Source organism: Pseudomonas sp. HY13-MNA-CIBAN-0226, assembly GCF_040310305.1.
GTDB classification, from domain to species: Bacteria; Pseudomonadota; Gammaproteobacteria; order Pseudomonadales; family Pseudomonadaceae; genus Aquipseudomonas; species Aquipseudomonas gregormendelii.
The window spans coordinates 1-115,343 of the sequence record NZ_JBEOPS010000003.1; the positions used below are offsets into that span (position 1 = coordinate 1).

General features: G+C 60.6%; 93 protein-coding genes and 3 pseudogenes (1 of these 96 running past the window's edge). 43 read left to right on the forward strand and 53 right to left on the reverse strand.

Features of this window, described 5'->3' with window-relative positions; translation table 11 throughout:
• Positions 1-124: 124 nt before the first annotated feature.
• From glgB to AAEZ05_RS03895, 3 genes are all read right to left on the reverse strand, one after another.
• On the reverse strand, positions 125-2,356 hold the full coding sequence (gene glgB, locus AAEZ05_RS03885) for a 1,4-alpha-glucan branching protein GlgB (protein WP_350646656.1): 2,232 nt from the start codon (positions 2,354-2,356) through the stop codon (positions 125-127).
• A 2-nt stretch (positions 2,357-2,358) separates the two neighbouring features.
• A complete protein-coding gene (treS, locus tag AAEZ05_RS03890; protein ID WP_045058615.1) occupies positions 2,359-5,700 on the reverse strand; it encodes a maltose alpha-D-glucosyltransferase in 3,342 nt (1,113 codons plus the stop codon).
• A gap of 78 nt (positions 5,701-5,778) precedes the next feature.
• Positions 5,779-7,776, reverse strand: a complete 1,998-nt coding sequence (locus AAEZ05_RS03895; RefSeq protein ID WP_350646657.1) for an alpha-1,4-glucan--maltose-1-phosphate maltosyltransferase — start codon at positions 7,774-7,776, stop codon at positions 5,779-5,781.
• Positions 7,777-8,003: 227 nt separating this feature from the next.
• Here AAEZ05_RS03895 and AAEZ05_RS03900 point away from each other — a divergent pair, with 227 nt between their 5' ends.
• Together AAEZ05_RS03900 and AAEZ05_RS03905 are read left to right on the forward strand one after the other, a co-directional pair.
• Positions 8,004-8,162 carry a hypothetical protein gene (locus tag AAEZ05_RS03900; RefSeq protein WP_205892322.1) on the forward strand — a complete coding sequence of 53 codons (159 nt, stop codon included), beginning with the start codon at positions 8,004-8,006 and terminating at the stop codon, positions 8,160-8,162.
• 48 nt (positions 8,163-8,210) lie between these two features.
• Positions 8,211-8,291: pseudogene (locus tag AAEZ05_RS03905) on the forward strand (outer membrane lipoprotein carrier protein LolA); the annotation flags it as partial.
• A gap of 118 nt (positions 8,292-8,409) precedes the next feature.
• On the opposite strand, the gene AAEZ05_RS03910 reads toward AAEZ05_RS03905, so the two are convergent.
• Positions 8,410-8,916, reverse strand: coding sequence for an MgtC/SapB family protein (locus AAEZ05_RS03910; protein WP_045058617.1), 507 nt, complete (start codon positions 8,914-8,916; stop codon positions 8,410-8,412).
• A gap of 120 nt (positions 8,917-9,036) precedes the next feature.
• Here AAEZ05_RS03910 and AAEZ05_RS03915 point away from each other — a divergent pair, with 120 nt between their 5' ends.
• The 3 genes from AAEZ05_RS03915 to mapR all read left to right on the forward strand — a co-directional run bounded on the left by AAEZ05_RS03915 (position 9,037) and on the right by mapR (position 12,413).
• Positions 9,037-9,270, forward strand: coding sequence for a DUF3203 family protein (locus AAEZ05_RS03915; protein WP_045058618.1), 234 nt, complete (start codon positions 9,037-9,039; stop codon positions 9,268-9,270).
• 195 nt (positions 9,271-9,465) lie between these two features.
• On the forward strand, positions 9,466-10,896 hold the full coding sequence (gene ccoG / locus AAEZ05_RS03920) for a cytochrome c oxidase accessory protein CcoG (RefSeq protein ID WP_350646658.1): 1,431 nt from the start codon (positions 9,466-9,468) through the stop codon (positions 10,894-10,896).
• A 107-nt stretch (positions 10,897-11,003) separates the two neighbouring features.
• A complete protein-coding gene (mapR, locus tag AAEZ05_RS03925; RefSeq protein WP_045058620.1) occupies positions 11,004-12,413 on the forward strand; it encodes a GntR family transcriptional regulator MpaR in 1,410 nt (469 codons plus the stop codon).
• Between the two features lie 24 nt (positions 12,414-12,437).
• On the opposite strand, the gene AAEZ05_RS03930 is transcribed toward mapR, so the two are convergent.
• From AAEZ05_RS03930 to AAEZ05_RS03965, 8 genes and pseudogenes are all read right to left on the reverse strand, one after another.
• On the reverse strand, positions 12,438-13,184 hold the full coding sequence (locus AAEZ05_RS03930) for an SDR family oxidoreductase (protein WP_205892319.1): 747 nt from the start codon (positions 13,182-13,184) through the stop codon (positions 12,438-12,440).
• Between the two features lie 104 nt (positions 13,185-13,288).
• A complete protein-coding gene (locus tag AAEZ05_RS03935) occupies positions 13,289-15,370 on the reverse strand; it encodes a putative bifunctional diguanylate cyclase/phosphodiesterase (RefSeq protein ID WP_350646659.1) in 2,082 nt (693 codons plus the stop codon).
• A gap of 174 nt (positions 15,371-15,544) precedes the next feature.
• Positions 15,545-17,023 carry an efflux transporter outer membrane subunit gene (locus AAEZ05_RS03940; RefSeq protein WP_205892317.1) on the reverse strand — a complete coding sequence of 493 codons (1,479 nt, stop codon included), beginning with the start codon at positions 17,021-17,023 and terminating at the stop codon, positions 15,545-15,547.
• Entirely contained in the window at positions 17,020-20,127 is a 3,108-nt protein-coding gene (locus tag AAEZ05_RS03945) for an efflux RND transporter permease subunit (protein ID WP_205892316.1), read from the reverse strand. The genes AAEZ05_RS03940 and AAEZ05_RS03945 overlap by 4 nt, the downstream gene beginning before the upstream one ends.
• Positions 20,124-23,228, reverse strand: coding sequence for an MdtB/MuxB family multidrug efflux RND transporter permease subunit (locus AAEZ05_RS03950; protein WP_350646660.1), 3,105 nt, complete (start codon positions 23,226-23,228; stop codon positions 20,124-20,126). Before AAEZ05_RS03950 ends, AAEZ05_RS03945 begins: the two co-directional genes overlap by 4 nt.
• Positions 23,225-24,535, reverse strand: coding sequence for an MdtA/MuxA family multidrug efflux RND transporter periplasmic adaptor subunit (locus AAEZ05_RS03955; protein WP_045058626.1), 1,311 nt, complete (start codon positions 24,533-24,535; stop codon positions 23,225-23,227). The genes AAEZ05_RS03950 and AAEZ05_RS03955 overlap by 4 nt, the downstream gene beginning before the upstream one ends.
• Before the next feature lie 184 nt (positions 24,536-24,719).
• Entirely contained in the window at positions 24,720-25,220 is a 501-nt protein-coding gene (tpx, locus tag AAEZ05_RS03960; RefSeq protein WP_045058627.1) for a thiol peroxidase, read from the reverse strand.
• Between the two features lie 248 nt (positions 25,221-25,468).
• Positions 25,469-25,630: pseudogene (locus AAEZ05_RS03965) on the reverse strand (DUF3313 family protein); the annotation flags it as partial.
• A gap of 87 nt (positions 25,631-25,717) precedes the next feature.
• Here AAEZ05_RS03965 and AAEZ05_RS03970 point away from each other — a divergent pair.
• The gene (locus AAEZ05_RS03970; protein ID WP_350646661.1) at positions 25,718-28,066 is read left to right on the forward strand and encodes a tetratricopeptide repeat protein; all 2,349 of its coding nucleotides are present in this window, start codon (positions 25,718-25,720) and stop codon (positions 28,064-28,066) included.
• A gap of 143 nt (positions 28,067-28,209) precedes the next feature.
• Here AAEZ05_RS03970 and AAEZ05_RS03975 read toward each other — a convergent pair whose 3' ends face one another.
• The 3 genes from AAEZ05_RS03975 to AAEZ05_RS03985 form a co-directional block, all read right to left on the reverse strand.
• A complete protein-coding gene (locus AAEZ05_RS03975; RefSeq protein WP_350646662.1) occupies positions 28,210-28,704 on the reverse strand; it encodes a hypothetical protein in 495 nt (164 codons plus the stop codon).
• A gap of 109 nt (positions 28,705-28,813) precedes the next feature.
• The gene (locus AAEZ05_RS03980; RefSeq protein WP_350646663.1) at positions 28,814-29,335 is read right to left on the reverse strand and encodes a GNAT family N-acetyltransferase; all 522 of its coding nucleotides are present in this window, start codon (positions 29,333-29,335) and stop codon (positions 28,814-28,816) included.
• A gap of 57 nt (positions 29,336-29,392) precedes the next feature.
• Positions 29,393-29,833 carry a carboxymuconolactone decarboxylase family protein gene (locus AAEZ05_RS03985; RefSeq protein WP_350646664.1) on the reverse strand — a complete coding sequence of 147 codons (441 nt, stop codon included), beginning with the start codon at positions 29,831-29,833 and terminating at the stop codon, positions 29,393-29,395.
• A gap of 206 nt (positions 29,834-30,039) precedes the next feature.
• Here AAEZ05_RS03985 and pdxR point away from each other — a divergent pair, with 206 nt between their 5' ends.
• The 4 genes from pdxR (at position 30,040) to AAEZ05_RS04005 (ending at position 33,343) form a co-directional block, all read left to right on the forward strand.
• Positions 30,040-31,473, forward strand: coding sequence for a MocR-like pyridoxine biosynthesis transcription factor PdxR (gene pdxR / locus AAEZ05_RS03990; protein ID WP_350646665.1), 1,434 nt, complete (start codon positions 30,040-30,042; stop codon positions 31,471-31,473).
• A gap of 124 nt (positions 31,474-31,597) precedes the next feature.
• Entirely contained in the window at positions 31,598-31,891 is a 294-nt protein-coding gene (locus AAEZ05_RS03995; RefSeq protein WP_205892309.1) for a putative quinol monooxygenase, read from the forward strand.
• A 96-nt stretch (positions 31,892-31,987) separates the two neighbouring features.
• Positions 31,988-32,404, forward strand: coding sequence for a cupin domain-containing protein (locus tag AAEZ05_RS04000; protein WP_350597621.1), 417 nt, complete (start codon positions 31,988-31,990; stop codon positions 32,402-32,404).
• 228 nt (positions 32,405-32,632) lie between these two features.
• Entirely contained in the window at positions 32,633-33,343 is a 711-nt protein-coding gene (locus tag AAEZ05_RS04005; protein ID WP_350646666.1) for an ATPase, read from the forward strand.
• Between the two features lie 178 nt (positions 33,344-33,521).
• Here the strand turns inward: AAEZ05_RS04005 and AAEZ05_RS04010 are convergent, their stop codons facing one another.
• Entirely contained in the window at positions 33,522-38,423 is a 4,902-nt protein-coding gene (locus AAEZ05_RS04010) for an NAD-glutamate dehydrogenase (RefSeq protein ID WP_350646667.1), read from the reverse strand.
• Positions 38,424-38,927: 504 nt separating this feature from the next.
• Between AAEZ05_RS04010 and AAEZ05_RS04015 the strand changes: the two genes are divergently transcribed.
• From AAEZ05_RS04015 to AAEZ05_RS04065, 11 genes are all read left to right on the forward strand, one after another.
• Positions 38,928-39,284: a hypothetical protein gene (locus AAEZ05_RS04015; protein WP_205892305.1), complete on the forward strand. Its 357-nt coding sequence runs from the start codon at positions 38,928-38,930 to the stop codon at positions 39,282-39,284.
• Between the two features lie 327 nt (positions 39,285-39,611).
• Entirely contained in the window at positions 39,612-41,312 is a 1,701-nt protein-coding gene (locus tag AAEZ05_RS04020; RefSeq protein ID WP_350646668.1) for an ATP-binding cassette domain-containing protein, read from the forward strand.
• A gap of 154 nt (positions 41,313-41,466) precedes the next feature.
• Positions 41,467-42,426, forward strand: a complete 960-nt coding sequence (locus AAEZ05_RS04025) for an AAA family ATPase (protein ID WP_122839725.1) — start codon at positions 41,467-41,469, stop codon at positions 42,424-42,426.
• Between the two features lie 5 nt (positions 42,427-42,431).
• Positions 42,432-43,376, forward strand: coding sequence for a DUF58 domain-containing protein (locus AAEZ05_RS04030; RefSeq protein ID WP_122839724.1), 945 nt, complete (start codon positions 42,432-42,434; stop codon positions 43,374-43,376).
• Positions 43,373-43,867 (forward strand): DUF4381 domain-containing protein, encoded by a 495-nt coding sequence (locus AAEZ05_RS04035; protein WP_045058638.1) that lies wholly within the window; start codon positions 43,373-43,375, stop codon positions 43,865-43,867. Before AAEZ05_RS04030 ends, AAEZ05_RS04035 begins: the two co-directional genes overlap by 4 nt.
• Complete coding sequence (locus AAEZ05_RS04040) at positions 43,860-44,939, forward strand: vWA domain-containing protein (protein ID WP_350646669.1); 1,080 nt, start codon at positions 43,860-43,862, stop codon at positions 44,937-44,939. Before AAEZ05_RS04035 ends, AAEZ05_RS04040 begins: the two co-directional genes overlap by 8 nt.
• Positions 44,936-46,678 carry a tetratricopeptide repeat protein gene (locus AAEZ05_RS04045; protein WP_205892301.1) on the forward strand — a complete coding sequence of 581 codons (1,743 nt, stop codon included), beginning with the start codon at positions 44,936-44,938 and terminating at the stop codon, positions 46,676-46,678. The genes AAEZ05_RS04040 and AAEZ05_RS04045 overlap by 4 nt, the downstream gene beginning before the upstream one ends.
• Positions 46,675-48,315: a BatD family protein gene (locus tag AAEZ05_RS04050; protein ID WP_205892300.1), complete on the forward strand. Its 1,641-nt coding sequence runs from the start codon at positions 46,675-46,677 to the stop codon at positions 48,313-48,315. Before AAEZ05_RS04045 ends, AAEZ05_RS04050 begins: the two co-directional genes overlap by 4 nt.
• 179 nt (positions 48,316-48,494) lie before the next feature.
• Entirely contained in the window at positions 48,495-49,739 is a 1,245-nt protein-coding gene (locus tag AAEZ05_RS04055) for an exonuclease SbcCD subunit D C-terminal domain-containing protein (RefSeq protein ID WP_350646670.1), read from the forward strand.
• Entirely contained in the window at positions 49,736-53,377 is a 3,642-nt protein-coding gene (locus AAEZ05_RS04060; protein WP_205892298.1) for an SbcC/MukB-like Walker B domain-containing protein, read from the forward strand. The genes AAEZ05_RS04055 and AAEZ05_RS04060 overlap by 4 nt, the downstream gene beginning before the upstream one ends.
• The gene (locus AAEZ05_RS04065; protein ID WP_350646671.1) at positions 53,374-53,970 is read left to right on the forward strand and encodes a glutathione S-transferase; all 597 of its coding nucleotides are present in this window, start codon (positions 53,374-53,376) and stop codon (positions 53,968-53,970) included. Before AAEZ05_RS04060 ends, AAEZ05_RS04065 begins: the two co-directional genes overlap by 4 nt.
• Before the next feature lie 50 nt (positions 53,971-54,020).
• Here AAEZ05_RS04065 and AAEZ05_RS04070 read toward each other — a convergent pair whose 3' ends face one another.
• From AAEZ05_RS04070 to AAEZ05_RS04095, 6 genes and pseudogenes are all read right to left on the reverse strand, one after another.
• A complete protein-coding gene (locus tag AAEZ05_RS04070; protein ID WP_205892296.1) occupies positions 54,021-54,278 on the reverse strand; it encodes a hypothetical protein in 258 nt (85 codons plus the stop codon).
• The gene (locus AAEZ05_RS04075; RefSeq protein WP_045058646.1) at positions 54,275-54,487 is read right to left on the reverse strand and encodes a hypothetical protein; all 213 of its coding nucleotides are present in this window, start codon (positions 54,485-54,487) and stop codon (positions 54,275-54,277) included. Before AAEZ05_RS04075 ends, AAEZ05_RS04070 begins: the two co-directional genes overlap by 4 nt.
• A 281-nt stretch (positions 54,488-54,768) precedes the next feature.
• Complete coding sequence (locus AAEZ05_RS04080; protein ID WP_045058647.1) at positions 54,769-54,948, reverse strand: hypothetical protein; 180 nt, start codon at positions 54,946-54,948, stop codon at positions 54,769-54,771.
• A gap of 156 nt (positions 54,949-55,104) precedes the next feature.
• Positions 55,105-56,280: a lactonase family protein gene (locus AAEZ05_RS04085; RefSeq protein ID WP_350646672.1), complete on the reverse strand. Its 1,176-nt coding sequence runs from the start codon at positions 56,278-56,280 to the stop codon at positions 55,105-55,107.
• The gene (locus tag AAEZ05_RS04090) at positions 56,267-56,563 is read right to left on the reverse strand and encodes a DUF5629 family protein (protein WP_045058649.1); all 297 of its coding nucleotides are present in this window, start codon (positions 56,561-56,563) and stop codon (positions 56,267-56,269) included. The genes AAEZ05_RS04085 and AAEZ05_RS04090 overlap by 14 nt, the downstream gene beginning before the upstream one ends.
• A 203-nt stretch (positions 56,564-56,766) precedes the next feature.
• Positions 56,767-57,075, reverse strand: a pseudogene (locus AAEZ05_RS04095) (aldehyde dehydrogenase (NADP(+))); the annotation flags it as partial.
• Between the two features lie 16 nt (positions 57,076-57,091).
• Here AAEZ05_RS04095 and AAEZ05_RS04100 point away from each other — a divergent pair.
• From AAEZ05_RS04100 to AAEZ05_RS04110, 3 genes are all read left to right on the forward strand, one after another.
• The gene (locus AAEZ05_RS04100; RefSeq protein ID WP_350646759.1) at positions 57,092-57,238 is read left to right on the forward strand and encodes a hypothetical protein; all 147 of its coding nucleotides are present in this window, start codon (positions 57,092-57,094) and stop codon (positions 57,236-57,238) included.
• A 272-nt stretch (positions 57,239-57,510) separates the two neighbouring features.
• Positions 57,511-58,134 carry a hypothetical protein gene (locus AAEZ05_RS04105; RefSeq protein WP_205892294.1) on the forward strand — a complete coding sequence of 208 codons (624 nt, stop codon included), beginning with the start codon at positions 57,511-57,513 and terminating at the stop codon, positions 58,132-58,134.
• Between the two features lie 183 nt (positions 58,135-58,317).
• The gene (locus AAEZ05_RS04110) at positions 58,318-58,539 is read left to right on the forward strand and encodes a hypothetical protein (RefSeq protein ID WP_350646673.1); all 222 of its coding nucleotides are present in this window, start codon (positions 58,318-58,320) and stop codon (positions 58,537-58,539) included.
• A gap of 466 nt (positions 58,540-59,005) precedes the next feature.
• On the opposite strand, the gene tnpB is transcribed toward AAEZ05_RS04110, so the two are convergent.
• From tnpB to AAEZ05_RS04130, 4 genes are all read right to left on the reverse strand, one after another.
• The gene (gene tnpB, locus AAEZ05_RS04115; protein ID WP_350646674.1) at positions 59,006-59,464 is read right to left on the reverse strand and encodes an IS66 family insertion sequence element accessory protein TnpB; all 459 of its coding nucleotides are present in this window, start codon (positions 59,462-59,464) and stop codon (positions 59,006-59,008) included.
• Positions 59,465-59,646: 182 nt separating this feature from the next.
• Positions 59,647-60,435 carry a hypothetical protein gene (locus AAEZ05_RS04120; RefSeq protein ID WP_350646675.1) on the reverse strand — a complete coding sequence of 263 codons (789 nt, stop codon included), beginning with the start codon at positions 60,433-60,435 and terminating at the stop codon, positions 59,647-59,649.
• Entirely contained in the window at positions 60,432-61,274 is an 843-nt protein-coding gene (locus AAEZ05_RS04125) for a hypothetical protein (protein WP_350646676.1), read from the reverse strand. The genes AAEZ05_RS04120 and AAEZ05_RS04125 overlap by 4 nt, the downstream gene beginning before the upstream one ends.
• 453 nt (positions 61,275-61,727) lie before the next feature.
• Positions 61,728-63,377, reverse strand: a complete 1,650-nt coding sequence (locus AAEZ05_RS04130) for a hypothetical protein (RefSeq protein WP_350646677.1) — start codon at positions 63,375-63,377, stop codon at positions 61,728-61,730.
• A gap of 299 nt (positions 63,378-63,676) precedes the next feature.
• On the opposite strand from AAEZ05_RS04130, the gene AAEZ05_RS04135 reads away from it, so the two are divergent.
• Positions 63,677-64,396, forward strand: coding sequence for a FadR/GntR family transcriptional regulator (locus tag AAEZ05_RS04135; RefSeq protein ID WP_350646678.1), 720 nt, complete (start codon positions 63,677-63,679; stop codon positions 64,394-64,396).
• Between the two features lie 198 nt (positions 64,397-64,594).
• Here AAEZ05_RS04135 and AAEZ05_RS04140 read toward each other — a convergent pair whose 3' ends face one another.
• From AAEZ05_RS04140 to AAEZ05_RS04175, 8 genes are all read right to left on the reverse strand, one after another.
• Positions 64,595-66,970 carry an efflux RND transporter permease subunit gene (locus tag AAEZ05_RS04140; RefSeq protein WP_502947756.1) on the reverse strand — a complete coding sequence of 792 codons (2,376 nt, stop codon included), beginning with the start codon at positions 66,968-66,970 and terminating at the stop codon, positions 64,595-64,597.
• 24 nt (positions 66,971-66,994) lie between these two features.
• A complete protein-coding gene (locus tag AAEZ05_RS04145) occupies positions 66,995-68,047 on the reverse strand; it encodes a WD40/YVTN/BNR-like repeat-containing protein (protein WP_350646680.1) in 1,053 nt (350 codons plus the stop codon).
• Positions 68,048-68,532: 485 nt separating this feature from the next.
• Complete coding sequence (gene pepN, locus AAEZ05_RS04150) at positions 68,533-71,190, reverse strand: aminopeptidase N (RefSeq protein ID WP_350646681.1); 2,658 nt, start codon at positions 71,188-71,190, stop codon at positions 68,533-68,535.
• A gap of 10 nt (positions 71,191-71,200) precedes the next feature.
• The gene (locus AAEZ05_RS04155; protein WP_045061592.1) at positions 71,201-72,031 is read right to left on the reverse strand and encodes a DUF2797 domain-containing protein; all 831 of its coding nucleotides are present in this window, start codon (positions 72,029-72,031) and stop codon (positions 71,201-71,203) included.
• A complete protein-coding gene (locus tag AAEZ05_RS04160) occupies positions 72,028-72,288 on the reverse strand; it encodes a YeaC family protein (protein ID WP_045061593.1) in 261 nt (86 codons plus the stop codon). The genes AAEZ05_RS04155 and AAEZ05_RS04160 overlap by 4 nt, the downstream gene beginning before the upstream one ends.
• Positions 72,289-72,322: 34 nt before the next feature.
• Positions 72,323-73,192, reverse strand: a complete 870-nt coding sequence (locus tag AAEZ05_RS04165; RefSeq protein WP_045061594.1) for a rhomboid family intramembrane serine protease — start codon at positions 73,190-73,192, stop codon at positions 72,323-72,325.
• The gene (locus AAEZ05_RS04170) at positions 73,189-74,160 is read right to left on the reverse strand and encodes a metallophosphoesterase (protein WP_045061595.1); all 972 of its coding nucleotides are present in this window, start codon (positions 74,158-74,160) and stop codon (positions 73,189-73,191) included. The genes AAEZ05_RS04165 and AAEZ05_RS04170 overlap by 4 nt, the downstream gene beginning before the upstream one ends.
• Positions 74,160-75,050 carry an NAD(+) kinase gene (locus tag AAEZ05_RS04175; RefSeq protein WP_010459816.1) on the reverse strand — a complete coding sequence of 297 codons (891 nt, stop codon included), beginning with the start codon at positions 75,048-75,050 and terminating at the stop codon, positions 74,160-74,162. The genes AAEZ05_RS04170 and AAEZ05_RS04175 overlap by 1 nt, the downstream gene beginning before the upstream one ends.
• A gap of 112 nt (positions 75,051-75,162) precedes the next feature.
• On the opposite strand from AAEZ05_RS04175, the gene AAEZ05_RS04180 reads away from it, so the two are divergent.
• Positions 75,163-76,113, forward strand: a complete 951-nt coding sequence (locus AAEZ05_RS04180; protein ID WP_045061596.1) for a DUF1853 family protein — start codon at positions 75,163-75,165, stop codon at positions 76,111-76,113.
• Between the two features lie 54 nt (positions 76,114-76,167).
• Here the strand turns inward: AAEZ05_RS04180 and AAEZ05_RS04185 are convergent, their stop codons facing one another.
• Together AAEZ05_RS04185 and AAEZ05_RS04190 are read right to left on the reverse strand one after the other, a co-directional pair.
• Positions 76,168-77,451 (reverse strand): arsenic transporter, encoded by a 1,284-nt coding sequence (locus AAEZ05_RS04185; RefSeq protein ID WP_045061597.1) that lies wholly within the window; start codon positions 77,449-77,451, stop codon positions 76,168-76,170.
• A 75-nt stretch (positions 77,452-77,526) separates the two neighbouring features.
• Positions 77,527-78,087, reverse strand: a complete 561-nt coding sequence (locus tag AAEZ05_RS04190; protein ID WP_045061598.1) for an NADPH-dependent FMN reductase — start codon at positions 78,085-78,087, stop codon at positions 77,527-77,529.
• Between the two features lie 175 nt (positions 78,088-78,262).
• On the opposite strand from AAEZ05_RS04190, the gene AAEZ05_RS04195 reads away from it, so the two are divergent.
• Both AAEZ05_RS04195 and AAEZ05_RS04200 read left to right on the forward strand, forming a co-directional pair.
• Entirely contained in the window at positions 78,263-78,523 is a 261-nt protein-coding gene (locus AAEZ05_RS04195) for a hypothetical protein (protein ID WP_045061599.1), read from the forward strand.
• A gap of 88 nt (positions 78,524-78,611) precedes the next feature.
• Positions 78,612-79,505, forward strand: a complete 894-nt coding sequence (locus AAEZ05_RS04200; RefSeq protein ID WP_350646682.1) for a LysR substrate-binding domain-containing protein — start codon at positions 78,612-78,614, stop codon at positions 79,503-79,505.
• Here the strand turns inward: AAEZ05_RS04200 and AAEZ05_RS04205 are convergent.
• The 5 genes from AAEZ05_RS04205 to AAEZ05_RS04225 form a co-directional block, all read right to left on the reverse strand.
• Positions 79,471-80,085 (reverse strand): GNAT family N-acetyltransferase, encoded by a 615-nt coding sequence (locus tag AAEZ05_RS04205; protein WP_045061601.1) that lies wholly within the window; start codon positions 80,083-80,085, stop codon positions 79,471-79,473. The genes AAEZ05_RS04200 and AAEZ05_RS04205 overlap by 35 nt on opposite strands.
• 14 nt (positions 80,086-80,099) lie before the next feature.
• Complete coding sequence (locus AAEZ05_RS04210; RefSeq protein ID WP_045061602.1) at positions 80,100-82,355, reverse strand: Orn/Lys/Arg family decarboxylase; 2,256 nt, start codon at positions 82,353-82,355, stop codon at positions 80,100-80,102.
• Positions 82,356-82,516: 161 nt separating this feature from the next.
• Positions 82,517-83,275 (reverse strand): DNA polymerase III subunit epsilon, encoded by a 759-nt coding sequence (gene dnaQ / locus AAEZ05_RS04215; protein WP_350646683.1) that lies wholly within the window; start codon positions 83,273-83,275, stop codon positions 82,517-82,519.
• A gap of 258 nt (positions 83,276-83,533) precedes the next feature.
• Positions 83,534-83,986: a ribonuclease HI gene (gene rnhA, locus AAEZ05_RS04220; RefSeq protein ID WP_008028618.1), complete on the reverse strand. Its 453-nt coding sequence runs from the start codon at positions 83,984-83,986 to the stop codon at positions 83,534-83,536.
• Positions 83,987-84,078: 92 nt separating this feature from the next.
• Complete coding sequence (locus AAEZ05_RS04225; RefSeq protein WP_045061604.1) at positions 84,079-84,837, reverse strand: class I SAM-dependent methyltransferase; 759 nt, start codon at positions 84,835-84,837, stop codon at positions 84,079-84,081.
• Between the two features lie 65 nt (positions 84,838-84,902).
• Here AAEZ05_RS04225 and gloB point away from each other — a divergent pair, with 65 nt between their 5' ends.
• The 8 genes from gloB to fabI all read left to right on the forward strand — a co-directional run bounded on the left by gloB (position 84,903) and on the right by fabI (position 95,631).
• The gene (gene gloB / locus AAEZ05_RS04230) at positions 84,903-85,670 is read left to right on the forward strand and encodes a hydroxyacylglutathione hydrolase (RefSeq protein WP_045061605.1); all 768 of its coding nucleotides are present in this window, start codon (positions 84,903-84,905) and stop codon (positions 85,668-85,670) included.
• Between the two features lie 99 nt (positions 85,671-85,769).
• Positions 85,770-87,203 carry a transglycosylase SLT domain-containing protein gene (locus tag AAEZ05_RS04235; protein ID WP_045061606.1) on the forward strand — a complete coding sequence of 478 codons (1,434 nt, stop codon included), beginning with the start codon at positions 85,770-85,772 and terminating at the stop codon, positions 87,201-87,203.
• Between the two features lie 232 nt (positions 87,204-87,435).
• Positions 87,436-89,268 carry an extracellular solute-binding protein gene (locus tag AAEZ05_RS04240; RefSeq protein WP_350646684.1) on the forward strand — a complete coding sequence of 611 codons (1,833 nt, stop codon included), beginning with the start codon at positions 87,436-87,438 and terminating at the stop codon, positions 89,266-89,268.
• Entirely contained in the window at positions 89,265-91,106 is a 1,842-nt protein-coding gene (locus AAEZ05_RS04245) for an extracellular solute-binding protein (protein ID WP_045061608.1), read from the forward strand. Before AAEZ05_RS04240 ends, AAEZ05_RS04245 begins: the two co-directional genes overlap by 4 nt.
• A gap of 4 nt (positions 91,107-91,110) precedes the next feature.
• Entirely contained in the window at positions 91,111-92,184 is a 1,074-nt protein-coding gene (locus tag AAEZ05_RS04250; RefSeq protein ID WP_045061609.1) for a microcin C ABC transporter permease YejB, read from the forward strand.
• 1 nt (position 92,185) lies between these two features.
• Positions 92,186-93,205 carry an ABC transporter permease gene (locus AAEZ05_RS04255; RefSeq protein ID WP_350646685.1) on the forward strand — a complete coding sequence of 340 codons (1,020 nt, stop codon included), beginning with the start codon at positions 92,186-92,188 and terminating at the stop codon, positions 93,203-93,205.
• Between the two features lies 1 nt (position 93,206).
• Entirely contained in the window at positions 93,207-94,817 is a 1,611-nt protein-coding gene (locus tag AAEZ05_RS04260) for an ABC transporter ATP-binding protein (RefSeq protein WP_350646686.1), read from the forward strand.
• Positions 94,818-94,836: 19 nt separating this feature from the next.
• The gene (gene fabI, locus AAEZ05_RS04265) at positions 94,837-95,631 is read left to right on the forward strand and encodes an enoyl-ACP reductase FabI (protein WP_008152082.1); all 795 of its coding nucleotides are present in this window, start codon (positions 94,837-94,839) and stop codon (positions 95,629-95,631) included.
• 62 nt (positions 95,632-95,693) lie between these two features.
• Here the strand turns inward: fabI and AAEZ05_RS04270 are convergent, their stop codons facing one another.
• The 5 genes from AAEZ05_RS04270 to AAEZ05_RS04290 form a co-directional block, all read right to left on the reverse strand.
• On the reverse strand, positions 95,694-96,272 hold the full coding sequence (locus AAEZ05_RS04270; protein ID WP_350646687.1) for a hypothetical protein: 579 nt from the start codon (positions 96,270-96,272) through the stop codon (positions 95,694-95,696).
• 1 nt (position 96,273) lies between these two features.
• Complete coding sequence (locus AAEZ05_RS04275) at positions 96,274-98,442, reverse strand: xanthine dehydrogenase family protein molybdopterin-binding subunit (RefSeq protein WP_350646688.1); 2,169 nt, start codon at positions 98,440-98,442, stop codon at positions 96,274-96,276.
• Between the two features lie 19 nt (positions 98,443-98,461).
• Positions 98,462-98,917, reverse strand: a complete 456-nt coding sequence (locus tag AAEZ05_RS04280) for a (2Fe-2S)-binding protein (protein ID WP_008038243.1) — start codon at positions 98,915-98,917, stop codon at positions 98,462-98,464.
• A 174-nt stretch (positions 98,918-99,091) separates the two neighbouring features.
• A complete protein-coding gene (locus tag AAEZ05_RS04285; RefSeq protein ID WP_350646753.1) occupies positions 99,092-100,246 on the reverse strand; it encodes an NnrS family protein in 1,155 nt (384 codons plus the stop codon).
• Positions 100,246-100,494, reverse strand: coding sequence for a transmembrane sensor/regulator PpyR (locus AAEZ05_RS04290; protein WP_205892717.1), 249 nt, complete (start codon positions 100,492-100,494; stop codon positions 100,246-100,248). Before AAEZ05_RS04290 ends, AAEZ05_RS04285 begins: the two co-directional genes overlap by 1 nt.
• Before the next feature lie 234 nt (positions 100,495-100,728).
• Here AAEZ05_RS04290 and AAEZ05_RS04295 point away from each other — a divergent pair, with 234 nt between their 5' ends.
• Positions 100,729-101,571 (forward strand): helix-turn-helix transcriptional regulator, encoded by an 843-nt coding sequence (locus AAEZ05_RS04295; RefSeq protein WP_350646689.1) that lies wholly within the window; start codon positions 100,729-100,731, stop codon positions 101,569-101,571.
• Here the strand turns inward: AAEZ05_RS04295 and AAEZ05_RS04300 are convergent.
• Positions 101,553-102,140: a LysE family translocator gene (locus AAEZ05_RS04300; RefSeq protein ID WP_350597456.1), complete on the reverse strand. Its 588-nt coding sequence runs from the start codon at positions 102,138-102,140 to the stop codon at positions 101,553-101,555. The genes AAEZ05_RS04295 and AAEZ05_RS04300 overlap by 19 nt on opposite strands.
• Positions 102,141-102,302: 162 nt before the next feature.
• Here AAEZ05_RS04300 and AAEZ05_RS04305 point away from each other — a divergent pair, with 162 nt between their 5' ends.
• Together AAEZ05_RS04305 and AAEZ05_RS04310 are read left to right on the forward strand one after the other, a co-directional pair.
• Positions 102,303-103,406, forward strand: coding sequence for a bifunctional transcriptional activator/DNA repair enzyme AdaA (locus AAEZ05_RS04305; RefSeq protein WP_045061618.1), 1,104 nt, complete (start codon positions 102,303-102,305; stop codon positions 103,404-103,406).
• A complete protein-coding gene (locus AAEZ05_RS04310; protein WP_442963640.1) occupies positions 103,403-104,029 on the forward strand; it encodes a DNA-3-methyladenine glycosylase family protein in 627 nt (208 codons plus the stop codon). Before AAEZ05_RS04305 ends, AAEZ05_RS04310 begins: the two co-directional genes overlap by 4 nt.
• Before the next feature lie 20 nt (positions 104,030-104,049).
• On the opposite strand, the gene AAEZ05_RS04315 is transcribed toward AAEZ05_RS04310, so the two are convergent.
• The 3 genes from AAEZ05_RS04315 to AAEZ05_RS04325 form a co-directional block, all read right to left on the reverse strand.
• Positions 104,050-105,147 (reverse strand): extracellular solute-binding protein, encoded by a 1,098-nt coding sequence (locus AAEZ05_RS04315; RefSeq protein WP_045061619.1) that lies wholly within the window; start codon positions 105,145-105,147, stop codon positions 104,050-104,052.
• Positions 105,148-105,149: 2 nt separating this feature from the next.
• Positions 105,150-106,274 carry an agmatine deiminase gene (aguA, locus tag AAEZ05_RS04320; RefSeq protein WP_350646690.1) on the reverse strand — a complete coding sequence of 375 codons (1,125 nt, stop codon included), beginning with the start codon at positions 106,272-106,274 and terminating at the stop codon, positions 105,150-105,152.
• Positions 106,275-106,374: 100 nt separating this feature from the next.
• The gene (locus AAEZ05_RS04325) at positions 106,375-107,259 is read right to left on the reverse strand and encodes a LysR substrate-binding domain-containing protein (RefSeq protein WP_350646691.1); all 885 of its coding nucleotides are present in this window, start codon (positions 107,257-107,259) and stop codon (positions 106,375-106,377) included.
• Positions 107,260-107,563: 304 nt separating this feature from the next.
• On the opposite strand from AAEZ05_RS04325, the gene AAEZ05_RS04330 reads away from it, so the two are divergent.
• Complete coding sequence (locus AAEZ05_RS04330) at positions 107,564-107,968, forward strand: PaaI family thioesterase (RefSeq protein ID WP_045061622.1); 405 nt, start codon at positions 107,564-107,566, stop codon at positions 107,966-107,968.
• A 45-nt stretch (positions 107,969-108,013) separates the two neighbouring features.
• On the forward strand, positions 108,014-108,502 hold the full coding sequence (locus AAEZ05_RS04335; RefSeq protein ID WP_045061623.1) for a GFA family protein: 489 nt from the start codon (positions 108,014-108,016) through the stop codon (positions 108,500-108,502).
• A gap of 110 nt (positions 108,503-108,612) precedes the next feature.
• Here the strand turns inward: AAEZ05_RS04335 and AAEZ05_RS04340 are convergent, their stop codons facing one another.
• The gene (locus tag AAEZ05_RS04340) at positions 108,613-109,221 is read right to left on the reverse strand and encodes a MiaE family protein (protein WP_350646692.1); all 609 of its coding nucleotides are present in this window, start codon (positions 109,219-109,221) and stop codon (positions 108,613-108,615) included.
• A 161-nt stretch (positions 109,222-109,382) separates the two neighbouring features.
• On the opposite strand from AAEZ05_RS04340, the gene uspL reads away from it, so the two are divergent.
• Positions 109,383-110,246 carry a universal stress protein UspL gene (gene uspL / locus AAEZ05_RS04345; RefSeq protein WP_045061625.1) on the forward strand — a complete coding sequence of 288 codons (864 nt, stop codon included), beginning with the start codon at positions 109,383-109,385 and terminating at the stop codon, positions 110,244-110,246.
• A 102-nt stretch (positions 110,247-110,348) separates the two neighbouring features.
• On the opposite strand, the gene AAEZ05_RS04350 is transcribed toward uspL, so the two are convergent.
• Positions 110,349-110,819 (reverse strand): DUF1289 domain-containing protein, encoded by a 471-nt coding sequence (locus AAEZ05_RS04350; RefSeq protein WP_010459705.1) that lies wholly within the window; start codon positions 110,817-110,819, stop codon positions 110,349-110,351.
• Positions 110,820-111,386: 567 nt separating this feature from the next.
• Here AAEZ05_RS04350 and acnB point away from each other — a divergent pair.
• A complete protein-coding gene (gene acnB / locus AAEZ05_RS04355) occupies positions 111,387-113,996 on the forward strand; it encodes a bifunctional aconitate hydratase 2/2-methylisocitrate dehydratase (RefSeq protein ID WP_205892754.1) in 2,610 nt (869 codons plus the stop codon).
• Between the two features lie 153 nt (positions 113,997-114,149).
• Here the strand turns inward: acnB and AAEZ05_RS04360 are convergent, their stop codons facing one another.
• Positions 114,150-115,343 carry the 3' portion of a serine/threonine transporter gene (locus tag AAEZ05_RS04360; protein WP_045061627.1) on the reverse strand. 87 nt of this gene lie beyond the right edge of the window, so 1,194 of the gene's 1,281 nt are visible here — the last part of the coding sequence; its start codon lies beyond the right edge, outside the window — the gene reads right to left on this strand; the stop codon is at positions 114,150-114,152.

The following is a 115,343-nucleotide window of genomic DNA, read 5'->3' on the forward strand; positions in this document are numbered from 1 at the left end:
TTTTTAACAGCAAAACACCGTCCGAACGCGCCCCGACCCGGCGGCAGCTCCTACAGGGCATTGCGTGTAGGAGCTGCCGCAGGCTCGGGCCGCGATCGGACGATCTTTTGATCTACCTTCTGACCTACGCCTCAGGCCGCAGAATCAACACCGCCAACGGCGGCAAATTCAGCGACAGTGACAGCGGCTGTCCGTGGCTGGGTTCTTCCTCGGTAAACGCCCCGCCCCCGTTGCCATAATTGGACCCGGCGTACATCGCCGCGTCGCTGTTGATGACCTCGGTCCAGCGACCGGCAAACGGCACGCCCACTCGATAACCCTGGCGCGGCACAGGCGTGAAGTTGGCAACCACCAGAACCGGGCTGCCATCCTTGCTCCAGCGCAGGAAGGCATAGACGCTGTTGATCGCATCGTCGCCAATCAACCACTGGAAGCCCTGTGGCGCGTCGTCCTGGTCGTGCATCGCCGGTTCTTCGCGGTAGAACCGGTTGAGGTCGCCCACCAGCTTTTGCACACCCTTGTGTTCCGAGTACTGCAGCAGGTACCAATCCAGTTGCTGGTCGTGATTCCACTCGCGCCACTGGCCGAACTCGCAGCCCATGAACAGCAGTTTCTTGCCCGGGTGGGACCACATGAAGCTCAGGTAAGCCCGCAAGTTGGCAAATTTCTGCCAGCGGTCGCCGGGCATCTTGTCGATCAGCGAATGCTTGCCATGCACCACTTCGTCATGGGAAATCGGCAGGATGAAGCGCTCGGACCAGGCATACACCAGGCCAAAGCTCAGCTCGTTGTGATGATGCCCACGGTACACCGGGTCCTGCTGGATGTAGTGCAACGAATCGTGCATCCAGCCCATGTTCCATTTGTAGTCGAAACCCAGGCCGCCCTGTTGCGTGCTCTGGCTGACGCCGGGCCACGCGGTGGATTCCTCGGCGATCACCAGGGCACCTGGGGCCTCAAGGTTGACCACGTCATTGAGGTGGCGCAGGAAGTCGATCGCTTCCAGGTTCTCCCGCCCGCCGTGGCGGTTGGGCACCCATTCGCCGGCCTTACGCGAGTAGTCGCGATAGAGCATCGAGGCCACCGCATCGACGCGCAGGCCGTCGACGTGGAAATGCTTGAGCCAATGCAACCCCGAGGCCAGCATGTAGCCATGCACCTCGGTGCGGCCGAGGTTGTAGATCAGCGTGTCCCAATCCTGGTGAAAACCTTCCTGCGGGTTGCCATATTCGTACAACGCGGTGCCGTCGAATTGCGCCAGGCCGTGGGTGTCGGTCGGGAAATGCGCCGGTACCCAGTCAAGGATCACACCAATATCCGCCAGGTGGCAGGCGTTGACGAAGGCGGCAAAATCATCCGGCGAACCGTAGCGGGCACTAGGCGCGAACTGCGACAGCAGCTGATAACCCCATGATCCACCGAACGGGTGTTCCATGATCGGCATCAGCTCGATGTGGGTGAAACCCAGTTCCTTCACGTAAGGAATCAACCGCTCGCCCAGTTCGTGCCAGGTGTACTGGCGAGCGACTTCGCCCAGGTCATCCAGCTCACACTGCCAGGAGCCGGCGTGCAGCTCGTAGATCGATAGCGGCGCACTGGGGTGCTGGCGCTCGATGCGCGACTGCATCCACGCCTGGTCCTGCCATTCGATACTCAAGGGCGAGGCGACCTTGGACGCCGTGTCTGGCGGCAAGGTGGTCGCCAGGGCCATCGGGTCGGCCTTTAGAGGCAAGATACCGCTGGCGCCGAGGATTTCGTATTTGTAGGTTTCGCCCGCCTGCATGCGCGGGATGAACAGCTCCCAGACACCCGTCGGATGCCGCAGGCGCATCGGATGACGGCGGCCGTCCCAGTTGTTGAAATCACCCACCACCGAAACCCGCTTGGCATTCGGCGCCCAGACGGCAAACCGCACGCCATCGACCCCGTCTACCGTTTTCAACTGTGCACCGAGGCAACTGCTCAAATCCCGATGGTTGCCCTCGGCAAACAGGTACAGGTCCATCTCGCCCAACAAGGGACCGAAGCTGTAGGGATCCTCGGAAACCTGCTCGCCGCCGGCCCAGCGGGTGCGCAACAGGTAAGGCTGGGCGCGATCGAAATGCCCGACGAACAAACCTGGGGTCTGGGTGGCCTCAAGATTGCCCAGTTCTTCGCCGGTATCCTTCGCGAGTACTTGCACGCTCAGGGCATCCGGCAGATAGGCCCGAATGAATTGCCCGCCGGCGTTATCGGCATGGGGACCGAGAATTGCAAAAGGGTCGGGATGTGCGGCGCGCACCAGCGCGTCGAGGTCCTGCGATCCGGGCAGCAGCGCTTCTTTAGCGTGACCCAGTTCCTTGTTCTGGAAACTCATGACTACTCTCCACCAAGATCGGAAAAGGGTTTCAGCCCACTCAATAAACCATACAAACCATGTAACGGCACGGGCAGCCAGGTTGGGCGATTCTCAGCCTCGTAGGCCACCTCGTACGCGGCCTTTTCCAGACCGAACAACGCCAGCGCAGCGTCCTCGCCTGCCGGATCTTGCCACGCATGTCCAAGACTAGCTGCCGCCAGCCGATAAGCGTCGACAAATGCCTGGCGAGCCTCATTTAAATAGCGCTCGGCGACCCTGACTCGCGCCGCCTGTGCCGCTTCGGTGTTATCGACATTGTGCACATTGATGGTCATGGCTGCCGCGTAATCAAACGAGCGCAATACCCCGCTCACATCCTTGTACGGACTGTGCTTGCCCCGTCGCTCATGCAGTGGCCGGGCCGGTTCACCTTCAAAGTCGATCAGATAGGCATCGCCCTTGATCACCAGCACCTGGCCCAGGTGCAAGTCGCCGTGTACACGAATCCGCAGGCCACCTGCCGCCTTTTTGCCCAGCTCCTGAACATGGCTCAGGATCGCCTTTTTGTTGTCCACCAAGCGACTGACCAGCGCCTGGTCGGCCGGGTTCAGTTCGGTTTGATGCTGCTTGAGCAACTTCAAAGCATGTTCCACTTGCGCGGCGACGTCCTTGGCCGAGGCCAGGGCTTCTTTTTGCGTGGTGACCTGCGGCGCGAAGTCCGGGTCATCGGTGGGCGCGGCGAGAACCTGATGCATTTCACCCAGGCGCTGGCCGAGCATGCCGGCAAAATCCTTCAGCTCGCCCAAGGCGTTGTAGTGCTGTTCCTGTTCCGAAATGGCTTGCGCCAGTTCGTCACGTAATGCGCGTTCGAGGTTGTTCTGCGTCCATTCCCAGGCATCGCCCTGATTGCTCAGGAAGCCTTGGGCGATCATCAGCAGCGTGTCCTCGCCTTCGGCGTCACGACGAATCACCGAGCCCAGCAATGGGGAGATATTGGCGAACCCGGCGTTGGTCAGGTACGCACTCATTTCCAGTTCAGGGTGGACCCCGGAGGCGATCTTGCGGATCAGTTTCAGCACCAGGCTTTTGCCGACCACGACCGAACTGTTGGACTGCTCGGCCGACAGATAGCGCACCTCCGACTCCGCGTTGAGGCCCAGTTGAGCCAGCGCGGGGGTCGGTTCAAAGCGGATATCACCTTCGTCAGACGCCAGTACGGTGTTGTTGTGCATACCCTCCAACACCGCACGAATGAAGTTTTCCAGGGCAAATGCATCGGTAATGATGCCGACCTGACGACCGCGGCGAACTCGGGACAGTGCCAGTTGCTGCGGCAGCGCCGGACCGACCTGATCCTCGGCGATAAAGCCGAAAGGCAGCTGATACCGACTGGTCTGGCCATTGCTGGTGACGTCGATTTCGCTCAGCAACACCGGATGCTCTGCGTCGCCAAAGCGCACGCCATAGGCCAGTTTTACCTGTTCGATGGTGGCGTCCTTGCCGGCAAACCAGCGGCGATTTTGCAGCCAGTTGGGCAAAATGCCCTGCTCCATCGTGGCGCGAGACGGCGCTTCCAGGAGTTCTTCCAAGCGGTGCTTGAGCACCAGGGTGGTGAAGTCCGGCAAGCTCTGCGCCGGTTCCACATGCCAGCTGGGCATCTGGTTCTCAGCCGCCAGGCCAAACCAGTAAAAGCCATACGGCGCCAAGGTCAGGAGGAAGTTAAGCTGGCCGATCGGTGGGAACGCGTTCCCACCGAGCATTTCCACCGGCACCATGCCGGTGTAGGCCGACAGGTCGAGCTCGGCCGCCTGGGCACTGCGCGATACGTTGGCCACGCACAGAATGATCTCGTGTTTACCGTCCTCGCCGGTGAATTCACGGGTATACGCCAGGATTCGGCGATTGCTTGGCGAAAGCATTTTCAGGGTGCCGCGCCCGAATGCCTTGGATTGCTTGCGCACGGCAAGCATGCGCCGGGTCCAGTTGAGCAGCGAGTGCGGGTCGCCGGCCTGGGTCTCGACGTTCACCGACAGGTAACCGTATTGCGGGTCCATGATCGGCGGCAACACCAGACTGGCCGGGTCCGCGCGCGAGAAGCCGCCATTGCGGTCAATCGACCACTGCATGGGCGTACGCACGCCATCCCGGTCACCCAGGTAGATGTTGTCGCCCATACCGATTTCGTCACCGTAGTACAGGGTCGGCGTGCCGGGCATCGACAACAGCAGGCTGTTGAGCAGTTCCACGCGGCGGCGGTCACGCTCCATCAAGGGTGCCAGACGCCGGCGGATGCCCAGGTTGATGCGTGCGCGGCGATCAGCGGCGTAGTAGTTCCACAGGTAGTCGCGCTCCTTGTCGGTGACCATCTCCAGCGTCAGCTCATCATGGTTACGCAGGAAAATCGCCCACTGGCAGTTGGCGGGAATCTCCGGGGTCTGCCGCAGGATGTCGGTGATCGGGAAGCGGTCTTCCTGGGCCAGCGCCATGTACATGCGCGGCATCAGCGGGAAATGGAACGCCATGTGGCATTCATCGCCGTTTTGGCCCTGGGCATCGGTGTCGCCAAAATACAGTTGAGTGTCTTCGGGCCATTGATTGGCTTCGGCGAGCAGCATGCGGTCTGGGTAGTTGGCATCGATCTCGGCACGGATCTGCTTGAGGACGTCGTGGGTCTCCGGCAGATTCTCGTTGTTGGTGCCGTCACGTTCGATCAGGTACGGAATAGCGTCCAGGCGAAGGCCGTCGATGCCCATGTCCAGCCAGTAGCGCATCACCGACAGCACGGCTTTCATGACTTGCGGGTTGTCGAAGTTCAGGTCCGGCTGGTGCGAATAGAAGCGGTGCCAGAAGTACTGCCCGGCCACCGGATCCCAGGTCCAGTTGGATTTCTCGGTATCGAGAAAGATGATGCGCGTGCCGTCGTATTTCTGGTCGTCATCGGACCACACGTAGAAGTCCCGGGCGGCCGAGCCTTTCTTGGCCTTGCGCGCCCGCTGGAACCAGGCGTGCTGGTCGGAGGTGTGGTTGATAACGAGCTCGGTGATCACCCGCAGGCCACGATCATGGGCCTCGGAGATGAACCGCCTGGCATCGGCCATCGTCCCGTAGTCAGGGTGTACACCTCGGTATTCGGCAATGTCGTAACCGTCGTCGCGACGCGGCGACGGATAGAACGGCAGCAGCCAGATGGTGTTGACGCCGAGGTCGGCAATGTAATCGAGTTTCGAGATCAGGCCGGGAAAGTCGCCGATCCCGTCGTTGTTGGAGTCGAAAAATGACTTGACGTGAACCTGATAGATCACCGCGTCCTTGTACCAGAGCGGGTCTTTGATAAAGGTGGCAGCCTTGGGTTTCTTCGCCATTTGAAACTCCTGTTAAAATTGATAAAGCGATGCACCTCGCAAATCGCCCCTTTAGGGGCCGGCGTCAGGCTCGGTTGGTCAGGACACTGAAATCCGCCAGATGCCGAACGATTGCTGAGCCGGGTCCAGGCGCATGAACTGGTACTTGCCGTGCCAGGTCCAGCGGTGCCCGTTCATCAAGTCCTCACCCTGGGTGTGCGCGTCGTCCGGCAAACCCATTTCCCACAGCGGCAGCTCGAAATTCGCTTCCTGGGGGTTGTGCGGATCAAGGTTGACCGCTACCAGAATGAAGTTGCTGCCATCGACGCTACGCTTACCGAAATACAGGATGTTGTCGTTCCAGGCGTTGTAGATCTTCAAGCCAAGGTGCGAGTGCAAGGCCGGGTTCTGCCGGCGAATGCGGTTGAGCTGGGCGATCTCGGCGATGATGTTGCCCGGCGCGTTGTAATCCCTCGGGCGGATCTCGTACTTCTCCGAGTTGAGGTATTCCTCCTTGCCCGGCACCGGCGCCGCTTCGCACAACTCAAAACCCGAATACATGCCCCACAGGCCTGAGCCCATGGTTGCCAGGGCCGCGCGGATCAGGAACCCGGCACGCCCGGACTCGTGCAGGAACGCCGGGTTGATGTCCGGTGTATTGACGAAGAAATTCGGGCGATAACATTCCCGCCATGGCGATTCGTTGAGTTCGGCCAGATAAGTCGACAGCTCGTACTTGGTGTTGCGCCAGGTGAAGTAGGTGTAGCTCTGGGAGTAACCGACCTTGCCCAGGCGCGCCATCATCGCGGGCGTGGTGAAGGCTTCCGCGAGAAAGATCACTTCCGGATACAGCGCACGCACGTCGGCGATCAGCCACTGCCAGAAAGGCAGGGGCTTGGTGTGCGGGTTATCGACGCGGAAGATCTTCACGCCCTCCTCGACCCAGCCCACCACGATGTCGCGCAGTTCGACCCAGAGACTCGGAATCGCATCAACGGCATAGAAGTCGACGTTAACGATGTCCTGGTATTTCTTCGGCGGGTTTTCGGCGTATTTGATCGTGCCGTCCGGACGCCAGTTGAACCAGCCCGGATGCTGTTGCAGCCATGGATGGTCCTGGGAACACTGGATCGCGAAATCCAGGGCGATCTCCAGGCCATGGTCGGCCGCTGCCGCCACTAGGCGACGGAAATCCTCGCGGGTGCCCAGCTGCGAGTGAATGGCCTCATGCCCCCCCTCGGCACTGCCAATGGCATAGGGGCTGCCCGGGTCATCGGGACCGGCGGTCAGGGAATTGTTCGGGCCTTTGCGATGGCTGCGACCGATGGGATGAATAGGCGGGAAATACAGGACGTCGAAGCCCATGTCCTGGATCATCGGCAAGCGCGAGTGTACGTCGTTGAACGTGCCATGCCGGGCTGGATCGTCGGTGACGGAACGGGGAAAGAGTTCGTACCAGCTGGCAAACTGCGACAGTTCACGCTCAACGTCCACCGGGTACTCGGGGCTGAAACTGACAAAGGCCCGATGGTCGGCCTGAGCCATCAGGTCGGCGCTACGTTGGTGCAGAAACAGTGCAACCTGCTCGGTTTCGAGCAGCCCGGACAGCTCATGGTGCAAAGCCGCCAGTGCTTCGCTCAGAGGCCCTTCGGCACGCTCGGCGGCGTGCTGGACCTGAGTACGACCTTCCTGCAGTTCCAGGCTGACCGGCACCCGTGCGCTGTGCTTTTTCTCCAGTTCATAACAGAAGCTGGCGAACTGATCGATCCAGGCCTCCACAAAGAACACGTGTAGGCCCTGGCGCTCGACGCGAAACTGGCCCTGAAAGCCGTTATTGCCCAGTTCGCCCATCACCGCGCTGTGCCAGCTGTCATCGCCCTCGGAGCGCCAACGCACCCGCACCGCCAGCTTGTCATGGCCGTCGGCAAACACCTTGCTGGTGACCACGACGTCCTGACCCACCACGGCTTTGACAGCGAACTGCCCGCCATCGAGGATCGGCATGGTGTCTTCAATCGCGATTCGCGGCAGCAAAAGTGCCTGCGACAACGGTATATGAGGGTTGTAGCTCAACTCTGCAGGCTTTTCAGACGTCATCGAGCATCTCTCCTTTACGCCCCATGGACGCTCTTGTACTGGGCCGACAATCGCAAAGCGCTCGGCCCCGGAATGAACTCACTTAGGTTCCGAGCGACCGGCGCAGGTAAAGTTCACGCTGATTGTTCAGTTCGATCACGTTGTTTCGATCACGGGAATCATTTCATGAGAGCCAGGGTCAACAGACTTAAGCACGACTCAAGCCATGTGCCACAGGAGATGCAGCGATGACGATTCCCAACCCTGTTGAAACGCCGGATCCGAATATCGACAATCCCGTTATTCCGCCAACCGATCCGCAGCCGGTGCCAGAGCAGGAGCCGCCTGGAACGGTCCCACCGCCACGGGAAGACCCGCCAGATACCATGCCGCCGGTGATCGTGTAGCCCTACCCCGCAAACCCTGAAAACCCTGTAGGAGCGAGCTTGCTCGCGATGGGCGCTAACGATGACGAGGGTAGCCTGACACCCAACGGCGCTCTCAGGTTCTTCGCGAGCAAGCTCGCTCCTACAGTTGGCAGCGATCGTAGACGCGCGATCGTAGACGATGGCAAAGCAGTAGGCCGTAATCGTCGCTGATGGCCGAGCAGTGAGCCGTTACAACAGGTGGCCGAGTCTGCTGGTTCGGCAATGGTTACGGTGCATCACCCCGATCTTTATCCAGCAACTTCAAAATCCTCGGCATCACGCTGAAAATCGCCAGTGCCAGCAACGTACTCAGCACTGCAGTCGACTCACGCCCCATGCCTGCCGACACTCCGATCGCAGCGGTCATCCACAACCCGGCTGCGGTGGTCAATCCCTTCACGTGGCCCTCTTCGCCTCCGGTATTTTTCAGAATGGTCCCGGCGCCAAGAAAACCGATGCCGGCAATTACCCCCTGCACCACCCGGCTCATGGCATCTGCCTGCGACCCGGACATTTGCGGCACCAGCACAAACAATGCGGCACCCAATGCCACCAGCATGTGGGTACGCACCCCGGCGGCCTTGCCTTTGTGCTCCCGTTCGAACCCCAAAATGCCGCCCAGGATCGCGGCGATCACCAGTCTCACAGTGATTCGTGTCAATTGTGCTGCATCGCCGATATCGGCGAATTCCGCTTGCAGGGTTTCCCATACTTCATGCCACCAGGCTTTCATGCTGCTGTCCTTGTGATTGTTCTGGAAGATGGACCACGCCAACCATTAATCGGTTGCACCGAACGATGCTGGCCGGCCATAGCCTAATGCTGCAGACCCCGCAGAAATAAGGACTCCGCCATGACCGTTCGCATCGAAAACCAGACTTGCTTCTTCACTACCGAGAACGGCGAAGAAATCCGCCTGTGTCCCGACGTCACCGTGATCACCGACTCGGACAAAGCCATGTCGGCGGTCGAACTCGATGGTCAGCGCGTCTACATCACTGAAGCAGAAGCTGATGCATTGACCGTAGCAGGCGCCGTAGATGGGCGTAAGCATTTGAAAGCCACCGACAGTGATTCGGTGATTTGACCGACGCAGATCAACCCGGCCGGCGAGTGCTTGCGACAGGCGCGCAGGGACCGGGCTGACAGCTGCTTCAAAGTGTCGCAGACAGCGGATCAGAGCCCATCTGATCCGCTTTTTATTGCGATACCTGAGTCTGTTATGCAAACAGATCGACGCTCATAGTGCTCCGGCCTGATGGAGGCTGATGAGCGAAAGACCATGAGCGAAAGAATTCCCGTCCGAACCCTTGAGAGTGCCCCGTCCGTCCAGACTTTTGAGCCTTCGCGTGCAAAGACGAAGACCGGGTCCAGCGACAATCTGATTCACACCCGCAGTTTTACCGGCCTGTTTCGTACATTGCGCATGAGCGGTGCAGGGTTTCTGTTCCTGCTGTTCTTCGGCACGGTGTGGCTCAATTGGGGTGGGCGCCAGGCCGTGCTCTGGGACCTGTCCGAAAGCAAATTCCACATCTTTGGTGCAACCTTCTGGCCACAGGATTTCATCCTGCTCTCGGCGCTGCTGATCATCGCCGCATTTGGGCTGTTTGCGATCACCGTATTCGCCGGGAGGGTCTGGTGTGGCTACACCTGCCCCCAGAGCTCCTGGACCTGGATTTTCATGTGGTGCGAGAAAATCACTGAAGGCGAACGCAATCAGCGGATCAGACTGCAGGCGGCCCCCTGGACCTTCAACAAGCTCCTGCGGCGTTCGGCCAAGCACACGCTATGGCTGGCGATCAGTCTGCTCACCGGTCTTACCTTCGTCGGCTATTTCACCCCGATCCGGCCCCTCGCCGAAGAATTGCTGACCCTGCAAATGGCCGGTGTCAGCCTGTTCTGGGTCCTGTTCTTTACCGGTGCCACCTACATCAATGCCGGCTGGTTGCGTGAAGCGGTGTGCATGCACATGTGCCCCTATGCGCGGTTCCAGAGCGTGATGTTCGACAAGGACACCCTGACCATTTCCTACGACTTCGCTCGCGGGGAACACCGTGGCCCGCGCAAGCGTGACGTAGCACCGGCTGCTGTCGGCCTGGGCGACTGCATCGACTGCCAGCTGTGCGTACAAGTGTGCCCGACCGGTATCGACATCCGCGACGGCTTGCAGATGGAGTGCATTGGTTGCGCAGCGTGCATTGATGCCTGTGATTCGATCATGGACAAGATGGGCTACGCCCGTGGATTGATCAGCTATACCTCCGAACACGAACTGCAGGGTGGCAAGACCCGTCTGTTAAGACCGCGACTGATCGGTTACACCGCCGTGCTGCTGGCGATGATCGGCGCCCTCGCCCTCGCGCTGGTGGAACGGCCAATGGTCTCGCTGGATGTCAGCAAGGACCGCGGGCTGTTCCGCGAGAACAGCCAGGGGCAGATCGAAAACATCTACAGCTTGAAGGTCATCAACAAGACCCAGGAGCACCAGGACTATCGCCTGATGCTGGTGGAGGGTGACGACTTCCAGTTGCAAGGCAAGACCGAACTAAGCCTGGCGCCAGGGGAAATTGTCGACGTGCCGGTGTCCGTGGCGATGACCACGCAGCGCCCGAGCAGCAGCTCGCAAAGCATTGTGTTCAAGATCGTCGATACGGATGAGCCCGGGATCTACAGCGAAGCCAAGAGCCGGTTTGTTGCGCCGATGAACCGTTGATCCCTTAGACTGCTGTGCTGCCACAAGCGCACTGCAAAACCGGTGGGAGCGGGCTTGCCCGCGAATCAGTCCCCCCGATTTCACAGAACAACCCAACCGGGCTTTAGATGAAACGCTACGAAAAATTCGCCGACGACATCGCTGAACTGATCCGCTCCGGCGTCCTCGGCCCCGGTCAGCGGGTACCTTCGGTGCGCTACGCCAGCCAGACCTACGGGGTCAGCCCATCCACCGTGTTCCAGGCTTATTACCTGCTGGAGCGGCGCGGTTTGATCCGCGCCAGGCCGCGCTCCGGCTACTTCGTCAACACCCACGCCCCGAGCCCTTTTTCCGAGCCGGAGATCAGCAGCCAGGTGAACGAATCAACCGAGGTCGACGTGAGCGAACTGGTGTTCTCGGTGCTCGATTCGATCAAGGACCCGAACACCGTGCCCTTTGGCTCGGCCTTCCCCAGCCCGGCGCTGTTTCCCCTGCAGCGCCTGTCACGCTCCCTGGCCAGCGCCACCCGGGACATGGATCCGCGCATGGTGGTCACCGACATGTCGCCGGGCAATCCACAGCTGCGCCGGCAGATTGCCCTGCGTTATATGGTGGGCGGGCTGATGTTGCCGATGGAGGAGCTGTTGATCACCAACGGCGCCCTGGAGGCACTGAACCTGTGCCTGCAGGCCGTGACCGAACCCGGCGACCTGGTCGCCATCGAGGCGCCGGCCTTCTACGCCTGCTTGCAGATTCTCGAGCGGCTCAAGCTCAAGGCGGTGGAAATTCCCGTGCACCCACGCGAGGGCATTGACCTGGCCGTGCTCGCGCAAACCCTGGAGCGCCATCCGATCAAGGCCTGCTGGTGCATGACCAGCTTCCAGAACCCCATGGGCGCGACCATGCCCGAGGCGAAGAAACAGGAACTGGTCGAGTTGTTGCGTCGGCATCAGGTGCCGCTGATCGAGGACGATGTCTACGCCGAACTGTATTACGGCCAACAGGCCCCCAAACCGGCCAAGGCCTTCGATACCGAGGGCCTGGTGATGCACTGCGGTTCGTTCGCCAAGAGCCTGGCCCCCGGATACCGCATTGGCTGGGTAGCTGCCGGGCGGTTCGCACAGAAGATCGAACGCCTGAAGCTGATGACTTCACTCTGCGCATCGATGCCAGCCCAGGCAGCAATTGCCGACTACCTGCAGCACGGCGGTTACGATCGACACTTGCGCAAATTGCGCTATGCGCTGGAGGAGCAGCAAAGCGCAATGCTCGCGGCCATTGCCCGGTACTTCCCGGCACAGACGCGGGTCAGCCAGCCTGCTGGCGGGTACTTCCTGTGGCTGGAGTTGCCGGAGCAGATGGACTCGTTGAAGCTGTTCCAGATGGCGCTCGCCCAAGGCATCAGTATCGCGCCGGGGCCGATTTTTTCACCGACCCGACGGTTCAGGAATTGTATCCGGCTGAATTATGGCAGTCCCTGGGATGAGACGGCGGAAAAGGCGATGGAGACGTTGGGACGGATTGTCCGGTCTTTTTAAAGTCAAAAGCTTGAGCTTGAGCTCTTAGCGTCCGCCGCCCAGATCAATAAAGGTCCCCGTCGCATACGACGCCTTGTCCGACAGCAACCAGACAATCGCCTCAGCCACCTCATCCGGCCGCCCACCCCGGGCCATCGGGATCGCTGACTCCAGCTTGCTCACCCGATCCGGGTCGCCACTGAGCGCATGGAAATCGGTGTAGATGAATCCTGGCCGCACCGCATTGACCCGAATCCCCTCGCCCGCTACTTCCTTGGACAAGCCGATGGTGAAGCTGTCCAGCGCCCCTTTGGAAGCCGCGTAGTCGACGTATTCGTTGGGCGATCCCAGGCGCGACGCCACCGACGACACGTTGACGATGCTGCCACCCTGGCCGCCGTGCTTGGGCGACATGCGCAGGATCGCGTGCTTGGCGCAGAGAATGGGCGCCAGGACGTTGGTCTTGAGGATTTTGAGAATACGGAACTCGGACATTTCGTCCACGCGGGATTTGTGTCCGACGGTGCCGGCGTTGTTCACCAGGGCGGTCACACGGCCCAGTTCGGCGTCCACGCGGTTGAACAGCCCGACCACTTCATCCTCGATGCTCACATCGGCGCGTACCGCGATCGCCTGGGCCCCCATTGCGCGCACTTGTTCGAGTACCGCGTGTGCCGCTTCTTCGTCAGCCTGATAATTGATGCAGATCCGATAGCCCCGTTCAGCGGCCAGGAGCGCTGTCGCAGCGCCGATACCTCGGCCCCCACCGGTGATGACGATGACTTTGTCCATGCTGACTTTCCCCATTTTTTGCGTAAGCAGTCGGGGTCAAGAATAACCGCCATCGGCGGTTTTTGCATGGTCAGGGGTGTCATTACTGACGCCATCGCGGTCCATCAGACCGCCGCCATCTGCTCCCCACGAACAATATCCATCATGAAGCGCTCGGCCGGCAGCGGATGGCCGAGCAGATACCCTTGCAAAGAGTCACAGCCCAATTGCGTCAGGAAGTCCTGCTGCACGTCGGTCTCCACCCCCTCCGCCACTATCCGCAGGCCCAACGCCCGCCCCAGGGCGACGATGGCCGAAACGATGGCGGCGTCATCACTGTCGCGCTCCAGATCACGAACGAAACCACGGTCGATCTTCAATTCGTTGGCCGGCAGGCGCTTGAGGTACATCAGGCTGGAATAGCCGGTACCGAAGTCATCGATAGACAGGTCCACGCCCATGTCCGACAGCGCCTGCAGCACCGTCATGCTCGCATCGGCGTCGCTCATGGCCGTGGTTTCGGTGATTTCCAGAGTCAGGCTGTTGGCCGGCAGATGGTGAGTCGCCAGGGCCTTGGCGACGCTCTGGACCAGACCGGCATGGCAAAACTGCAACGCCGAAAGATTCACCGCGATGCGCCAGTCGGTGTACCCCAGCACATACCACTCGCGCATCTGCCGACAGGCTTCATTGAGCACCCATTCGCCGATCGGAATGATCAACCCGGTCTTTTCCGCCAGCTCGATGAACTTGTCCGGCAGCAGCATGCCCTGGGTCGGATGCACCCAGCGCAACAACGCCTCGGCACCGACCGGACGGCCATTGGCGGCATCGAACTTGGGTTGGTAATAAAGACTGAATTGCTGTTGCTCCAGTGCCGCGCGCAGGTCCTGCAACAGCTGCAGTTGCTTGCGCGCGTTGCTGTTCATTGAAGCGTCAAAGAAGCTGTAGCCGTTCTTGCCGGTGCCCTTGGCGTGATACATCGCGGCATCGGCGTTCATCAGCAATTCCTGGGCGGTTTCGCCGTTGCCCGGATAGACCGCAATGCCGACGCTGGCGGATATCTGCAGGTCATGTTCGGCGACGCGGAACGAGCGCGCAATCAAACCGACCTGACGCGCGGCCAGATTCAGCGCGTCATCCTGCTCGGCCAGTTGCACCAGCAGGACGAACTCGTCACCGCCAATTCGCGCCAGGGTGTCCTGACTGCGCAGATCCACCCGCAGGCGCTGGGCCACTTCGCACAACAACTGATCGCCCATATGGTGACCGAATGCATCATTGACTGGTTTAAAACCGTCCAGATCGATGAACATCAGCGCAAAACAGCCGCCCTGTTCACGCACCACCAGCATCGCCTGGTCGATGCGATCGGCCAGCAGCACCCTGTTCGGCAACCCGGTCAACGGATCATGCAGGGCCAGTTGGGTCAGTTCTCGGTTGGCCTCGGTCAGTGACTGGGCCAGATGCGCCGTTCGCGCTTCCATCCGCGCGTCGAGAATCGAAGTCAGCAAGGCGATGGTCAGCACCGCCAGGGTGGTAATCAGCACCAGGTTGTCCAGCCCGCTCCCGCTCAGGCCGCTGGACGCAGCACCGCAAAAGCTGCCGTCGGGAAAGCGCGCCGCAGCCATCCCGGTATAGTGCATGCCGACAATCGCAATGCCCATGACCACTGCCGCACCGGCGCGCATCAGCGCAACGTGGGGCGTGTGCTGACGCAGCCGGAAGGCGATCCATAAAGCCGCGCCCGAGGCACCCACCGCGATCAACAGCGAAGCACTGAACAACGCCGGATCGTAATCGATGCCCGGTTGCATGCGCATGGCTGCCATGCCGGTGTAGTGCATGGCGCTGATCCCGCTGCCCATGGTCAGCGCGCCGAACAGCAGCTGCCAGGCAGGTAGTCGGGGCTGGCTGACCAGCCACAGGGCGAAGCCACAGGACAGCATCGCAATCAGCAACGACAGCAGGGTCAGCGTGACGTCGTAGCCCAGGTCTATGGGCAGGGTGAACGCAAGCATGCCGATAAAATGCATCGACCATACGCCTACACCCATGGCAAAGGCGCCGCCAGCCGTCCACAACGCAACCGCATGGCCCTTGGCCGTGGCAATACGTTCGGTGAGGTTGAGCGCAGTGTAGGAAGCGAGAATCGCGACGAACAGGGAAATGATAACCAGCGTGGTGGAATAGCTACCAATAAGCATCGGAGTTCTCGAAATGACCCGTACTGCTTCCCTGCCCGGCGGTGTTGAAGTTGGCGATTGTACTAACTCTCAGGAGGAACGCACTGAGAAAATCAGCAAAAGGCCATCAAGCCGATGAAACGCTTGTTTGAACAATTAAATGGCGGGGCAATACCCTTATCTGTAGGAGCGACGCTACTGTGCGCTCTGCTCCAGCTGCCCATCCCAACCACCGCCCAGCGCTGCAATCAACTGCACGCTGGCGATCAACCGGCTCTGCAACAGGCTGAGCATGCTGCGTTCATTACTCAGAGCCGTCGCCTGTACAACCACCACGTCAATATAGGCAATCAACCCCGCCTTGTACTGGTTCTGGGTCAGGCGCAGGGAATCTCGGGCCGCATCCAGCGCCTGCTGGCGCACTTCGGATTCGTCTTCCAGCACCTTCAACTGCACCAGATAGTTCTCCACTTCACGGAAGCCGTCGAGTACGGTCTGGCGATACTTGGCCACGGTTTCATCATAGGCGGCTTCGCTGCGATCCACTTCAGCCGAGCGCTGGCCGCCGTCGAACAGGGTCATGGCCAGTTGGGGGCCAACGGACCAGAAACGATTCGGCACGCTTATCCAGTTGGAAGAGGTGCTGCTGCTGTAGCCGCCGTTGAGGCTCAGTGTCAGGTCCGGGTAATACGCCGCCTTGGCCACGCCGATGTTGGCATTGGCCGCCATCACCGAACGCTCGGCCGAGGCAATGTCCGGCCGCCGTTCCAGCAGTTGTGAAGGCAGGTTCAGCGGCACCTCGGGCAAGGTCGGGATGTCACGGGATTCGGCCAGGTTGAACTGTGCTGGCGGCAAGCCGATCAGCACCGCAATGGCATTTTCGAACTGCGCGCGCTGCCAGATCAGGTCGACCATGTCGGCCTGGGTGCTCTTGAGCTGGGTCTGCGCCTGGGCCACTGCATCCTTGCCGGAGACTCCGGCGCGGTACTGGTTTTGGGTCATTTTCAGCGAGCGCTCGTAGGCTTCCACCGTCGCTTGCAGCAGGCGTTTTTGTTCGTCGATAACCCGCAACTGCAGGTAGTTCTGCACCAGTTCCGATTGCTGGCTCAGGCGCATGGCCGCCAGGTCGGCATAACTCGCCTGGGCATTGGCGGTGTCCGCTTCCAGGCCGCGGCGTAGCTTGCCCCAGACGTCAGCCTCCCAACTCACGCCGGCCTGCGCCGTGTAAGTGTCACGGATGCCACTGGAAGAACTGCTCAGGCTGGAACTGCTGCTACCGGTGCCCTGGCTGGAGCGGTTCTTGCCCACGGTCAGGTCCACGGTCGGAAAAAATGCGCCACGGGCGCTGCGCACCAGCGCCTGGGCCTGGCGGTACTGGGCTTCGGACTGGGCGACGGTCTGGTTGGCGCTGTTGAGTTTGTCGATCAGGCCGTTGAGCTGCTGATCGCCATACAACTCCCACCAGGCTCCGCGCGCCAGCGAATCGCTGGGGTTGGCCTGACGCCAGCCGGCCGCTTCCTTGTACTGCACCGGGGCCGCCGCTTGCGGGCGCTGGTAATCCGGCCCGATGGCGCAAGCACTGAGCAACGACACGCACAGTGCCAGGCTCAGCAGGCGCGAGCCGCGAGCCGGGACCAGGGGTGCGGCCAGGGTGAAAAGCGAACGGTCAGTCATAGCGGAGTTTCCAGAGCAGCATCGGTACGCACCCCACGCCAGTGGTTGAAGCGATGGCGCAGTTTGTCGAGATAGAGGTAGACCACCGGGGTGGTGTAAAGGGTCAGCACCTGGCTGAAGATCAGCCCGCCGATAATCGTCAGGCCCAACGGCTGACGCATTTCAGCCCCTTCGGCGCGACTGAGCAGCAAGGGCAAGGCCCCGAGAATCGCGGCCAGGGTGGTCATCAGGATGGGCCGCAGACGCTGCAGGCAGGCGCTGCGAATCGATTCCAGCGGCGCCAGGCCTTGATGCCGCTCGAGCTGCAAGGCCAGGTCGATCATCAGGATGGCGTTTTTCTTCACCACACCAATCAGCAGGAACAGCCCCAACAGCGAGATCAGGCTGAATTCCCCGCCCAGCGCATAGATCGACAGCAATGCACCGACGCCGGCAGACGGCAAGGTCGAGAGGATGGTCAGTGGATGTATGTAGCTTTCATAGAGCACGCCCAGCACCAGGTACACCGCGACCAGCGCGCCAAGGATCATCCATGGCTGGCTCTTCTGCGTGGCAGCGAACGCGTCAGCAGTCCCGGCGACTTTGACAATCACGTCTTCCGGCATGCCCAGCCGCGCAATCGCCCGCTCGATGGCGGCGGTCCCCTGCTCCACCGTCACGCCTTCGGCCATGTCGAAGGAGATACTTTCGGAGGCGAACTGGCCCTCGTGGCTGACCCGGTCGTCTTCCAGGCTGTTTTCGTAATGGGCAATGGTCGACAGCGGAACCCGTGCACCGTCGGCAGTAATCACCTGCACTTGCTTGAGGGTAATCGGGTCCTGGGCGTACTTCTGGTTGACCTCCATCACCACTTGATACTGGTTCAGGCTGTCGTAGATGGTCGAGATCTGCCGCTGGCTGTAGGCGTTGTTGAGTACCGAAGTGACCATGTTCATGTCGATGCCCAGGCGTTTGGCCTGATCGCGGTCGACAATCAGCGTGACTTGCTGAGCGCCGCGGCCTTCACGGGCGTCGATGGCCGTCAGTTCGGGCAAAGCCTTCAGCGCGGTCACGACCTTCGGGTACCACTCACGCAATGAGCCCAGGTCCGCGCTTTGCAGGATGTAGGAGTATTGCGAGGTGGTCTGCTCGCGGCCACCGCCGAATTGCAAATCCTGGTCCGCCATCAGCATCAGTTGCGCACCGGGAACCTTGGGCATCTCCTTGCGCAGGCGCTCGATGACCTTCTGGGCGGAGATGTTGCGCTCCTTAATCGGTTTTAGGCGCACCAGCATGAAGGCGTTGTTGGTGCCGTTGCTGCCGCCAATGAAACCGGCGACGCTCTCAACGGCCGGGTCTTTCAATACTGCACGACGGAAAACCTCCATCTTGGGTTGCATCACGGTGAATGACAGCCCGTCATCCCCGCGCACGAAACCGATCAACTGACCGGTATCCTGCTGCGGCATAAATGTTTTAGGAACAACAACATACAGCGCAATGTTAACGCCGATTGTCACGAACAGACTGAGCAGTGTCAGGCGCCGATGGCGCAGCACCCAGTCGAGGCTGGTGGCGTATTTGGCGACCATCCAGTCGTTGGTCCGGCGGCTGACGCGCTGCAGGCGGTTCTCCTGGCCCGGCGTATGGGGCTTGAGCCAGCGGGCGCAAAGCATTGGCGTGAGGGTCAGCGAAACCACCAGCGAGACCACGATGGACGCCGCCAGGGTGATGGAAAATTCGCGGAACAGGCTTTCAATGATGCCGCCCATGAACAGGATCGACAGGAACACCGCCACCAGCGAGACGTTCATCGACAACAGGGTGAAACCGACCTCTTCGGCCCCCAGATAAGCGGCCTTCATCGGCGGCACACCCTCGTCGATGTGCCGGGAAATGTTCTCCAGCACCACGATGGCGTCGTCCACCACCAGCCCGGTCGCCAGGATCAGCGCCATCAGCGACAGGTTGTTCAGGGAGAACCCGTAGAGGTACATCACCGCAAACGTACCGACCAGCGACACCGGCACTGCCAGGGTCGGAATCAGGGAAGCACGGAAGTTGCCGAGGAACAGGAACACCACCAGGATCACCAGCGCCACGGCGATCAGCAAGGTCATTTCCGCTTCATGCAGGGTGGCCTTGATCACCGGCGAACGGTCCATGGCCAGGTTCAGCTTGACGCTGGCCGGCAGCACGGCCTGCAGCGCGGGCAACTGGGCCTTGATTTCGTTGACGGTCTCGATGATGTTGGCGCCGGCCTGGCGGTTGATGACCAGCAGCACTGCGGCGTCGTCGTTGAAGAAGCCGCTGTTGTAGCGGTCTTCGACGCCATCGCTGACCTTGGCCACATCCTTGAGGCGCAATGCCGCGCCGTCGGCGTAGTGAATGATCAGCGACTCGTAGTCCTTGGCCTTTTCCAGCTGGTCGTTGGCCTGGATCTGCCACAGCCGCTCGCCGTCCTCGACCGCGCCCTTGGGCCGGCGCACGTTGGCATTGGCGATGGCCGTGCGCACATCATCGAGGGCCACGCCGTACTGGTTGAGCGCCTGGGGTTCGAGCTCGATGCGCACCGCAGGCAGGGAACTGCCGCCGATCTGCACTTCGCCCACGCCCTGCACCTGCGACAGGCTCTGGGACAGAATGGTCGAGGCCAGGTCGTATAGCTGGCCCTTCTCCAGCACATCCGAGGTCAGGGACAGCACCATGATCGGCGCCTGGGACGGGTTGACCTTCTTGTAGGTCGGCATACTGCGCATGCCACTGGGCAGCAGATTGCGCGACGCGTTGATCGCCGCCTGTACTTCCCGCGCCGCGCCGTTGATATCGCGGTCGAGGTCAAATTGCAGGATCACCCGTGTCGAGCCCTGGCTGGATCGGCTGCTCATGGTGTTGACCCCGGCAATCGCCCCGAACGAACGTTCCAGCGGCGTGGCCACGGTCGACGCCATGACCTCGGGGCTGGCACCCGGCAGGCTGGCCTGGACCACGATCACCGGGAAATCCATTTGCGGCAGCGGCGATACCGGTAACAGGCCGAAGCTCACGCCGCCCAGCAACATGATCGCCAGGCTCAACAGCATGGTAGCGACCGGCCGCTTGATGAAAGGTCCGGACAGGTTCATGGCTGCTCTACCGCTTCCACGGGTTCGGATTTATGACCCCAACGACGACCCAGACGATCGAAATAGAGGTAGATGACCGGGGTGGTAAACAAGGTCAGGACCTGGCTCACCAGCAACCCGCCCACCATCACCAGCCCCAGGGGCTGGCGCAGTTCCGCGCCGGAGCCGGTGGCCAGCATCAGCGGTACCGCACCAAACAAGGCTGCCAGGGTGGTCATCAGGATCGGCCGAAAGCGCAGCAATGCCGCCTGGTAGATCGCCGTCTCCGGGTCCAGCCCCTGATTACGTTCGGCGTCGAGGGCGAAGTCGATCATCATGATCGCGTTCTTCTTGACGATACCGATCAGCAGGATGATGCCGATGATCGCGATCATGCCCAGGTCATTACCACTCAACAGCAACGCCAGCAAGGCGCCCACTGCGGCCGAGGGCAAGGTCGAGAGGATGGTGATCGGGTGGATGTAGCTCTCGTAAAGCACGCCCAACACGATGTACATGGTCACCACCGCCGCCAGGATCAGCAGCAACGTGCTCGACAACGACGCCTGGAACGCTTCGGCCGCGCCCTGGAACTGGGTCTGCACGCCCAGCGGCATGCCAATGTCCTGCTGCACCTGTTCAATGATGTCCACGGCATGCCCCAGCGCCACGCCGGGAGCGAGGTTGAACGACATCATCACCGCCGGGAACTGGCCAATGTGGGTGATTGCCAGCTGAGCCTGACGTTGCTCGATGTGGGCCAGGCTGGACAGGCGCACCTGGCCGCCATCGGTGGTCTTGACGTGGATCTGGTTCAAGGCATCCGGGCCGATTTTCTCGCCGGACTGCGCCTGCAGCACCACGCGATACTGGCTGGCCTGGGTATAGATGGTAGAGATCTGTCGCTGGCCGAACGCGTCATACAGGGCGTCGGTGATATTCGCTACCGAAACCCCAACCCGGGACGCCGCGTCGCGGTCGATCACCAGGTAGACCTGCAGGCCCTTGTCCTGCAAGTCGCTGGCCACGTCCGTCAGCTCGGGTCGCTGCGCCAGGGCCTCGACCAGACGGCCGCTCCACAGGCTGAGCAAATCCGAGTCCGGGGACGACATGCTGAACTGGTACTGCGTGCGGCTGACCCGATCCTCGATGGTCAGGTCCTGCACCGGCTGCATGAACAGGCGAATACCGACCAGTTTGTCTACTTCGGGTTGCAGGCGGGCGATGATTTCGCTGGCGCTCAGGTCCCGGGCGCTGTGAGGCTTGAGGTTGATCAGCAAACGCCCGCTGTTGAGCGTCGAGTTGTCACCATCGACGCCAATGTAGGACGACAGGCTTTCCACCGCCGGATCAGCCAGGATGATTTTCGCCAGGTCCTGCTGACGCTGGCTCATGGCGGCAAAGGAAATCGACTGCGGGGCTTCGGAGATGCCCTGGATCACCCCGGTGTCCTGCACCGGAAAAAAACCCTTGGGCACGATCATGTACAGGAACACCGTCAGCGCCAGTGTGCCGACCGCCACCAGCAGCGTCAGCGGCTGATGTTTGAGCACCCACTGCAACTTGCGCCCATAAGCGGCGATCATCCAGTCGATGACGGCGCCACTGGCACGATAGAAACGCCCCTGCTCCTTTTCTTCGGGCTCGCGCTTGAGCAGCCGCGCGCACATCATCGGCGTCAGGGTCAGGGATACGACCAGGGAAATCAGGATGGCCACCGCCAGGGTGATGGCGAACTCGCGGAACAGGCGCCCTACCACGTCGGCCATGAACAGCAACGGAATCAGTACGGCGATCAGCGACAGCGTCAGGGAAATGAGGGTGAAACCGATCTGTTTGGCGCCCTTGAGCGCGGCGTTCAACGGGGTTTCGCCTTCTTCGATATAGCGGGAAATGTTTTCCAGCATCACGATCGCATCGTCCACCACAAACCCGGTGGCGATGGTCAGGGCCATCAGGGTCAGGTTGTTGACCGAGAACCCGGCGAGGTACATCACGCCGAAGGTGCCGATCAGCGACAGCGGCACGGCAACCGAGGGGATGATGGTGGCGCTGGCACGACGCAGGAACAGGAACGTGACCATGACTACCAGGGCAATGGCGATCAGCAGTTCGTGCTGCACGTCCGTCACCGAAGCGCGGATGGTCTGGGTCCGGTCGGTGAGCACGGTGACCTCGAGGCCGGCCGGCAGGTTGTCAGTGATGCTCGGCAGCAGCGCCTTGATCCGGTCCACCACTTCGATGACGTTGGCCCCGGGCTGGCGCTGGATATTGAGCAGCACCGCCTGGTTTTCATTGGCCCACGCGGCCAGCCGTTCGTTCTCGGCACCGTCGACGATCTCTGCCACGTCCTTGAGCCGCAACGGCGCGCCGTTGGCGTACGCGAGGATCAGGTTGGCGTAGTCCGCAGGCGACGTCAGTTGATCGTTGGCATCGAGCATCGACACCCGGGTCGGGCCGTCGAAGTTGCCTTTGGGCTGGTTGACGTTGGACGCACCGATCAGGGTGCGTACGTCGGCCAGGTTCAGGCCGTTGGCCGCCAGGGCCTCCGGGTTGACCTTGATCCGCACCGCCTGGCGTTGGCCGCCGGCGATGCTGACCATGCCGACCCCGCTGATCTGGGCGATTTTCTGCGCCATGCGCGTATCGACCAGGTCATTGAGCTTGGGCAGCAACATGGTCTTGGAGGTGATCGCCAGGGTCAGGACCGGGGTGTCCGCCGGGTTGACCTTGTTGTACACCGGTGGTGCCGGCAGGTCGCTGGGCAGCAGGTTGGTAGCGGCGTTGATCGCGGCCTGGACCTGTTGCTCGGCGACGTCCATGTTGATGTCGAGGCTGAAGCGCAGGGTCAGCACCGATGCGCCGCCGGAGCTGGTCGAAGCCATCTGCGTGAGGCCGGGCATCTGCCCGAACTGGCGTTCAAGCGGCGCGGTCACGGCGCTGGTCATGACATCCGGGCTGGCGCCGGGATACAGCGTCATCACGCGAATGGTCGGGTAATCGACCTGAGGCAGCGCCGACACCGGCAGCAAGCGGTAGGCGATAATGCCGGCCAGGATAATGGCCAGCATGCTAAGCGTCGTGGCTACCGGGCGAAGGATAAACAGCCGCGAGATGTTCATGCGCCGCCCTTTTTCGCCTTGTCGGTCGCAGTGCTATCAGGCGACGAGGCCGCCGACTTGCCCTGAAGGTGTTCGGTGGGCGCGGTCGGCACGTCCTTGCTGTCATTGACCACTTCCACTTCACTGCCTTCCTTGAGGCGGTCGGTGCCCTCGAGCACTACGCGGTCGCCGGCGGCCAGGCCTTCGGTGATCACGGTGTTGTCACCGTCACTGGCACCGACTTTCAACTGGCGAATGGTGACCTTCTTGTCGCCATCGAGGGCGTAGACGAAGGTGCCATTGGTGCCGAACTGGATGGCGGCCGAAGGTGCCAGCACGACATTTTTCAGGGTGTCGGCCAACAGGTGGACGTTGACGAACTGGTTGGGAAACAGCGACTGGTCGCGATTGTCGTAGCGGGCCTTGAATTTGAGGGTGCCTGTGGTCACGTCGATCTGGTTGTCGAGGCTCTGCAGCACGCCGGTCGCCTGCAATTTGGTGTCCCCCCGGTCCCAGGCTTCAGCAGGTAGCTTGGCCCCCGAACGATAACGCTCCAGCACCACGCTCAGGTTGTTTTCCGGCAAGGTGAAGGCGACGCTGATCGGTTGGGTCTGGGTGATGATGGCCAAGGCCGTGGTGTCATTGGCGGCCACCAGGTTGCCGACGTCCAGCTGACGCAAACCTACACGGCCGGCAATCGGTGCGCGAATTTTGGTGAATTCGAGATTGAGCTTGGCGTCATTGACCGCTGCCTGATTGGTCTTGACCGTGCCCTGATACTGGCCGACCAGCGCCTCGGCTGTGTCCAGGGTCTGCTTGGCGATGCTGTCTTCGCGATACAGGCCACGGTAGCGTTCGACATCCACCTGGGCGTTTTTCAACTGCGCCTGGTTCTGCAGCAGGGTTCCTTCGGCCTGAAGCAAGGCATTCTGGTATGGACGCGGGTCGATCTCCGCCAGCAGGTCGCCGGCCTTGACCATCTGGCCTTCCTCAAAGGCAATCTTCACCAGTTCGCCGCCGACCCGGCTACGCACATTGATGGTGTTGAGCGCGGTTACAGTACCCAGCGCCTTGTAGTAAAGGGGAAAATCACCCTTCACAGCCGGCGCCACACGCACCGGAATCGGCCCGGTCGCGCCGCCGAACCCCGGCCGCATCCCCCCGGATTTGCCGGTATGCCCGGCCGCAGCTTTCTGCCCTGCAGACTCTTTCTGGTCGCCTGCGGGCCAGAATTTCCAGCAGACGCCAGCGACGACCAACAGAACTAGCAGGCCGAACAGCCAGCGACGGGGACTACGGGAGGAGGATTGCATTGAATGATCAACCATTGGGCGCGTGGGCTTCTTCTACGGGAGGCTGAACGATAAGCACTGGCGGGTATTAAGCAAAGCGGCTTTACCGGCAATTTACCTTCGGCTTACGTAACAGGATGTTTGTCCAAGACACTGATACAGATACACAAATGAAAACGGCCTGGACAGGGCCAGGCCGTTAACAATTGTAAGCCCGAACTTATTTCAATACAGCAAGCGCTGCTTCGTAATTCGGTTCTTCAGCGATTTCCTTGACCAGCTCGCTGTGCAGGACATTGTCGTTTTCGTCCAGGACCACTACCGCACGAGCGGTCAGGCCTTTGAGCGGACCGTCGGCAATCGCCACGCCGTAGTTCTCGATGAACTCGGCACCGCGCAGGGTCGACAGGTTCTGCACGTTTTCCAGGCCTTCGGAACCGCAGAAACGCGCCTGGGCGAACGGCAGGTCAGCGGAGATGCACAACACCACGGTGTTGGCCACGTCGTTGGCCTGGGCGTTGAACTTGCGCACGGAGGTGGCGCAGGTCGGAGTGTCGACGCTTGGGAAGATGTTCAGCACTTTGCGCTTGCCGGCGAAGCTTGCCAGGGTCACGTCGGACAGATTGCCGGCAACCAGGGAAAAGGCTGGCGCCTTGGAACCGGCTTGTGGCAGTTGGCCGTTGACTTGAACCGGAGAGCCTTTAAGAGTGACTTGAGCCATGAACTGAGTCCTTCTGAACGTTGATTTTGAGAATTTTGAAGAGGCCGAAGTTAACCACGAAATGGGCTGGCGACCTATGCCCGGATACAAATTGTGGTGTATCAGCCAGCGACTGTAATCGTTGACGTCGATTGCCTGCACAAGCTGCGCAGGCGCTGTCGGGACGGATGGTGCTTGTCACCAAAACCCCGTAGGAGCTGCCGAAGGCTGCGATCTTTTGATCTTGATTATAAAAAACAAGATCAAAAGATCGCAGCAGCTACCAGAGCAATCGGGATCACTTCGTAAGGCTTCAGGCCTTCAGTCTTGCTGCTGGCGGCGGTAATGGCGGCGCGCACCACGATCACACCCGGGCCAGGCCCTGCGGCCAGCGGCAAGGACTTGCCAATTTCGCGCTTGAGCGCCTGGTCGATTGACACGGGCCTGGCATCCGGCAAAGCTGCACCGATGCTGCACGCGCGCCTGAAGGTAATCGCACCTGGACTACGGAAGTCGCAATGCCTGAACATAAGAATAAAGCTGCAGATCCGAAGCCTGATTCGCCTTCCAATCTGACGGGGCGCTTGCTGTTTCCGGTCATCATCGCGACGCTGCTCCTGGCAGTGGCGGGGATCGGCTGGTTTCTGCTGAGCAGCACACCAACCCCGGTTGCCCTCGCACCTGCTCCGACTGCCCAACCAGCCAAGGCGCGCCCCGTCGCAATGCCCCCCGCGACCATGGTCGACGAAGTGCAATGCCAAGGCTGCCACAGTCCCCAGGTCAAGGATTGGCAAGGTTCCCATCACCAGCTGGCCATGCAGGACGCCAATGCCGACACGGTGCTGGGTGACTTCAATAACGTCAGCTTCAAGGCGGAAAACGAAACCACACGCTTCTCGCGCAAGGACGATGCTTTCTGGGTCAACACCCCTGGCATCGATGGCAAGAATGCGGACTTCAAGGTGGCCTACACCTTTGGCATCGCGCCGTTGCAGCAGTACCTGATAGAAGTCGGCGAAGGTCGGCTGCAGGCGTTGGGTGTGGCGTGGGATACCGAAAAGCATCGCTGGTTTCACCTGTACCCGGGCCAGGGCGTCAACTTCAAGAATCCGTTGCACTGGAGCAAGCCGAGCCAGAACGCCAATTTCATGTGCGTCGAGTGCCACACCACCGGCTTCAAGCGCAATTTCGATGCCGCAAAAAACACCTTCGACAGTCAGTGGAATAGCCTCGGTGTCGGCTGCCAGGCATGCCATGGCCCGGCCTCGAACCATCTGCAGTGGACGGCGAAAAAAGGTGACCTGGTCCACAAGGGTTTTGCCGTGGATCTCAAGGACCAGAACGCAACCGTCGAACTGGAAACCTGCGCCCGCTGCCATTCCCGGCGAGCGCCCCTGGGAGACGGTTTTACCGTCGGCAAGCGGCTGATGGACGACTACCTGCCCAGCGCCCTGACGCGCGAACTGTATGCGCTGGACGGCAAGATCAAGGATGAGGTGTTCGAGCATGGTTCCTTCGCCCAGAGCAAAATGGCCGACAAGGGCGTGCGCTGCAGCAATTGCCACAACCCCCACAGTAACGAACTGAAGGCGCCCGGTAATGGCGTCTGCCTGCAATGCCACAACACGGCGGGCAAGACCGCCGTCGCCGGGGTGGACGGCAAGGGCTTGCAAGCGAAGAACTACGACTCCATCGAACACACCCGGCACACCATGGGGCAACCCGGCTCGCAATGCGTAGATTGCCATATGCCCGGCAAGTTCTACATGGGCAACGACTTCCGTCACGACCACAGCTTCAGCATTCCCAACCCGGAACGAGCAAAAAAACTCGGCACGCCGGACGCCTGCCTGACCTGTCACCAGGGCAAGGCTGGTGACAAGGTCACTGAACAGTTCAAGCTCTGGAACGCCGCCTCTGCCCCGCAGGCCCCGCGCTACGACGAAAGCCTGTGGCTGATCCGCAATGGCCAGCCCGGTGCCGCCCAAGCCCTGAACGAGCAGTTGCAACGCAGCAATTTGCCGGCCATCCAGCGCGCGACGCTGCTGGCCGAGTTGGCGCTGTACCCCAGCGAACAGGCCTTGAAACTGGCAAGCAAAGACTTGAACAACCCGGCGCCCCAGGTACGTGAAAGCGCCATCCGGGCGATCAGCGCCATCCTGCCGCCGGCCGAACGCGCCCCCCTGCTGACGCCATTGCTGGTTGACCCGGTGAAGGCCGTACGGATTGCCGCCGCACGCGACCTGCTCGGCGCGGCCCGCGATGGTTTGGGCAACGCCCGGGGCAATTGGGACGTGGCAATCGGCGAGTATGAAGCAGTGCAGAAGAGCCTGGCCGAACGTGCCGAAGCCAATCTCAACCTCGCCATGCTGTATCAGGCCAGCGGGCGCAGCGCTGACGTCGAAGGGTTGTTGCGCACTGCGCTTAAGCGCGACCCCGACTTCTACCCGGCACTGGTCAGCCTGGTGCAATGGCTGGAAGCGGCCGGACGCAAACAGGAAGCCCAGGCACTCCTCGACCAGGGCCTCAAGGACCACCCGGAAGCAGCGCTGCTCCAGCATTCCCTTGGTCTGGCCCTGATTCGCGCCGGCAAAACCGCCCAAGCCATGCCTGCCCTGCTCAAGGCGGCCCGACTGGAGCCGCAGAACGCGCAATACGGCTATGTACTGGCCGTAGCGCTGCACGACAGCGGCAAGGTTGACGAGGCTTGCCTGGAGCTGGAACGGCTGCTCAAGGAACAGCCGGCCAATCGCAACGCACGACTTTCGCTGATCCAGTATTACCTGGAGAACGGCCAGGAACCCAAGGCCCAGGTATTGCTGCAAGGCTGGAAGAAAATGAACATGGGCGACCCGGCGTTGAAATAACGGCCCGTCCGGCACCGCACTCCAGTTTCCCCTGCCTGATGGCGCTCTCGGGCACCTGGCATCAGTTACGCACCGATTCGACCCTGCGCAGGCTGACGCCCGCAGAGTCAAATCCCGCAAGATCAGAGTGTGTTATCTATCTTTCAGCCGCGCTCGCGGGGGATCAGGCTTTGCAGTTGCTGCGCGAGGAAATTCGCATCGAAGGCAAAGGTATCCGCGTCCTTCAGGCCGTTGGTCTTGCGCCACTGCCAGCTGTTGGAGGGCGGCAGGCAGACCAGCGAAACGCTGCCATAGCGGGCAGCCGTGAGGCCCATGACCGCCAGGGAAATCTGCCCGCCCGTGCCCATCACATCGGGAACGAATTCCACCGGCTTGCCAGCGATCACGATGCTCAGCTTCTCGGTGTTGAACTTCGACGTTTCCACCGGAACACTTGGCCCGAATGCGACATAAGCCGCGCGACTGACTTCCAGCAGGTTGGGCGTCTTGACCGGTTCCAGCCACAGCTGGATCTGGTCGAACAACTCGCCTATACGCGTCGCCCACACGGCCGATTGCGCCTCAAACAGTTGCTTCTTGTGCGCTTCGCTATCTGCGTATTGGCGAAGCATCTGACCCAGTTGCTGTACGTCGTCCATTGCGGTGTTCCTTTGGTTGAAGCAGTGCTGCGGACGTTGAGCATGGCAGAAGCGAGCCGCCGGCGTACGACTAAACGCGCCAGCGGTGTTTTTTGCGCTGCCGGCCCAATCAGCGGGAGGTGAGCGTGCGACGCAGGCGCGCCATGCTCAAGGTATCCACCAACACCCCGTCACGCAAGGCGTAGTCACGAAACAGGCCTTCGGTCTCGAAGCCGAATTTGCGATACAGGCTAATAGCCGCTTCATTGTCGGCATACACCGAAAGCTCGACCCGCTGCAGGTTCATCCAGTTGTCGGCGATGTCCAGGGCGGCGCTGAGCAATCTGGAGCCAACGCCCTTGCCCTGCCACGCTGACGCGACGCCCATGCCAAAGCTGCCCGCATGGCTGCGGCGCACTCGCGAATACTGTTCAAGCCCCAGGTGGCCGATGACCGCGCCCTGATGCAGTGCCACCAGTTTCAGTGCGCGTTCATTGCCTGCTTCAATGCGCGAGCGCCAGGCCTCTACGGACTGATACGGCATCTGCAGCACCTGGCGCGTGATCGCTGTTTCGTTATAGAGCGCGGCGACGCCTTCGAGATGGGATTCGTTGAAACGTTCGAGGCTGATGACGGGATCGGTGCCAGACATGGGTGATTCATCCTTGATACAGACATGGCAGCCCACTCTATTACAATCCTGCGCCCATCAACAACTCGGGGTTTGGCGGAAACTTACGGCCAGGCGATTCCAGCTGTTAATGGTCGTGACGGCAACGGTCAGGTCGACCATTTCAGCCTCACTGAATTGCTCCCGGGCCTGGGCGTAGACGTCATCCGGAACATGGCTTTGAGCGAGCAGCGTGACCGCCTCGGCCCAGGCCAGTGCGGCGCGCTCACGGGGGTTGAAGAAGTGACTGTCGCGCCACACCACGATCGAATACAGCCGCCGATCGGTCTCGCCCAGGCGTCGCGCATCCACCGAGTGCATGTCAGTGCAGAACGCGCAGCCATTGAGCTGTGAAGCGCGGATCTTGATCAGGTGCAACAACTGCGGTTCGATGCTGAGATGGCTGGTGAGGGCCTCCATGGCGATCATGGCTTTCATCGCCTTGGGCGATGCGCTGTAGTAATCCAGGCGGGAATTCATGGCGAGCCTCGGGGGCCGATAGAGTCAGCCTACGGTAGGCGCGCAACGTGGATCGTTACAGGTCCAATTCGGCGAATTAACCGTTGACCACTGCGGCGCCAGGCCAATCTGCGGTTTTTTACCCGCACAACTACTGCATGTTCGCTCATGCGGGTAATCTTGCGCGATCGCACACGCCCCTGAATCGCCCCCGGAGCCCCGCCGGTATGGAACTTCATGTCGTCATCAACGGCCGCAAGGACCTGGCGGGCCAGTTGTACAAGCAACTGCGCAGCGCCATCGAATCCGGCCGCCTGGCGGCTGGCACCCAGTTGCCGCCCAGCCGCTTGCTGGCAGAGCAACTGGGCATCTCGCGCAAGACCATTTCCGATACCTATGCCCAGCTGACCTACGAGAACTTCCTTACCGGCGTCATCGGCAAAGGTACGTACGTCAACGCCCGCCCGGCCAAAATCACTCGCAAACAGAGCCATTCGGACCTGGCCAGTGCGGAAATCATCGAATCCTGGCGCAGCTTGCCGGTGTTCTTGCGCCACCCGACGCTGGACGGTTCACTGCGCTACGACTTTATTGGTGGCGCCACCAGCAAGGGGCAATTTCCCCAGGACGACTGGCGCAGGTGCACGGCACACGCCCTGCGCCAGATGTCCGGCTCCAAGGGCTTCTACAGCCAGCCTGAAGGCCTGCCGGCGCTGCGCAATGCAATAGCCCGGCATATTGCTTTTTCCCGTGGGGTCAATTGCCAGGATGACGATGTGGTGGTGTGCAACGGCGCACAACAGGCGCTGGACCTGATCTCCCGGGTGCTGACCCGTCCCGGCGGCCTGGTGGCCATGGAAGATCCCGGCTATCCACCGGCGCGCCTGCTGTTTGGCAGCCACGGTGCGACGGTGATCGGTGTGCCGGTGGATAGCGAAGGCATTCAGGTCGAGAAGATCCCCTTGGGCACGCGGCTGATCTACGTCACGCCCTCCCATCAATTCCCGCTCGGCATCCCCATGAGTACGCAACGTCGGCTGGCGCTGCTGGAGCGCGCTTATGAGCTGGGGGCGATCATCATCGAGGACGATTACGACAGCGAATTCCGCTATGAGGGCCGGCCGACAGACTCGCTGCAAAGCATGGACGAGCGCGGCATCGTGGCTTACGTCGGTACCTTTTCCAAAACCCTGTTGCCGGAGTTGCGCCTGGGTTATGCGATCTTGCCCCCGGCGATCCTCGAAGCGGTGATTCGCGCCAAGCAGCTCACCGACCTGCACACCTCGACCCTGCCCCAGTGGGCGCTGGCCAAGTTCATCGCCGAGGGGTGCCTGCTCAAGCACATCAGGCGTTGCCACACGATCTATGCCGGTCGACGCGAGCGTATTCTCGAACGCGCAGCCACGGACCTTGCACCCTGGCTCGAAGCGGTCCCTTCCACGGCAGGCTTTCACATGGTGCTGATGTTCAAGGTGCCTATCGATATGCCATTGCTGGTGGAATTGGCGAAAAAAGTCGAAGTCGGGCTGTATCCGATCGAGGGTTTCTACTACCAGCAGGCGCCAAGAGACGGGCTGCTCATGGGTTTTGGTGCTATCGAAACCCTGGACATCGACCTGGCCCTGAACCGTTTGCGCGACATTCTGCAGCAGGTCGCCTGATCGATTGGCGTAGGGGTTTATCAGGCGATTGGCTATTGGTGGTCCCGGGGCGCAAGCCTATCCTGCTAAGGCGTTTATCCCTCAGTGAGCAGGATTCGTCCGGCCTGATTCAGGAGTGTGAGCAATGTCCACCGAAGTCATCAATACCGTACAGGTGCAGGCCGCTGCCGGCCGCTCCGACGAGCTTGGCAAGCAACTGCAGAGAATTGTTGAAACCCTGCGCCAGCAGCCAGGCTGCGAGTCGTACATGGTCGACCGCTGCCCCGAGGACAGTAACCGCTGGAACGTCAGCGCCCGCTGGCAATCGGAAGCGGCCATGCAGATGCATTTCAACTGCCCTGAAGTACAAGGCTTTATCGGCCTGATCGACAACCAACTGGCCAATGCGGTGGATTTCAACAGTTTCCCCATCCGCTAGATTGGTCACCTGACCTTCCAGGGAATTGGCTGTTTGCCTGGCCTCACCTGCGCACTAATGTGGGTTCGGACAACCCCATTCTTCCAGGTGATAAACATGAAAACCCTGCGCTTACTCGCTGCTCCCCTTGCGGCACTGGCCCTGACCGTTTCCGCTGCTGCACTGGCCCACGAAGCTGCGCCATCGGAAAAGGTCACGGTTCTGCAAGACCAGATGCTGAAAAACGTGCCCGGCAAAAAAGCCTTGATGATCGAGGTCGATTACCAGCCCGGACAGGCCTCTATCGCTCACAAGCATGAAGGCACCGCCATGGCCTACGTGCTGTCCGGCGAGATCATCTCGCAGGTCAAAGGCGAACAAGCCGTGTCGTACAAGGCCGGTGAATACTGGTACGAGCCCGCCGGCTCGGAACACCTGGTCTCGAAAAACGCCAGCGCAACCCAACCCGCGAAACTGTTGGTATTCATGGTGCTGTCGCCGGACGAGAAAGTGTTGATCCCGTTGAAAAACTGATAGCTGAGCGACGATGCATAAATAATCAGGCCCATTTTAATTATTTGGGTCTTTTTATTTCTCCGAGCGATGAGTCGCCAATCTTTACGCCGAACAAAACTAATGACTGCATCCGTGCCGTCACATGCGCCATTTCATTAAATGCTGACAGGACTAATCTTTGAATGACTGCCGAATCAATGTCGGCGACAAACTTCATGAATTAAGCTGTTTCACTGGAGAAACACCATGAAACGAGTGCTGATCAGTACACTGACAATGACGGTTATCATAACGGGCTGCTCCGTTCCAACTGCACCGGAATCGGTTGGTCCTCTGCATGGGATATTCTCCCAACCGGTAGGCCGCAGCGCTTCCACCAAGGTGCCCAGCGGGCCCGACAAATCCGTAGGCATTGTCTACAGTCGCAATACCCAGACCAATCGCGCTTACCTCAATGATTACCGCGCCAACGCGGGGACGGGCTTCGGCCAGAGCCTGCTGGTGCAATCCATTCATGACGCCTACGTGGCCACCTCTACACCGGACAGGGCAGTGGACTGGGTCAAGGCTTCGTTGCAGCGCCAGTTTGGCTCGGTGACGGAATACCCGGACATGCAGAGCCTGCGCGCGGCGAGGCCTGATGTGGCAGCAGTCGTCGATGCCCGCAGCCAGTTGATTACCTCGCGCAGTTCGGATGTGGAAGCGGATGTCAGTGCGCACTTCTATGATCGCAACCTTGACTATATCGGCACCGCTCGCGGGTACGACACCAGGTCATTGAGCCCTTTATGGGCTGATTACAAGCGCAGCGAAGAGATAGTTGCAGATATCAACGAACAGCAGGAAGTGCAAGTTCGGGCATTGCAGAAGTTTGACCAGTCGCTCAGTAATTTATTGACCGGACCGACAAGTAATGTATCGATGATTGATGATAACAAAAGCGATAAGTTGTATTGAGTCTAAGGGCCCCTTCGCGGGCAAGCCCGCTCCCACAGGGTTCGGTGTAGTGTGGAGATTATGTGTCCAACACAAAACTCAGTGGGAGCGGGCTTGCCCGCGAAGGGGCCCTTGCAGCTACACCCCAACAAAAAAAACCCGCATCTCTCAATGCGGGTTTTTTTCATTCAGCGACTGTTCAAGCCGCCGGTTCCAGCTCTGCGCTGACCGTTGCAGGAGCAGGCACTACGGCTTGCCCGCTCAAGGCCAGGTCCAGCAACTCCCGGTTGGCCACGGCGTACATGGCGTAGTCCGTGCCACTGGCGGCGCGGATTTCCACCAGCATTGCGCGCCAGCGTTCGATCATGCTCGCGTGCTCTGCCATCCACAGTGCCAGGCGTGTTTCCACGTCCTGGGAACCGTCGCCCTGTTGCAGGACCGAGATGGTGATCGCACGTTGTTGCCAGTCGACGTCGTCGCGGAACGCTTCACGGGCCAGGGCCTGCCAGTTGTTTTCAACCGGCAAGGCACTGATCTGCTGCAGGTACCAGGTAATGTCCAGTGCGCTGCCCACGGCGAAGTAGGCCTTGGCCACGTCCGCAGGGTTCTGGCCGGTCACGTCGGAGGCCTCGATGATCGGCAGCAACGTATACAGGTGCGAAGTACCAGCCACCATGCGTGCGAGCAGTTCCGGCACACCGGCTTCGACATACGCCTCGTAGCGCGCCTGCCAGTTCTCGTGGATCTCGCCACTGAGCAGTTCGTCGAGCTTGAGACCCAGCTCCTTCAGGTGCGGACCGAAGTGGGCGACGTCACGGGCAGCATTCTGCTCGTTGCGACGGGCACGCAGGAACCAGCGCGTAGCGCGGCGACCCAGGCGCATCAGCTCGTCCATCAGCTCCAGCTGCACGTCTGCCGACACCTGGTAGTCCAGGGACTCGATCTGACGGAACCAGTGCGGGAGGTGGAAAATGTCGCGCACGATCACATAGGCACCGGCCACGTTCGCCGGGCTCATGCCGGTCGACTCTTTGAGTCGTTGAACGAAGGTGATGCCCATGTGGTTGACCAGGTCGTTGGCGATCTGGGTGCTGACGATTTCGCGCTTCAGACGGTGACGGCGCATGGCTGCGGAGAACTTGCTCACCAGGCTTGGCGGGAAAGCGGTTTCCATGTCGCGGGTCAGGTAGTCGTCGTCCGGCACCAGGGAGCCCAGCAACTGCTCCTTGAGGTCGATCTTGCTGTAGGAGATCAGCACCGACAGCTCGGCACGCGTCAGGCCATGGCCTTCGGCGATGCGTTCGTTGATCGCTTCCTCCGACGGCAGGAACTCGATAGCGCGGTCCAGCTTGCCGCGGCTTTCCAGGTCGTTCATCAAGCGCTTGTATTCGGCAATCCGCGGCAAGGCACGGCGAGCTGCCAGGGACAGCGCCTGCGTTTGCTTGTAGTTGTTGCCGAGCACCAGGTTGCCCACTTCGTCGGTCATGCTCGCCAGCAACAGGTTGCGTTGCTTGTCGGTCATGTCGCCGGCCTGAACCACTTCGTTCAGCAGGATCTTGATGTTCACTTCGTGGTCGGAGCAGTCCACGCCACCGGCGTTGTCGATGAAGTCGGTGTTGGAACCGCCACCATTGAGGCCGAATTCCACGCGACCGAGCTGGGTCATGCCCAGGTTACCGCCCTCGCCCACGACCTTGCAGCGCAGTTCATTGCCGTTCACGCGCAGTGCATCGTTGGCCTTGTCGCCAACGTCGGCGTGGCTTTCGCTGCTGGCCTTGACATAGGTGCCGATGCCGCCGTTCCACAACAGGTCCACCGGCGCCTTGAGCAAGGCGTTCAGCAGTTCGGTCGGGGTCAGCTTGTCGGCCTTGATGTCGAAGCGCTCTTTCATCTGCGGGGAAATCGCGATGCTTTTGGCGCTACGGGAGAAGATCCCGCCACCCTCGGACATGATGCTGGTGTCGTAGTCCGACCAGGCCGAACGCGGCAGGTCGAACAGGCGCTGACGCTCAGCGAAGCTGTTGGCCGGCTGCGGGTTCGGGTCGATGAAGATGTGCAGGTGGTTGAACGCTGCGACCAGTTGCAGCTTGTCGGACATCAGCAAGCCGTTACCGAACACGTCGCCGGCCATGTCGCCGACGCCCACCACGGTGATGCTGTCTTCCTGGACGTTGATGCCGCGCTCGCGGAAGTGGCGTTGTACGCCCACCCACGCGCCCTTGGCGGTGATGCCCATTTTCTTGTGGTCGTAACCGGCGGAACCACCGGACGCGAACGCGTCACCGAGCCAGAAACCGTAGTCGATGGCGATGCCGTTGGCGATGTCGGAGAAGGTCGCAGTGCCCTTGTCCGCAGCCACCACCAGGTACGGGTCATCGTCATCATGGCGCACGACGTTGACCGGCGGTACCAGCGCACCGTCTTTGAGGTTGTCGGTAATGTCCAGCAGGCCGGAAATGAAGATGCGATAGCAGGCGATGCCCTCTGCCGCGATCTCGTCACGGCTGCCGCCCAATGGCAGGCGCCGCGGCAGGAAGCCGCCCTTCGCACCCACAGGCACGATGACCGAGTTCTTCACTTGCTGGGCTTTCACCAGGCCCAGGACTTCGGTACGGAAGTCTTCTTCACGATCAGACCAGCGCAGGCCGCCACGAGCGACATTGCCGAAGCGCAGGTGCACGCCTTCAACACGAGGCGAGTAGACGAAGATTTCGAACTTCGGTACTGGCTTTGGCAGCTCGGGAATCTGATGCGGGTTGAACTTGAAGCTGAAGTACGACTTGTTATGGCCGTTGGCATCAGTCTGGTAGAAGTTGGTGCGCAGCGTGGCCTTGATCAGGTCCAGGTAGCGACGCAGGATGCGGTCTTCGTTCAACACCTGGACATCGTCCAGTGCGGTGACGATGGCTTGTTCCAGACGTTGCTGCTTGTCTTCCAGATCGTCGCCGGTGAGCTTGCGCGCCAGATAGAAACGGGTCTTGAACAACCGGGTCAGCTCGCGAGCGATGTCGGTGTGGTTGTTCAGGGTGCTGGCGATGTAGCCCAGGTCGAAGCCCAGGCGGATCTGCTTCATGTAGCGCGCGTAGGCACGCAGCAGCGCCACGTCACGCCATGGCAGGCCGGCGGTCAGTACCAGGCGGTTGAACGCATCGTTCTCGGCATCGCCACGCACGATGTGGACGAACGCGTCCTGCAAGGTGTCGTTGAGTTGCTGGATATCGAGGTCCAGGCCTTCGGCGGCGGTGAAGGCGAAATCGTGAATCCAGAACTCGCGGCCATTGTTGTGGCGCAGGCGGTACGGGAACTCACCGAGCACACGCAGCCCGAGGTTTTCCAGGATCGGCAACACGTCGGACAGGGCCAGCGGGGTATCGGCGTGATACAGCTTGCAGTGCAGCTCGCGCTTGCCGGAGACCTGGCCCAGCGGCTGATAGAAGCTCATCACCAGCGGATTTTTTTCGTTCAGGCTCAACAGGTGCTGCATGTCGACCACAGCCGAATGCGCCGCGAAACGCTCGCGATAGCCGGCCGGGAAGCCTTTGGGGAAGTCTGCCAGCACGTTGGTGCCACTGGCTTCGCCGAAGCTTTCAACGGTGAGGCTGGCGTAGTCGTCCTGCCAGCTGCGGCAGGCCTGCACCACTTCTTTTTCCAGCAGGACCGGGTCGATGTCCAGGCGGTTCTTTGGATCAACCCGCAGAATCAGTTGCACACGGGCCAGCACGGACTCGGAGAAGAAGGTCCAGAACTCGCAGTCCGAGGCCTTCAGGCGATCCATCAGCACTTGCTGGATCTTCTGGCGCACTTCGGTGGAGTAGATGTCGCGCGGCACGTAGGCCAGGCAGTAGCAGAAACGACCGTACGGGTCTTTGCGCAGGAACACGCGAATCTTGTTGCGTTCCTGGATCTGCACGATCGACATCACGGTGGCGAACAGCTCGTCGACCGGGGTCTGGAACAGGTCGTCGCGTGGCAGTACTTCAACCACCTGCGCCAGTTCCTTGCCCAGGTGAGCCTTGGCCTGGAAGCCGGAGCGGCGTTCGATTTCCTCGACCTTGCGGCGGATGTACGGAATGACCCGCACGCTCTCGCCATACACCGAAGAGGTGTACAGGCCCATGAAACGGCATTCCTTGATGACCTTGCCGTCGGCATCGATCTCACGGATCGACACGTAGTCAGGGTAAGCCGGACGGTGCACACGGCTTGGGTGCGCGGCCTTGGCGAACGACAGCAGGGTCGGTTCGCGCAGGTACTTCACGGCATAGTCTTCGATGCGCAGGTCGTCGTAGGTCAGGCCGGTGCGCAGCAATTTGGTCAGGCCAAGGAACGAATCCTGGTCGTAGACGATGTGGCCGCCATCGGCTTCATCGCTTACCACGAATTCTTCGTAGCCGAGGAAGGTGAAGTGGTTGCCCACCAGCCATTCCAGGAAGCTTTTGATTTCGTTCTTTTCTTCAGCGTCGACAGCAAACTGGCTGTTATCGAGGCCGGTCAGGATTTCCTGGACCTTGGCTTTCATCGGCTCGAAATCGGCGACCGCCACGCGGACCTCACCGAGCACCTGCTCCAGCTCTTTGCTCAACACGTTCAGTTCGGCCGCGTTGGCGCAGCGGTCGATTTCCAGGTACATCAGGGATTCCTGGAGAATCCCTTCGCCCTGGGTGCCTTTTGGCAGGATTTCCAGCAACTCGCCCTTGCTGCCGCGACGCACGCTCAGCACAGTGGTTTGCAGGGTATGAATGCTGTAGCCGCGACGGTTCAGCTCGGTACGCACCGAGTCCACCAGGAACGGCAGGTCGTGGTGCAGCACTTCGACCGCAGTGTGGGTCGACTGCCAGCCGTGGCGTTCGTAATCAGGGTTGTAGACGCGCACTTGCGGCTGCGCGTGATCGAAGCGCTCAAGCAGGCGCCACGCAGAAAGGGTGCACCCGGCGAGGTCGGACAACCGACGTTGAGTCAGCTCGTCGAGGGAAATGATGCCGAAAAATTGTTCAGCAAACAGCGCCACTTGTGGCAGTGCCTGTTCACTGATGTGCTGCGCCAGTGCCGCTTGCAGTTGGTGCTGGAAGTCGGCTTTGCTGGCTGCGGTGAAGAACGCCATCTGTGGTACTCCGCTTGGGCTTGTTATTGATGGAAGCGTCGCGTGCAAAACCCCTCGCGGGGCGATCCGTCACCCTGTTCCTGATTCTCGGGCAGAGGAAACAGGGTCACAGGTGGGTGAAGCTGGACGAGACACTCGGGTCACATTCACCTTCCATGAATGGGCATCTGCAAAAACCACTGCGCGATGGATTGCGCACTGTCTTTACGGGTATCCATTCGATGCGCAGCTTAACGAGTGCGACAATGTGCCTGCTTGCGGTGCTGCGACATATTCGGTCATCCGCACGCAGGTTGTAGGCTGCGCATCGAACAACACTAGCAGTCGTGTGACAAAAAGGCCGGCTTAAGCCCTGTTTTGCGGCGCATTCGTGCTGGAAGTGACCAGTAACGCCTCGGATGTTCACGACACATGCTCTGACACTCAGACGAGCAGAAATTCCCGGCGGCTGGCAGAATTGCCCTTTCTTCACCTCAACAACGCTCCTCGAGCCAGGATTTACCCATGCAAATGACCACCGCCCTGTTGATCGTCAACCCATGCGATGACGAAGAAGACAACATGGCCATGCTCGCCTGCCACAGCGAGCAGGGCGAGATGTTCCTGATGACCCGCTACCCGGACGAAGACGCGCTGGACATCACCCTGGACGGTGAGCCTTCGACCCTGGAAGGTGTAAAAGTGACCCTGAGCCCTACCCGCCTGCTGATCGAAATCGCTCCAGGGGATGTCGATGCGCTGAATGGGGATGATTGCCTGGAGATCATTCACAGCACTGCGGCGGGTGATCTGCCTGAGGTGGAGGAGACTTTGCAGAACATTCTCAAGGGGACCGGGACCTATATCAGCCAGATTGGCTGACAGACCGTATTCGCGGGCAATAATGATGAATGAGTAAGCTTTGCTCGCGAAAAGCCCGAGAACGCCTCGAGGGGTCGGGCTTACGCATTAAATAATAGAACATTTCAACCAATCAACTGCCCACCGAAGATTCATCCTACAAAACAACAAGAAAAAACCTACAACTAAAAATCATGCTTCACCACCCCATATCATTGAACAACAGAAAAACCTCTGATATTAATAATCACTTGGGAAAAACTTCGCAAGTGATTCGCACACTGACGAGCACCTTCAACTTTATTCTACAAGCGCCTAAATACGCAGCCCTTAACAAACAGGCACCTCATGCAAACTCTTATCAGAACAACTTGCAAGAAGCATGCAGGGCTGCTGACCTCAACCATCACCACAATCATCGCGCTAAAGCTTATAGCTCTAGCGCCACCTTTGTTGGTTGGCAAGATTGTCGACGCGCTACACACTGACAATCACGCAGACCTCAATATGCTTCTGCTGCTAACCATCGGTTATACACTGGCGGGATGCCTCCAAGCGATTATAAACCCTCTACAAATATTCTTTTTATCCAAACTTGTGCAGCACGTGACAATGAACGCCTCCATCGACTGGATTGCAAAATTAATGCGCAAAGAGTTCCTCCAGTTCAGCTCGTGGCGCATCGGACAATTCATAAAATCAGTAGAGCGCGGGATTACAGCGCACGAGCAATTATTAACGTTTTTCGTCACCACAGGACTTCCGCTGTGCCTGGAATTCCTTATCGTAGGCGGTGCATTTTATTATATGGGTGGCGCTAAAGTATTCCTGGCGATGACAGGCCTTGGCATCGTTTACCTGTTGGTCACCCATCGAATCATCCGCTGGCGCAGAAAGCACATTGATGCCGTCAACGAGCAAGAGGATGAAGTCAGCGCACTGCTGTACAACACCTTGAGCTCCGGCAAATCCATCAAACTGGAAGGTGCTGAATTCTGCGCAACTGAACGACTGAACCGCGCCTTCAATAACTACGCCAAAGCGGCGGTCACCGTAGCAAGCTCAGGTGGCTTCCTCACTGGGGCAAAAGTACTGTTTGTCAGTCTTTCAACGGGAGGCCTACTCGGATGGGGCGTCTTCGATCAGTTGTCGGGAGAGCCAGGTATCAGCGTTGGGCAACTGGTCGCCATATTCTCAATTGCAGGTAGCTTTTTACTTAATATCACCGCGCTGAGCGAAGGCTATCGGGTGCTGGATCAGTTTCTCGCGGACCAGCGTCGCCTCCAGCAGTTACTGGCACTGCCAGACTTTGACGACGACAGTCGCCGCGCCGAAAAAACCTCCGATGAGGAATCTACATTGGTGCTCGCACCCTGTGTGATCACCGACGGCGGCAGCGTCCGGCTGAGCATCGAGAAAGCTTTTACTTTCACACAAGGCCAGTCCGTCGCCATCACGGGCCCCAGTGGCGCAGGTAAATCGACCTTGCTGGAAGCCCTGGTCGGTCTGAATGTGTCGGCAAGAAATTCGCTGAGCCTGGACGACACGTGCGTTTCCAGGTTGAACGCCCAGGCACACTTGCAACTCCTGAGGTATTGCCCTCAATCACCGCAGTTCCTGGAGGGTTCCTTTGACAGATCAGTGCTATTTGGAATCGACCCCTCTCCAGCGTTGAACCAGGCAATACAGCGACTCGACCTTGAAGATATCGTTTCCCAGCGCCACCTCACTGAAAACGCCTCCAATGTTTCTGGCGGCGAAGCTAAACGCCTGTCTCTGCTCCGGCTGATCAACCGGCCAGGGCGTTTTAATCTGTTCGACGAGCCCAGTGCGTCGATCGAGCCGAAACTGGCCGGCCCGGTGTGGGATTTGCTTTTCGACACCTTCGCCGGGCGGGGATTGATTTGTGTGACACACGATGTCGGTCACTTGCACCGTTTTGATCGCGTGATCGTCATGCACAACGGGGCAGTCGTTGAAGATGGGCCATGGTGTGAGTTAGTCAACCGGGCGACAGTGACATCCTTGTTGAGCGACCTTCAGCCATAGAAAAAACACGCTGCGCATGAGCGCCCGCCATTCAATTCCCCCATTTCACGCAAAAAGCCGTTAGTCGCCACCCCCCACCATGCATTAAAGTAATGCCCCCAGCCCTCGGCGTTATCGCAACGTCTGCGGTCACCCTTTCCAGGAACAGTCATCGATGGAACATCGTGAAGCGCTGCTCGCGCTGCGAACCTTTCTTTCAACGCAGATTCTCGGCCAGGAAAAACTCATCGAGCGCTTGCTCATCGCCTTGCTCGCCGACGGCCATATGCTGGTCGAGGGCGCTCCCGGGCTGGCTAAAACCAAGGCCATCAAGGAGCTCGCCGAGGGCATCGAGGCGCAGTTCCATCGAATCCAGTTCACCCCCGACCTGTTGCCCGCCGACATCACCGGCACGGAAATCTATCGGCCGGAAACCGGCAGTTTCGTGTTCCAGCAAGGGCCGATCTTCCATAACCTGGTGCTGGCTGACGAGATCAACCGGGCCCCGGCCAAGGTGCAGTCGGCGTTGCTGGAGGCCATGGCCGAGCGCCAGGTCAGCGTTGGGCGCAGTACTTATGACCTGTCGCCGCTGTTCCTGGTGATGGCGACGCAAAACCCCATCGAACAGGAAGGCACCTATCCCCTGCCCGAGGCCCAGCTTGACCGTTTCCTGATGCACGTGAAGATCGGCTTTCCGGATGCTGCAGTCGAGCGCCGGATCCTGCAGCAGGCCCGCGGCGAAGCGCTTAACGGCGAAACCAAACCCGAGCGTCGGGTCAGCCAGCAGGCGATCTTCGCCGCGCGCAAGGAAATCCTCGGCCTTTACATGGCTGACGCAGTAGAGGAGTACCTGGTGCAACTGGTCATGGCCACCCGCACCCCGGGCAAGTTCGATCCGGAGATGGCCGAGTGGATCGCTTATGGCGCAAGCCCGCGGGGCTCGATCGCCCTGGACCGCTGCGCCAGGGCTCATGCCTGGCTCGCGGGTCGCGACTTCGTCAGCCCGGAAGACATCCAGGCGGTGTTGTTCGACGTATTGCGTCACCGCATCATTCTGTCCTTCGAAGCCGAAGCCGCAGGCATTGACCAGGACCGGGTGGTCCAGCGGATTCTCGACGTCGTAGCCGTCGCTTGACCCCGATGAACAGCCTCCCGCTGCCCGAGCCGGGTATTCGTGTCAGCCTCGCCGAATTGATCGAAATGCGCCATCGCGTGCGCGAGGTGCAGCTGTTTTCCACGCCGAGCCAGCGCAGCCCGTTGATTGGCCTGCATCACTCCAAGCTGCGCGGCCGGGGCGTGGATTTCGATCAGGTACGGGTCTACCAGGCAGGGGACGATGTGCGCACCATCGATTGGCGCGTGACCGCGCGCACCCAGGAACCCCACACCAAGTTGTTCCATGAAGAGCGCGAGCGGCCGATTTTTATCATGGTCGAACAGAGCCGCCGGCTGTTTTTCGGCTCCGGGCTGATGTTCAAGTCGGTGCTGGCTGCCCAGGCAGCGAGCCTGATCGGCTGGGCTGCGTTGGGCCATAATGACCGCGTGGGCGGCCTGGTGTTCGGCGACAATGAGCATTACGAGATCAAGCCGCGCCGTAGCAAGCAAAGCCTGCTGCAACTGCTCAACCGCCTGGTGCGGGTCAACCAGTCCCTGCACACCGAGGGCGAGACCCATCGCGACGCCCTCAACCTGGCCCTGCGCCGCGCCCGGGAAGTGCTACGTCCGGGCAGCCTGGTGATCGTGATCTGCGATGAGCGCGCCCTGACAGAAGGCTCCGAGCAACAGCTGAGCCTGTTATCCCGTCATTGCGACCTGCTGCTGCTGCCGGTGTCCGACCCACTCGATCATGCCCTGCCCGCTGCGGGGCTGTTGCGCTTCGCCGAACGCGGCGCGCAACTGGAACTCGACACCCTCAATTTCGAGCTGCGCCAGGCCTATCGCGCCCAGGCTGAAGCGCGCGTCGCCCGCTGGGAACTGCTGGCGCAGAAGTTGCGGGTGCTGCTGATGCCCCTGAGCACCCAAAGTGAAATGGTCGAGCAACTGCGCGAGTACCTCAACCCGCAAAAACCGGGGAAAGGTCGATGAGCAGCCTCGAGCAATTGCAACCGCTGATCACCCCCTCCCCGATCGGTTTCTGGCCACCCGCGCCCGGCTGGTGGCTGCTGCTGTTGCTACTGCCACTGCTCGGCTTCGGCCTGTGGCAGCTGCGTCGGTTGATTCCCGACAAGCGCCCGATCGTGCGCGCCGAGCAACCGCTGGACCCGGTGCGTATCGCCGCCCTGGCGGAACTGGCCATGATGCCCAAGCCCTACGATGGCGCGCCGGCGGGCGCCTGGTTGCAGCAACTCAACGGGCTGCTCAAACGCCTGTGCCGCAACCACTACCCCTACAGCCAGAGCCACACGCTCAACGGGCGCAAATGGCTGGCGTTCCTCGATAACCGCTGCCCGGCTGCCGGGCTGACGCGCTGGATGGTGCTGGTCGAAGGCGCCTACAAGCCCGAGTGCAAACTCGATGACAAGGCCATCGCCGGCCTGACCCAGGCCATCGACACCTGGATTCGCAAACATGTTTGAGTTCGCCTGGCCGTGGATCTTCGCCCTGCTGCCGCTGCCCTGGTTGATGCGGGTGCTGCTGCCGGTGGCCGACAGTGGCGAGCCCGCACTGAAAGTCAGCTTTCTCAATGACCTTGAAGGCCTGGCTCGACGTCGTGCCCGTGCCAATCTCCCGGGCTGGCGCCAGCAAGCACCGTACGTTTTGCTGTGGCTGTTGTTATTGATAGCTGCTGCACGCCCGCAATGGCTCGGCGAGCCGCTGCCAATCGCCGCCAGTGGCCGCGACCTGCTGGTGGCCGTGGACGTCTCCGGCTCCATGGATTTCCCCGACATGCGCTGGCAGGACGAAGACGTCAGCCGGGTGGTGCTGGTCCAGCACCTGCTGGGGGATTTTCTCGAGGGTCGCGAGGGCGATCGGGTCGGCCTGATCCTGTTCGGCAGTCAGGCCTACCTGCAAGCCCCGCTGACCTTTGACCGTCGCACCGTGCGGGTATGGCTTGACGAGGCGCGCATCGGCATCGCCGGCAAGAACACCGCCATCGGCGATGCCATTGGCCTGGCCCTGAAACGCCTGCGATTGCGCCCGGCCAACAGCCGCGTGCTGATCCTGGTCACGGACGGCGCCAACAATGGTGGCGAGATCGATCCGCTGACCGCCGCGCGCCTGGCCGCCAATGAGGGCGTAAAGATCTACCCGATCGGTATCGGCGCCGATCCCGAGGAAAGCGGCACTGCAGGTTTTCTCGGCGTCAACCCGAGCCTGGACCTGGACGAGCCGTCGCTCAAGGCGATCGCCGAGGTCACCGGCGGCCGCTACTTCCGCGCACGCGACGGCAAGGAGCTGGAGTCGATCAAAGACACCCTCGACCAGCTGGAGCCGGTGACTCAGCAGCCGACCCAGGCGCGCCCGGCCCAATCGCTTTACCACTGGCCGCTGGCACTCGCGCTGGTGTTGAGCATGTTGCTGGTGGCCCGCGAACGCTGGCCAAACAACCTGCTGCAACGCCTGTTCACCAAGGAACTGTTCTTGCAATCGCAACTGCCCGACTGGCGCAAACGACTTGAGCGCCTGCGCCTGCGGAGACGCCGATGAGCGCGCTCTGGCCCTTCTGGTTCCGTCCCGCCTGGCTTCTGGTATTGCCGTTGCTGGCCTGGTTGCTGTGGCAGCTGTGGCACCGGCAAAAACGGGCGGGTCGCTGGCAGATGATCTTGCCGCCGGCCTTCCATGCGGCGCTGCTCAGTGGCGGCAGTGGACGCGATAGCAAGCTGCCTTGGGTGGCCCTCGGCCTGGCCTGGACGCTGGGGCTTGTGGCCCTGCTTGGGCCGGGTTGGGAGCGCGTCGAGCAAACCAGCCAGAAACCTGCCGACCCCCTGGTGGTGGTGCTGGAGCTGACCCCGGAAATGCTCGCCACGGATGTGCCGCCAAACCGCCTGGAGCAAGCGCGGCGCAAGCTGTTCGATCTGCTGCAGCATCGCAGCGATGCGCAAACGGCGATCGTTGTCTATGCCGGCAGCGCCCATACACTGGTGCCCCTGACCGACGACCTGGCCACCAGCCGCAATCTTCTGGACGCCCTCAAGCCATCGCTGATGCCGCAACCGGGCCATCGCGCTGACCTGGCGGTGGTCAAGGCACTTGCGCTGCTCAAGCAGGCGGCGCTTGGCGACGGACGCATCCTGCTGATTGGCGCCACCCTCACCGAACAGGAGCGTCAGGGCATTCGCCAGGCACTGGGGGGCCAGTCCACGCAATTGCTGATGCTCGGTATCGGCACCGCCGAGGGCGCGCCGATCACCCTGGAGGATGGCAGCTTCCTCAAGGACGACCAGGGCGCGATCCTGGTGCCTCGCCTCGACGAGCCCAGCCTCAAAGCGTTCGCCAACGCCATGGACGGCCGTTACCGCCACGCTCGCCTGGAGGACACCGACCTGCGTGCCCTGGGACTGTTTGACGGTCCGCGGGCAATGCGCAACGACGGCCAGACCCTGCGCCTCGACACCTGGGCGGATCAGGGTTACTGGCTGTTGTTGCCGCTGCTGTTGCTGGCGGCGTGCGCCGGTCGACGGGGCTGGCTGTTCTGCCTGCCGCTGCTGTTGCTGATGCCGCAGAAAAGTTATGCCTTCGAGTTCGAAGACCTGTGGTTGCGCCCGGACCAGCAAGGGCTGCACCTGCTCAAGCAGAAACGCCCGGCCGAGGCAGCGCAGCACTTCCAGGATCCACAGTGGCAAGGTGTCGCGCTCTATGAGGCTGGCGACTACAGTGGCGCCGCCCAGCGGTTTGCCCAGGGCGACGACGCGCATGCCCACTACAATCGTGGCAATGCCCTGGCTCGCAGCGGTGAACTCGAAGCGGCACTGGACGCGTACGACCAGGCACTGGAACGCCAGCCGGATTTGCGTCCGGCGCTGACCAACAAGGCGTTGGTGGAAGACCTGCTCAAGCAGAAGAGCACCTCGCCGTCGGTCGAGGCGCAGCAGGAACCCGACGACCCGTCACCGGCTTCCGAGCCCGAGCCGGCCCCTGGCGCCGCGACCCAGCCGGCCAGCGAAGGTGAGTCCGCCAGCGATGCACCGCAGGCCAGCCCGGAGCCCGGCGAAGATGAGCCGACTACCCCGCCAAAACCCGGGGCCAATGAAGTGCCCGGCAGTGAGCTGGGCGATGAACAGCACACCACGCCGCCGTTGCGCCCGGCCGCCGAGGCGATTGACGGCGAGCAGCGCCAGGCCCTGGAGCAATGGCTGCGCAAGATCCCGGATGACCCGGGAGAGTTGCTCAGACGCAAATTCTGGTACGAACAGCAACAACATCAGGATCAGGGAACCACTCGATGAACCGCTTCACCGCCTCCTTACTCGCACTGCTGTGCTGCACCGTTCAAGCCCAGGCGGCGGGCCTGGTCGCCAGCGTCGATCGCGGCCGCCTGAGCTCCGGCGAGACCGTGGAGCTGACCCTGGAGTCGGACGATGTGACCCAATTCGGCAAACCGGACCTGGCGCCACTGGAGCCCTTCTTCGAAGTACGCGGTACCCGCCAGGTCAACCAGCTCAATACCCTCAACGGTGACAACCAGGCCACCACCCGCTGGATCGTCACCCTGCTGCCCCGGCAGAACGGCAGCGTGGTCATTCCCTCGTTGCAGTTGGGCGATGCGCACAGCGAGCCACTTACCGTGCAAGTGGTCGAGGGCGAAACCCAGGACGGCGCGAAAAAGCTGCAGCCGGTTTTCCTCGAAGTCAGCCTGGATCAGACCAGCGTGTACGTGCAGGCCCAGGCGATCCTGACCTTGCGCATTTATCACTCGGTGTCGCTGTACGACGACAGCAGCCTGACGCCCTTGCAGATCCCCGATGCGCGCATCGAGCAATTGGGCGAGTCGCGGACCTACGAGAAAGTCATCAACGACCTGCGCCACGGCGTGATCGAGATGCGCTATGCCATCTACCCCCAGCACAGCGGCGAATTAACCATTCCGGCGCAGGTATTCAGCGCCACCCTGGTCGATACACAACCGGCCCAGGACGGCGACGCCCAGGCACCGAAATCTGGAAAACTGATGCGCGTTGGCTCCCCGGCCATTCTGCTCGACGTCAAGGCCAAGCCCGCCACCTGGCCCGCCGACGTACCCTGGCTGCCGGCGCGCAGCATCAGCCTGAGCGAGAGCTGGAACCCACCTGCGGACCAGGCTCAAGTGGGCGATTCACTGACCCGCAGCCTGACCCTGAAGGCCGAGGGCCTGGCCAGTTCGCAGCTGCCACCGCTACCGGCCACCGAGATCAATGGGCTGCGCCGCTATCCCGATCAACCGGTACTGGCCAACCACAACGGTGAGCGCGGCCTGGTGGGCAGCCGCGAGGAACGCGAGGCCCTGGTACCGACCCGCAGCGGTGCGATCGAATTGCCGGCCGTTGAAGTGGTCTGGTGGAACACCTTCGAAGATCACCTGGAGCACACCAGCCTGGCCGCACAAACCCTGCAGGTGGCCAACAACCCCAGCCTGGTGGTCGACACCCCCGCGAGCACCCCGCAAGCCATGAGCAGCGCCGACAGCGAAAGCCTGTGGTGGTGGAAACTCAGCACGTTGCTTCTGGCCTGCACCACATTACTGGGGTTCGGCCTGTGGTGGCGTGCCCGCTGGCAACCGGCGATCCTGCGTGCTGCGCAGACAGGCCCGAGCCCACGCACCGTGCTCGACGAGCTCAAGCGCGCCTGCCAGGCCAACGATTCCCACGCCACCCGCCAGGCACTGGATGCCTGGGCTCGACAACAACCGGAAACCCTGGCCGACATGGCCGCACGCTTCGTCCCGCTGTCCGATGCCCTGGACGGCCTCAATGGCGCCCTGTACAGCGAGACCGGCCAGTATTGGCAAGGCGATGACCTGTGGCGGGCGATCAAGGCGATCCCGATTGCCGAGCGGGTCCAGGACCCGGTGGGCGACAGTGGCCTGCCGCCGTTGTATCCCAAATAAGATCAAAAGATCGCAGCCTGCCGCAGCTCCTGCAAAAGGACGGCGTACTCCCGTAGGAGCTGCCGCAGGCTGCGATCTTTCTGCCTTTGGGCATTCCTGACTTTTTGCCAGTAAACTCTCCCCCTTTCGCCGCTTTCATTGTTCACGCGGCCATCACCTTATCTCCAACGGAGTTTGCCTTGCGTCTGTTCCACACCTCCGACTGGCACCTTGGGCAAAACCTGCACGGGCAGGAACGCGATTTCGAACACGGCTGCTTTCTTGACTGGCTGCTGCGCCAACTGAAACTCGACCAGCCTGATGTGCTGCTGATCGCCGGCGACGTGTTCGACACCGTCAACCCGCCGGTCAAGGCCCAGGAACGCCTCTACGACTTCATCGTCAGCGCCCATGAGCAGCAACCCAAGCTGACCATTGTGATGATCGCCGGCAACCACGATTCCGGTTCACGTATCGAACTGCCTGCCCCCTTGATGCGCCGCTTGCGCACGCATGCCCTGGGTCGGGTGCTGTGGCTCGACGACGGGCAGCTCGACGCCGAACGCCTGCTGCTGCCGCTGCCCAATGCCAAAGGCAAGGTCGTAGGCTGGTGCCTGGCGCTGCCGTTCCTGCGCCCGGCGGAAGTCACCGGCGCGCAGTTGGGCGACAACTACCTGCGCGGGATCGGCCAGGTGCACGAATGGCTGATCGCCGCCGCCAATGCCAAGCGCAAGCCCGGGCAGGCGCTGATCGCCATCAGCCACGCCCACATGGCGGGCGGCTCGGTGTCCGAAGACTCCGAGCGCAGCCTGATCATCGGCAATGCCGAAGCGCTGCCGGCCAGCCTGTTCGGCCCAAGCATCAGCTACGTGGCACTGGGTCACCTGCACAAGCCGCAGAAGGTCAACGGCGAAGAACGGATCCGCTACAGCGGCTCGCCGATCCCCTTGTCGTTTTCCGAAATCGGTTATCGGCACCAGATCCTCGACATCACGCTGGATGGCGAGACCCTGGTCAGCGTCGAACCCAAGCTCATCCCCCGGGCGGTCAACCTGCAGCGCATCGGCCCCGCGCCCCTGGCGGACATTCTCCTGCAACTGGCCGACTTGCCCAACATCGACCTGCTGGCCGACGTCCAGCGCCAGCCCTGGCTGGAGGTGCGCGTGCGCCTCGACGAGCCGCAGCCGGACTTGCGCCACCAGGTCGAGACCGCCCTGCAAGGCAAGGCCGTGCGCCTGGTACGCATCGCCGCCGAGTACGCCGGCAATGGCGGGCGCGACGGTGCCAAGGACGCCATGGCACTGATCGAGCTGGACCAGCTCACGCCGCAGGAACTGTTCAGCCGCGCCTGGCAGGACAACTACGGGAGTGAGGTCGATGAGCAGACGCTCAAAGACTTCGCCGAGTTATTGCAGGACGTTCAGACCGAGAGCGAACAGCCATGAAGATCCTCGCGATCCGCCTGAAAAACCTCGCCTCCCTGGCCGGGCCATTTGAAATCGACTTCACCGCCGAGCCGTTGGCCAGCGCGGGTCTGTTCGCCATCACCGGGCCCACCGGTGCCGGCAAAAGTACTTTGCTCGATGCCCTGTGCCTGGCGTTGTTCGGCGCCGTGCCACGGCTGAGCAATGCCCAGGTGTCCGCCAAGGCCCCCGACGCCGACGGCGAAATCAGTACCGGCGACCCACGCACCCTGCTGCGTCGCGGTACGGGCGAAGGCTATGCCGAAGTCGACTTCGTCGGCATCGACGGCCGCCGTTACCGCGCGCGCTGGGAAGCCAATCGCGCTCGGGAGAAAGCCGGTGGCAAGTTGCAGGCCAGTCGCCAGAGCCTGCGCGACCTCGACCAGGATCAATTGCTGGCCAGTCAGAAGGTCGAATTCAAGGTGCAGCTTGAAGCCGTTCTGGGCCTGAATTTCGAGCAGTTCACCCGCGCCGTCCTGCTCGCCCAAAGCGAGTTCAGCGCCTTCCTCAAGGCCAACGACAACGAACGCAGCGAACTGCTGGAGAAACTCACCGACACGGCCTTGTACACCCGCCTCGGTCGTCGCGCGTTCGACAAGACCAGGGACGCCCGTGAGGCCCACAAGCTGTTGCAGGACCAGGCCACCGGCGTAACGCCGTTGCCGCCCGAAGCTCGAGCCGAACTCGATGAACGTTTCAACCAGGCGCAGCAGCAACTCAAGCACCAGCAGGCGCAACTCAAGCAGCTTGAGTTGCAGCACACCTGGCTCAAGGAACTGCGCCAATTGCAGGACGAACAACGGGGCGCCACCGAACAATTGACCAGCGCCCAACAGGATTGGCAGCACCTGGCCGGCGATCGTCTGAAGTTGACTCGCCTGGAGCAATTGGCGCCACAAAGGCACCAGTTCGCCCGCCAGAGCGAACTCAAGGCCCGGCTTGCGCCCTTGGCTGCGCAGATTCAGCAGCAGACCCGGCAACAACAGGATCTGCAGGCGCGCCAGGCACAACTCGAACAGAGCCTGGGCAATGCACAAGCAGCGCTGAGCGAGGCACAGGCTCAGCACACATCGGGCGCGCCACTGCTGCGCCAGGCCTTCGAAGCGCAAAGCAGCCTCGCCCGCCTGATCAAGGACACCGGCCTCAGCGCCGAACGCAAGCAGCAGGCCGAACAGGCCTGCAGCGAAGGTCAAAACACCATTCAAGGGCTGCTCGATCAGCAGCAACGAGTGGTCGAACGCCTGCAGCGCATTGGCGCCGAGCTTGAGCAAAGCACTCACCTGGCCCCGCTGAGCGATGCCTGGAATGCCTACCGCGACCGCTTGCAGCAATTGATGCTGATCGGTAATCGCCTGAACAAGGGCCAGGCGGAGCTGGCGTCCCTGGAGCAACAAGCCAGCCAGGCCGCTGCGGAATGGGCCGGGCAAAAACACAATCTGGAAGTGCTCTACAAAGAGGCTGGTGCCGAGCCGGAGGCGGTGGCCGAACAGATCCAGTTGCTCGGCAATCTGTTGCAGGACAACCGCAAGCAACTGCGCGCATTCGAAGAACTGACGCGACTGTGGGCCAGCCAGCAGGCGCTCGACCAACGTGTCGCCGAACTGCAGCAGCGCCAGGGCGCAGCCCAGCAGGAACGCGAGCGGCTGACCCAGGACGGGGTCAAGACCAGGAACGAACTGGCTGTCGCCGAACAGACCCTGACCGTCACCCGTGAACTGCTCGAGCGCCAGCGCCTGGCCCGCAGCGCCAGTGTCGAAGAGCTGCGCGAGCAATTGCAGGCCGATCAGCCCTGCCCGGTCTGCGGCAGCCCCGACCATCCTTATCATCAGCCCGAGGCGTTGTTGCAAAGCCTGGGCCGCCACGATGAGAGTGAACAGGCCAACGCCCAGCAAGTGGTGGATGCGCTCAAGGAAAAACTCACGGACCTGCGCACCGAGGTCGGCGGCGTCATCGCCCAGCAAAAGGAGTTGCTGCAACAGCAGGAGCAACTGGTCGCGCAACAAGGCAGCCTGGCGCCGAGCCTCCAAGCGCACCCACTGTCGGCCCAACTGTTCAACCAGGACGGCGCTCGGCGCGATGCCTGGCTGGCCCAGCAAAACAGCCAGTTAAACCAGAGCATCAGCCAGGACGAACTGCGCCAAACCGCCCTGCTCACCCTGCAACAGGACGCCGCGCGCCTGCAACAGCAGCTGCGCAACGCCGAGACCGCGAGCCAGCAGGCGACCCAGCACCTGGCCAATCAGCAACGCGAGCTGGGCAATGATCGCCAGCGCCTGGATGAGGAACTGAGCGCCTTCAGCAGCCTGCTCCCCGCCGAGACGCTGGACGCCTTGCGCAATGAGCCGGCCGCGACCTTCATGCAGCTGGACCGGCAGATCACCCAGCGCCTGGAACAGCTTGATCAGCAACGCGACGAACTCAGTGAGCAGCAACAACGCCAGCAGACGCTGGAGAAGGAACAGGATCGCCAACTGACGCGCGTCCAGCAGCTGGAAGCGGCGCTGCAGCAGTTCAACGCCCTCGCCGAGCAGCAACAGGCCTGCCAACAGCAACTTGCCCAGTTGTTGGGTGCCCATGACAGCGCCGAACACTGGCAGCAGCAACTGGATCAGGCGGTTGAGCAGGCGCGCAATGCCCAAGCGGCAGTCAGCCAGGAGCTGCAATCGGTGCGCACGGGCCTGGTGCAGTTGGCCGCCGAGCTCAAGGCGCAGCAGGAGCACCTGATCGCCCTGGAAGCCGAAGAGCGCGAGCTGAGTGCGAAGATCGTCGACTGGCGCGCCTTGCACCCGGAGCTGGATGACGGCGGGCTTGAACAGCTACTTGGCGTCGACGACCAGCAGCTCGGCCAATTACGTCAACGCTTGCAGCTCAATGAAAAAGCCCTGGAGCAAGCCAAGGTGCTGCTGCATGAGCGCGACAAGCGCCTGGCCAGTCATCAGGCGCAGCACAACGGCAATCTGGACGCAGAGCAACTGGCGACCGCGCTCGCCGAGCTGCAGGGCCAGCTCGCCGCCAGCGAACACCTTTGCGCTGAATTGCGCGCCGAGCAGGCGGAGGACCAACGCCGGCAGACCGCCAATCAGGCACTGGCGCAACGAATTGCCGACGCCTATGCCGAATACCAGCGCTGGGCGCGGCTCAGCGCGCTGATCGGCTCGGCCACCGGCGACACCTTCCGCAAGATCGCCCAGGCCTACAACCTCGACTTGCTGGTGCACCACGCCAACGTGCAGTTACGCCAGCTGGTGCGGCGCTATCGCTTGAAGCGCGGTGGCAGCATGCTCGGTCTGCTGGTGATGGACACCGAGATGGGCGATGAGCTGCGGTCCGTGCATTCGCTGTCCGGCGGCGAGACCTTCCTGGTGTCATTGGCCCTGGCCCTGGGCCTGGCATCGATGGCCTCGAGCACCCTGAAGATCGAATCGCTGTTCATCGACGAAGGCTTCGGCAGCCTCGATCCGGAATCCCTGCAACTGGCCATGGACGCCCTCGACGGCCTGCAGGCCCAGGGTCGCAAGGTCGCGGTGATTTCCCACGTACAGGAAATGCATGAGCGAATTCCGGTGCAGATCCAGGTCCACCGCCAGGGCAATGGCCTGAGTACCCTGGAGGTCAAATGACTACGCTTTATTCCTTCCGCCGCTGCCCATACGCCATGCGGGCACGCATGGCCCTGCGCTACTCGGCGGTTGCCGTGGAGATCGTCGAGGTCAGCCTGAAGGCCAAGCCACCAGAGATGCTCGCACTGTCACCCAAGGGCACGGTGCCGGTGCTGAGCATCGACGGCGCGGTGATCGATGAGAGCCTGGCGATCATGCGCTGGGCACTGGAACAGAACGATCCGGCGGACTGGTCGCTCAAGGATGATCCTGCCGGTCAGGCACAGTCCTGTGCGTTGATCGAGGAAAACGACCAGGTGTTCAAGGTGCACCTCAATCACTACAAGTACGCCGAGCGTTATCCCGAACAGCCGATGGCGTTCTACCGGGCCGAGGGTGAGAAATTCTTGAGCAAACTGGATGAGCTGCTGCAGCGTAATGACTACTTGCTGGCCGATCATCCGTGTCTGGCGGATGTGGCATTGATGCCGTTCGTGCGGCAGTTTGCGCACGTGGACAGGGCGTGGTTTGCGCAGACGCCGTATGTTCGGTTGCAGGCCTGGTTGCAGCGCTTCATCGAATCAGAGTTGTTCACCTCGATCATGCAAAAATGAACCCCCGTGTACCCGTGTACCCGTGTACCCGTGTACGCGGGTTCGGTGGGTTAGGCCAACACTTCGCACATCCGCAGCACCGAGCAATCCACCTGGAACGGCCCGAAAAAATCACCAGCGCGCTTGGCAGGAGGGTTTCCAGCCATGAGCCCCAAGGACTTGGCGGTCTGAATATTGTGAGCCATGTTGTGATTGGCTTCGATTGACCGTGCTACAGCGCCAGCCGAGCCTTGCCCGACGCCTGCCAGTGACGTGCCATTGGTCATGAACGCCAAAAAAGCCACCACCCCGAGTTTGCTGCCTTTCATGACCCTGCCACTCCCGCCACGTCTGGGTGATCAACCACGGCGTTCTGCACGCGGTGTTCAAACTGGATGGCGGGATAAGCGACCTGAATCGGTGCTTCAAAATCATGCTGCATGTGCGCCGAGATACTGACGAACGACACCAGGACCACGTAGAGACCGATGGCCAGGTAGGCGCCGTGTTTGGCGGAGGTGAGGATTGCGCTGGCCATGGTGTTCTCCCGTGGGCATGTTTCAGAGCCCACAGGATCAATCAAAAAACCCAGGCCAACCACTCAGGGTTTTCCATAGTGATCATCAGCTTGCTTGATCATTAAACCGGTCTATCGCGACGTTTAAACAAACCAATGAGCACACGCGCGTACACACACACGCGCGCGCGTAGGAGCTGCCGAAGGCTGCGATCTTTTGACTTTGATCTTTAAAAAAGCAAGATCAAACGATCGCAGCCTTCGGCAGCTCCTACAGGAGCGCGCGATGCAATTCGTGAATTTCAGGCTTGGGTTTTGTGATCCAGGGCAGCGTAGAAGTTGGCGCTCTGCTGCAGGTATTTCTGGGTGTAGCTCTGGGTGTGGGATTTTTTGTTGCTGATTTCCACGCTGGCGCTGGTGGGCAACACAACGGTAGCGGAAATGGCGGATGCGGCGATTACGGAGAAGAGATTGAAGTTCATGGCGGTAATCCTCGGAGTCAGTTGGCTTGCTTGCCCGGTGGGGCCGTGAAGCAAACTTAACCTCCGAGGGTTACTGCCCTGAAATGCTTTGTAGCACTTCCAGATATCAGCCTCATTGATAGAACAGCGCAAGCCCCATCAACCGGGGGCTGCGGCCTATTGACGCACCAGAAACTTGAGGTCGCTGGGGGCATCCATTGGCAGCTTCTGCACGGTTTTACCCAGCAGACCGCTCTGGGCATCGCGTTCGACCACGACAATCTGGTTGCTCTTCTGATTGGCAATCAGCAGGAACTTGCCGCTTGGGTCGAGGGCAAACTCGCGCGGGTGGTCGCCTTCCACCGAGCGACGCTGCAGCTCCTTGAGCTGGCCAGTGGCAGGATCAATGGCGAACACCAGCAGCTCGTTAGCGGTACCCCGGTTGCTGACATACAGGAACTTGCCATCCGCCGATGCATGCAGCGCAGCGGCGGCTTTGTCCGATGCCGGCTGGCCGGCGGCCAGCTCGACCATTTGCGTCTGCGCAAGCTTGCCGTCCTGATAGTCAAAGACGGCCACTTGCGCACTCATTTCCATGGTCAGCCAGGCATACTTGCCATTGCCGCTGAACAGCAAGTGCCGCGGCCCACTACCGGGTGGTAACTGGACGGACGCAGGGGTGGCTGCCACCAGCGGCAAATCCGGATTGGCCTTGGGGTCGAAGCGATAGACAAACACCTTATCGGCGCCCAGGTCGTTGGAGAAGACGTAGTTGCCGTCTGGCGAGGACACGGTCGAATGCACGTGCGCCGACATCTGCCGCTCGGGGTTGACCCGACTGGAGGCATGGCTGCTCAACTGCACCACGGTTTTCAGTTTGCCATCCGCGCCCACCGGCAACACCGCCAGAGTGCCGCCCGGGTCTTCGACCACGGAATAATTGCTGACGAACAAGTGGCTGGCGTCTGCACTGAGGCTTGAATGAGTCGGCTCGTTGCCCAGGCTCTGCACCTGATTGATCAGGCTCAGGGCATGGGTTTTCGGATCGATTGAGTAGCTGCTGACGCGCCCGACCGGGTCTTTCTGACCGGGGCCGTTTTCGTTGACCACGAACAGGTGACGCTGGTCCCGGGACAAGGTCAGCCAGGAAGGATTTTCACTCTCGACCACCTGCAGCGGCTTCGCGTCGATCTGGCCGGTGGCGCTGTCGAAGTTCAGGCGGTAGATGCCCTGACTCGCGCCGGCGGTGTAGGTGCCAACCAGCAACTGGTAATCCGCCGTGGGTGCTGCCTGCACACCCATGGCGCCCACACTGCCAGCCATCAGCAACGGCCAGAAATTACGCATCCGCATGCTCGTCGTCCTCCTCGTTGTCACCGCCGATGGCTTCCATCGGCACCAGGCGGTGCTCGCCGGAGTCGCCGGTGATGATCCAGCTCTTCAAGGCCGCGTCAAACGTCGCCGCCTGGATTTGCGCCATGCTGAACGCCCACCGCTTGAGCGCCCGGCCGTCCATGCATTCGATATGCAGGTTATCGTCGTCATCGAGAGAGAAATCGAAGGCATGCAGCCCGTCGATTTCCAGCATGTCGCAGTGTTCGAGGGCGTTGAGCAAGGTATCGGTCATGGCAGTCAATCTTCAAAAGAAAGACGCAATGATAGCTCAATGCGGTGGTCGGGATTATCCCTGCCCACCACCCCAATATCACACACCCTCCCCGTAGGAGCTGCCGCAGGCTGCGATCTTTTGATCTGCTTTGTCGCAATTTCAATACATTCCAAATCAAAAGATCAAAAGATCAAAAGATCGCAGCCTGCGGCAGCTCTTACAGGGGAATGTCAGAGGGCGTCGCGACTCGGCTGGCCATCCACCAGGCGTTGAATGCCCAATGGGTTGGCATTTTTCAGCGCATCCGGCAGCAGGCTGTCGGGGTAGTTCTGGAAGCACACGGGCCGCAGGAAGCGGTCGATTGCCAGCGTACCGACCGAAGTACCCCGGGCATCTGAAGTCGCCGGGTATGGCCCGCCATGCACCATCGAATCGCAGACCTCGACACCCGTCGGGTAGCCGTTGAGCAGGATCCGTCCGACCTTCTGTTCCAGCAACGCCGTCAGCTCGCCAAACTGCTCGAGGTCAGCAGGTTCGCCCGAACTCGCGGCGCGCATGGCAGACCGGCAACCGCCGCCGCAGATGATCCTCTACGGCTATCGCCAGCTGTACATAGACCACGTACTGCAGGCGGACCAAGGCTGTGACTTCGACTTCCTGGTCGGCTGCCGCGGCGCCGAGGTATCACGCCACTCCCACTAGCCCCACCCACCCCCTGTGGGAGCGAGCCTGCTCGCGATAGCGGAATATCATTCAACAACGTGTTGAACGTTAAACCGCTATCGCGAGCAACCAGGTCGCCATCGTTCGCTTAGCGCCTTAGCGAAGGGGGAAAAGTTGCACCCGACTCTCGCGACCGCCCGATGAATCAATAGGTATGAGTCCAATGCTGGCATGAGTGTTTTTTGAAAGACTTCGGTCTTTTTACGTCTATTCTTATTTGGATCACTCATACCATAAAACAAGGTAACACCATGATTGAACACACGACAGCAACCCGCCAACCAGCGATTTCGCCGCCCCCCTGCGCAATCAATCCGAGCACCTGTAACCGCATTCTGAAAAACCCGACTAAAGCCCGCATTATCAAAACCAAAAACACGCCTATGCACTTTCAAGTCATAGTCAACGAACCTTTACTAGCCAAAGCCGTGCACGAAAATCAACATTTGAAAAATATTTCGAACATAGATCGCCACACAAACCAGAACGATAGAATCACCTCTCTCGGGCTCGCGGTTATCGTATGTGAAAATTCAAGAGCAAATGCCGACGCAAAAATCCCGACGAGTATTACAGGCGAGCAATCACCAAGAGGCAGATTGATCGACATGAAACCAGACCCTGCAACTTCATTCAAACTCGGGCACGAGCTGATACGACACCTTGCAAGTAACGATCACATTTGCAACTCTACTTTGTACGCTATTGGCTTAGGTGTCGGACACGACATAAAACAAGACAATCGCGACCAGACTACAACTGACCATTTCGTAAAACTCTCGACGTTACTTATGAATAAGGAGAAGAAAAATGAAGCCCAGGAGGTGATATCAATCTCCGTCCGAGATCTGCGAAAGGTATTTGAGCAGCACTAACACTTAGACCCGCGGACCAAGCCTGTGACTTCCACTTCCTCGTCGGCTGCCGCGGCGCCGAGGTACCACGCCACTCCCACCACCCCCCCCCTGTGGGAGCGAGCCTGCTCGCGATAGCGGAATATCATTCAACAACGTGTCGTGTTGAACGCTAAACCGCTATCGTAAGCAACCAGGTCGCCATTGTTCAATCGCCAGGCACATCTTGCACAGCAAGAAACCGAATCATGGGTGAAAAAATACGTGCCTTTTATAAGTGCTTCAGCGGGCCAGAAATCCACCATGCTCGGTGAAAAAGTATCATTCCATCAATTTACGGAGATAAAGCGCCAGGAAACGCTTGAAAAGACAGATCTTGGCCCGATGTCTGATGCCGATTCTTTGTCCACTCCTGTAATCAGCTAAACATGAACGGGGCCGGGCATCAGCCTGGATAATCGTTTATACAACCAGGCAGAGCGAGGGGTAGCGTTATGGGTAGTTCGAGGGAGGTGAGCACAGTTGGAACACTTATCAAAGGTAGCACCTAAAGCAAATTGTAGTCGCGCGAACAATATTGCCTCGAGCCAACATGTCGCGCCGCCTAGCCGCCTCCCTACCAGCCTCCTGTCAGCTCGTAACGGTTCAAACGCCCTGATGCCGATAAAGAACAGCTCTCCGCCTCAGGGGGCACGGTCGTCAGGTCAAGCAGGCGTAGAATCAACAGAACAGATCTGCGAAAAACTCATTGCTAATGCCCAACGACTGCTGAAAAACCCCAAAGCTGCCACCGCCAAGCGCCTTGGCTTCGAATCTGTGGACGATGCTAAGAAACAATTGGTTGAGCAGCTTGAAGCTTTTATCCAAGCGACAGTCGATAAGATCGCAACCGTCAAAGTAGGTAACACGCCATTAACCAGCGAAAACATCGTTGCTCAAAGGCAGCCGTCACTCCACGCTCGTCAAGCAAAGGTGCTACTGGAAGCCCTGTCCTCAACTTCAGGCAAAAGAGCGTAGCGCAAGAAGCCTTGATATTTCTTGCCCACCGAGAGCGGAGCGACCTTGACGATGAGCCTTCGTTAGCATAGCGCCCGAAAGCAGTCGTGATGAGGATGTTTTTATACATACTTGGAGCCAGCCACCATGACAATAAGCATGCAAGCAACCGGCGGTCCCCATACAACACTTTGACCCGATTACGGGTTATATTGAGCAAAATAAAAAGCACCGGGTCGAACACCGCGACGTTGATATCCAACTCAACCAAAGCGGTCAGACCGTTGGATTTTCGGAAATCCACGGGCTTGCGGTACAGGTACACTTTTTCAACTTTGGCGTCGGGGCGCATCATGGTGGCTGGCTCCTGAAAAAAATCGGGAGCACAGCATCGGTCATCAGATTACGGCTTGGAATGTGGGCGTTATGGCGAGCTTACAAAACATCATCGACCCGCTCATTTTCCGTACACCCACTTTCACTTTCTGGTCTTGATGACGGGCTTGGCCCCGCTGGGCAAAGGGCGTCAAGGGCGCCCTATAGGAAGATCTTCTTGAACAGTGCGCGGTAAAAAGTACCGTAATGAGTACCCTCCCCTGTGGTACCCCTTTGATTAATCTTTTTCAAATGCGCTCTGGCGAAAGATTCGGCAGGTGTATCAGCGGCCGGGTAATGCATATGGGCGTAAGCCCAGGGTTGGCCGCTGACCGTTATCTCAAACTCATCCAGGAAGTCCGTTTGTCTGGACTGGCTGTTAGTGACAGGATCGAACACCATGCGCTTACCGGGCCTCCTACTCACTGTCTGGGTAATGCCCAGTAGACCGAGATCACTCAAATACATTAAGTGCTCAGGGGTCGGCGGGGCGCGTAAAATCCGCTCAATGCGTGTGCTTTGCCCTTGCTTGACAAGATCTGCCGCCCTAGTTTCCAGGGTTTGGGCCATGTTACCGGCACTCTCGCGATCCGCTGCAGTGGGTAACCCCTGCTTACTCTCTTCGACTTCGGCGGCGAAGGTGCGGAGCTTATTGGCTTGGTACTCAAGAAGATCATATGCGCTCCTGGGACTCGACCAAGATTGGCTACGAATGTAATCGGCCATCTTTTCGCCTTCGGCCACTTCCAACAACATGTTTTTCATCTGCTCGGACAACTCACTCAAACTGACTTTACTGGCGCCAGTTTTAGCACCACTGGCCCTGTCGGGAGGCGAATACTTCAAAAACAGCTGCTGGTTAGGCGAACGAATATAGGTTGCCGTGCGCTGACCACGGCTGTTCAAGATATCAATAATACCTGCATTGTCCGAGCGCGGCTTGCCAGTCAAGGTGAGCACTGTTTTCGGATTGTCATCCGCTTGCGCATTGAAATTGACTCGATTGGTTGGCGTACTGCTGACAGGTTTTTGGGGTTTCGATGGGGCAGCCGACTTAGGAGGGCGCTTGGACAACTGGCGTGAGCTTGCAGCCCGCGCAGTCGTTTTGTCTGGTGCGGTGAGGGGTAGTTCATCGAGCTTCGAGTTCGCTCTTCTCGCAGCAAATCCCGAAAACGTTCGATCGCTTTAATCACACGCACCCGAGCAGCGGCTGTCTCTTTAAGCTGGTTCTCCATACCGCTTTTAACGAGGACCTGTCTTACTAAGTCGCGAGATTCAAGCCCTTCTTCAAGAATTTCAGCGTATGATTTTTTTGTCGAATTATAAATATCACTGATCGAATGGTAGGTTTCATCCAGTTTGAGCAACGCGTGAAGACGTTCTTCTATTACGGCCCTCTGTTTTGATGCAGAACAAAGTTTCGGGTCCTCCAAATCCAACCGTCTATTGGCATGGTGGATATTGGCCGCATGATTCAACTCGCCGGCAAGGCCCTGACTTTTGCTGGCACCTTCCAGCAGGAGATAAATCCTCCATATATGTTCCGCGCTTAAGATACAGCCCAAGTATTCCAACACTTCAAGCCAGTTATCTTCGAACTTAACAGCGGCCAACCTCGCGACCTCTTTCTTCTGTTGTAATGCCTGCAGTTTTTGTTTGCGTCGCGGATCCGGCATCCCACTTTTCGAGCCGCGTAGGGCATGGCTCTTGTTCAGATCACCAGGGTTCGGATCGTCACGCGAAAACTGGGCCGGAACCTGGCGCGAGGCCGAGCCGACAGCGCTACCCAAAGGCAATCCTTCAGCGCAGGGACAGTTCCCAGTGGTCACGAGCTCCTGGCTCAAGGCTGTGCTCTGCGCAGGCGCAGGCGCAGGCGACCCTGGAGCTTGGGCAGCGGCCGATGGTTGACTCGACTGTTTAGATTTAACAGCGTCCAGGGTGCCTCTCCTGTCTCAGGGTGTCTTGATCGATGCCTGTCGTGTGCGCTGGCAAGCTGCGCCCGGGACAGGGCCGCCATTAAGCGTCAGCGCCCAAACCATTTTTTACATAAAACGCTCGAAACCTCGGCGAACGACCCGGTAATGTGTAATCCAAGAATTCCGGACACAGTCGCTACCGGACCGCCAACACAGCCGATCATCGCCACTCAGTACGGTTTTAGTCTGAGTGCCACGTCGAGACGTCATATGTGAAGACAGCAAGGCAGGCGTCATCCTGCATCACGTGCAGCGCCAACGAATCGTTCATCGTTTACCAAGCGGGAATGGGTGCCCCGAGCTTTCTACCAACCACAAAAATAACGCACGTACTAGCGGCACCCCCTTAAGACGCGCGGGCTTTTTAACGGGAGGCTTGAGCACCTCCGCCTCTGGGTTCTCGATGCCTTGATCGACGGACGCTGGCTTTTCAACGTGGTGGTTGAACACTGACACCTTCGAAGCATCTGCGCGTTCGTAGGTTGCCTCCCCGCTGTTGGTGCGCCCGTAGCTGGGCGCAAGCATTTCATCCAGTTGGTTGAGGTCGTCCCGTTCCGACGCCTCTGCGCGCTTGTAGGCTTCCTCCCCGCTGTTGGTGCGCCCGTAGCTGGGCGCAAGCGTCTTATTCCGCTGGTTGAGGTCGCCGCGTTCCGACGCCTCTGCGCGTTCGTAGGCCTCCTCCCCGCTGTCGGTGCGCCCGTAGCTGGGCGCAAGCGTCTTATTCCGCTGGTTGAGGTCGCCCCGTTCCGAGATCCGTACGCCACGCTGCTGTACGCCGGGAACCCCTGCCGGGGCCGGAACGGCAGCATGTTCACGGTCTTCAAACGGCAGAAAATTGGAAGCCTGAACATCAAGGGCGGCGTCGGGCGCCGGCTGCAAACTCGCCATGACCTCTTTGTATAACCAATACACGGCGAGGGTTGCAGTAGTGCCTGCTGCCCCCATAGCAATGGCGAGGCGCGGTTTGCGAGTTCCCAGCGCAATGCGTGCTAAGACAGCCGATACCGTCGATACCGCCGATGACAAGTCGGGGAGAAACCCCTCACTTTCACTTGCATCAACTTCGATTGATATATCCTCTGCCATAGTCCCGGACGGCCAGGACCCCGTCGCCTGTTGTTTATTCCCAATCGGCTTGTGCGGACCTTCCTCTGTCAGTGCCCCGCCATGGGCCGGCCACTGGGATGAATCCTCGGAACCGGGTGCAGGCGAACCCTGATGCACAGCTCCCTGGATCTGTTGGCTGCTGGCGTTGCCAGCGCAGTGCTCGTTGATCCCGACGCTATGCTTCGGCTGCGTCATAGACAGAAGTAACTGATACACCGCCTCCATCGTCTGCTTCCAGCACGCGGCCTGCGACGAGACCCCTTGCTGATGAACCGCTGCGCGCGTGTAGTTTCGGAACCGAATTCGCTTAATAACTTCTTCTGCCGTCCGATGGCCGGACTGGATTTCTTTGTCGAGTCCTTGCAGGACTTTTACAAACTCGACTGCAGAAGGAGCGTCGAGCATCTTTTCTACTATGCCGTCGATAGCCCAGTGTAAACCCTTGGTATCGACCCCCAGCTCCTTTAGATGCAATTTGACGCAGAAATGGAGAGAGTCCTTTGCGAGCAAGTAGCCGGGCTGAGAGCACGGGAGTTCGCTCAGAACCTTGTCGGAGGAGGAGCTCTCATCTTGGAAGATGTTGTGGCGTCGAAGCAAATCCGCCAACTCTTCCTGCGGAGTTTCACTGGTCTTGAAGGGTGAAGTCACAGGCTGACGGGCGCGCCAAGCAAAGCCGCTACCTGCTTCGCCACATCCGTTCCCTGTAGTCACAAGCTCCAGCCTCAGGTCGGTAGACGACGGGACGGCCTCCATGGACAATTTAATGGGGCCTGTTGTATGACTCAACGATGTAGCATTAACAGCGATCATGATACCTCTCCTGAGTTGGGGTGCTTCGATCAAGACCTGTTCTGTGCGGGAGCCACCCTCACCAACGACAGGCACAGCAATTAAGCGCCAGCGCCCAGGCCGCTTTTTTCAAAAAACGCTCGAACTCCACGTGACCGACGTGCAGATGTGTAACTTGAAAACTCCAGGCACGGCGGCCCACACCCACCCACCCTGCAGGCGCAAGCTCGCACACATTGGTTCTGCATCTGATTCAGGACCTTCTCCCCGCCTGCTATGATGCGCAACACCTCCGCCCGCCCAGGACCGCGTCGCTCGCCATGGATTACCGCAAACCCTCCGACCGCAAAAGCATGCATTCGCGCATCGTCCAGGACCTGGGCATGCAGATCGTCTCCGGACGCTTCAAGCCCGACGACAAACTGCCCGCCGAAGCGCTGTTGTGCGAAGAGTACGCGGTCAGTCGCCCGGTATTGCGCGAAGCCACCCGGGTGCTGGTCGCCAAGGGCCTGGTGTATTCCCGGCCGCGAGTCGGCACGGTGGTGAAGGCGCGCAAGGAATGGCACATGCTCGATCCGGATGTGTTGCATTGGCTGATGCAAAGCAGCCCGCAGAATGAATTCTTCGACCTGTTGACCAGCGTGCGCAGCATCATCGAACCGGCTGCGGCCGCCCTCGCTGCGCAGCACGCCACCGATGCGGACATCGACGCCATCGGTGAGGCTTACCAACGCATGGAAGCGGCTCCTACGCCTGAAGCGTTGTTGCAACCGGATCTGGATTTCCACAGCCGCATCGCCGACGCCACCCACAATGACTTGCTGGCGAACCTGTGCAATATGCTGTCGGTGGCGATTGGCGAAGCGTTGAAGCATTCCAACCAGCGACCGAACCTGCATGAGCTGGCATTGCCACGGCACAAGGCGATTCTGACGGCGATCGAGAATCGGGATGCGCTGGGGGCGCGGCATGCGACATTGGTGCAGCTGGATGATGCGCGTAGTGCGTTGAATGTGGTGCTTGGCACGGAATTGTCGTAGAGCAAAGTCAAAAGATCGTCCGAACGCGGCCCGAGCCTGCGGCAGCTCCTACATAGACCAGGTACACCCGCAATTCGGCGTTGCATGCAATCCTTGTAGGAGCTGCCGCAGGCTCGGGCCGCGTTCGGACGATCTTTTGATCTTGGCGCCCACAAAAAAGCCGCAACCTGAGTTGCGGCTTTTTTGTTCAGCGATGGATCAGTGAGCGAACAGCGAGTTGCCCTTCTGCCCCGCCAGTTTCTCCGGTTTGATCAGGAATCGCGCCAGCGCCGGCAACAGCCACAGCGCGCCGAACATGTTCCAGAGCAACATGAAGGTCAGCATCAGGCCCATGTCGGCCTGGAACTTGATGGCGGAGAAGATCCAGGTGCACACGCCAATCGCCAGGCACAGGCCGGTGAACAGCACCGCTTTACCGGTGGACTTCAGTGTCTGGTAATACGCCTCTTGCAACGGCAGGCCGGCACGCAGGAAGCTTTCCAGGCGGCTGTAGATGTAGATCCCGTAGTCAACGCCAATCCCCACACCCAGCGCCACCACCGGCAGCGTTGCGACTTTCACGCCGATGCCCATGAAGGCCATCAGGGCGTTGCCCAGTACCGACGTCAGCACCAGCGGCAACACGATGCACAAGGTCGCCGCCCAGGAACGGAAGGTGATCATGCACATGGTCGCGACGCAGATGTAGACGAGGATCAGGATGGTCAGCTCCGACTCCTTGATGACTTCGTTGGTCGCCGCTTCGATCCCGGCATTGCCGGCCGCCAGGATGAATTCCAGGCCGTCCTTGTTGTTTTCCTTGGCGAACTCCTGCACCGCATACACCGCGCGGTCGAGGGTCTCGGCCTTGTGGTCGTTGAGGAACACCAATACCGGCGCCAGGGAGCAGCTGTTGTTGTACAGCCCATCGGCCCGGGCGATGGAGTTGTTCAATACATCCGGATTACGTGACAGGGTTTCCCATTTCAGGTTGCCCTCGTTCATGCCCTTGATCATCTGCTTGGACACGGTCACCAGCGAGATCGCCGACTGCACGCCCTCGGTGTTTTGCATCTTCCACATCAGCTCGTCGATAGGCGCCATGGCTTCATAGCGCGAGCAACCCTCGGACTTGGTCTTGACCATCACCACCAATACATCGGAGCTGGTGGAGTAATTGCTGATGATGAAGTTGTTGTCCTTGTTGTAGCGCGAGTCCGGACGCAGTTCCGGTGCGCCCTGGTCGAGATCACCGATTTTCAGGTTCTGGCTGTACCAGAGGCCGCCACCGAAAGCGATCAGGGCCAGGACAATCGAGATCGGCGCGACTTTCGGGCTGGCAAAGTTCGACAGCAGGCGCCAGAACGGGTGTTCGCGGTTTGCGTCCTTCTTGCTGCGCTCCACGGCGCGCTTGCTGATACCGACGTAGGAAATAGCCACTGGCAGCAGGATCAAATTGGTAAACACGATCACGGCCACGCCGATCGACGCGCCGATCGCCAGCTCGCGAATGACCCCGATGTCGATGATCAACAGCGTGATGAAACCCACCGCGTCCGCGAGAATCGCGATCATCCCCGGCAGGAACAACTGGCGGAACGTGCGCCGCGCAGCGGTCAGGGCGTTGTCCGCCTCGCTCGATTGCAAGGCGATGCCGTTGATCTTCTGCACGCCATGGGAGATCCCGATGGCGAAGATCAGGAACGGTACCAGCATGGAATACGGGTCAAGCCCGAAGCCGAAGAAGTGCATCAACCCGAGCTGCCAGACCACCGCGACCAGCGTCGTGCTCAATACCGCCACGGTGCTGCGCATGCAGTTGGTGAACCAGTACAGCAGGATCATGGTGATGACGAAGGCCACGCCGAAGAACATTACCACCATCACCAGCCCGTCGATCAGGTCGCCGACTTTCTTGGCGAAACCGACGATGTGGATCTGTACGTTGGGGTTCTGTTTCTCGAACTTGTCGCGGATCTTGTCTTCCAGCTCGTGGGAGAACTTGCGGTAGTCCAGGGCCAGCAGCTTGCCCTGGTCCTGCGGGTCCGGGTAGGACTCCAGCAACGGGATATCGACGATGCTGGACTTGAAGTCGTTGGCCACCAGGCGCCCGACTTGCCCGGACTTGAGCACGTTGTTGCGCAGCAGGTCGAGGCTTTCCTGGGAACCGTTGTAGCTCTGCGGGATCACTTCCCCCCCGGCAAAGCCTTCTTCTGTCACCTCGGTCCAGCGCACGCTGGGGCTCCACAACGACTTGAGGCCGGAACGGTCGACGCCGGAAATGTAGAACACTTCGTCGTTGATCTGGCGCAGGGTCTCCATGTATTCCTTGGAGAAGATGTCGCCGTCAGTGGCTTCGACGGAAATGCGTACCGTGTTGCCCAGGTTGGCCAGGTCGTTGCGATGCTCCATCATTTTCTGGATGAAAGGATGTTCCAGGGGGATCATCTTTTCGAAACTGGTGGACGGTCGAATCAGCGTCGCCTGCCAGAACAGGAAAATGCTGACCAGCAGGCAGATCGTGATCACTGCCGGGCGGTTGTTGAAAATCAGGCGCTCGAGGAACGTCGCCTTGTCCTGGTGATGACTACTCATGGATGTCATAGCTCCGCCTTCTTGTTATTTGCCCAGCTCGGCGCCGGTTAGCGAAGTAGCGCGAACGCCGCCCTGTCCTGCCAGAATCAGATTGCCATTGCCCGCCGCTGTCACCGCCGAGACGGAGATGCGGTCAGGGCGATTGAACACACTGAAGGTTTCGCCGTTGTCGGTGCTGCGCACCACACTGCCGCCGTTGCCGACGATGACGATGGAGCCGTCGTCGAGCAAGGTCGCACCGGACAAGCCGAACTCCAGCATGCCCCGGGTGGCCTGCAGTTGAACCGGCTCCCAGGTGGTGCCGAAATCGATGGAGCGAAACAGATTGCCGCGCAGGCCGTAGGCCAACAGGGTGTTGGCTTGAGCGGTACCGATCACGCCAAACAGCGAGCCTTCGTATGGGCCTTCGAGTCTTTCCCAGGTCTGGCCCCAGTCGGCAGAACGGAACATGCTGCCCTGCTCGCCCACGATGAACAGGCCGGCATCCTTGACGGCGGCAATGCCATTGAGGTGGAACTGGTCTTCGTTATCCAGGCGATCGCTGACATCTTCCCAGTGCTTGCCACCATCGCTCGTGGCCAGCAGCGCGCCGTAGGCGCCCACGGCGAAGCCGCTGTTGGCGTCCTGGAACCAGACGTCGAGCAGCGGCGATTCACGTTTGAGGTCTTCGAACTGTTTGGTCCAGGTCACTCCCCCGTCTTCACTGGCGAGGATCTGCGCGTCATGGCCGACCGCCCAGCCATGCTGGTCGTCGACGAAGAACACCGAGGTCAGCAGTTGCCGGGTTGGCACCTTGGCCTGGGTCCAGGTGGTGCCCTGGTCATCGGAATACAGGATGTGCCCGCGATCGCCAACGGCCACCAGGCGCTTGCCGGCGTGCACGACGTCGAGCATCAGGCTTTTGCTGGCCCTGGCCGATTCAACGGAATAAACAACGTCGGATGCCGACGCGGCAGCGGCCAACACAGGCGCCGACCACAGGCCACAGCCCAACAGCGAGAGCGCTGTAGCCAGCAACGCGATTTTGCGCAATGCCGGCGGGCGGCAGTTGCCCACACCCATGACAGGCTCACTCATAGACCTTTCCCCCATTATTATTGTTAGGTCGTTCAACCCTTCAGGGCGCCGTAAGGGTGCTCATGCTGATTGCCTGTTCTGGAGCATAGTCCTGAAATGCGCAATCTAGAGCCCCTTCGGAAGCTGGCTTATCCTATCGGGGTTTGGAAAGGTCTGACAATCGACGCCGCGTTATCTTTTGTTAACTGGCGGGATAAGGGGTGCGGGTGAATGCCAGGGTATTGAAAGAGGTGATAACCCCCCCTGTAGGAGCTGCCGAAGGCTGCGATCTTTTGATCTTGATCTTCGGCAATCTCAGGCCCGCCAAAGCAAGATCAAAAGATCGCAGCCTTCGGCAGCTCCTACAGGGGTACAGTTCAGCGAGGAATCAGGGACAGAGTGCGGAGGGATATCACGGACAAAGTGCAGCGGGATATCACGGGTAGAGTGCAGTGGGATATCAGGGCCAGATTGCCGCAGGATATGGTTATCCTGCGGCATCGGGATCAGGCCAGGCTTTTGCTGACCACCTCAAACACATCGCTGGACAGCTGGCCCGAGGCGCGAATGCGCTCCAGTTCGCCTTTCATCAGCGCCTGGCGGGCCTCGTCGTATTTGCGCCAGCGGGTCAGCGGCGCCAGTTGCCGGGAGGCGATCTGTGGGTTGAAGCCGTTCAGCTCGATCACCAGATCCGCGAGGAAACGATAGCCAGAACCATCGGCCGCGTGGAAGTTGATCAGGTTCTGCCCGGCAAATGCACCGATCAGGGCGCGGACCTTGTTCGGGTTCTTGATGTTGAACGCCGGATGTTGCATCAACGCCTTCACCCGCTCCAGGCCGCCCGGTAACGGGCTGCCGGCCTGGACGCTGAACCACTGGTCCATGACCAGGGGATTGTCCTTGAAGTGCTCGGCAAAGCTCGCCAGGGCCAGGGCCTTCTGTTCTTCGAATGGCGAGTTGACCAGTACCGCCAGCGCCGTCAGGCGCTCGGTCATGTTGTCGCTGGCCTCGAACTGCTCCAGGGTCGCGGCCAAGACTTCGGCTTTTTCACTGAGCATCAGGTAGGACAGCGCGATGTTTTGCAGGGCACGACGCGCGAAGTGTTCGGCTTCGGCAACGTAGGGCGTGTTCTTCGACAGGTCACGGTTGGCCTGGTAACGCAGCCACAGCGGCTCGAACAGGTTGTTCGCCAACTGCTCGCGGGCAAACTCCCGGGCGGCATGGATGGCGTCGACGTCGGCCACTTCACTGATTTCCGTCAGGTAGGCTTCGCCTGGCAGCGAGAGCATCTCGGCGACCATGGCCTGGTCCAGTGTTTCGTCGGTCAGCACGCTGTGCAAGGCTGTAATCAGACGCTGGTCGAGCACCAGCGCTTCACCTTTCTGGTAATCGCCAATCAGTTCCTGCAGCACCTGCACCGACAATTGCTGGCCGGCTTCCCAACGGTTGAAACCGTCAGTGTCATGCTGCATGAGGAACATCAGTTGATCGCGGCTGTAGGGGAAGCTCAGCTTCACCGGCGCCGAGAACCCGCGCAGCAGCGAAGGCAGGGGTTGTTCGGCGATGTCGACAAAGGTGAACGTCTGTTCGGCTTCGGTCACCGAAATAACCCGCGAAGTACCCTGGGCACTGGCTTCGCCCTGCAGACGCAGGGCGATTTCGCCGCCCTGGCTGTCCAGCAGGCCCAACTCGACCGGGATCACGAAGGGCAGTTTCTCGACCTTGTCGGGGGTGGCCGGGCAGCTCTGGCGGAAGGTCAGGCAGTAGGTTTTCGCGGCGGCATCGTAAGACTCGCTCACGGTCAGGCGCGGGGTGCCAGCCTGGCTGTACCAGCGTTTGAACTGGGTCAGGTCGACTCCGTTGGCGTCTTCCATCGCCTTGATGAAATCGTCGCAGGTCACGGCCTGGCCGTCATGGCGTTCGAAGTACAGATCGCTGCCTTTGCGGAAGCCTTCGGCACCGAGCAGGGTGTGGATCATGCCCACCACCTCCGAGCCTTTTTCGTAAACGGTCAGGGTGTAGAAGTTGGAAATCTCGATGAAGCTGTCCGGGCGCACGGCATGGGCCATTGGGCCGGCATCTTCGGCGAACTGGTGGGTACGCAGGTAGGCCACGTCCTGGATGCGCTTGACCGTGGCCGAGTTCATGTCGGCGGAGAAACCGGAATCGCGGAATACGGTGAAGCCTTCCTTGAGCGACAGCTGGAACCAGTCACGGCAGGTCACGCGGTTGCCCGACCAGTTGTGAAAGTATTCGTGGGCGACAATCGCCTCGACGCGCTGGTGAGCGGCGTCGGTCGCGGTCTCGGCCCGGGCCAGCACGGCGCTGGAGTTGAAGATGTTGAGGCCCTTGTTTTCCATGGCGCCCATGTTGAAGTCGTTCACCGCGACAATCATGAAGATGTCCAGGTCGTACTCGCGACCATAGACTTCTTCGTCCCAGCGCATGGACTTCTTCAGGCTGTTCATGGCGTGCTGGCACTTGTCGATGTTTTCCGGCTCGACGTAGATGCGCAGCGCCACGGAACGGCCGGTCATGGTGGTGAACGTGTCTTCGACGCACCACAGGTCACCGGCCACCAGCGCGAACAGGTACGCCGGCTTCATGAACGGGTCTTCCCAGGTTGCCCAGTGCCGGCCGTCTTCGTCAGAGCCTGAAGCGATCGGGTTGCCGTTGGACAGCAGCACCGGGTAGCTGTGCTGCTCCGCCATTACCGTGGTGGTGAACTTGCTCATCACGTCCGGGCGGTCGAGGTAATAGGTGATCTTGCGGAAACCCTCGGCCTCGCACTGGGTGCAGAACATGCCGCTGGATTTGTACAGGCCTTCCAGGGCGGTGTTGGTTTCCGGGTGGATCCGCACGCTGGTGTCGACCGTGAACGCAGGGCTGGTCGGGTGCAGGGTCAGATGATTTTCGGTCAGCTGGTAATCGCTCTCGCTCAACTCGCTGTCAGCCAGGGCGACCGACAGCAGTTCCAGCTGCTGGCCATCCAGCACCAGCGGCGGCAGGCCGGGGCCGCGCTCGGGGTTACGGCGCATCACCAGTTGCGCATGGACCAGGCTGTGGTCCTCGAACAACTCGAAGGTCAGGTGCGTCTCGTCGATCAGGTACTCGGGCGCCTGATAGTCCTTCAGGTAGATCATCTTCGGTTGTTCGGTGCGCATGCTGGAGTCCTTACTGATGCACGGCGAGCTGATAAGCCGTGTATTTACGAATATTGATGACGCCGGTGTCGAAGATCAGGTATTGGCCCTTGATCCCCAGCAGCGTGCCTTCGGCAATCGGGTTCTTGTCCAGGTTGAAGCTGACGATCTTGGCCGGGTATTGCTCGACCGGATAGTGGATTTCAATGGGCTCCACGTCGGCAATGGTCTGGATCGCCTGCAGGCCGAATCGTTCCTGCAAACCTTGCAGGCCCTCGGCGCAGCTGTCGAACAACTGGTCACGGATTTGCGCCAGGTCCACGGACACTGCCTCGCCCTTGAGTAAAGCACGCCAGTTGGTCTTGTCCGCGACCTGACTGCGGAACAGGTCCTCGACGAATCCCGATTGCTGGCGGGTCGACGCCCGCATGATCGGTAATGCCTGGCGCGCGCCCTGATCGATCCAGCGGGTCGGCAGCTGGGTGGCGCGGGTAATCCCCACTTTCACCCCTGACGAGTTGGACAGGTAGACGATGTGATCGGTCATGCAGAACGTCTGGCCCCACTCCGGATCACGGCAGGTGCCGGCGTCGAAGTGGCAACGTTCGGGGCTCATGATGCACAGGTCACACTGGGCCAGTTTGGTCATGCACGGGTAGCAGTAGCCCTGGCTGAAGCTGGTCTTGGTCTTGCGTCCGCAATGGGAGCAATGGATCGCCCCCAGGTACTCCAGGCGTACTGTGGTGCCGATCAACGGATTGACCGGCACCTCGGCATCCCCCAGACGAAACGCGTACTGCACATTCGGCCCGTCCAGGCGCGCCGACATCTTGCTGATTGCACCGCGGCCAATCTCGATCAATGGATGGCATCCGACTTGAACAGGATATTGGGCACTTCAATCGACTTGGAACTGCACTCCTGCGGGCCCATGTAGCCAGTGCGCTGCTCTTCAGGCAGGTTCTGGATTTCCCAGGCGATCATCGCCTGCAGCGACAATTCCCGTTGTTCGGCGGTGAGTTTGCCACCATCGGACCATTTGCCGATTTCCACCGCCAGTTTCAGGCTTTCGTAGATATCGGGGGTGATGTTCTTGATCATTTCGTTAAAAGAGGACATTGGGTCTCCGCGCTCTTTATTCACAGCAAAAAATTCAGGCGGCCAGTTTACGGCGGTTGTACAAACCGCCCAACAGGCCTGTGAAGCATCCGATGAGTAACCCGCCGACGTGGGCGGCGTTGGCAATTTCGCCGAAGCCGATCATCGAGACCAGCCCGGACAGGCACAGCACCAGCCATACCAGCATCATCACCAGCACGCCGCGCGGCAGGCGATACGCCGGGTTGGGCGACAGCAACTGGAAGATCCAGCAGTGCCCGAGCAGGCCGTACAGCACCCCCGATAAGCCGCCGAACAGGGTCGGGCCGCTGAACAGGTACTGCGCGTAATTGGACACCAGGCTGAACAGCAGCGTCAGGCCGACCAGGTTGATGCTGCCCTGGCGCGACTCTATGCGCCGTCCCAGCTCCCAGTACCACATGCCGTTCATGGCCAGGTGCAGGATGCCGAAGTGGATCAGCATCGGTGTCACCAGGCGCCACCACTGCCCTGCCGCGAGGCTGTCCGCCAGCGGCACGAAGTGGATGTACTCGCCGACGATGCGGAAATCAAGGAAGGTCAGCCAGCGCATCGTACCGAGGTTTTCCCCCAGCAGCGTGACCGCGCCAACGATGATACTCAGCAGCAACACCAGAGCCGTGGCCTTGGCGTAGCGCAGTTGCTCGACAAAACCCGGCCGATGAAGGGGTTGTGCTTGCGGGATATCCAGTTGCTGGTCGGGGTCGCCGGCAGGAAAACGCTCGTAGAGTGAGCGCACGTCCTCGCTGATGTTGGCCGGCACCCAGAGCACCTGCTCACCCGCCTCCTCGCTGACCCGGTGCGGCACCTGCATGCGCTGCAGCAGCTTGACGAATCCGCTCAGGTCCACCGCCAACGGCAGGCGCAATACGGCCACCGTACTCATTGCAACACCTCCGGCCGCTCGACATCGACCCAGACGAACTTGTTCGGATCGAGGCGGGTTTCCTGGTCCAGGCGATAGGCGACCAGTTTGCCGTAAAGCACCGCGCTGTAATCCAGGCAGGCCAGGTTCGGGCGAATCGGTGCCGGTTTGCCGCTGCGCCAGTAATGCCCGACGAACAGCAACGGCTCGTGCGCACCATAGCGCAGCAGATTGGTTTTTTCGGAAGAGGACAGCGGCGTCCGGGCTACCGGATCAGGCAAGGCGTCAGGCTGGAACACAATGTCTCCGTAGGTTTGCGGGTCGTCTTCCCAGAACTTGGTGCGAAAGAACGAACGCGTCAGGCCATCGCCGCTGGTCATGGTCAAGCCATCGGGCAGGCGCATGTCAGTGCCGCGCAACAGCCGGTCGAACACGGTGCAGGCAAAACTGCCGGGCACGGCCGACGCCTGGAGGAAATGCTCATCGACGCAGCCGTTGGGGAACAGCGCCCGCAGCGGCTCGATCAGGCCGGCATCCCAACAGGCATGCACCACCCTGAAACGCCCGGCATCGACGAACAGCGGCATTTCGTAAAACCATTGCAGGAAGTCGTGCCAGTCCGCCGGATGGTCCTCGAACTGGGTCAGGGTTTCATGCAGCAATCGTGCGTGGCGCGGTGTGTGCTCGCGCACGAACTGCTTGCCGCTGCCCGGCAGCGCCGGCGTGCTCCAGCCCAGGGCGTTGAACTCGTGATTACCCATGATGCACAGCGCCTGGCCAGCTTCGACCATGTCATGGACGATGTGCAGGGCCTCGCGAATGCGCGGGCCGCGGTCGATGATATCGCCCACGAACACCGCCATGCGCGACGTGTGCCGCCAGACGCCACCGTGCTTTTGATAACCGAGCCGGTCGAGCAAGTGCTCAAGGGTCAGAGCGCAACCGTGCACGTCACCGATCAGGTCGTAGCTACGCGCGGGATCAAGCATCAGTCGCCTCCACCACCCAGCCGGCTGCCCCAGCCGAGCTTTGTCCGGCAGACTTCATAATAGTTATGGTCCAGCGGGTGGATCAGCCGCAGTTTCTGGGCCTTCTTGCTGATGGTGATGGTGTCACCCGGCGCGCAGGTGAAATGGTTCTGCCCATCACAGGAGACTTGCGGATAGATCTGCATATCCTTGGACACGACGATTTTCAGCTCACTGTTGCCATCGACCACAATTGGCCGTCCCGACAAGGTATGGGGGTACATCGGCACAATCACAATAGCGTCGAGCTTGGGGTGCATGATCGGGCCGCCCGCTGACAGCGCATACGCCGTAGACCCGGTCGGCGTGGCGACAATCAGGCCGTCGGCTTTCTGGCTGCAGACGAACTGGCCGTCGATGTACAGCTCGAACTCGATCATTCGCGTGGACTTGCCCGGGTGCAGCACCACGTCGTTCAGTGCATCGCCCTGACCGATGGCCTCGGCGTGCCGGCGGACTTCGGCCTGGAGCAGGAAGCGGTTTTCCACCAGGTAGTGGCCGTCGAGCACTTCGGCGACTTTCACTTCCAGCTCATCGGGGCGAATGTCGGTCAGGAAGCCCAGGCTGCCGCGGTTGATGCCCAACACCGGAATATTGTGTCGGGCCAGCGCCCGTGCAGCGCCGAGCAGGCTGCCGTCACCGCCGACCACAATCACCATGTCGCACACTTCGCCGAGCATCTTGCGCGATGAGGTCTGCAGGCCATGCCCTGGCAATACTTCGGCGATGGTGTCTTCCAGGATCACGTGCAGGTGACGATCGAGCAGGAAGCGTTTCAGTCGGCGAACGGTATCCAGCACCTGCGAACTGCCGAGGCGACCGATGATGCCGATATTACGAAATTGCTCCATGGGGCCCCTAGTGTCTGTGCCGGCGAAAAACACGATTATGGGCGAAACCCGGCCGCAGACAAAATCCTTTCAGCCACAAGGGGCTACTCGTGTTTCAGGCTATGCTCGCAAGATGATCCTATTTCCAGATTTGCTGCAGTTGCCCCACCAGCTACGCCATCCCGAGGTGCGCGACCTGGCGTGGGTCATTCTCGCGCCGCCGATGCTCAGCGAGACGCCATGGCCGCAGCGCCATCCGCTGGCCGGCAGCGACTGGGTGCAGGCGCCGCAGCACCTGGAAGACTGGCTGCGCCAGCTCGATCGTGACAGTTATGACTTGCTGCATTGGCTGGCCCAGGCCCGGACCCGGCGGCTGGGTTTGTATTACGAGCGCCTGTGGCAGTACGCAGTGCGCAATGCGCCCGGTATCGAGCTGATCGCAGCGAATCTGCCGATCCGCCGCGAGGGTCACACCTTGGGTGAGCTGGACATGCTGTTGCGCGATCGCGACGGTGTGCACCATCTGGAACTGGCGATCAAGCTGTACCTCGGCCCGCAGCATGGCGATGGCCGGGATACCGGGCAATGGCTGGGGCCCGGCTGTCACGACCGGCTGGACCGCAAGCTGGCGCACCTGAGCCAGCACCAGCTGCCCATTTCGGCGCGCCCGGAAAGCCGTGCCGTGTTGGCGGCCCTGGATATCCAGCAGTTCAGCGCGCACCTGTGGCTCGGCGGCTACTTGCTGTATCCCTGGCCGGGCACCGCCGAGCCACCCGGCGGCGCGCATCCCCACCATTTGCGTGGCAGCTGGCTGCATCAGAAAGACTGGGCGACATTCGTTACCCGGCGTCCCGGCGGACGCTGGCAGCCCCTGCCCCGCCATGCCTGGCTTGCGCCTGCGCACTACCCGGCAGAGCAGACCTGGAGCCAGGGGCAACTGGATGCCTGGTTGGGCGAGCTTGACCCGCAGGCACCGGCGCAGCTGCTGGTGCGGCTGGTGGAGAACGCCGCAGGGGATTGGGAGGAAGCCGAGCGGTTGTTTCTGGTGGCGGATCTTTGGCCGAATGTGCCGGGTGGTGGTTGAGTTTTTTGATGACCCCTGTGGGAGCGAGGCTTGCCCGCGATGGGGCCACCTCGGTCACAGGGTTAACCGCACCGCCAAAGCCGCCAGAGTCACCAGCAGCACCGGCACCGTCAGCACAATCCCCACCTTGAAGTAATACCCCCAACCGATCTTGATTCCCTTGCGTTCCAGTACATGCAGCCACAGCAAAGTGGCCAGGCTGCCGATGGGCGTGATCTTTGGCCCCAGGTCGCTGCCGATCACGTTGGCATAAATCATCGCCTCCTTCACGACACCGGTCGCCTGAGTGGCATCGATCGACAGCAGGCCGATCAACACCGTCGGCAGGTTGTTCATGATCGACGACAGCAGCGCCGTCAGCACGCCGGTACCCATCGCCGCGCCCCAGACGCCATACCCGGCAAAGCCGTCCAGCCAACCGGCCAGATAACCCGTGAGCCCGGCATTGCGCAGGCCATACACCACCAGGTACATGCCCAGGGAAAAGATCACGATATGCCAGGGAGCTTCCTTGAGGACCTTGCGGGTGGAGATCTTGTGGCCTTGCGCCGCAATCACCCAGAGCAGAGCCGCACAGACGGCAGAAATGGCACTGATCGGAATCCCCAGCGGCTCCAGGGCAAAACAGCCCACCAGCAAGATGACCAAGACCGCCCAGCCGGCATAAAAAGTCGCCTTGTCATGGATCGCACTGGCCGGCTCTTCCAGCTGTTCGGGGTCGTAATCCTTGGGGATGTCACGGCGGAAATACCACAGCAGCACACCCAGGGTGGCCAAGACGCTGACCAGGTTGACCGGCACCATCACCGCCGCGTAGCGGTTAAAACCGATGTTAAAGAAGTCGGCGGAGACGATGTTGACCAGGTTCGACACCACCAGCGGCAGGCTGGCCGTGTCGGCGATAAAGCCGGCGCCCATCACGAACGCCAGCGTCGCGGCAGGCGAAAACCGCAGTGCCAGCAACATGGAAATCACGATAGGCGTGAGAATCAGTGCAGCCCCGTCATTGGCGAACAACGCCGAGACCAGCGCACCGAGCAATACCATGAAGGCAAAAAGTTTGCGTCCGCTGCCGCGCCCCCACCGGGCGACATGCAGCGCCGCCCAGGCGAAGAACCCCGCCTCGTCCAGCAACAGGCTGATAATGATCAGTGCAATGAACGTCCCGGTGGCGTTCCAGATGATCTGCCACACCAGCAGGATATCGCTCCAGTGCACTGCGCCAAACACCAGTGCCAGCACGGCGCCCAGCACTGCACTCCAGCCGACACCCAGGCCTTTGGGTTGCCAGATCACCAGGGTAATGGTCAGCAGGAAAATCAGCGAGGCGGTGAGCATGCAGGAGCAGCCTTCAAAAATCGATGCAACATACAGGATCCCGAAGACCGCTCCTATCCCAATGAACGCTGTTTATCAGACCTTCTTGTGCTGCTCTACCCAGCGCCCGTAAGCGTCAATGAATTTCTGCAGAAACGGCTTCACCGACTCGGACAGCTTGCCCGCCTCATCAAACGCCGACCCCGCCCCACTCAGGTACGCTTCCGGTTGCTGCATGAGAGGCACGTCGAGAAACACCATGGACTGGCGCAGGTGATGATTGGCACCAAACCCGCCGATCGCCCCGGGAGACACGCTGATCACCGCACCAGGCTTGCCACTCCAGGCACTCTGCCCGTAGGGCCGCGAGCCCACGTCAATTGCGTTTTTCAGCGGGGCCGGTACAGAACGGTTGTATTCCGGAGTGACGAACAGCACCGCGTCGGATGAACTCACGTGTTGCCGGAAAGTACTGTAGGCTGCCGGCGGTGATTGACCATCAATGTCTTCGTTATAAAGCGCCAGGTCGCCGATTTCGACGATTTCCAGCTTGAGATTTGCCGGAGCCAGTTCAGCCAGGGCCAGTGCAACCTTGCGGTTGATCGATTCCTTTCTCAAGCTGCCGACCACAACGGCGACCTTATAGACATTGCTCATGGAAGATTCTCGACTGTTCAACGGAAAGAACCTGTAGTTATAGATGACGATTCACCCAGGACGCGACCGAAAATTCGCCCCTGCGACTATTTTTTTCTTGCAAGAAAACTTACTTCGCCCAAGCACGGTCTACACACCGCAAATTGAGTGATTTATCTCCAGAGGTTCTAAGCAGATGGCAGCAGTACTTGTCGGTCAGTTCCATGCAAGAGATGCGGAAGGCCGCGTCTATTCGGTGCATGAGTTCCAGGAATCCACCCCGTCGGCAGACGGCCTAACCGGCTCGGTGCCTGTCACCACCTACAAGCTGGCCATCGGCGACCGGGTCAAGAAGCTCGATGACAACCAGTTCCTGCTGATTCAATCGGATGTGACCATCGTTCGCGAGCCGGATACCTACGTCGGCAAGCTGCCGGAAACGAACGTCGCCTCATAACCTGCCGTTATGAGCAGAAGTCAGATGCGCGGACATGAGTTAGGATTCAAACACTGAATCCTTCATCTGCCGAACATGGACTTCACGCATGCGTTTACGTCATATCGAAGTCATCCAGGCGCTGTTGCAGACCGGTCACCTGGGCACCGCGGCCGAATGGTTGCAGTTGCCAGTGGCCGAGGTAGAACGCACCCTGCGCGACGCTGAAGACCAGCTGGGTTTCATGCTGTTTTCCAGCGTCCGTGGCCGCCTACAAGCCACGCGAGAAGCGCGGGAGTTGCAGGTTGAAATTGCCCACGTCTATGAAGCACTTGAGCCGGCCCAGCGCCTGGCCAGCAGCCTGAAGCAATACCAGGCGCCCCCGCTGCGAATCATCTGCACCCCGCCCCTGGCGCACAAACTATTGCCCCACGCCATTGCCGCCCTGCGCCGGCGTCTTCCCGATGCACCCTGCACCCTGCTGGCCCAACCCACCCGCGACATCGTCAAGCGTCTGCTCCTGCGCGAAGCCGACCTGGGCCTGAGCCTGCACGACCCGGACCATGCCGATATCGATTGCCAGGCCATCGCCCAAGGCAAGATCCAGCTGCTGGCACCCCATGGCTGGCTGCAACCCAAACAGAAATACATTTCGCTGCAGGACCTGGCAGGCCAGTCGATGGTCGGCCTCGACGGTCATGATCCGCTGAGCCTGGCCCTGGAGCACAAACTGCATGCGCTACGCCCGGCCCCGGCCATCCACACCCGGGTGCAGACGCACCAGATGATGCGCAGCATGGTCGAAGCCGGGGAAGGCCTGGCGCTGGTAGATCCGTTCACCGCCCTGGGAGCCAGGACCGCCGAACTGGACACCTGCCCACTGGCACCCGCGGTGCCGATCAGCCTGTATGCCCTGAGCCTGAAAAACGCCGAACCTTCACCGGCGGCTCAGGCCCTGCTGGAGATCATCACGGAACAAGCCGTGGCGATGTTGGCGAACTGAGCGGCATGACCAGCGGATCATCAAACAATCGATACCAGAACAACGCGACCTCGGCCGTATTGGGATCGATGCCGCGATAACGCAGGTAGTCGATGCCGCCTACCACGTAGCCGCAACGCTCGTAGAGTCGGCAGGCACCCAGGTTGTTGTTCTGGGTTTCGAGCATGATGCCTGGCAGTTTCTTTTTCCGCGTCCAGAACTGCGCGACATCCAGCAGGGCTTTGGCGACACCGTGGCGCCGCGCCGGCGCATGCACCGCCAGCTCGTCGATATGGGCAAAGCCGTTCCAGTTGGTGCTGACCACCAGATGGCCCACCGGCTCATCGTCCAGATAAGCCATGAACACCGCGCTATCAGCCGCATCGCGAAAATTGCTGAACTCTTCAGGGTCAATTCCGTAGCACTTTCGATACGGCGTGATGGGCGTCACGGGCCACTGTTCCACTGGCTTGCCGACTTCGGCGGCGACATAAGCCGAGACTTCAAAACTGAAATCGCTGCCCCAGATATAGGGGGCAAAACCATCGTCAGCGACTCGTACCGACAGCCCTGGGTATTTGGGATTCATAACCGGTTGCATGCTGGGAAAGGTCCTCATTCCTTGATGCAATCGACGGTGTAGTACCGTCCATTGCCCTCATCTTCGTGTTGCAAGCCGTGCACATCGGCGACAAAGCCGGGAAAGCTGCTGTCGAATGTGCGGGCAAATGCCAGGTAATCGTTGATTGAACGGGTGGCGTCGGTAAAACGCTCGCCGGGCATGATCAACGGGATTCCTGGCGGATAGGGTACCAGCATCACGGCAGCGATCCGCCCATCCAGGGCATCGATCGACACCGCCTCAACGTCGCCGCGTACCAGGTGATCATAAGCGTCAGACGGTTTCATGGCGATCTGTGGCAGTACGGTGTACATGCGCTTGAGATGCTTGGCCGTGGCGTTGCTGCGGTAACAGGCGTGCAGTTGGTCACACAAGTCACGCAAGCCCATGCCCCGATAGCGATCGGCGTCCTCTTGCGCTATGCACGGCAGGCAACTCGCCAGGCTGACGTTGGCATCGTAACTGCGCTTGAATTCCAGCAACTCAGTGAGCAATGTGCTCCATTTGCCCTTGGTAATGCCCATGGAAAACAGCACCAGGAACGAATACAGCCCGGTCTTTTCCACCACCAGGCCGCGCTCCCAGAGGAATTTGCTGACCACCGCCGCCGGAATCCCGCGCTCGCTCAAGGCACCTCCCGCCGTGAGGCCGGGCATCACCAGGGTGACCTTGATCGGGTCGAGCAGCACGTAATCGTCGGTTACACCAGCAAAGCCGTGCCAGTCGGCGTCAGGCTGCAGCAACCAGTCTTCGGTGACCACTTGTTTGATGCCTTCCACCGAAGGCGGCTGCCAGATCGAAAACCACCAGTCATCGGCGGCGATGTGCTGGCGCAGGTTGGCCAGGGCGCGCCGAAAACTCAGGGCTTCATCGAACATTTCCTGCAGCAGCGAGCGCCCCGAAGGCCCTTCCATCATCGCCGACGCCACATCCAGCGAAGCGATGATGCTGTACTGCGGCGAAGTGGAGATGTGCATCATGAAGGCTTCGTTGAAGCGATCGCGGTCCAGTTGGCGGGCCCCACCGTCCTGCACGTGAATCATCGAAGCCTGGCTGAACGCCGCCAGCAGCTTGTGCGTGGAATGGGTGGTGAAGACCAGCGGGCTGTCCGCGCTGCGCGAGGTCCCCATGCCGTAGCGCCCGGCGAAGAACTCATGGAAGGCCGCATAGGCGTACCAGGCCTCGTCGAAATGCAGCACCTCGACGCTGTTGCCCAGGCTCTGCTTGATCAGTTCGGCGTTGTAGCAAAGGCCGTCATAGGTCGAATTGGTCACCACCGCCAGCTTGACCTTGGGCGCCCGCCCTTTGGTCAACGGACTGGCATCGATCTTGGCCTGGATCGTCTCGCGGCTGAATTCGCTCAAGGGAATCGGGCCGATAATCCCCAGTTCATTGCGTTCCGGGCACAGGTACAGCGGAATCGCCCCGGTCATGATGATCGAATGCAGTACCGACTTGTGGCAGTTGCGGTCCACCAGCACCAGGTCATCCCGGGCGACCATTGAATGCCAGACGATCTTGTTGGCGGTGGACGTGCCGTTGATGACGAAGAAGGTGTGATCGGCACCAAAGTTACGCGCCGCGCGCGCCTCGGCTTCGGCCAGGGGGCCGGTGTGGTCCAGCAGGGAACCCAACTCTGGAACCGACACCGACAGGTCCGAGCGCAGGGTGTTTTCCCCGAAGAACTGATGGAACGCCTGCCCTACCGGGCTCTTGTGATAGGCCACGCCACCACCATGCCCGGGGGTGTGCCACGAATAATTGGAGTCGGCGGTATGCTGCACCAGCGCCTTGAAGAACGGCGGCAACAGACCGTCGAGGTATTTGCGTGCCGCGCGGGCGACCTGGCGGGCCAGAAATGGCACGGTGTCTTCGAACAGATACAGGATGCCGCGAAGCTGGTTGAGCTCGGCCATGGCATCCGCCGGAGCGTTTTCCAGGGTCACCTGTTCGCCGAGGGCAAAGATGGGCAGATCCGGCGCGCGAACCCGGGCCAGTCCGATCAGCTCGGCCATATTCTGTAACAAATGTGAATTGGCGCTGGCGTCTTCACTGGCGATCAACATGCAGGAAAGACCGTGATGAGTCGAAGCAACCAGGCGGCCCTCGGCGTAGTCCATCGCCGAGACAATGCTGAAGCCTTCCTGCTCCAGCTCCCGGGCGATGCCGCGCACCCGATCACCGGCTACGGTGTCGGCCTTGATGTCGCGATGGACGATCAATACCGGGAATTTCAAGTCTTTATACATTGGGCTCAGGATCCTGAGGCGGCAGCTCAGGGTCTGCCAATCTCCTCAGGGTAGAGGGTTGGAGCGAATGTGGCGAGTGGGGATGCCCTGAAATGGGTCATCGCCTCCTCGCCCTCCGTAGGAGCTGTCGAGTGAAACGAGGCTGCGATCTTTACCAGGACCTACGCCGAAGCCTCAGCCTCAACCAGCTGCTGCCACAACGCCGGAGCCCCCGCCGCCTTGGCGATCGCTTCCAACCGCGCCATATGCTGGGCCAGGTCATCCTCACTGGCGCGGATGATCCGCGTCGGCTGGCGATCTGCCGGCAGGCGGCGTATTTCGGTCGCCGAATTATCCGCCCCTTCGCCCGAACCATTGCCATCGGAGGCGTTACCGGCCAGCGACAGGCTGGTCTGGCCACCGGTCATGGTCAGGTAGACGTCCGCCAGGATCTCGGAGTCGAGCAAGGCGCCGTGCAGCTCGCGGCCCGAGTTGTCGACGCCGTAGCGCTTGCACAGGGCATCCAGGCTGTTGCGCTGCCCCGGGTGACGTTCCCGGGCCATCATCAGGGTGTCGAGGATCGAGCAGTGTTGCGTGATGTCGGCGCGATCGTGCTGGCCCATCAGGGCGAATTCGTTGTTGATGAAGCCAACGTCGAATGCCGCGTTGTGGATGATCAGCTGTGCACCCTTGATGAATTCGAAGAACTCATCGGCCACTTCGTTGAACCGCGGCTTGCCCACCAGGAATTCGTTGGTGATGCCGTGCACGCCAATCGCGCCTTCGTCACTCTCGCGATCAGGTTGCAGATAGACATGGAAGTGCCGGCCGGTCAGGCGCCGACCGAGCAACTCGACACAGCCGATCTCGATAATCCGGTGGCCATCGGTCACCGGCATGCCGGTGGTTTCGGTATCGAGTACAACGGATCTGGTGGCCATCAGTGCTCAGCTCTCAACGGGTCGATCTTGAAAAAGCGCGAATGTTAACACGCTGGCGGAGGCCTTAGAGAACAGGGTCACCGTGTAGGAGCTGCCGCAGGCTGCGATCTTTTGATCTGCGCTCTAAAAACAAGATCAAAAGATCGCAGCCTGCGGCAGCTCCTACGGAATTTGATCTGCGCTCTGAAACAAGATCAAAAGATCAAAAGATCAAAAGATCGCAGCCTGCGGCAGCTCCTACGGGAATGTGCAGGGCTTTCAGGCTTGTTTGTAGCCGCGCACTTCATCGACGCCGCGGTTAGCCAACTGGTCCGCCCGTTCGTTGCCATGATGGCCAATGTGCCCGCGCACCCATTTCCAGGTGACATTGTGGCGATTGACCTGCTCGTCCAGCAGCTTCCACAGATCAGCGTTTTTTACCGGCTCTTTCGCCGCCGTCTTCCAGCCGCGCTTCTTCCAGTTGTCCATCCACTCGTTGATGCCCTTCATCACATACTGCGAGTCGGTCACCAGCAGCACGTCGCAGGAGCGCTTCAGTTCTTCGAGGCCACGGATCGCCCCCATCAACTCCATGCGATTGTTGGTGGTGTTGGCCTCGCCACCCCAGAGTTCTTTTTCAACGCCCTTGCACACCAGCAATGCGCCCCAGCCGCCAGGGCCGGGATTGCCCTTGCAGGCGCCGTCGGTGAAGAGTTCTACGCTATCGCTCATGCCAACCTTTCCAGAAAAATGCCGTGGCTCGCCGATCCGTGATCAGCGATGCCCGAGGCCGGGGTCAACCCGGCCGGGAATAAAAGAGTGTCTTACGGTTCGATGCGGCGACGGTTGACCTTGGCCATCGGCAACGGAATCAACTTGCCCATGGGCTCGCGGCGCTCCTGGCGCAGGGGGCGCAAACCGACCACGATCTTGCGTGCCACCAACAGATAGAAGCCGCCACCGGACAGCTGCCAGTCGCCAGCCTTGCGCTCCCAACCGGCCAGCCGGGTCTGCCATGCCGGGGAAGCAAGCGGCGGACGATAGCACCCGAAGCGGCGTTTCTCCAGCGCGAAGCCCAGCAGGTTCAGCCAGTCCCCGACCCGCGAAGGCGATATGCAGCGGGCCTTGCGCAAGCCGTCATGGGCAAATACGTGCCGCAACCCCCAGGTGCTCCAGGGGTTGATGCCGATAATCAGCAGGTGCCCTCCTGGCCGCACGCTGCTGGCGGCCTCACGCAGCAAGCCGTGTGGCGACAGGCAGAAATCCAGCCCATGCTGCAGCACCACGACGTCGGCGGCATGTTCACTCAAGGGCCAGGCCTGTTCCTCGCAGACGATCTCCACACCGGGCAGCGGCGCGCCCAGGCGCACATTGCGCTGCACCTGCGGCGCCGACGGAGGCGTTTGAGCCGATGGGCCGTAGTGCACCAGATAGCCACCAAAGAAGCGCGCCAACTCGTCTTCGAGCATGCGCCGCTCTTCATCCAGGAGAAATTGCCCAATCGGGCCGGACAGCCATTCACGGGCTGCGCTGATCAAATCCAGCCAGTCAGGATCCGCCTGAGCGAACGCTTTATCGGTCATTGCATTCTCCAACGCGCCAGGAAGTTCTAAGATGCGCCAATGTTTTCCGCTTGGCGAATCCGACGATGATACAGATCAGTGCCCTGCCTGCCTTTACCGACAACTACATCTGGTTGTTACAGGACCACAATACCCAGCGCTGCGCCGTGGTCGATCCCGGTGACGCCGCGCCCGTGCAGGCCTGGCTTGCGGCCCATCCGGGCTGGGTGTTGAGCGATATCCTGATCACCCATCACCACCATGATCACGTCGGCGGCGTGGAACTGCTCAAGAGCGCGACGGACGCGACGGTCTACGGGCCGGCCAGCGAGCGCATCCCGGCCCGCGACGTGGCGCTCAAGGACAACGACCGGGTCAGCGTGCTGGGCTGGGAGTTCGATGTTCTTGCCGTTCCCGGCCACACCCTGGGGCACATCGCCTTCTATCATCATGGCCTGCTGTTCTGCGGCGACACCCTGTTCGCTGCCGGTTGCGGCCGCCTGTTCGAGGGCACTGCGGAGCAAATGTATACCTCCCTGAACCGGCTTGCAGCCCTTCCCGAGGATACGCTGGTGTATTGCACCCATGAATACACCCTGAGCAATCTGCGCTTTGCCGTCGCGGTCGAGCCCGGCAATCCGCACACGGTCGAACGCCTGGGCAAAGTCACACAAATGCGCGAGTCCGGGATCATGACCCTGCCTTCGACGCTGGCCCTGGAAAAGCTCACCAACCCCTTCCTGCGTGCCGGCGAAACATCTATTAAACAAAAAGTGGACGAACGGAGCGGCGCCGATAACAGTAGCCCGAGTGCGGTCTTTGCTGCCTTGCGTGCCTGGAAAGACAAGTTCTAGGGAGGCTACCGGGCGGTACAGGAATTCTCAATGGTTGACCTCGGGGGGTGTGCTTTCTAGAATCGCCCGACATTTTTGCCCGGAACTTACTTCCAGCCAATGTCGTCATCTATTCGTAAGTCCATCAATTCAGACGCATTGACCCGCCTGGCTCAAGCCATCGCGGTGGCTGTGTCCGCCACCCTGGCGGGCTGTTCAAGCCATGTCCCGCAAACCGAAGCGACACACACCCCCAACATCGCCGCTCGAGCCAAGCAAAAACCTGTCTGGCTCAGCGAAAAGCCTGTTCCGCAAATACCACAGGACGTCTGGGAGCGCATGCGCCAGGGCTTCCAGTTGCAGGACAGCGTCGGCCTGAACCCGCGCATCGAACAACAGCGCCTGTGGTTCGCCAACAACCCGTCTTATCTCGAAAACGCCGGCGAACGCGGCAGCCTGTACATTCACTACATCGTCGAACGCCTGGAAGAACGCAACATGCCGCTGGAACTGGCGCTGTTGCCAGTGATAGAAAGCTCCTACAACCCGATGGCCTATTCCCGGGCCCATGCGGTGGGACTTTGGCAATTCATTCCTTCCACCGGGCGTTACTTCAACCTGCGCCAGAACCAGTTCTACGATGGCCGTCGCGATATCACCGCCTCGACCACCGCGGCGATGGACTACCTGACCCGCCTGCATGACATGTTCAACGGCGACTGGCTACTGGCACTCGCGGCCTACAACGCCGGGGAAGGAACGGTCAGCCGGGCGATCGAGCGCAATGAAAAGCTGGGCCTGCCGACCGATTACTGGAACCTGCCGCTGCCGGCGGAAACCCAGGCGTATGTACCCAAGCTGCTCGCGCTGTCACAAGTGGTGCTGGCGCCGGAAGCCTACGGGGTGAACCTCAGCCCGATCGCCAACGAGCCGTACTTTAAGGTGGTCGAGATCAACCAGCGCATGGACCTGTCCAAGGTCGCTGCAGTGGCCAACATCGACGAAGACGAACTGTTCCAGCTCAACCCGGCATTCAAGCAGCGCACCACCACCCTCGATGGCCCCCAGCATTTGCTGGTGCCCACCTCGAAGGCGCAACTGCTGACCACCAGCCTGTCGACCATGCGCCCGGAAGAACTGATCAGCAAGCGACCGCTCAAGCCAGTGTTCGAGAGCGCCAACAGCCCGGCGATTGCCGGCGCCAAGCGCTCCTACCGGGTCAAGCGCGGCGACAACCTGGGCACCATTGCCAAGGCCAACAAAGTCGACGTGAAAGATCTCCAGCAGTGGAACAAGCTGACCGGCAAGAACCTCAAGGTTGGCCAGACCCTGGTGATGCAGGACAACACCAAGCGCAGCGGCGGACGCGTCAACACGGTAGTCGCCGCCAACAGCAAGAAACAGCAGACCAAATACAAGGTCAAGCAGGGCGACTCACTGTACATGGTCGCCAAGCGCTTTAACGTCGAGATGCAGCACCTCAAACGCTGGAATCCACGCCTGGGCCAGGCGCTCAAGCCAGGCCAGATGCTGACGGTCTACTCGCCGCACTAAAAAACAGCCCCTGAACCAGGGGCTGTTTTTCAAGGAAGGACACAATCCCCCGTAGGAGCGAGCTTGCTCGCGAAGAACCTGAGAGCGCCGGGGGGGTGACAGATTCCCAGCGTTATCGTTAACGACCATCGCGAGCAAGCTCGCTCCTACAAATACGCCATCTTTTTCCTGCCAAGACAAGCTGTTACTGTACGGTCCATAAAGCCCAAGCCGCCTGGATCGGATCTCTGACTTGAAGCGTCCCCTCCTCCTGCTCCTGATCAGCCTGGCCTTGAGCTCACCCGCAAGCGCGACAATCAGCGAAAGCCATGGTTATGCGCAGTTCGGCACCCTCAAGTACCCGGCCAGATTTACCCACTTCGACTGGGTCAACCCGCAAGCGCCCAAGGGCGGTACGTTGCGAGTGATGGCATTCGGCACCTTCGATACGCTCAATCCCTATACTTTCAAGGGATCGAGCCCGGTTTCCACGCCCAATTTCCTGCAATACGGCATCAACGAACTCAACGAGCCGCTGATGGTGGGCACCGGCCAATACGCGCCGTCCGGCGATGAGCCCACCTCCAGCTACGGGCTGATCGCGCAATCGGTGGAGTACAGCGAAGACCGCAGCTGGGTCGTGTTCAACCTGCGCCCCGAGGCCAGGTTTCATGACGGCGCGCCGATCACCGCCTACGACGTCGCGTTTTCCTATCGCCTGCTGCTCAAGGAAGGGCATCCGCAATACCGCACCAACCTCCAGGAAGTGCTGCGGGTCGATATCCTCAACCCCCACCGTATCCGATTCGTCTTCAAGCGCGCCGGCAACCCGTTGTTGATCCTGCGCCTGGGCGAGTTGCCGGTGTTGCCCCAGCATTACTGGAAAGGCCGCGACTTCAAGGCCACTACGTTCGAACCGCCCCTGGGCAGCGGCCCCTACCGCATTACTTCAGTAACGCCCGGGCGGCAGTTGATTTTCGAGCGGGTCAAGGATTACTGGGGCAAGGACCTGGCGGTCAATCGCGGCAAGTACAACGTCGACCGGATGGAGGTCGAGTTCTACCGCGACAGCGACGTCGCCTTCGAAGCGTTCAAGGCCGGGGAGTTCGACATCTACATCGAGCACCAGGCGAAAAACTGGGAAAACGGCTACCGCTTCCCGGCGGTCAGGCGCGGCGAGGTGATCAAGGCGCTGATCCCCCACCAGATTCCGACCCAGAGCCAGGGCCTGTTCATGAACACCCGGCGCCCCGCCTTTGCCGATCCCAAGGTCCGCGAAGCGCTGGGGTTGATGTTCGACTTCGAGTGGACCAACCGCACGCTGTTCAGCGGCGCCTACAAACGCGCCATGAGCTACTACCCCAACAGCGAGTTTTCCGCCACCGGGCTGCCGGTCGGCCACGAATGGCTGATGCTCAAGCCCTATCGCGATCAGCTGCCGGCCAGGCTCTTAACCGAACCTTTCAGCCTGCCCCAGACCGATGGTCGCGGCATTCCCCGGCAGACACTGCGCAACGCCCTGGGCCTGCTCGCCGAAGCCGGCTGGAAGCTGAACGGCCAGCGCCTGCAAAATGCCGCCGGCCAGCCGCTGCGCCTGGAGATCCTGCTGGTCAACCCCAACTTGGAACGCATTCTCCAGCCTTACGTCGAGAACCTCGCGAGCATCGGCGTCGATGCCCGGCTGCGAACGGTCGATCGCGCCCAGTACAAGCAACGTCTCGACCAATTCGACTTCGACATGATCCTGATGACCCTCAACCAGACGCTCAGCCCCGGCCTGGAGCAATGGCAGTACTTCCACTCCAGCCAGGTGGCGGTCAAGGGCAGCAAGAATTACGCAGGTATCGCCAATCCCGTGGTTGACCACCTGCTCGAACAGCTGCTCGCCGCCAAGACCCGTGACGAGCAGGTCGCCGCAGGCAAAGCCCTGGATCGCGTACTGCTGTGGCAGCACTACATCATTCCCAACTGGTACCTCAATTATCACCGCCTGGCCTACCGCAACCGGTTTGCCTTTGTTACCACGCCGCCCTACACCCTGGGCTTGAGCGCGTGGTGGCTGAAATCTTCGGAGAAGGATCGATGACCCCTGTACGTGCCCTGCTGTTGCAGGTCAGCGGCCTGATGTTTGCCGGGCTGGCCTGCGCCGCTCCGCAACACGCGCTGACCCTGTACAACGAACCGCCCAAATACCCGGCCGACTTCAAGCATTTCGATTACGTGAACCCCGACGCGCCCAAGGGCGGAACCTTCCGCCAGGCAGGCTTCGGCGGCTTCGACAGCCTTAATCCGTTTATCAGCAAAGGCGTGCCCGCCGACGATGTCGGCATGATCTACGACACCCTGGCCAGACAAGGCCTGGACGAACCGTTCACCGTGTACGGCCTGGTCGCCGGCAAGATCGAGAAAGCCCCCGACAACAGCTGGGTGCGTTTCTATTTGCGCCCGCAAGCCCGGTTCCACGACGGTCACCCTATCCATGCCGAGGACGTGATCTTCAGCTTCGACATGCTCACCAAAGAAGGCGCCCCGCTCTATCGCGGCTATTACAGCGACGTGGCCGAAGTGATCGCCGAAGACCCGTTGACCGTGCTGTTCAAGTTCAAGCACAGCAACAACCGCGAACTGCCGCTGATTCTTGGCCAGCTGCCGGTACTGCCCAAACACTGGTGGACCGACCGCGACTTCAACAAGGGCAACCTGGAAATCCCTCTTGGCAGCGGGCCCTACCGGGTCAGCGAAGTAAAGGCCGGGCGTTCAGTGCGCTACGAACGGGTCAAGGACTACTGGGGCAAGGACCTGCCGGTCAACCGCGGCTTCTATAACTTCGACGTCATGACCACCGACTACTACCGCGACAACACCGTCGCCCTGGAAGCCCTGAAAGCCGGCCAGTTCGATTACTGGCTGGAGATGACCGCCAAAAACTGGGCCAACGCCTACAACATTCCAGCAGTCACCGAAGGCCGCCTGATCAAGGAGCAAATCCCCAACGGCAACCCGACCGGCATGCAGGGCTTTGTATTCAACCTGCGGCGCACGCTGTTCCAGGATGTGCGCGTGCGCCAAGCCTTGAGCCTGCTGCTGGACTTTGAGTGGACCAACAAGCAACTGTTCAACGGCGCCTATGTGCGTACCCGCAGTTACTTCGAAAACTCGGAAATGGCTGCCACGGGCCTGCCGGATGCCGACCAGCTGGCAATCCTCGACCCTTTTCGCGGAAAAATTCCCGAGCAGGTGTTCAGCGAGGCGTTCCAGAACCCGCGCACCGATGCCAGCGGCATGATTCGCGCCCAGCAGCGCCAGGCCTATCAACTGCTGCAGGAGGCCGGCTGGCGCATCGTCGACGACAAGATGGTCGATGCTACCGGCAAACCGGTGACCATCGAATTCCTGCTGGCCCAGACTGAATTCGAGCGGGTGCTGCTGCCGTTCAAGCGCAACCTCAGCGATCTGGGGATCGACCTGGTGATCCGCCGGGTCGACGTCTCCCAGTACATCAACCGGGTGCGCTCACGGGACTTCGACATGATCGTCGGCAGCTTCCCGCAGTCCAACTCGCCAGGCAATGAACAACGGGAGTTCTGGATGTCTGCCGCCGCCGACAAACCCGGCAGCCGTAACTCCATGGGCCTCAAGGACCCGGTGGTCGACCAGCTGGTCGAGCAACTGATCAACGCCGATTCGCGCAAAAGCCTGGTGGCCCATGCCCGGGCGCTGGACCGCGTGCTGCAATGGGGGTATTACGTGATCCCGAACTGGCACATCAAGACCTGGCGCGTGGCTTACTGGAACCATATCGGTCATCCGAAAATCTCACCGACCTACGATGTCGGCATCAACACCTGGTGGATCAAGCCGGATGCCAAACCGGCGATAGAGGTCGAAACCAAACTGCAAACCGACGCTACGGGCACGGAGTAATCAGATGCTGGCGTACATTTTTCGACGACTGCTGCTGATCATCCCGACCTTGCTGGGCATTCTGCTGATCAACTTCGTGATCATCCAGGCCGCCCCCGGTGGACCGGTAGAGCAGATGATCGCCAAGCTCGAAGGCTTCGAAGGCGCCACCAGCCGCATTGCCGGCGGCGGCGCCGAGGTGTCGGTGGCCGGCTCCGCCTATCGTGGCGCCCAGGGCCTGGACCCGGCGCTGGTCAAGGAAATCGAGCACATGTACGGCTTCGACAAATCGGCGCCGGAACGCTTGTGGATCATGATCAAGAACTACGCGAAGCTGGATTTCGGCGACAGTTTTTTCCGCGACGCCAAGGTCATCGACCTGATCAAGGAAAAGATGCCGGTCTCCATCTCCCTTGGGCTGTGGAGCACCCTGATCATGTACCTGGTGTCAATCCCGCTGGGGATCGCCAAGGCTACGCGGCACGGCAGCCATTTCGACGTCTGGACCAGTTCGCTGATCATCGTCGGTTATGCGATCCCGGCCTTCCTGTTCGCGATCCTGCTGATCGTGCTGTTTGCCGGCGGCAGTTACCTTGACTGGTTTCCGCTCAGAGGCCTGACTTCCAACAACTTTGATGAGCTCACTACTGGCGGCAAGATCCTCGATTATTTCTGGCACTTGGCCCTGCCGGTGACGGCGCTGGTGATCGGCAACTTCGCGACCATGACCCTGCTGACCAAGAACAGTTTCCTCGACGAAATCAACAAACAGTATGTAGTGACCGCCAAGGCCAAGGGCCTGACCAACCACCGCGTGCTCTACGGGCACGTGTTCCGTAACGCCATGCTGCTGGTGATTGCCGGCTTCCCGTCGGCTTTCATCGGGATTTTCTTCACCGGCTCGTTGCTGGTGGAAGTGATCTTTTCCCTCGACGGCCTTGGCCTGATGAGCTTCGAGGCGGCCATCAACCGCGATTATCCGGTGGTGTTCGGCACGTTGTTCATCTTCACCCTGCTGGGACTGGTGGTGAAGTTGATCGGCGACCTCACCTACACCTTTGTCGATCCGCGTATCGACTTCGAAAGCCGGGAGCATTGAGATGAACCTGTCCCCACTCAATCGTCGGCGATTCGAACTGTTCAAGGCCAACAAGCGCGGCTGGTGGTCGCTGTGGTTGTTTCTGGTGCTATTCGGCCTGAGCCTGGGCGCCGAATTGATCGCCAACGACAAACCGCTGGTGGTGCATTACGACGACGGCTGGTATTTCCCGGCGCTCAAGCGCTACCCGGAAACCACCTTCGGCGGCGAATTCCCGCTGGAAGCCAACTACAAGAGCCCGTATATCCGCGAACTGCTCAAGGCCAAGGATGCCTGGGTGCTGTGGGCGCCGATCCCCTACAGCTATCAAAGCATCAACTATGACCTGAAGGTCCCGGCACCGGCGCCACCTTCAGCGGACAACCTGCTGGGCACCGATGACCAGGGCCGCGACGTGCTGGCCCGGGTAATCTATGGCTTCCGCATTTCCGTGCTGTTCGCCCTGACCCTGACCATCCTTAGCTCGGTTATCGGCGTGATTGCCGGGGCCTTGCAGGGTTTTTATGGCGGCTGGGTGGATCTGGCCGGGCAGCGCTTCCTGGAAATCTGGTCCGGGCTGCCGGTGCTGTACCTGCTGATCATCCTCGCCAGCTTCGTCCAGCCGAACTTCTGGTGGCTGCTGGGGATCATGCTGCTGTTCTCCTGGATGAGCCTGGTGGACGTGGTGCGCGCCGAGTTCCTGCGCGGGCGCAACCTCGAATACGTACGCGCGGCCCGGGCGCTGGGGATGCAGAATGGTGCGATCATGTTCCGCCATATCCTGCCCAACGCCATGGTCTCGACCATGACTTTCATGCCGTTCATCCTGACCGGCGCCATCGGCACCCTGACCGCCCTCGACTTCCTGGGTTTCGGGCTGCCGCCTGGTGCGCCGTCCCTGGGTGAACTGGTGGCCCAGGGCAAATCCAACCTGCAGGCGCCCTGGCTTGGCATGAGCGCATTTGCGGTATTGGCGTTGATGTTGAGTTTGCTGGTGTTCATCGGCGAGTCCGCTCGCGATGCCTTCGACCCGAGGAAGTGAAATGAATCAGGACAATCTGATCGAAGTGCGCGACCTGGCGGTGGAGTTTGTCGTCGGCGAGCGCGTGCAAAGGGTGGTAGAGGGTGTCAGCTTCGACATCAAGCGCGGCGAGACCCTGGCCCTGGTGGGCGAAAGCGGCTCGGGCAAATCGGTCACCGCCCACTCGATCCTGCGGCTGCTGCCCTACCCGCTCGCCCGACACCCGTCGGGGACCATCGAATACTCTGGCCAGGACCTGCTGAGCCTGAAGGAAAAGACCATCCGGCATATCCGCGGCAACCGGATTGCGATGATCTTCCAGGAGCCGATGACCTCGCTCAACCCTCTGCATTCCATCGAAAAGCAGATCAACGAAGTGCTGGGCATCCATAAAGGGCTGGTCGGCAAGATCGCCACCCAACGCACCCTGGAACTGCTGGAGATGGTCGGCATCCCCGAGCCGCACAAGCGCCTCAAGGCCCTGCCCCACGAATTGTCCGGCGGCCAGCGCCAGCGCGTGATGATCGCCATGGCCCTGGCCAACGAGCCGGAACTGCTGATTGCCGACGAACCGACCACCGCGCTGGACGTCACAGTGCAGTTGAAAATCCTCGAATTGCTCAAGGAATTGCAGGCCCGCCTGGGCATGGCGCTGCTACTGATCAGTCACGATTTGAACCTGGTGCGAAGAATTGCGCACCGAGTATGTGTCATGCAGCGCGGTTGCATCGTCGAACAGGCATCGTGCGAAGAATTGTTCCGCGCGCCGCAGCATCCGTACACGCGGGAACTGCTGGCAGCGGAGCCCAGCGGGATGCCGGCCACCAATGCCATCGGGCCGCCGCTGCTGCAGGTAAAGGATCTGAAAGTGTGGTTTCCGATCAAGAAAGGCTTGCTGAAAAAGACCGTCGACTACATCAAGGCGGTCGACGGCATCAACTTCAGCCTGCCCCAGGGCCAGACACTGGGCATTGTGGGAGAAAGCGGTTCCGGTAAATCGACGCTCGGCCTGGCGATTTTGCGGCTGATCGGCAGCAAAGGCGGCATCCGTTTTGAAGGCAACCAGCTAGACTGCCTGACGCAGCAACAGGTCAGGCCGTTGCGGCGGGAGATGCAGGTGGTGTTCCAGGACCCCTTTGGCAGCCTCAGCCCACGAATGTGCGTGAGCCAAATCGTCGGCGAAGGCCTGCGGATCCACAAGATGGGTAGCGAGGCGGAACAGGAACAAGCGATTATTGCGGCATTGAAGGAGGTAGGCCTGGATCCGGACACCCGACACCGCTACCCCCACGAATTTTCCGGTGGGCAACGGCAGAGAATTGCCATTGCCCGGGCATTGGTGCTCAAACCGGCGTTGATCCTGCTGGACGAGCCGACTTCGGCCCTCGACCGCACCGTGCAACGCCAGGTGGTGGAGCTTTTGCGTTCACTGCAAACCAAGTACAACCTGACGTATCTGTTTATCAGCCATGACCTGGCTGTCGTCAAGGCGCTGAGCCACCAGCTGATGGTGGTCAAGCAGGGCCAAGTGGTCGAACAGGGAGACGCGCAAAGTATCTTTGCCGCCCCCCAACATCCGTATACACAGCAGTTGCTGGAAGCCGCTTTCCTGGCTCCAGCCACTGCGCAATAACCTGAAAGAGGAGCAACACATGGGTTTTCTCGCCGGTAAGCGCGTACTGATCGTCGGTGTCGCCAGCAAGCTGTCCATCGCATCCGGCATCGCTGCCGCCATGCATCGCGAGGGCGCTGAGCTTGCCTTCACTTATCAGAACGACAAACTCAAAGGTCGTGTCGAAGAGTTCGCACAAAGCTGGGGTTCCAACCCGGACCTGTGCTTCCCGTGCGACGTGGCCAGCGATGAAGAAATCGCCAAGGTCTTCGTTGAACTGGGCAAGAAGTGGGACGGCCTGGACTGCATCGTGCACTCCGTAGGTTTCGCTCCCGGCGACCAACTGGACGGCGACTTCACCGAAGCCACCACCCGTGAAGGTTTCCGTATTGCCCACGACATCAGCGCCTACAGCTTCGTAGCCCTGGCCAAGGCCGGTCGCGAAATGATGAAGGGCCGCAACGGCAGCCTGCTGACCCTGTCGTACCTGGGCGCCGAGCGCACCATGCCGAACTACAACGTGATGGGCATGGCCAAGGCCTCCCTGGAAGCTGGCGTACGTTACCTGGCCGGCTCCCTGGGCCCGGACGGCACCCGCGTCAACTGCGTATCGGCCGGTCCGATCCGCACGCTGGCCGCTTCCGGCATCAAGAACTTCCGCAAGATGCTGGCCGCCAACGAAGCGCAAACCCCACTGCGTCGTAACGTCACCATCGACGAAGTCGGCAACGCCGGCGCCTTCCTGTGCTCGGACCTGGCGTCCGGCATCAGCGGTGAAATCATGTACGTAGACGGTGGTTTCAACACCACTGCGATGGGTAGCCTGGAAGAGTAATCTTCGGTTAGCCGATAAAAACCCGCCGACTTCGGCGGGTTTTTTTTGAGTCCGGCGCTGAGTCAGATGCCCGCGACCGGGCATGGCCCTCCCGCCTGCGCCCACAGCTTGAACTGGGCGACAAAAATATCGTGTGGCACCGGCACAGGCGCCCGGCCAGCTCCCGGGTTCCAGCCCCAGAGCACCAGCTTGTCGTCGCTGACATGCTTGATCAGCGCGGCGAAATCACGGTCGCCGTTGGCCTTGCGATCCTTGATCATTGCGCACAGCTGATCGGCCGGCAGGCCGATCCAGGCCATCTTGTGGGCGGCCGGCGGCAGGCTCCAGTGGGGCGCACCGGGTGGCGCATTGGGGCCGTAACTGGCCGGCGGATTGGCCTCGGCGTGACAGGTGGCACAAGGCAGACCTGCTGCACCCTTGCCGTCCATACCCCGCACGACATTCATCCCATGGGGCGTGCCGGCATCGAATTGCAGCGGCGAATCCCCCGGAATATGGCAATTCTGGCAACGCGGGCTCTGGAAGACTTTCTGCACGGTATCGAAGGCCTTGAGCGCTTCACTGTCGTCCGCGAACAGGTCCTCGGTGTAAGCCACCAGGCCAAGCAGCATCACCGCGCCCAGCATCAGATGTCGTTTCATCTCACACCCCCGACAGTTGCAGCGGCAGTTCCCGCAGACGTTGCCCGGTCAAGGCGAATACGGCGTTCGCCACTGCCGGTGCCGTCGGCGGCACACCCGCTTCGCCGATACCCCCGGGCTTCTCGGAACTGGGCACGATATGCACTTCAACCACCGGCATCTCATTGAGGCGCAGCACTTGATAGTCGTGGTAATTGGACTGCTCCACCTTGCCGTTCTTGAAGGTCAGTTTGCTGTGCAGGGCAAACCCCAGGCCGAAGGCAATGCACGACTCCATCTGCGCCGCGATGCTCTGCGGGTTGACCGCAATGCCGCAGTCCACTGCGCACACCACCCGATGCACGCGAATCGCCAGGTTGTCCTGGGACACTTCGGCCACCTGGGCGACGTAACTGCCGAATGACTCGTGCACCGCCACGCCCAACGCATGGCCGTCCGGCAACGTTGCCTTCCAGTTGGCCTTTTCCACTGCCAGGTTCAGCACGCCGAGATGCCGCGGATGGTCCTTGAGCAGGGTGCGTCGGTACTCCACCGGATCCTGGCCCGCCGCCTCGGCCAGTTCGTCGATCAGTGATTCCATGACGAATCCGGTATGGGTATGCCCCACCGAACGCAGCCACAGGACATTGATGCCCGTGCTGGGCGAATGCAGTTCGACCTGATGGTTGGCCAGGTGCTGCAGATAGGGGCTGTCCGCCACGCCCTCGACAGAGGTCTTGTCGATGCCATCCTTGACCATCGTTGCCTCGAGCATGGTGCCGGCCATGATCGACTGGCCGACCAGTACATGCTGCCAGGCGATGGGCAACCCACCCGCATCCAGGCCAATGCGCGCCTGATGCAGGAATGCCGAGCGGTAATAGCCGCCACGGATGTCGTCTTCGCGGGACCACACCGTCTTCACCGGCGCGCCTGCGGCCTTGGCCACCTGCACCGCTTCGGCGACAAAATCCGAAGTCGGATTGGCCCGGCGCCCAAAGCCACCACCGAGGAACTCGGTATGAATCTCCACCTGTTCGGGCTTCAAGCCGGTAATTTTCCCGGCGATCATCTGGTCCAGCGTCTGAAACTGGGTGCCCGTCCAGATCTCGCACTTGTCCTGGGTGATTTTCACCGTGCAATTGAGCGGTTCCATCGGTGCGTGGGCCAGGTAAGGCACGCTGTATTCGACATCGATGGTTTTCGCCGCCTTGGCCAGGGCGGCCTTGGCATCCCCGGCCTTACTCGCGGGCAGGCCCGGGGTGCCGGCCAGCTTGCGGAAACTTTCCAGCAATTGCTGGCTGTCCAGGCCAGTGTTGGGCCCCAGGTCCCAGTCAATCTTGAGTGCATCGCGCCCCAGCTTCGCCGCCCAATAGTGATCGGCGATCACCGCCACTCCGCTGGGCACCTGCACCACTTTGTGCACGCCCGGTATCGCCAGCGCCTCGGCGCCTTCAAAAGATTTGACGTGGCCACCGAACACCGGCGTGCGAGCAACCATGGCGGTCATCAACCCTTCGAACTGCACATCCATGCCGAACCTGGCCCTGCCGGTGATTTTCTCCGGCGTGTCCAGGCGCTTGGTGGGTTTGCCGATCAGCTTCCAGTCCTTGGGCTCCTTGAGCTTGATCGAGGCCGGGTCCGGCACTGGCAACTGGCCGGCTTCATCGGCCAGTTCACCGTAGGTGACCCGATTATCTGCGGTGATGACCACCCCCGATTCGGTACGGATCGTCGAGGGCGCGACATTGAAGCGCTTGGCCGCCGCGTCGATCAGCATCAAGCGCGCCGCCGCACCCGCCTGGCGGTAGCGATCGAACTCCATCCAGGTCGAGGTCGAGCCGCCGGTGATCTGCATCCCGCCGAAGCCGGCCAGACCATAATCAGCGGCCGACGCCGGGGAATGTTCGACGAGGATTTTCGACCAGTCGGCGTCCAGTTCCTCGGCGATCAGCATGGTCAGACCGGTCCAGATGCCCTGGCCCATTTCCGAGTGCCCGAGCAGCACGGTGACGCTGTTGTCGTTGCCGATTCGCAAGAACGCATTCGGCGCAAATACATTGCCCTGATTCTCCGCGCCCAGGGCGAAGCGGTGAGCACCGGGAATGACAAAGGCCACGACAAGCCCGCCGCCAAGCACGGCACTGCCCTTGAGAAACACCCGACGCGACAGCGGATGACTGCTGTTCATGACCTGCCCTCCCCGGAAATCAACCGATGTCGGCTGCGCGTTTGACTGCCGCGCGGATACGCGGGTAGGTGCCGCAACGGCAAATATTGCCGGACAGTGCCTGGTCGATATCGCTGTCGGTGGGCTTGGGGATTTTTGCCAGCAAGGCTGCGGCAGACATGATCTGCCCGGACTGGCAGTAGCCGCACTGGACCACGTCGAGTTCGGCCCAGGCTTGCTGCACGGGATGAGATCCATCGGTGGACAGGCCTTCAATCGTGAGGATCTTCTGCCCATGGGCCACGGCTGTGGCGGGGGTGATGCAGGATCGCAGCGGCGCGCCGTCGACGTGCACGGTGCAGGCGCCGCATTGCGCCATGCCGCAGCCAAATTTGGTTCCAGTCAGGTGCGCGACATCCCGCAGCACCCACAGTAGCGGCATGTCCGCAGGGACATCCAGAGCCTGGTCCTTGCCATTGATGTTAAGCGTCAGCATTGCGGGTTTCCTCAGACTCACGGTGTTCTGAAGGAGCGTCGCTGTGGCCGATCAATGCCCACGCACGCCTCGAGTGATCCCTACAGCTAAGCGCAAAATAGCGGGCGAGACCGGCTCATCGACCACCGGTCATGTCATTAAAGGGCCCAGCGAGTGTGCACTGGCCGGCAAGCGCTAGACCCTGGGCCGCAATAGAATCCGGGTATAGCTCAACAGAAAAAGTACAAAGGCCGCACACCACAGCAGCGCCGACAAGCCCAGGCCGCTGGTGGAAAACGGTACCAGCAGCACCCGACAGACGCCCGCAATCATCAGCAGGGCAAACCCCAGAACGATCGGTTTCGAGGCTGTCAGCGCTCGCCCGGTGTGTCCTAGACCGACCCGGGCAATCATTGCCAGGATCAACCCGCCGACCCCGCCGACGGCCAGCGAGTGACTGGCAAGACTCTGCTGCGACATCAGGCCGGCATGCCACAGCGACATCGCCAGCGCCGCCACCACCAGCCAGGCATATGCGAGGTACAGCGACCACAGCAACGGTACACCCCAGATACCTCGATCATGCCAACGCCACAGGCGCAGCAGGTGCAAGCCCCCGATCAGCAGAAACAGGCCAGACAGCCAAGGATTGGGGACGTCGTTGAACCCGGCCGCGAACGACAGGGCTGCGAGCAGCCCGCCGACGAGCAGGATGCGAGTGGGCCAGGGGTTGGTCACAGGCGCTGGCAGACGATTCAAGCCGCGCTGAATGAAGAACGGAATCACCCGGCCACCGATCACGCTCATCAACGCGCCTACCAGCCACAACGCCGCGAGCACACCACTACGCTGCAGATCGACGTTGTCGGTCGCCATACCGGCCAGGGTCATCAACTGGCAACCCGCCAGCAGCGCGATCACCAGCAGAACCGGGTAGTTGTCGCGCTTGCCGGACATGACCAGGTCCCTTCCAATGAACCATGCCAGCAACGGCAGGAAAGGCACCTGGGTGGCGATCAGCAGTTCGGCTGGCAACGGCATCATCCACGCCAGCCGCGCCAGCAGCCAGGTCAGCACCAGCCCAATCAGGGGCCAGCCGTGGAGCCCCGGGCGACCGGTCCAGTTGGGCACTGCCGTGAGGAGAAAGCCAGCGATGATTGCCGCAGCAAAACCGAACGGCATCTCATGTCGATGCCAGGCCAACATCCCGCCGATGGGCTGCGCACCCGGCAACCGTCCGTACAACCACAAGCCCCAGACGGCCACGGCAACCGCCGCGAAGCCGGCTCCGGCGAGGAAAAACGGGCGAAAGCCGAGACTGAACAGTGGTGCCGAACCCAAGGCGCGCATCAAGCGCATACCCCTGTCAGGCGCTGACCCAGATGATGCTGGGATAACAGGCGCATTACGTAGCCGATCTTCAACAGGGTGGGCCCGATGATGGTCATGGCGTGAAACGACACCAAGGCAGGGATAGGCAGATGTCCGCCGTACAAATACGCGCCATAGATGCCGGCCCCGAGCAGGGCCAGACCGGCTCCAAGGATGCGGCTGGACAGGTGCAGAACATTCTGGGGATGACTGAAGAAGCTGAACATTTTCCGGTACTCCTGAAGGTGTTCGGGTACGAGTGATATATCAAGTCTCGTGCCAACATCCAGGGCCTTGAAAATCAATGAGATGGCGTGCAGGAAGTCATAATGACAATCGTTTATTGAGGTCGATATGACTCCATGTGTTGTCCAAATGACTATGCCAGACATATTCACCAGGGCGAGCCTTTGGCCGCAGGAGCCATTACACTCAACGACTCACCTGCCCAGGATTCGAATATGAAGCGCGCGGTTGCCAGGAATGAAGATCAACGTCCGCTATTCTGGCGCGATGATGCCCTGCCCTTTGTCGAAGCGCGCTCCATCGTCGATGGTCGCGAGGTGTGTTACACGCGCCATTCCCACGAGCATTTTTCCATCGGTGCGATCACGGCTGGACGCAGTACCTATCTCCACGATCAAGCGCAGTCGCAAGTCAGCGTCGGCACCGTCGTGCTGATGAACCCTGGCGACGTGCACGCCTGCAACCCCATCGAAGATGAGCCCTGGTCGTACCTGATGTTTTATGTCGATACGGCCTGGCTTACCGATCTGCAGCACCAACTGGGCTTCAGTCCCGACCTGGCGTTTCGCCGCTTTGCCCTTACGCACGTGCGCGATGCCAGCCTGTTTGAGGGACTGGTCGGGGTGTATGAGGCGTTGATTGATCCGCAGCAGGACCACCTGCAGAAACACAGCGCCCTGGTGGAGTTTTTCAGTGACCTGCAGCTGCGGCTGAACCCGGCCGGGCCAGCGCTGCGTGAACCCAACTTCAAGCTGGAACGTGCAGCGGATTTCATTCGCGACAACTGCACTCGGTTGCTCAAGCTTGAAGACATATGCGCGGCCGCCCAGTTATCGCCGTCTTATCTGATCCGCGCGTTCAAACAACGTTATGGGATGACGCCCCACGCCTTCCTGATCAATCGCCGCATCCAGTTTGCCCAGGACCGCCTGCGCAGCGGCCAGTTGATTGCCGATGTGGCGCTTGAAGCGGGATTTGCCGATCAGGCACATTTTCAGCGTGCGTTCAAACACCACCTGGCCGCTACGCCCGGCCAATATCAAGGCAACAGCAGATAACCCGCACTCATCACCAGCAAGGCCGCCATCACCCGATTGAACAGACGCATCCCCCGCGGGTTGTTCAGATACCCGCGCAAAAAAGTGCCGGCGTAGGCCCAGCACCCAACCGACAGATAACAGATCACCAGGTACACCGCCGCAAATTGCCAGACCAGCCGCGCCTCACCGTCAGCGACAAACGCGCCCATGCCCGCCACGCAGGCCAGCCAGGCTTTCGGGTTGAGCCACTGCATGATCGCGCCATACAGCATCGAGGGCGCGCGGGTCGACCTCGCAGCATCGACCTGGCCATCGTCGGCCGCCAGTTTCCAGGCCATGAACAGCAGGAATGCCACCCCCGCCAGTCGCACCACCTGCGTCAGCGCCGGCCAGCGCTGCAACACTTCATGCAACCCCAGCCCCATCAACAGCAGTAACACCACGAAACCCAAGGTGGCGCCCAGAACATGCCGTTGGCTGGCGCGCAAGCCAAACTGTGCGCCGGAGCTCAAGGCCACAATATTTACCGGCCCGGGGGTGATCGAAGCCACCAGCGCAAACGCGGCCATGGAAACAATCAGACTCATCGCAAACCTCTTCACTCGGTTGAATTGGCCCCCAGACTAAGAAATCGCCACCGCCGAGTATTGAACAAAACACCCCTCGGCAGGCGCACTCCTGACGCTCCGGGCGAATTCTTTGTCGATTTACCGGTGGAGCCCCGGCGCGACGCCCCCTATGCTCACGCCATGAACCTACAAAACGCTTCCTTACCGCCCCGCAACGAGATGGTCCGCGCCATGCTTGAACGTGACACCGCCTACGAGGGGGTGTTCTTCACTGCGGTCAAGACCACCGGCATCTTTTGCCGTCCCAGTTGCACGGCACGCAAACCGAAACCGGAGAATGTCGAGTTCTTCGCCCATGCCGATGAATGCCTGTCGGCGGGCTATCGTGCCTGCCTGCGCTGCAAGCCACTGGACGCTGCAGCCATTGCCCCGGACTGGGTGCAAAAGCTACTGGGCGCGGTAGAAGCCACCCCGGATCGACAATGGTCCGATGCGCAACTGCTGGCCGAGGGCATCGAGCCGTTGAAACTTCGGCGCTGGTTCAAACAGCATTTCGGCATGACCTTCCACGCGTGGCTACGCACCCGCCGACTGGGCATGGCGCTAGGCGGCATTCGCCAGGGTGAGTCCATCGACCACGCGGCGTTCGATTCGGGTTATGAATCCCTGAGCGGTTTTCGCGACGCGTTTCAAAAGTCATTCCACATCACCCCAGGCAAAGCAGCCGACAGTGAGCCACTGCTCTTCACCCGCCTGACCACGCCCCTGGGGCCGATGATCGCCATGGCGGAGCGGCGCGGGCTGGTGATGCTTGAGTTTCTTGACCGACCGGCACTGACCCGTGAGCTTGAAGCGCTGCAAAACCGCTATGGATACGTGATAGCGCCCGGGCATAACGCCCATTTGCGCCAGATCGAAGACGAACTGGCGCAATACTTTGCCGGCAAGCTCTGCGAATTCAGGGTCGCGCTGCATCTGCCAGGCAGCGAATTTTCCAGGCAGGTGTGGGCCGAGCTGGTCAAAATCCCCTACGGCCAGACCAGTACCTATGGCGCCATTGCCGCGATTCTCGGCAAACCCGGCGCCAGCCGCGCCGTCGGCCTGGCCAACGGGCATAACCGGGTCTCCATCGTCGTCCCTTGCCACCGGGTGATCGGCGCCGATGGCTCGCTGACTGGCTACGGCGGCGGCCAGCCGCGCAAGGCATTCCTGCTGCGCCTGGAGAACGCGGCACTGCAGCTCAGCCAGTTGAGCCTGCCGGGCATGGCGCGCGAAGAAGCATGAGCGCCCTGCCTGACGCGTGGTCGGCTGCCAGCCAGTTTCTGGCCGGCATCGATGACGACTGGCGCCAACATATCGCCACCATTGGTCCCTGCCTGCATCAGCCACATCCGGCGCGGGATCCCTATGAATCCCTGGTGCGCTCGATTGCCTACCAACAACTGCATGCCCGGGCCGGCGACGCGATCATCGGGCGTTTACTGGCGTTGTTCCCCCCAGGGAATTTTCCGCGCCCGGAGCAGATCATCGCGACTGATTTTGACGCGCTACGCAGCTGCGGTTTTTCGGCAAGCAAGATAGCGACCATTCAGGGCATCGCCGAAGCGGCGGTGAGTGGCGTGGTGCCCGATTACAACACCGCGCGGATGATGGACGATGAAGCGCTGATCGAGCGCTTGATCACCCTGCGCGGGGTTGGCCGCTGGACCGTGGAGATGCTGCTGATCTACGGCCTGGAGCGCCCGGATATTTTGCCGGCGGATGACTTTGGGGTGCGTGAGGGGTATCGGCGGTTGAAGGGTTTGCAGGTGCAGCCTACTCGCCGGCAGATGATTGAGATCGGGTTGGACTGGAAGCCTTATCGGACAGTGGCTTGCTGGTATTTGTGGCGGGTACCTAGCAAGTAGGCCGCATCACCCAAAGCCCGTCACAACCCCGACTTCAACCGACTGAACGCCCGAATCAACGCCCGGTTAAACGCCTTCCCATTGTCATTCTTGCTGTACAACGAAGCCCTTACCTCAGCCGAGGGATACGTCCCCGGATCATTGCGAATCGCCGGATCGATCAGCCCATCCGCTGCCGTAATTGCATTGGCGTAATGAATGGTGTCGGTGATCGGCGCAATCACCTGCGGCGTCATCAGGTAGTCCATCAACGCCAGCCCTGCCTGCGGATGCGGCGCGTCCTTGGGTATGACCATGGCATCGAACCAGATCAACGTGCCTTCCTTCGGGATCCGGTAACTCAACTTGAACGGTTTGTTCGCCGCCGTAGCCTGACCGGCAGCAATGGCCACGTTGCCGTTCCAGGACATCGCCACGCAGGTGTTGCCGTTGGCCAGGTCGCTGATGTTCAGGTCGTTGTCGAAGTAGCGAATGTAAGGCCGGATCTTGGCTAATTGCTGTTCCGCGAGTTTCAGGTCATCCAGGCTCTGGCGGTTGATGTCCAGGCCCATGTACTTCATGACCGCGGCAAATACTTCGTTAGGGTCGTTGAGCAGGGTGACCCCGCAATCGGCGAATTTCGACACCACGGTCGGATCGAACAACATCGCCCAGCTGTCCCGTGGCGCGTCGGGCAGACGCTGCTTGACCGCCTCCTCCTGATAACCCACGCCTGTGGTGCCCCAGGCGTATATCCCGGCGTAGCGGTTGCCCGGATCGAACACCGCCATGTGCTGGCGGAACTCCTCGCCGACGCCGGCAAAGTGCGGCAGTTGCTGCTTGTCCACCGTCTGGATTGCGCCGCTCTGGATCGCCCGGGACAGATGCTGCCCCGCCGTCAGCACCAGGTCATAACCACTGTGGCCGGTCAGCAGTTTGGTCTCGACGGTTTCGAGGGAGTCGAAGTGATCGGCCACCACCCGAATGCCGGTCTGTTTTTCGAAGTTGCTCAGGGTGTCCGGGGCCAGGTACTCGCCCCAGATGTACAGGTTGACCACCGGTTTGGCGGTGTCGGCGGCCTGCACACACAGGGGTGCAAGCACCAGCAACAACGCTTGAGCAAGTTTGTGCAGGCCCATGGTTAAACCCCCTTCTTGTGGTCAGGAGTGCCGGCGTATTGCGGCATGGTGATGCAGGCGACGTTGCCACCACCGAGGAGGATTTCCCGGGAGTTTTCGATGCCGACGATTTTGTGCCGAGGGAACAGTTCGGCCAGGGTTGCCAGCGCGGTCTGATCCTGCCGATCACCGAACAACGGCACCACAATCGAGGTATTGCCGGCGTAGTAGTTGATGTACGACGCGCAGATTTTCGTCCCCGCCTGGCGGGTGTGGGTGCTGTCCTGCTGATCGAGGCCCTCGGCTTCTTCGCCGGTCCATTCCAGCACATCCGGTTGCGGCAACTTGTGCACGGTCAACTCACGACCACGGCTGTCCCGGGTGCTGCGCAGGATGTCGTAGGCCTCCTGGTAGATTTCCCACTGCGGGTCATCGCGATTATCGGTCCATTGCAGTACCACTTCGCCGGGGCGGACGAAGCAAGCGAGGTCATCGACATGGCCATCGGTTTCGTCGAACTTGCAGCCCCGTGGCAACCAGATAATTTGCTCGGCGCCGAGGTAATCGGTCAGCCGTCGGGTGACTTCCTCCTTGCCCAAATGCTGGTTGCGATTGCGGTTGAGCAGGCACTGCTCGGTGGTCAGGATGCTGCCCTGGCCGTCGCTCTGGATGCCACCGAGCTCGGCAATCAGCGGCGCGCGGTAACGGTCGAAACGTTCGATTTCGAGGATCTTGCTCGCGATCTGGTCGTCCTTGTCCCACGGGTAATACAAGCCGCCGTCGAGACCGCCGTAGGCGTTGAACTCGAAATCCACGCCACGCACGTCGCCGCTGGCATCGTTGACCACAAAGCACGGGCCGCTGTCGCGAAACCAGGTGTCGTTGCAGGTCATTTCTACGACCCGCACTTGCGGCGGCAATTGACGGCGAGCGGTGGCGAATTGTGCGGCGGAGGCACATACAGTCACCGGTTCGCTCTGGGAAATGGCGGTAACAATCTGCACCCAGACTTTCTGTGCAGGTTTGGCGCCGTTGCGCCAAACGTCGGTGCGCTCAGGCCAGCCGAGCCAGCAGCCGGACTTGGTTTCGAATTCACCGGGCAGGCGGAAGCCGTCTTGTTTGGGGGTGGAATCGAGCAAACGTGCCATGGGCATACCTCATCAGCGGGGATTGGAATGACCACAGGCTAAGGTCGCCAGCGCCCTCTTCACCAACGATGATTATTTCGGGATGCTTGAATTTAACTCATCAATCGACCAACTGATCGTTGAACCAACCCAGCATTTGAGCCACGGCCGGACGCTCCAGGCGGACCCGTTCACAGACCAGGGCGTATTGGCCGAGCGCGGTGATGTTGGCCGCGAACGGTCGCACCAGCCGTCCACTGAGCAGGTCTTCCTGTGCCGTGAGGTTATCGCCCATGGCCACGCCCTGCCCCTGCGCAGCCGCCTCCAGCGCCAACCCGGCGTGAGCGAAATACAGTTGTCGCTCCGGGCGCTGGTCGCCGGCATGGCTGGTGAGCCAGGCGGTCCAGGTCTTGCCGTCCTGATCGTCGTGCAGCAGGCAGTGACGGGCCAGGTCTTTCGGGGTTTTCAGCGTACCCTGGTTGAATAGGCTGGGGCTGCACACCGGGAAGAACTGCAACGCCGGCAAGGGCCGCACGAAGTAGGCGCTGCTGTCCACCGGGCCGGTGCCGTAGGTGATCGCCAGGTCGATGTCTTCCCCCGGCGCGGTGGCGTCGATCGGTTGTTCGTAGAGGTGCAAGGTGATGTGCGGATAGCGCGCGTAGAAATCCGTGAGGCGGCTCATCAACCATTTCTGCGCCAGTTCGGCGGTAACCGCCAGGCGCAACACAGCAAGGGATGACGGATCCCGCAGTTCATCGCAGGCCTCGCCGATCAGTTCGAAAGCCTGCTGCAAACTCTGCATCAGGCGCCCGGCGGCCATGGTCGGGCGAATCTGCCGACCTTCGCGGATAAACAGCGACACGCCCAACTGTTCTTCGAGTTGACGGATTTGATGGCTGACGGCGCTGTCGGTGACGCACAACTCCGCCGCCGCCCGGCCGAAATGAGCGTGACGAGCGGCGCATTCGAAAGTTCTGAGTGCTGCCAGGGAGGGTAGTCGTCGCATTGATCAAGGCTCTGTCTCGAGGCGGTCATGCTGACCCGGTAACTGGCACACGTCCACCCCCGTAGGAGCTGCCGAAGGCTGCGATCTTTTGATCTTGATCTTAAGCGGCCGCGCCAAAAAAGATCAAAAGATCGCAGCCTTCGGCAGCTCCTGCAGGCGTTCTACACCTACACCACCTATATGCAGCAGTACCTTTGTCAGCAGTCCATTCAGCGCAACTCCACCCGCCCATCACCCTCCTTTATCCACCATGACTTCCCCCCGAACCCGGCGCATGTTGATCCCTCAACCGGAGGGATTCGCTATGCTCAACGCACTCAAACAGACCAACTCAACCTCAGCCTTCAACCGTTGGGCCGGCTTCGAAGTCACCTACGCCCAAAGCGGTGAAGCCGAACTTACCCTGGTTTTTCGCGAAACCGACATGGCGCAGTACGCCGGCTTCCTGCATGCCGGCCTGATCGCCGCGTTGCTCGACACCGCCTGCGGTTTTGCCGCCGGGACGGTCGCCGGCAACGTGCTGGCGTCGCATTTTTCAGTCAACTGCCTGGCACCCGCTGTCGGTGAAGTGTTCATCGCCAAGGGGCGGGTGGTGAAGGCCGGGAAGAAGCAGGTGTTCGCCCGCGCCGAGTTGTTCGCGCAAACCGGTGACGAGTTAAAACTGGTGGCGACCGGCGACGCGATTCTGGTGCCGGTCGACAGTCGCTAAGGGTCTAGGCTGTCTTGAATCGATTCGAGAACAGCCGGAGGTCCCATGCAGCTCGAAGGTTCATGCCATTGCGGCGCGGTGTCGTTCAGCCTCACCAGCGGTCATCCCTACCCTTACCAGCGTTGCTACTGCTCGATCTGCCGCAAGACCCAGGGCGGCGGCGGTTATGCGATCAACCTCAGTGGCGACGCCGGCAGCCTGAAGGTGCGCGGGCGCAAGCACATCGCGATCTACCATGCGCGGCTCAAGGACGTGGGTGATAAACGCGCCCATAACAGCACCGCCGAGCGGCATTTCTGTTCTGTTTGCGGGACTGGGTTGTGGCTGTTCAGCCCGCAATGGCCGGAGTTGATTCATCCGTTTGCCTCGGCCATCGACACCGCGCTGCCGGTGCCACCGGAGCACACGCATTTGATGCTGGGTTCGAAAGCGTCGTGGGTGGAGGTTGAGGTGAAACCCAAGGACCAGCAGTTCGACGTCTACCCCGAGGAGTCCATTGCCGATTGGCATATACGCCTCGGTCTGGAAAAGTAATCACAGTCTCTGTGGTGAAGCGGTTCTACTGCCTTGCGGATGACGTTTTTTGCAGGAGCATGGCTTGCCCGCGATGGCGATTTCGCGGGAAAGCCTCGTTCATACGGGGGTTATGCGGCGGTTGGGATGCCGCTGTGGAAACGGAACTCCACGTCCGGTGATTCGATCAGCTCCTGCTCGGCCACACGCACCCGGTCGATCACCTGGGCAACATCCTTCGCATCCCCATACTGGTAAGCCAGTTTCAAATAACCCTGGAAATGCCGGGCCTCGCTTTTGAGCAGGCCGAAATAGAACTTGCCCAATTCTTCGTCCAGATGTGGCACCAGGGCTTCGAAACGCTCACAACTGCGGGCTTCGATGAATGCGCCGACCACCAGGGTATCCACCAGTTTTACCGGCTCATGGCTACGCACCACCTTGCGCAGGCCCGAGGCGTAACGCCCGGCCGACAGTTGGCGCAGCTCGATCTTGCGCTTCTTCATCAAACGCATGACCTGTTCGTGGTGCACCAGCTCTTCCCGAGCCAGGCGCGACATCAGGTTGATCAGATCGACGTGTGAGTGATACTTGGCGATCAGGCTCAACGCCGTGCTGGCCGCCTTGAATTCGCAGTTCTTGTGGTCGATCAGCAGGGTTTCCTGATCCGCCAGCGCGGCTTGAACCCAGCCGTCGGGGGTGCGGCAGCCGAGGAACTCGTGAATTTCGGGAAGGATCATGGGGCTCACGCAAAGAAGGTACAAAACGAAGGGCGCCGATTATACCGGCCTGCCGCCAGACCACCAGTCGCTTACCGTTGATATGCATCAAGTCCCGGATGCGTGGCCAGCAACTATAGTTGTCCCACGCAGCATTTTTCCATCTCCCGGAGATCCCGATCATGCAAGCCATCCGCAGCATCCTGGTGGTCATCGAGCCCGAACACTCGGAAAGCCTCGCGCTCAAACGCGCAAAACTGATTGCCGGCGTGACCCAGGCGCATCTGCATCTGCTGGTGTGCGACCGCAAGCACGACCATGGCGGCATGCTCGGCGTGCTCAAGGCGGCGCTGTTGGCGGATGGCTACAGCGTCACCACCGAGCAGGCGTGGAACGAAAGCCTGCATGAAACCATCATCGATGTGCAGCAGGCTGAAGGTTGCGGCCTGGTGATCAAGCAGCACTTCCCCGACAGCCCGTTGAAAAAAGCCCTGCTGACGCCGGCGGACTGGAAACTGTTGCGGCACTGCCCGTGCCCGGTGCTGCTGGTGAAAACTGCCCATCCGTGGAAGGACGGGGTGGTTCTGGCGGCCATCGATGTCGGCAACACCGACCTGGAGCACCGGCACCTGCACAACATCATCATCGATCATGGCTACGACATCGCCAGCCTGGCCAAGGCCCGCCTGCACGTGATCAGCGCCCATCCGTCGCCCATGCTGTCGTCGGCGGACCCCACCTTTCAACTCAGCGAAACCATCGAGGCGCGATATCGCGAACAATGCCGGGCGTTCCAGGCCGAGTTCGACATCGACGATCAGCACTTGCACATCGAGGAAGGGCCGGCTGACGTGCTGATTCCGTTCATGGCGCACAAGCTGCGTGCAGTGGTGACGGTGATTGGCACCGTAGCGCGGTCCGGGTTGTCGGGGGCGTTGATCGGCAATACCGCAGAGGTGGTGCTGGATGCGGTGGAGAGTGATGTGCTGGTGCTCAAGCCGCAGGAGATCGAGGATCATCTGGAAGAGGTGGTGGCGCGGCATTAAAGCAAAAGCAAGATCAAAAGATCGCAGCCTTCGGCAGCTCCTACAGGATGAACGCAAGCCTATGTAGGAGCTGCCGAAGGCTGCGATCTTTCGACTTTAAAGTCAGCCGCCGAAGGCGTCTTTCAGGAAGCCCGGTGCGATATAGCGCTGGTAGTGCGCCTCCGACAGCAAAAAGAACTCCCGATCAATCGCATCGCGCAGCTCCGGCAGGTTCCAGTCGCGAAATTCCGGCATCAGCACCATGCCGTAGGCCTCGAGGTTGTTGATCACCCGCGCCCCCCGGGCAATCAGCTGATAGGCCCAGCAATATTCCGACTGATGCGGCACGAAGCGAATCTTTCGCTGTTCCAGCTGCAGCCGCAGGCGCTGGGGGTCGAAAATCTCCAGCTTGCTGGCCATGACCTGGGACAACAGCTGCTCCAGACGCAGCCACACCGCGCGCTTCTCCTCCTCGTTGTAACCATTCCAGTTGATCACTTCGTGATGGAAACGCTTGCAGCCACGGCACACCAGGTCACCGTAAACAGTGGAGCAGAGGCCGACGCAGGGGGTCTTGATGGTCTGATTGGGCATAGTTAAGGAGAACACGGGAAAGCAGGACAGGTCGGCATGTTAGCCCTTTGTCTAACATTGATCACCCCTCAATCTTGAGGGGCGGAGGGTCTATTGGACTTTGGCACCGGCCGCGTTGCGCGCCTACGTGCGCGAAGCTGCGTTGCGGGATTTGCCAAGGGAACAACCATTAGCGGCATCCCGCGCCTTGCCTCGCACACGTAGGCGCACAACGCGACTCGCCACCAAAGTCCAATAGACCCTCACTTACCTTTAATTTTTTTTTGCCGTAGAATCAGCCAGCCTTTTAAGGCGCCAATGTCCGTTAGAAGCTGTTTTCAAAGCGTCACGAGCACAGTCGTTCCTTCAGAGCGGTGTTGGCGAAGGGTTTTTCCAGCGGGGAAAAGCCCAACGCCAACCCTCATCAGCTCCCCGTTCTGCAGGCGTAAAACTTTGAAAGCAGCTTCTGTAAGGAATTGTCGGTAATTCTGGCTAAGCGGCCCACAACGCCGCGCAGCGCATGAGTACGGCAATTTCGGGATGAGCGTCCCGGACACCCATTTGGGACCACTGATGAGGGTAATAACTGTGCTTGAAGCCTACCGCAAACATATCGAAGAGCGTGCAGCACTGGGTATCGTTCCCCAGCCGCTTAACGCCGAACAAACTGCAGGCCTGGTCGAGCTGCTGAAGAATCCCCCGGCTGGCGAAGAAGCTTTCCTCGTTGACCTGATCACCAATCGCATTCCGCCAGGCGTGGACGAAGCCGCCTATGTAAAGGCCGGTTTCCTGTCTGCCCTCGCCAAAGGCGAAGCAACTTCCCCTCTGATCGACAAGAAGCGCGCTGTTGAACTGCTCGGCACCATGCAGGGCGGCTACAACATCGTGACCCTGGTTGACCTGCTCGACAGCGCCGAACTGGCCCCTGTTGCAGCCGCTCAGCTCAAGCACACCCTGCTGATGTTCGATGCGTTCCACGATGTCGCGGAAAAAGCCCGCAACGGCAACGAACACGCCAAAGGCGTGATCCAGTCCTGGGCTGACGGCGAGTGGTTCAGCAACCGTCCGACCCTGGCCGACAAGATCAGCCTGCGCGTGTTCAAGGTCACCGGCGAGACCAACACCGACGACCTGTCCCCTGCCCCAGACGCCTGGTCCCGCCCGGACATCCCGCTGCACGCCCTGGCCATGCTGAAAATGGCTCGCGAAGGCATCGTGCCGGACGAGCAAGGCAAGACCGGCCCGATGAAGCAAATCGAAGAAATGCGCGGCCAGGGTTTCCCTATCGCCTACGTCGGTGACGTGGTCGGTACCGGTTCGTCGCGTAAATCCGCCACCAACTCGGTGCTGTGGTTCTTCGGCGACGACGTGCCATACGTCCCGAACAAGCGTGCTGGCGGTTTCTGCTTCGGCAGCAAGATCGCTCCGATCTTCTACAACACCATGGAAGATGCCGGCGCCCTGCCGATCGAATTCGACGTCACCAACATGAACATGGGCGACGTGATCGACCTGTATCCGCATGCTGGCAAAGTCTGCAAACACGGCACTGACGAAGTCCTGACCACCTTCGAAATGAAGACTCCGGTGCTGTTGGACGAAGTTCGCGCCGGCGGCCGTATTCCGCTGATCATCGGTCGCGGCCTGACCGACAAGGCCCGTGCCGAACTGGGCCTGGGTCCAACCGACCTGTTCAAGCTGCCAGAAGCACCTGTCGATACCGGCAAAGGCTTCACCCTGGCACAGAAAATGGTCGGCAAGGCCTGCGGCCTGCCAGAAGGCAAAGGCGTTCGTCCTGGTACCTACTGCGAACCGAAGATGACCACCGTCGGCTCCCAGGACACCACCGGTCCAATGACCCGTGACGAACTCAAAGACCTGGCGTGCCTGGGCTTCTCGACCGATCTGGTGATGCAGTCCTTCTGCCACACCGCGGCCTACCCAAAGCCGATCGACGTGACCACCCACCACACCCTGCCAGACTTCATCATGACCCGCGGCGGCGTTTCCCTGCGTCCAGGCGACGGCATCATTCACAGCTGGCTGAACCGCATGCTGCTGCCGGACACCGTCGGTACCGGTGGTGACTCGCACACACGTTTCCCAATGGGCATTTCGTTCCCGGCCGGTTCCGGCCTGGTAGCGTTCGCCGCAGCCACTGGCGTCATGCCACTGGACATGCCGGAATCGATCCTGGTGCGTTTCAAAGGCAAAATGCAACCGGGCGTCACCCTGCGTGACCTGGTTCACGCCATTCCTTACTTCGCGATCCAGGCTGGCCTGCTGACCGTTGAAAAGAAAGGCAAGAAGAACGCCTTCTCCGGCCGCATCCTGGAAATCGAAGGCCTGGACGACCTGAGCATCGAGCAGGCTTTCGAGCTGTCCGACGCCTCGGCCGAACGTTCGGCTGCCGGTTGCACCATCAAGCTGTCGAAAGAGTCGATCACCGAGTACCTGAACTCCAACATCACCCTGCTGCGCTGGATGATCGGCGAAGGCTACGGCGATGCGCGTACCCTGGAGCGTCGTGCCCAAGCGATGGAAGCCTGGGTTGCCAACCCTGAGCTGATGGTTGCCGATGCTGACGCCGAATACGCTGAAATCATCGAAATCGACCTGGCCGACATCAAGGAGCCTGTGCTCTGCGCGCCGAACGATCCGGACGACGCCCGTCTGCTGTCCAGCGTTGCTGGCGAGAAGATCGACGAAGTGTTCATCGGTTCGTGCATGACCAACATCGGCCACTTCCGCGCTGCGGGCAAGTTGCTGGAGCAGGTCAAGGGTCAGCTGCCAACCCGTCTGTGGCTGTCGCCGCCGACCAAGATGGACGCTCACCAACTGACCGAGGAAGGCTACTACGGTATCTACGGCAAGGCTGGCGCGCGCATGGAAATGCCGGGCTGCTCGCTGTGCATGGGTAACCAGGCCCGTGTAGAGCCGAATTCGACCGTCGTGTCGACTTCGACCCGTAACTTCCCGAACCGTCTGGGTGACGGCGCGAACGTCTACCTGGCTTCGGCTGAGCTGGCGTCGGTGGCTTCCATCCTGGGTCGCCTGCCGACCGTCGAGGAGTACATGGAATACGCTGGCAAGATCGACAGCATGGCGGCTGATGTCTACCGCTACCTGTCCTTCGACCAGATCGCCGAGTTCCGTGAAGCCGCAGCGAACGCCAACATCCCGGTCGTTCAAGCCTAACGTTACAGCGCAATAAAAAACGCCGCCCATCGTGAGATGAGCGGCGTTTTTTTATGCCCTGAGATCAAAAAATCGCAGCCTGCGGCAGCTCCTACAGGGGAATGCATTTACCCGTAGGAGCTGCCGAAGGCTGCGATCCTTTGATCTTGCTTGTCAGGCACTCAGCGAATAGATCAGCGCCGATATCGCCACCAGCCCCACCGCCGTCACGAACACGTTCGAAGCCTGCCCGCGATAACGCGCCATGGCCGGTACCTTGCGAATCGCGTACATCGGCATCAGGAACAGAATCGCCGCAATGATCGGTCCGCCCAGGGTTTCGATCATCCCCAGGATACTCGGGTTCAGCGTCGCCACGATCCAGCAGACCACCAGCATGAAGGCCGCCGTCATGCGGTCCAGGGTCTTGGCTGCCGGACGCTTGCCGCTCTTGACGATCAGCCCCTTGAGCCCTTCACTGGCGCCGATGTAGTGCCCCAGGAACGACTTGGAAATCGCCACGAAGGCAATCAGTGGCGCCGCAAAGGCAATGGTCGGATTGCTGAAATGGTTGGCCAGGTACGACAGGATCGACAGGTTCTGCGCCTTGGCTTCCGCCAGCTGCGCCGGCGACAGTGTCAGCACACAGCTGAAGACGAAGAACAGCACCATCACCACCATCAAAGCGTGGGCGCGGGACAGGATCTGCGAGCTGCGCTCTTCGGCATGTTCACCGTAGCGACGCTTCTGATCCACCGCGAAGGCCGAGATGATCGGCGAGTGGTTGAATGAGAACACCATCACCGGAATCGCCAGCCACAGCGTATGCAGTAACGCCGAAGGTGCCGGCACTGTGGTCGCGGTAGCGAGGATGCCACCATTCCAGTGGGGAATCAGGAACACCGCCAGGAACAACAGCGCGACGATAAACGGATAGACCATCAGGCTCATGGCCTTGACGATCACCTGTTCGCCGCAACGCACCACCGCCAGCAGGCCCAGAATCAGCACCAGCGACAGTACCGCGCGCGGTGGCGGCATGATGTGCAGTTGATGCTCGAGGAAACTGCCCACGGTGTTGGTCAGCGCCACGCTGTAGATCAGCAGGATCGGGAAGATCGCGAAGAAGTACAGCAAGGTGATCAGCGCGCCGGCCTTGATCCCGAAATGTTCTTCAACCACTTCGGTGATGTCGGCGCCTTCGCGCCCGGACAGCACGAACCGGGTCAGGCCGCGGTGCGCGTAGAACGTCATGGGGAACGCCAACAGCGCAAGAATCATCAGCGGCCAAAAGCCGCCCAGACCCGCATTGATCGGCAGGAACAGCGTGCCGGCGCCGATGGCCGTGCCAAACAGCCCCAACATCCA

Coding starts and splice junctions, on each gene's coding strand:
- AAEZ05_RS04140 (WP_502947756.1), bottom strand. CDS start 66,970: ATGAGTAGTCATCACCAGGACAAGGCGACGTTCCTCGAGCGCCTGATT.
- AAEZ05_RS04045 (WP_205892301.1), top strand. CDS start 44,936: ATGAGCGCGCTCTGGCCCTTCTGGTTCCGTCCCGCCTGGCTTCTGGTA.
- AAEZ05_RS04035 (WP_045058638.1), top strand. CDS start 43,373: ATGAGCAGCCTCGAGCAATTGCAACCGCTGATCACCCCCTCCCCGATC.
- AAEZ05_RS04160 (WP_045061593.1), bottom strand. CDS start 72,288: ATGTCCTCTTTTAACGAAATGATCAAGAACATCACCCCCGATATCTAC.
- AAEZ05_RS04340 (WP_350646692.1), bottom strand. CDS start 109,221: ATGATCCTTCCCGAAATTCACGAGTTCCTCGGCTGCCGCACCCCCGAC.
- AAEZ05_RS03945 (WP_205892316.1), bottom strand. CDS start 20,127: ATGAACCTGTCCGGACCTTTCATCAAGCGGCCGGTCGCTACCATGCTG.
- AAEZ05_RS04130 (WP_350646677.1), bottom strand. CDS start 63,377: ATGATCGCTGTTAATGCTACATCGTTGAGTCATACAACAGGCCCCATT.
- AAEZ05_RS04290 (WP_205892717.1), bottom strand. CDS start 100,494: ATGTTCAGCTTCTTCAGTCATCCCCAGAATGTTCTGCACCTGTCCAGC.
- AAEZ05_RS04040 (WP_350646669.1), top strand. CDS start 43,860: ATGTTTGAGTTCGCCTGGCCGTGGATCTTCGCCCTGCTGCCGCTGCCC.
- AAEZ05_RS04310 (WP_442963640.1), top strand. CDS start 103,403: ATGAGCGCCCTGCCTGACGCGTGGTCGGCTGCCAGCCAGTTTCTGGCC.
- AAEZ05_RS04000 (WP_350597621.1), top strand. CDS start 31,988: ATGAAAACCCTGCGCTTACTCGCTGCTCCCCTTGCGGCACTGGCCCTG.
- AAEZ05_RS04085 (WP_350646672.1), bottom strand. CDS start 56,280: ATGCGGATGCGTAATTTCTGGCCGTTGCTGATGGCTGGCAGTGTGGGC.
- AAEZ05_RS04335 (WP_045061623.1), top strand. CDS start 108,014: ATGCAGCTCGAAGGTTCATGCCATTGCGGCGCGGTGTCGTTCAGCCTC.
- uspL (WP_045061625.1), top strand. CDS start 109,383: ATGCAAGCCATCCGCAGCATCCTGGTGGTCATCGAGCCCGAACACTCG.
- AAEZ05_RS04260 (WP_350646686.1), top strand. CDS start 93,207: ATGAATCAGGACAATCTGATCGAAGTGCGCGACCTGGCGGTGGAGTTT.
- AAEZ05_RS04200 (WP_350646682.1), top strand. CDS start 78,612: ATGCGTTTACGTCATATCGAAGTCATCCAGGCGCTGTTGCAGACCGGT.
- ccoG (WP_350646658.1), top strand. CDS start 9,466: ATGAGCGAAAGAATTCCCGTCCGAACCCTTGAGAGTGCCCCGTCCGTC.
- AAEZ05_RS04170 (WP_045061595.1), bottom strand. CDS start 74,160: ATGCTTGATCCCGCGCGTAGCTACGACCTGATCGGTGACGTGCACGGT.
- AAEZ05_RS04105 (WP_205892294.1), top strand. CDS start 57,511: ATGATTGAACACACGACAGCAACCCGCCAACCAGCGATTTCGCCGCCC.
- AAEZ05_RS04270 (WP_350646687.1), bottom strand. CDS start 96,272: ATGAAACGACATCTGATGCTGGGCGCGGTGATGCTGCTTGGCCTGGTG.
- AAEZ05_RS03985 (WP_350646664.1), bottom strand. CDS start 29,833: ATGAATTCCCGCCTGGATTACTACAGCGCATCGCCCAAGGCGATGAAA.
- tnpB (WP_350646674.1), bottom strand. CDS start 59,464: ATGATGCGCCCCGACGCCAAAGTTGAAAAAGTGTACCTGTACCGCAAG.
- AAEZ05_RS03980 (WP_350646663.1), bottom strand. CDS start 29,335: ATGTCTGGCACCGATCCCGTCATCAGCCTCGAACGTTTCAACGAATCC.
- AAEZ05_RS04225 (WP_045061604.1), bottom strand. CDS start 84,837: ATGACCGATAAAGCGTTCGCTCAGGCGGATCCTGACTGGCTGGATTTG.
- AAEZ05_RS04280 (WP_008038243.1), bottom strand. CDS start 98,917: ATGCTGACGCTTAACATCAATGGCAAGGACCAGGCTCTGGATGTCCCT.
- AAEZ05_RS03915 (WP_045058618.1), top strand. CDS start 9,037: ATGACCGTTCGCATCGAAAACCAGACTTGCTTCTTCACTACCGAGAAC.
- AAEZ05_RS04010 (WP_350646667.1), bottom strand. CDS start 38,423: ATGGCGTTCTTCACCGCAGCCAGCAAAGCCGACTTCCAGCACCAACTG.
- AAEZ05_RS04145 (WP_350646680.1), bottom strand. CDS start 68,047: ATGAGTGAGCCTGTCATGGGTGTGGGCAACTGCCGCCCGCCGGCATTG.
- AAEZ05_RS04180 (WP_045061596.1), top strand. CDS start 75,163: ATGATCCTATTTCCAGATTTGCTGCAGTTGCCCCACCAGCTACGCCAT.
- AAEZ05_RS04210 (WP_045061602.1), bottom strand. CDS start 82,355: ATGTATAAAGACTTGAAATTCCCGGTATTGATCGTCCATCGCGACATC.
- treS (WP_045058615.1), bottom strand. CDS start 5,700: ATGGCGAAGAAACCCAAGGCTGCCACCTTTATCAAAGACCCGCTCTGG.
- AAEZ05_RS04015 (WP_205892305.1), top strand. CDS start 38,928: ATGCAAATGACCACCGCCCTGTTGATCGTCAACCCATGCGATGACGAA.
- mapR (WP_045058620.1), top strand. CDS start 11,004: ATGAAACGCTACGAAAAATTCGCCGACGACATCGCTGAACTGATCCGC.
- AAEZ05_RS04325 (WP_350646691.1), bottom strand. CDS start 107,259: ATGCGACGACTACCCTCCCTGGCAGCACTCAGAACTTTCGAATGCGCC.
- pdxR (WP_350646665.1), top strand. CDS start 30,040: ATGGAACTTCATGTCGTCATCAACGGCCGCAAGGACCTGGCGGGCCAG.
- AAEZ05_RS03910 (WP_045058617.1), bottom strand. CDS start 8,916: ATGAAAGCCTGGTGGCATGAAGTATGGGAAACCCTGCAAGCGGAATTC.
- AAEZ05_RS04075 (WP_045058646.1), bottom strand. CDS start 54,487: ATGGCCAGCGCAATCCTCACCTCCGCCAAACACGGCGCCTACCTGGCC.
- gloB (WP_045061605.1), top strand. CDS start 84,903: ATGATACAGATCAGTGCCCTGCCTGCCTTTACCGACAACTACATCTGG.
- AAEZ05_RS04235 (WP_045061606.1), top strand. CDS start 85,770: ATGTCGTCATCTATTCGTAAGTCCATCAATTCAGACGCATTGACCCGC.
- aguA (WP_350646690.1), bottom strand. CDS start 106,274: ATGGCACGTTTGCTCGATTCCACCCCCAAACAAGACGGCTTCCGCCTG.
- AAEZ05_RS03935 (WP_350646659.1), bottom strand. CDS start 15,370: ATGCTTATTGGTAGCTATTCCACCACGCTGGTTATCATTTCCCTGTTC.
- AAEZ05_RS04060 (WP_205892298.1), top strand. CDS start 49,736: ATGAAGATCCTCGCGATCCGCCTGAAAAACCTCGCCTCCCTGGCCGGG.
- glgB (WP_350646656.1), bottom strand. CDS start 2,356: ATGAGTTTCCAGAACAAGGAACTGGGTCACGCTAAAGAAGCGCTGCTG.
- AAEZ05_RS03940 (WP_205892317.1), bottom strand. CDS start 17,023: ATGACTGACCGTTCGCTTTTCACCCTGGCCGCACCCCTGGTCCCGGCT.
- tpx (WP_045058627.1), bottom strand. CDS start 25,220: ATGGCTCAAGTCACTCTTAAAGGCTCTCCGGTTCAAGTCAACGGCCAA.
- AAEZ05_RS04195 (WP_045061599.1), top strand. CDS start 78,263: ATGGCAGCAGTACTTGTCGGTCAGTTCCATGCAAGAGATGCGGAAGGC.
- AAEZ05_RS03930 (WP_205892319.1), bottom strand. CDS start 13,184: ATGGACAAAGTCATCGTCATCACCGGTGGGGGCCGAGGTATCGGCGCT.
- AAEZ05_RS04100 (WP_350646759.1), top strand. CDS start 57,092: ATGGCAGACCGGCAACCGCCGCCGCAGATGATCCTCTACGGCTATCGC.
- AAEZ05_RS04190 (WP_045061598.1), bottom strand. CDS start 78,087: ATGAGCAATGTCTATAAGGTCGCCGTTGTGGTCGGCAGCTTGAGAAAG.
- AAEZ05_RS04350 (WP_010459705.1), bottom strand. CDS start 110,819: ATGCCCAATCAGACCATCAAGACCCCCTGCGTCGGCCTCTGCTCCACT.
- AAEZ05_RS04020 (WP_350646668.1), top strand. CDS start 39,612: ATGCAAACTCTTATCAGAACAACTTGCAAGAAGCATGCAGGGCTGCTG.
- AAEZ05_RS04295 (WP_350646689.1), top strand. CDS start 100,729: ATGAAGCGCGCGGTTGCCAGGAATGAAGATCAACGTCCGCTATTCTGG.
- AAEZ05_RS04245 (WP_045061608.1), top strand. CDS start 89,265: ATGACCCCTGTACGTGCCCTGCTGTTGCAGGTCAGCGGCCTGATGTTT.
- AAEZ05_RS04275 (WP_350646688.1), bottom strand. CDS start 98,442: ATGAACAGCAGTCATCCGCTGTCGCGTCGGGTGTTTCTCAAGGGCAGT.
- AAEZ05_RS04070 (WP_205892296.1), bottom strand. CDS start 54,278: ATGAAAGGCAGCAAACTCGGGGTGGTGGCTTTTTTGGCGTTCATGACC.
- AAEZ05_RS03955 (WP_045058626.1), bottom strand. CDS start 24,535: ATGGTTGATCATTCAATGCAATCCTCCTCCCGTAGTCCCCGTCGCTGG.
- AAEZ05_RS03970 (WP_350646661.1), top strand. CDS start 25,718: ATGCCTGAACATAAGAATAAAGCTGCAGATCCGAAGCCTGATTCGCCT.
- AAEZ05_RS04185 (WP_045061597.1), bottom strand. CDS start 77,451: ATGCTCACCGCCTCGCTGATTTTCCTGCTGACCATTACCCTGGTGATC.
- AAEZ05_RS04300 (WP_350597456.1), bottom strand. CDS start 102,140: ATGAGTCTGATTGTTTCCATGGCCGCGTTTGCGCTGGTGGCTTCGATC.
- AAEZ05_RS04065 (WP_350646671.1), top strand. CDS start 53,374: ATGACTACGCTTTATTCCTTCCGCCGCTGCCCATACGCCATGCGGGCA.
- AAEZ05_RS04005 (WP_350646666.1), top strand. CDS start 32,633: ATGAAACGAGTGCTGATCAGTACACTGACAATGACGGTTATCATAACG.
- rnhA (WP_008028618.1), bottom strand. CDS start 83,986: ATGAGCGATAGCGTAGAACTCTTCACCGACGGCGCCTGCAAGGGCAAT.
- AAEZ05_RS03950 (WP_350646660.1), bottom strand. CDS start 23,228: ATGAACATCTCGCGGCTGTTTATCCTTCGCCCGGTAGCCACGACGCTT.
- pepN (WP_350646681.1), bottom strand. CDS start 71,190: ATGCGCACCGAACAACCGAAGATGATCTACCTGAAGGACTATCAGGCG.
- dnaQ (WP_350646683.1), bottom strand. CDS start 83,275: ATGGCCACCAGATCCGTTGTACTCGATACCGAAACCACCGGCATGCCG.
- fabI (WP_008152082.1), top strand. CDS start 94,837: ATGGGTTTTCTCGCCGGTAAGCGCGTACTGATCGTCGGTGTCGCCAGC.
- AAEZ05_RS03995 (WP_205892309.1), top strand. CDS start 31,598: ATGTCCACCGAAGTCATCAATACCGTACAGGTGCAGGCCGCTGCCGGC.
- AAEZ05_RS04050 (WP_205892300.1), top strand. CDS start 46,675: ATGAACCGCTTCACCGCCTCCTTACTCGCACTGCTGTGCTGCACCGTT.
- AAEZ05_RS04030 (WP_122839724.1), top strand. CDS start 42,432: ATGAACAGCCTCCCGCTGCCCGAGCCGGGTATTCGTGTCAGCCTCGCC.
- AAEZ05_RS04165 (WP_045061594.1), bottom strand. CDS start 73,192: ATGAGTACGGTGGCCGTATTGCGCCTGCCGTTGGCGGTGGACCTGAGC.
- AAEZ05_RS04255 (WP_350646685.1), top strand. CDS start 92,186: ATGAACCTGTCCCCACTCAATCGTCGGCGATTCGAACTGTTCAAGGCC.
- AAEZ05_RS03975 (WP_350646662.1), bottom strand. CDS start 28,704: ATGGACGACGTACAGCAACTGGGTCAGATGCTTCGCCAATACGCAGAT.
- AAEZ05_RS04135 (WP_350646678.1), top strand. CDS start 63,677: ATGGATTACCGCAAACCCTCCGACCGCAAAAGCATGCATTCGCGCATC.
- AAEZ05_RS03900 (WP_205892322.1), top strand. CDS start 8,004: ATGACGATTCCCAACCCTGTTGAAACGCCGGATCCGAATATCGACAAT.
- AAEZ05_RS04250 (WP_045061609.1), top strand. CDS start 91,111: ATGCTGGCGTACATTTTTCGACGACTGCTGCTGATCATCCCGACCTTG.
- AAEZ05_RS04315 (WP_045061619.1), bottom strand. CDS start 105,147: ATGGGCCTGCACAAACTTGCTCAAGCGTTGTTGCTGGTGCTTGCACCC.
- AAEZ05_RS04025 (WP_122839725.1), top strand. CDS start 41,467: ATGGAACATCGTGAAGCGCTGCTCGCGCTGCGAACCTTTCTTTCAACG.
- AAEZ05_RS04285 (WP_350646753.1), bottom strand. CDS start 100,246: ATGCGCGCCTTGGGTTCGGCACCACTGTTCAGTCTCGGCTTTCGCCCG.
- AAEZ05_RS04305 (WP_045061618.1), top strand. CDS start 102,303: ATGAACCTACAAAACGCTTCCTTACCGCCCCGCAACGAGATGGTCCGC.
- AAEZ05_RS03895 (WP_350646657.1), bottom strand. CDS start 7,776: ATGACGTCTGAAAAGCCTGCAGAGTTGAGCTACAACCCTCATATACCG.
- AAEZ05_RS04080 (WP_045058647.1), bottom strand. CDS start 54,948: ATGAACTTCAATCTCTTCTCCGTAATCGCCGCATCCGCCATTTCCGCT.
- AAEZ05_RS04330 (WP_045061622.1), top strand. CDS start 107,564: ATGCTCAACGCACTCAAACAGACCAACTCAACCTCAGCCTTCAACCGT.
- AAEZ05_RS04175 (WP_010459816.1), bottom strand. CDS start 75,050: ATGGAGCAATTTCGTAATATCGGCATCATCGGTCGCCTCGGCAGTTCG.
- AAEZ05_RS04205 (WP_045061601.1), bottom strand. CDS start 80,085: ATGCAACCGGTTATGAATCCCAAATACCCAGGGCTGTCGGTACGAGTC.